Annotated in this window: 83 protein-coding genes and 1 pseudogene (1 of these 84 cut by a window edge); 48 read left to right on the forward strand and 36 right to left on the reverse strand. The window is 55.5% G+C overall.

The features are described 5' to 3' along the window. Nucleotides 1-263 precede the first annotated feature (263 nt). The 6 genes from Mal52_RS19925 (at nucleotide 264) to Mal52_RS19950 (ending at nucleotide 8074) form a co-directional block, all read left to right on the forward strand. A complete protein-coding gene (locus tag Mal52_RS19925) occupies nucleotides 264-1349 on the forward strand; it encodes a sialidase family protein (RefSeq protein WP_145378274.1) in 1086 nt (361 codons plus the stop codon). 382 nt (nucleotides 1350-1731) lie between these two features. Next, entirely contained in the window at nucleotides 1732-2979 is a 1248-nt protein-coding gene (locus tag Mal52_RS19930; RefSeq protein ID WP_145378275.1) for a Tm-1-like ATP-binding domain-containing protein, read from the forward strand. A gap of 82 nt (nucleotides 2980-3061) precedes the next feature. After that, complete coding sequence (locus Mal52_RS19935) at nucleotides 3062-3895, forward strand: phosphoenolpyruvate hydrolase family protein (protein ID WP_145378276.1); 834 nt, start codon at nucleotides 3062-3064, stop codon at nucleotides 3893-3895. Between the two features lie 167 nt (nucleotides 3896-4062). Continuing rightward, nucleotides 4063-4866 carry a type III pantothenate kinase gene (locus Mal52_RS19940; RefSeq protein WP_145378277.1) on the forward strand — a complete coding sequence of 268 codons (804 nt, stop codon included), beginning with the start codon at nucleotides 4063-4065 and terminating at the stop codon, nucleotides 4864-4866. Between the two features lie 219 nt (nucleotides 4867-5085). Further along, the gene (locus Mal52_RS19945; RefSeq protein WP_145378278.1) at nucleotides 5086-6480 is read left to right on the forward strand and encodes an MFS transporter; all 1395 of its coding nucleotides are present in this window, start codon (nucleotides 5086-5088) and stop codon (nucleotides 6478-6480) included. A 67-nt stretch (nucleotides 6481-6547) separates the two neighbouring features. Next, nucleotides 6548-8074: a hypothetical protein gene (locus Mal52_RS19950; protein ID WP_145378279.1), complete on the forward strand. Its 1527-nt coding sequence runs from the start codon at nucleotides 6548-6550 to the stop codon at nucleotides 8072-8074. A 7-nt stretch (nucleotides 8075-8081) separates the two neighbouring features. On the opposite strand, the gene Mal52_RS19955 is transcribed toward Mal52_RS19950, so the two are convergent. Beyond that, complete coding sequence (locus Mal52_RS19955; protein WP_197533330.1) at nucleotides 8082-8867, reverse strand: SDR family NAD(P)-dependent oxidoreductase; 786 nt, start codon at nucleotides 8865-8867, stop codon at nucleotides 8082-8084. Nucleotides 8868-9206: 339 nt separating this feature from the next. Between Mal52_RS19955 and Mal52_RS19960 the strand changes: the two genes are divergently transcribed. The 3 genes from Mal52_RS19960 (at nucleotide 9207) to Mal52_RS19970 (ending at nucleotide 12290) form a co-directional block, all read left to right on the forward strand. After that, entirely contained in the window at nucleotides 9207-10610 is a 1404-nt protein-coding gene (locus tag Mal52_RS19960) for a cytochrome c (RefSeq protein ID WP_145378281.1), read from the forward strand. Between the two features lie 14 nt (nucleotides 10611-10624). Further along, nucleotides 10625-11713, forward strand: coding sequence for a hypothetical protein (locus tag Mal52_RS19965; RefSeq protein ID WP_145378282.1), 1089 nt, complete (start codon nucleotides 10625-10627; stop codon nucleotides 11711-11713). Nucleotides 11714-11873: 160 nt separating this feature from the next. Further along, complete coding sequence (locus tag Mal52_RS19970; RefSeq protein WP_145378283.1) at nucleotides 11874-12290, forward strand: PH domain-containing protein; 417 nt, start codon at nucleotides 11874-11876, stop codon at nucleotides 12288-12290. Here the strand turns inward: Mal52_RS19970 and Mal52_RS19975 are convergent, their stop codons facing one another. After that, the gene (locus Mal52_RS19975; RefSeq protein WP_145378284.1) at nucleotides 12291-13853 is read right to left on the reverse strand and encodes an outer membrane protein assembly factor BamB family protein; all 1563 of its coding nucleotides are present in this window, start codon (nucleotides 13851-13853) and stop codon (nucleotides 12291-12293) included. It abuts the gene before it with no gap. Nucleotides 13854-14664: 811 nt separating this feature from the next. Here Mal52_RS19975 and Mal52_RS19980 point away from each other — a divergent pair. Beyond that, the gene (locus tag Mal52_RS19980) at nucleotides 14665-15840 is read left to right on the forward strand and encodes an HD-GYP domain-containing protein (protein WP_197534349.1); all 1176 of its coding nucleotides are present in this window, start codon (nucleotides 14665-14667) and stop codon (nucleotides 15838-15840) included. 183 nt (nucleotides 15841-16023) lie between these two features. Next, on the forward strand, nucleotides 16024-16998 hold the full coding sequence (locus Mal52_RS19985; protein WP_145378286.1) for an HD domain-containing phosphohydrolase: 975 nt from the start codon (nucleotides 16024-16026) through the stop codon (nucleotides 16996-16998). Between the two features lie 30 nt (nucleotides 16999-17028). Here Mal52_RS19985 and Mal52_RS19990 read toward each other — a convergent pair whose 3' ends face one another. The 5 genes from Mal52_RS19990 to Mal52_RS20015 form a co-directional block, all read right to left on the reverse strand. Continuing rightward, complete coding sequence (locus Mal52_RS19990) at nucleotides 17029-17787, reverse strand: SDR family NAD(P)-dependent oxidoreductase (RefSeq protein ID WP_145378287.1); 759 nt, start codon at nucleotides 17785-17787, stop codon at nucleotides 17029-17031. Between the two features lie 110 nt (nucleotides 17788-17897). After that, complete coding sequence (locus tag Mal52_RS19995) at nucleotides 17898-19067, reverse strand: CmcI family methyltransferase (protein WP_145378288.1); 1170 nt, start codon at nucleotides 19065-19067, stop codon at nucleotides 17898-17900. 708 nt (nucleotides 19068-19775) lie between these two features. Next, nucleotides 19776-20339, reverse strand: coding sequence for an RNA polymerase sigma factor (locus Mal52_RS20000; protein WP_231961923.1), 564 nt, complete (start codon nucleotides 20337-20339; stop codon nucleotides 19776-19778). Nucleotides 20340-21676: 1337 nt separating this feature from the next. Then, nucleotides 21677-22795, reverse strand: a complete 1119-nt coding sequence (locus Mal52_RS20010) for a leucine-rich repeat domain-containing protein (protein ID WP_145378289.1) — start codon at nucleotides 22793-22795, stop codon at nucleotides 21677-21679. Between the two features lie 114 nt (nucleotides 22796-22909). Beyond that, nucleotides 22910-25003: a glycoside hydrolase family protein gene (locus tag Mal52_RS20015; protein WP_145378290.1), complete on the reverse strand. Its 2094-nt coding sequence runs from the start codon at nucleotides 25001-25003 to the stop codon at nucleotides 22910-22912. A 182-nt stretch (nucleotides 25004-25185) separates the two neighbouring features. Between Mal52_RS20015 and Mal52_RS20020 the strand changes: the two genes are divergently transcribed. From Mal52_RS20020 to Mal52_RS20030, 3 genes are all read left to right on the forward strand, one after another. Further along, a complete protein-coding gene (locus tag Mal52_RS20020; protein WP_145378291.1) occupies nucleotides 25186-25863 on the forward strand; it encodes a hypothetical protein in 678 nt (225 codons plus the stop codon). Further along, nucleotides 25860-26702 (forward strand): sugar phosphate isomerase/epimerase family protein, encoded by an 843-nt coding sequence (locus Mal52_RS20025; protein ID WP_145378292.1) that lies wholly within the window; start codon nucleotides 25860-25862, stop codon nucleotides 26700-26702. Before Mal52_RS20020 ends, Mal52_RS20025 begins: the two co-directional genes overlap by 4 nt. 419 nt (nucleotides 26703-27121) lie before the next feature. Beyond that, nucleotides 27122-28144: a hypothetical protein gene (locus Mal52_RS20030; protein ID WP_145378293.1), complete on the forward strand. Its 1023-nt coding sequence runs from the start codon at nucleotides 27122-27124 to the stop codon at nucleotides 28142-28144. A gap of 236 nt (nucleotides 28145-28380) precedes the next feature. Here Mal52_RS20030 and Mal52_RS20035 read toward each other — a convergent pair whose 3' ends face one another. Continuing rightward, a complete protein-coding gene (locus tag Mal52_RS20035) occupies nucleotides 28381-29241 on the reverse strand; it encodes a transposase (protein ID WP_145378294.1) in 861 nt (286 codons plus the stop codon). 11 nt (nucleotides 29242-29252) lie between these two features. Continuing rightward, nucleotides 29253-29477, reverse strand: coding sequence for a hypothetical protein (locus Mal52_RS20040; RefSeq protein WP_145378295.1), 225 nt, complete (start codon nucleotides 29475-29477; stop codon nucleotides 29253-29255). Nucleotides 29478-29562: 85 nt separating this feature from the next. Between Mal52_RS20040 and Mal52_RS30585 the strand changes: the two are divergent. Beyond that, a pseudogene (locus Mal52_RS30585) lies at nucleotides 29563-29724 on the forward strand (transposase); the annotation flags it as partial. A gap of 18 nt (nucleotides 29725-29742) precedes the next feature. Here Mal52_RS30585 and Mal52_RS30270 read toward each other — a convergent pair. Beyond that, nucleotides 29743-30768, reverse strand: coding sequence for a site-2 protease family protein (locus tag Mal52_RS30270; RefSeq protein ID WP_231962399.1), 1026 nt, complete (start codon nucleotides 30766-30768; stop codon nucleotides 29743-29745). Between the two features lie 310 nt (nucleotides 30769-31078). On the opposite strand from Mal52_RS30270, the gene Mal52_RS20050 reads away from it, so the two are divergent. Beyond that, nucleotides 31079-32812 (forward strand): IlvD/Edd family dehydratase, encoded by a 1734-nt coding sequence (locus Mal52_RS20050; protein WP_145378297.1) that lies wholly within the window; start codon nucleotides 31079-31081, stop codon nucleotides 32810-32812. A 95-nt stretch (nucleotides 32813-32907) separates the two neighbouring features. On the opposite strand, the gene Mal52_RS20055 is transcribed toward Mal52_RS20050, so the two are convergent. The 3 genes from Mal52_RS20055 to Mal52_RS20065 all read right to left on the reverse strand — a co-directional run bounded on the left by Mal52_RS20055 (nucleotide 32908) and on the right by Mal52_RS20065 (nucleotide 36967). After that, nucleotides 32908-34347, reverse strand: a complete 1440-nt coding sequence (locus Mal52_RS20055) for a sigma-54 interaction domain-containing protein (protein ID WP_145378298.1) — start codon at nucleotides 34345-34347, stop codon at nucleotides 32908-32910. 298 nt (nucleotides 34348-34645) lie between these two features. Beyond that, nucleotides 34646-35539: a hypothetical protein gene (locus Mal52_RS20060; RefSeq protein ID WP_145378299.1), complete on the reverse strand. Its 894-nt coding sequence runs from the start codon at nucleotides 35537-35539 to the stop codon at nucleotides 34646-34648. 174 nt (nucleotides 35540-35713) lie between these two features. Next, nucleotides 35714-36967, reverse strand: a complete 1254-nt coding sequence (locus Mal52_RS20065) for an ornithine cyclodeaminase, nickel-pincer nucleotide-dependent (RefSeq protein WP_145378300.1) — start codon at nucleotides 36965-36967, stop codon at nucleotides 35714-35716. 280 nt (nucleotides 36968-37247) lie between these two features. Here Mal52_RS20065 and proS point away from each other — a divergent pair, with 280 nt between their 5' ends. Together proS and Mal52_RS20075 are read left to right on the forward strand one after the other, a co-directional pair. Further along, nucleotides 37248-38765: a proline--tRNA ligase gene (gene proS, locus Mal52_RS20070; protein ID WP_145378301.1), complete on the forward strand. Its 1518-nt coding sequence runs from the start codon at nucleotides 37248-37250 to the stop codon at nucleotides 38763-38765. A 75-nt stretch (nucleotides 38766-38840) separates the two neighbouring features. Continuing rightward, nucleotides 38841-39725, forward strand: coding sequence for a Gfo/Idh/MocA family oxidoreductase (locus tag Mal52_RS20075; RefSeq protein WP_145378302.1), 885 nt, complete (start codon nucleotides 38841-38843; stop codon nucleotides 39723-39725). Nucleotides 39726-39899: 174 nt separating this feature from the next. On the opposite strand, the gene Mal52_RS20080 is transcribed toward Mal52_RS20075, so the two are convergent. Then, a complete protein-coding gene (locus Mal52_RS20080; RefSeq protein WP_145378303.1) occupies nucleotides 39900-40325 on the reverse strand; it encodes a secondary thiamine-phosphate synthase enzyme YjbQ in 426 nt (141 codons plus the stop codon). Between the two features lie 338 nt (nucleotides 40326-40663). Further along, nucleotides 40664-42184: a hypothetical protein gene (locus Mal52_RS20085; RefSeq protein ID WP_145378304.1), complete on the reverse strand. Its 1521-nt coding sequence runs from the start codon at nucleotides 42182-42184 to the stop codon at nucleotides 40664-40666. Nucleotides 42185-42431: 247 nt separating this feature from the next. Between Mal52_RS20085 and Mal52_RS20090 the strand changes: the two genes are divergently transcribed. After that, nucleotides 42432-43298, forward strand: coding sequence for an NAD(P)H-hydrate dehydratase (locus tag Mal52_RS20090; RefSeq protein WP_145378305.1), 867 nt, complete (start codon nucleotides 42432-42434; stop codon nucleotides 43296-43298). Nucleotides 43299-43346: 48 nt separating this feature from the next. Continuing rightward, a complete protein-coding gene (locus tag Mal52_RS20095) occupies nucleotides 43347-43838 on the forward strand; it encodes a hypothetical protein (RefSeq protein ID WP_145378306.1) in 492 nt (163 codons plus the stop codon). A gap of 78 nt (nucleotides 43839-43916) precedes the next feature. Here Mal52_RS20095 and Mal52_RS20100 read toward each other — a convergent pair whose 3' ends face one another. After that, on the reverse strand, nucleotides 43917-44909 hold the full coding sequence (locus tag Mal52_RS20100; RefSeq protein ID WP_197534350.1) for a calcium-binding protein: 993 nt from the start codon (nucleotides 44907-44909) through the stop codon (nucleotides 43917-43919). Nucleotides 44910-45354: 445 nt separating this feature from the next. Between Mal52_RS20100 and recJ the strand changes: the two genes are divergently transcribed. Beyond that, a complete protein-coding gene (recJ, locus tag Mal52_RS20105; protein ID WP_145378308.1) occupies nucleotides 45355-47148 on the forward strand; it encodes a single-stranded-DNA-specific exonuclease RecJ in 1794 nt (597 codons plus the stop codon). 338 nt (nucleotides 47149-47486) lie between these two features. After that, nucleotides 47487-48152, forward strand: coding sequence for a protein-L-isoaspartate(D-aspartate) O-methyltransferase (locus Mal52_RS20110; RefSeq protein WP_145378309.1), 666 nt, complete (start codon nucleotides 47487-47489; stop codon nucleotides 48150-48152). Between the two features lie 31 nt (nucleotides 48153-48183). Here the strand turns inward: Mal52_RS20110 and Mal52_RS20115 are convergent, their stop codons facing one another. The 5 genes from Mal52_RS20115 to Mal52_RS20135 all read right to left on the reverse strand — a co-directional run bounded on the left by Mal52_RS20115 (nucleotide 48184) and on the right by Mal52_RS20135 (nucleotide 55308). Then, entirely contained in the window at nucleotides 48184-49287 is a 1104-nt protein-coding gene (locus Mal52_RS20115; RefSeq protein ID WP_145380730.1) for an HD domain-containing protein, read from the reverse strand. A gap of 215 nt (nucleotides 49288-49502) precedes the next feature. Next, nucleotides 49503-50000, reverse strand: a complete 498-nt coding sequence (locus Mal52_RS20120; protein ID WP_145378310.1) for a hypothetical protein — start codon at nucleotides 49998-50000, stop codon at nucleotides 49503-49505. Nucleotides 50001-50037: 37 nt separating this feature from the next. Beyond that, nucleotides 50038-51555 carry a SpoVR family protein gene (locus Mal52_RS20125; protein ID WP_145378311.1) on the reverse strand — a complete coding sequence of 506 codons (1518 nt, stop codon included), beginning with the start codon at nucleotides 51553-51555 and terminating at the stop codon, nucleotides 50038-50040. 331 nt (nucleotides 51556-51886) lie between these two features. Beyond that, nucleotides 51887-52996, reverse strand: a complete 1110-nt coding sequence (locus Mal52_RS20130; RefSeq protein ID WP_145378312.1) for a DUF444 family protein — start codon at nucleotides 52994-52996, stop codon at nucleotides 51887-51889. A 260-nt stretch (nucleotides 52997-53256) separates the two neighbouring features. Then, entirely contained in the window at nucleotides 53257-55308 is a 2052-nt protein-coding gene (locus tag Mal52_RS20135) for a PrkA family serine protein kinase (RefSeq protein WP_145378313.1), read from the reverse strand. Nucleotides 55309-56062: 754 nt separating this feature from the next. On the opposite strand from Mal52_RS20135, the gene Mal52_RS30590 reads away from it, so the two are divergent. The 3 genes from Mal52_RS30590 to Mal52_RS20150 all read left to right on the forward strand — a co-directional run bounded on the left by Mal52_RS30590 (nucleotide 56063) and on the right by Mal52_RS20150 (nucleotide 63298). After that, the gene (locus Mal52_RS30590) at nucleotides 56063-56329 is read left to right on the forward strand and encodes a carbon storage regulator (RefSeq protein WP_145378314.1); all 267 of its coding nucleotides are present in this window, start codon (nucleotides 56063-56065) and stop codon (nucleotides 56327-56329) included. Nucleotides 56330-57029: 700 nt separating this feature from the next. Beyond that, nucleotides 57030-61592, forward strand: coding sequence for an outer membrane protein assembly factor BamB family protein (locus Mal52_RS20145; RefSeq protein WP_197534351.1), 4563 nt, complete (start codon nucleotides 57030-57032; stop codon nucleotides 61590-61592). Between the two features lie 476 nt (nucleotides 61593-62068). After that, entirely contained in the window at nucleotides 62069-63298 is a 1230-nt protein-coding gene (locus Mal52_RS20150; protein ID WP_197534352.1) for a protein-L-isoaspartate(D-aspartate) O-methyltransferase, read from the forward strand. Nucleotides 63299-63355: 57 nt separating this feature from the next. Here the strand turns inward: Mal52_RS20150 and Mal52_RS20155 are convergent, their stop codons facing one another. Both Mal52_RS20155 and Mal52_RS20160 read right to left on the reverse strand, forming a co-directional pair. After that, a complete protein-coding gene (locus tag Mal52_RS20155) occupies nucleotides 63356-66697 on the reverse strand; it encodes an AsmA family protein (protein ID WP_145378316.1) in 3342 nt (1113 codons plus the stop codon). A gap of 29 nt (nucleotides 66698-66726) precedes the next feature. Continuing rightward, the gene (locus tag Mal52_RS20160; protein ID WP_145378317.1) at nucleotides 66727-68031 is read right to left on the reverse strand and encodes an ArnT family glycosyltransferase; all 1305 of its coding nucleotides are present in this window, start codon (nucleotides 68029-68031) and stop codon (nucleotides 66727-66729) included. Nucleotides 68032-68433: 402 nt separating this feature from the next. On the opposite strand from Mal52_RS20160, the gene Mal52_RS20165 reads away from it, so the two are divergent. Next, a complete protein-coding gene (locus Mal52_RS20165; RefSeq protein WP_145378318.1) occupies nucleotides 68434-70056 on the forward strand; it encodes an MFS transporter in 1623 nt (540 codons plus the stop codon). Nucleotides 70057-70170: 114 nt separating this feature from the next. Here Mal52_RS20165 and cheB read toward each other — a convergent pair whose 3' ends face one another. The 3 genes from cheB to Mal52_RS20180 all read right to left on the reverse strand — a co-directional run bounded on the left by cheB (nucleotide 70171) and on the right by Mal52_RS20180 (nucleotide 74386). Next, nucleotides 70171-71214 carry a chemotaxis-specific protein-glutamate methyltransferase CheB gene (gene cheB, locus Mal52_RS20170; RefSeq protein ID WP_261343697.1) on the reverse strand — a complete coding sequence of 348 codons (1044 nt, stop codon included), beginning with the start codon at nucleotides 71212-71214 and terminating at the stop codon, nucleotides 70171-70173. Between the two features lie 83 nt (nucleotides 71215-71297). Then, nucleotides 71298-71783 (reverse strand): chemotaxis protein CheW, encoded by a 486-nt coding sequence (locus Mal52_RS20175; RefSeq protein ID WP_145378320.1) that lies wholly within the window; start codon nucleotides 71781-71783, stop codon nucleotides 71298-71300. Next, on the reverse strand, nucleotides 71780-74386 hold the full coding sequence (locus Mal52_RS20180) for a hybrid sensor histidine kinase/response regulator (protein ID WP_145378321.1): 2607 nt from the start codon (nucleotides 74384-74386) through the stop codon (nucleotides 71780-71782). The genes Mal52_RS20175 and Mal52_RS20180 overlap by 4 nt, the downstream gene beginning before the upstream one ends. Before the next feature lie 680 nt (nucleotides 74387-75066). Between Mal52_RS20180 and Mal52_RS20185 the strand changes: the two genes are divergently transcribed. Next, nucleotides 75067-77697, forward strand: coding sequence for a M16 family metallopeptidase (locus Mal52_RS20185; RefSeq protein WP_197534353.1), 2631 nt, complete (start codon nucleotides 75067-75069; stop codon nucleotides 77695-77697). Nucleotides 77698-77851: 154 nt separating this feature from the next. On the opposite strand, the gene Mal52_RS20190 is transcribed toward Mal52_RS20185, so the two are convergent. After that, a complete protein-coding gene (locus tag Mal52_RS20190; RefSeq protein WP_145378323.1) occupies nucleotides 77852-79327 on the reverse strand; it encodes a DUF1501 domain-containing protein in 1476 nt (491 codons plus the stop codon). A 99-nt stretch (nucleotides 79328-79426) separates the two neighbouring features. Next, nucleotides 79427-84544 carry a DUF1549 domain-containing protein gene (locus tag Mal52_RS20195; RefSeq protein WP_145378324.1) on the reverse strand — a complete coding sequence of 1706 codons (5118 nt, stop codon included), beginning with the start codon at nucleotides 84542-84544 and terminating at the stop codon, nucleotides 79427-79429. A gap of 609 nt (nucleotides 84545-85153) precedes the next feature. Here Mal52_RS20195 and Mal52_RS20200 point away from each other — a divergent pair. Together Mal52_RS20200 and Mal52_RS20205 are read left to right on the forward strand one after the other, a co-directional pair. After that, entirely contained in the window at nucleotides 85154-86608 is a 1455-nt protein-coding gene (locus tag Mal52_RS20200; RefSeq protein ID WP_145378325.1) for a DUF4339 domain-containing protein, read from the forward strand. Nucleotides 86609-86615: 7 nt separating this feature from the next. Next, complete coding sequence (locus Mal52_RS20205) at nucleotides 86616-87719, forward strand: Gfo/Idh/MocA family protein (protein ID WP_145378326.1); 1104 nt, start codon at nucleotides 86616-86618, stop codon at nucleotides 87717-87719. Nucleotides 87720-87869: 150 nt separating this feature from the next. Here the strand turns inward: Mal52_RS20205 and Mal52_RS20210 are convergent, their stop codons facing one another. Beyond that, on the reverse strand, nucleotides 87870-89525 hold the full coding sequence (locus tag Mal52_RS20210; RefSeq protein WP_145378327.1) for an NAD+ synthase: 1656 nt from the start codon (nucleotides 89523-89525) through the stop codon (nucleotides 87870-87872). Between the two features lie 48 nt (nucleotides 89526-89573). Here Mal52_RS20210 and Mal52_RS20215 point away from each other — a divergent pair, with 48 nt between their 5' ends. Both Mal52_RS20215 and Mal52_RS20220 read left to right on the forward strand, forming a co-directional pair. After that, nucleotides 89574-89900, forward strand: a complete 327-nt coding sequence (locus Mal52_RS20215; RefSeq protein WP_145378328.1) for a hypothetical protein — start codon at nucleotides 89574-89576, stop codon at nucleotides 89898-89900. 111 nt (nucleotides 89901-90011) lie between these two features. Next, nucleotides 90012-90266: a hypothetical protein gene (locus Mal52_RS20220; RefSeq protein WP_145378329.1), complete on the forward strand. Its 255-nt coding sequence runs from the start codon at nucleotides 90012-90014 to the stop codon at nucleotides 90264-90266. 184 nt (nucleotides 90267-90450) lie between these two features. Here the strand turns inward: Mal52_RS20220 and Mal52_RS20225 are convergent, their stop codons facing one another. Further along, nucleotides 90451-90798, reverse strand: coding sequence for a hypothetical protein (locus tag Mal52_RS20225; RefSeq protein WP_145378330.1), 348 nt, complete (start codon nucleotides 90796-90798; stop codon nucleotides 90451-90453). 346 nt (nucleotides 90799-91144) lie between these two features. Between Mal52_RS20225 and Mal52_RS20230 the strand changes: the two genes are divergently transcribed. The 3 genes from Mal52_RS20230 (at nucleotide 91145) to Mal52_RS20240 (ending at nucleotide 95199) form a co-directional block, all read left to right on the forward strand. Further along, a complete protein-coding gene (locus Mal52_RS20230) occupies nucleotides 91145-92086 on the forward strand; it encodes a DUF1559 domain-containing protein (RefSeq protein WP_145378331.1) in 942 nt (313 codons plus the stop codon). Between the two features lie 162 nt (nucleotides 92087-92248). Then, complete coding sequence (locus Mal52_RS20235) at nucleotides 92249-93730, forward strand: outer membrane protein assembly factor BamB family protein (protein WP_145378332.1); 1482 nt, start codon at nucleotides 92249-92251, stop codon at nucleotides 93728-93730. 395 nt (nucleotides 93731-94125) lie between these two features. Continuing rightward, complete coding sequence (locus tag Mal52_RS20240) at nucleotides 94126-95199, forward strand: hypothetical protein (protein WP_145378333.1); 1074 nt, start codon at nucleotides 94126-94128, stop codon at nucleotides 95197-95199. Here the strand turns inward: Mal52_RS20240 and Mal52_RS20245 are convergent. After that, nucleotides 95193-96131 carry a hypothetical protein gene (locus Mal52_RS20245; RefSeq protein WP_145378334.1) on the reverse strand — a complete coding sequence of 313 codons (939 nt, stop codon included), beginning with the start codon at nucleotides 96129-96131 and terminating at the stop codon, nucleotides 95193-95195. The genes Mal52_RS20240 and Mal52_RS20245 overlap by 7 nt on opposite strands. A 668-nt stretch (nucleotides 96132-96799) precedes the next feature. On the opposite strand from Mal52_RS20245, the gene Mal52_RS20250 reads away from it, so the two are divergent. Next, entirely contained in the window at nucleotides 96800-97627 is an 828-nt protein-coding gene (locus Mal52_RS20250) for an OmpA/MotB family protein (RefSeq protein WP_145378335.1), read from the forward strand. Nucleotides 97628-97792: 165 nt separating this feature from the next. On the opposite strand, the gene Mal52_RS20255 is transcribed toward Mal52_RS20250, so the two are convergent. Then, a complete protein-coding gene (locus Mal52_RS20255; protein WP_197534354.1) occupies nucleotides 97793-98269 on the reverse strand; it encodes a hypothetical protein in 477 nt (158 codons plus the stop codon). Between the two features lie 299 nt (nucleotides 98270-98568). Between Mal52_RS20255 and Mal52_RS20260 the strand changes: the two genes are divergently transcribed. The 5 genes from Mal52_RS20260 (at nucleotide 98569) to Mal52_RS20280 (ending at nucleotide 104210) form a co-directional block, all read left to right on the forward strand. After that, entirely contained in the window at nucleotides 98569-99372 is an 804-nt protein-coding gene (locus tag Mal52_RS20260) for a hypothetical protein (protein WP_145378336.1), read from the forward strand. A 369-nt stretch (nucleotides 99373-99741) separates the two neighbouring features. Beyond that, on the forward strand, nucleotides 99742-100407 hold the full coding sequence (locus tag Mal52_RS20265; RefSeq protein ID WP_145378337.1) for an FHA domain-containing protein: 666 nt from the start codon (nucleotides 99742-99744) through the stop codon (nucleotides 100405-100407). Nucleotides 100408-100492: 85 nt separating this feature from the next. Further along, nucleotides 100493-100768 (forward strand): hypothetical protein, encoded by a 276-nt coding sequence (locus Mal52_RS20270; RefSeq protein ID WP_145378338.1) that lies wholly within the window; start codon nucleotides 100493-100495, stop codon nucleotides 100766-100768. A 120-nt stretch (nucleotides 100769-100888) separates the two neighbouring features. Then, complete coding sequence (locus Mal52_RS20275; RefSeq protein ID WP_145378339.1) at nucleotides 100889-102955, forward strand: serine/threonine protein kinase; 2067 nt, start codon at nucleotides 100889-100891, stop codon at nucleotides 102953-102955. A gap of 1 nt (nucleotide 102956) precedes the next feature. Further along, complete coding sequence (locus Mal52_RS20280; protein ID WP_145378340.1) at nucleotides 102957-104210, forward strand: hypothetical protein; 1254 nt, start codon at nucleotides 102957-102959, stop codon at nucleotides 104208-104210. A gap of 150 nt (nucleotides 104211-104360) precedes the next feature. Here Mal52_RS20280 and Mal52_RS20285 read toward each other — a convergent pair whose 3' ends face one another. Both Mal52_RS20285 and Mal52_RS20290 read right to left on the reverse strand, forming a co-directional pair. Continuing rightward, a complete protein-coding gene (locus Mal52_RS20285; RefSeq protein ID WP_145378341.1) occupies nucleotides 104361-105104 on the reverse strand; it encodes a hypothetical protein in 744 nt (247 codons plus the stop codon). A gap of 183 nt (nucleotides 105105-105287) precedes the next feature. Further along, complete coding sequence (locus tag Mal52_RS20290; RefSeq protein WP_197534355.1) at nucleotides 105288-105962, reverse strand: TIGR04283 family arsenosugar biosynthesis glycosyltransferase; 675 nt, start codon at nucleotides 105960-105962, stop codon at nucleotides 105288-105290. 339 nt (nucleotides 105963-106301) lie between these two features. On the opposite strand from Mal52_RS20290, the gene larC reads away from it, so the two are divergent. The 4 genes from larC to Mal52_RS20310 all read left to right on the forward strand — a co-directional run bounded on the left by larC (nucleotide 106302) and on the right by Mal52_RS20310 (nucleotide 111165). Then, nucleotides 106302-107609, forward strand: a complete 1308-nt coding sequence (gene larC / locus Mal52_RS20295; RefSeq protein WP_145378343.1) for a nickel pincer cofactor biosynthesis protein LarC — start codon at nucleotides 106302-106304, stop codon at nucleotides 107607-107609. Between the two features lie 103 nt (nucleotides 107610-107712). Beyond that, the gene (locus Mal52_RS20300; protein WP_145378344.1) at nucleotides 107713-108081 is read left to right on the forward strand and encodes a hypothetical protein; all 369 of its coding nucleotides are present in this window, start codon (nucleotides 107713-107715) and stop codon (nucleotides 108079-108081) included. Nucleotides 108082-108258: 177 nt separating this feature from the next. Next, nucleotides 108259-110430 (forward strand): Tex family protein, encoded by a 2172-nt coding sequence (locus Mal52_RS20305; protein ID WP_145378345.1) that lies wholly within the window; start codon nucleotides 108259-108261, stop codon nucleotides 110428-110430. A 219-nt stretch (nucleotides 110431-110649) separates the two neighbouring features. Then, a complete protein-coding gene (locus Mal52_RS20310) occupies nucleotides 110650-111165 on the forward strand; it encodes a hypothetical protein (protein ID WP_145378346.1) in 516 nt (171 codons plus the stop codon). 191 nt (nucleotides 111166-111356) lie between these two features. Here the strand turns inward: Mal52_RS20310 and Mal52_RS20315 are convergent, their stop codons facing one another. Further along, nucleotides 111357-111941, reverse strand: a complete 585-nt coding sequence (locus Mal52_RS20315; protein ID WP_145378347.1) for an ANTAR domain-containing response regulator — start codon at nucleotides 111939-111941, stop codon at nucleotides 111357-111359. After that, nucleotides 111938-113386: a hybrid sensor histidine kinase/response regulator gene (locus Mal52_RS20320; RefSeq protein ID WP_145378348.1), complete on the reverse strand. Its 1449-nt coding sequence runs from the start codon at nucleotides 113384-113386 to the stop codon at nucleotides 111938-111940. The genes Mal52_RS20315 and Mal52_RS20320 overlap by 4 nt, the downstream gene beginning before the upstream one ends. A gap of 588 nt (nucleotides 113387-113974) precedes the next feature. On the opposite strand from Mal52_RS20320, the gene Mal52_RS20325 reads away from it, so the two are divergent. The 4 genes from Mal52_RS20325 to Mal52_RS20340 form a co-directional block, all read left to right on the forward strand. After that, complete coding sequence (locus Mal52_RS20325; protein ID WP_197533336.1) at nucleotides 113975-114214, forward strand: BON domain-containing protein; 240 nt, start codon at nucleotides 113975-113977, stop codon at nucleotides 114212-114214. Between the two features lie 93 nt (nucleotides 114215-114307). Then, a complete protein-coding gene (locus tag Mal52_RS20330) occupies nucleotides 114308-114883 on the forward strand; it encodes a hypothetical protein (RefSeq protein WP_145378350.1) in 576 nt (191 codons plus the stop codon). A 14-nt stretch (nucleotides 114884-114897) separates the two neighbouring features. Next, nucleotides 114898-115170, forward strand: a complete 273-nt coding sequence (locus tag Mal52_RS20335) for a hypothetical protein (RefSeq protein ID WP_145378351.1) — start codon at nucleotides 114898-114900, stop codon at nucleotides 115168-115170. Nucleotides 115171-115300: 130 nt separating this feature from the next. Further along, nucleotides 115301-115343, forward strand: the beginning of a protein-coding gene (locus tag Mal52_RS20340) for a hypothetical protein (RefSeq protein ID WP_145378352.1). 743 nt of this gene lie beyond the right edge of the window; the window shows 43 of its 786 coding nt (coding positions 1-43); its start codon is at nucleotides 115301-115303; its stop codon lies beyond the right edge, outside the window.

The following is a 115343-nucleotide window of genomic DNA, read 5'->3' on the forward strand; positions in this document are numbered from 1 at the left end:
ACTCCGGCCAAGGTACTCGACAGCTGAGATAGGCTGAATAGATGTCAGTAAAGGCCTTTTAAAAAGATACTACACCATGGGCAATCCCCCCATCAACGTTGCCAGTCGACGTGCGAGAATCTTTGCCGGTTGTGCGGTTTGGTTGCAGAAAGAACGACGCGGTTGTCATTGAACCGTTGATTGGTGTTTCTGGCAATGTTTTCGGTTATGCTCAATACTTGAATACATCACCCTCAACCGCTGCCCAATTCGAGGTGACTCCTATGAGAACCGTTTTATCAGCCCTAGTGTTGCTCGCATTGGTCCCCGCCCTCCACGCTGCGGATGACATCACGATTCAACGCGTGCACGGGCCGGAGATTCCCGGGAAGTACAAACACCCCGCGACAATCACCGAGTTGGAGAACGGCGATTTGTACATCGCCTACTACGGCGGCGCGGGGGAGTATGAAGGGGACACGGCTGTCTACGGCACGCGGCTGGTGAAGGGGGCGACGGAGTGGACCAAGCCGGTGGTCATCGCTGACACGCCGGACCGCTCCGACGGGAACGGGGCGATCTGGCAGGGGCCGGACGGGACGGTCTGGTTATTCTACGTTACGAATTACGGCCCTACGTGGTCCTCCGCACGGGTCAAATACAAGATCTCCAAAGATGGGGCAAAGACCTGGTCCGACTCGCATCTGCTCTCCTTCGAAGAAGGAACAATGGCACGCAGCGCCCCGATTGTGCTCAATGACGGCGACTACTTATTGCCGCTGTATCACGAGACGGGTGAGGATCGTGAAGGAACGGCGCCTGATACTTGCAGTTACTTCTTGCGGTACAACCCGAAGAAAAAAACGTGGACGCCGACGAATCGCATCTATTCCCAAATCGGCAATCTGCAAGCCTCGCCGGTGCAGATTGATGATGACTATTTGATCACCTATATCCGTCGCGGCGGGCGATTTGGACCGCTCAAAGAGGGAGGCGTCGCCTATCGCAGCGAGTCGCACGATGGGGGGCGGACGTGGAGCAAAGGGGAACCGACGGAGTTTAAGAACCCTAACTCGGCGCTGGACTTCATCAAACTCAAAAACGGCCACCTGCTGATGGTGTGGAACGACAATAACGAGGGAGAACGGATGCCGCTCACCGTGGCCATTTCAACCGACAACGACAAGTCTTGGCCACACCGGCGGAACATCGTGAACATCCCGGGAGACACGACCGCCTATCCAGTTGCGATTCAAACCCGCGACGGCAAGATTCACATCGTCTATACGTCGGGCGTGCGGACGATCATTAACCATGCGGTTTTTGATGAAGCGGCGATTTTGGGACACACGGATGGGATTGCGGAGTGATCGGGGTTTGAAGAAGTGTCTGCTGTTGGTTGTTCGGCCCTCTCCCAGCGTTACAAATTGCATCTGCGAGACGGATATTGATCGAAGTATTCGGTTGGTAAAAAGTTCGGGGTGGCCGCGATAGCTCTGCCATCGGGGCGGGCACAGCCCGCAAGAAGCCGCAATTTCCGTGCTCCTGCACGAGCAGAGTCTTGTTGGCAGGGAGAGCTGAAACTGCTGCTTCTTGTGCCGTTGGCACACCGATTGCCGTTGGCAATCGCTGCCACCCTCGGTTTGAAGTGGTGTCTGCTGTGGGTTGTTTGCCCCTCACCCCGGCCCTCTCCCAGGGGGAGAGGGGGAAGTTTTCGGTGTGCATTCGCTTTGTCGCGGGGAACATTCTTCGATGGCGGTTTACCTGATTGGTACGTTGGATACTAAAGGGACGGAGACGGATTTCGTCCGGGAGCAGCTGCGCGCTTGCGGTGTGACGGAGGTGGTGGTTGTCGATGCGGGTTGTCTTGGTGAACCGCAGATTCTCGCTGACATTTCGCGTGAAACGGTTTTTGAACTTGCCGGGACTTCGTTGGCTAAGGTACGCGCTGCGGGTGACCGGGGGGCGGCGATTACGTTGGCGGCGCAGGGGGTGGCGGAGTTGATCGCGCAGCGGCACGCCACGGGGGCGGTCGATGGTGTGCTGGGGCTGGGGGGATCGGCGGGGACCACGATTGCGACTTCCGCCATGCGGCGACTGCCGGTGGGAATCCCCAAATTGATGGTCAGCACGCTGGCGTCGGGACAGGTCCGGCCGTATGTGGGGGACAAGGACATCTTGATGCTCAATGCGGTGGTCGACATCGCGGGGATCAATCGCATCAGCCGCGCCGTATTAGGTAATGCCGCGCGGGCGTTGGCGGGCATGGTGACGTTGAAGGCAGAGTCCGAAGAGCGAACCGACGACAAACCGCTGATCGCCGCCACGATGTTCGGCGTGACGACTCCCTGTATTGAACAGGCCCGCAGCGTGTTGGAAGAGGCGGGCTATGAAGTGCTCGTGTTTCATGCCACGGGGAATGGCGGTGAAGCGATGGAGTCGCTCATTGCCGAGGGCCTGATTGCCGGCGTGCTGGACATCACCACGACCGAATTGGCGGATGAGTTGGTGGGGGGCGTTCTCTCCGCCGGTCCCGACCGCCTGACCGCTGCCGGACGCGCAGGCATCCCGCAAGTCATTTCGGTGGGGGCGACCGACATGGTCAATTTTGGCCCGGTCGAGAGCATTCCGGATGAATTCGCCGATCGACAATTTTATGTGCATAACCCCACTGTGACGCTGATGCGGACCACAATCGCGGAAAACCGACTATTGGGCGAGGAGATCGCCCGCAAGGCGGCTGTGGCGACTGGGCCGGTCAAGATTCTGCTGCCGCTGCAAGGGGTCTCGGCGATTGATGCGGAGGAACAACCGTTTGACGATCCGGCGGCGCGAGCGGCGTTGTTTGAGAGCATTCATGCGCATGGCGGCGCTGTTGATGTTTTGGAGATTGACCGGCATATTAACGATGCCGAATTCGCCACAACTGCGGCGACGGCGTTGTTGGACATTTTGCGATCCCGCAAAACATCCGACCCCCCCGGCGGACCCGGGGGCTGATGGAAATTGCGAATCATTCCCCACCCGTTATCAGCCCCCGGCTTTGCCGGGGGGCATTCAATCACCACAACCCCCAAATCCCATGACCCAACACACACGCGAAACTATTCTGGAAACCCTCCGCACAAAAGTCGCCGCCGGGAAACCGATCATTGGGGGCGGCGCCGGAACTGGCATCAGTGCCAAATTGGAAGCGGCCGGTGGGATTGATCTGATCATCATTTATAATTCCGGCCGGTTTCGCATGGCAGGCCGCGGGTCGCTGGCGGGGCTGATGCCGTATGGCGATGCGAACGGGATTGTGATGGAGATGGTCCGCGAGGTGTTGCCGGTCGTGCCCGACACGCCGGTAGTGGCGGGGGTGTGCGGCACGGATCCGTTTCGGGTGATGTCGGCCTTTCTGCAAGACGTACAGCGAGCCGGTTTTGCGGGGGTGCAGAACTTCCCGACCGTGGGACTGATCGACGGTACGTTTCGAGCGAATCTCGAAGAGACGGGGATGAGTTACGGGTTGGAAGTCGACATGATCCGCCAGGCGCACGAACTGGGACTGTTGACCTCGCCTTATGCCTTCAATCCTGACGAAGCAACCGCGATGGCTACGGCGGGGGCGGATATTTTGATTCCCCATATGGGGCTGACCACCAAAGGCAGCATCGGAGCCGAAACGGCGATCACTCTGGATGAGGCCGCCCAACGGGTGCAGGAGATGCACGATGCGGCAAAGCGAATCAATCCTGAGATTCTGGTGCTGTGCCACGGCGGGCCGATCGCTGAACCAGCTGATGCGCAATATATTTTGGACAACACCGAGGGAATTGTGGGCTTTTATGGGGCCAGCAGCATGGAACGCCTGCCGGTGGAAACGGCGATTACAGAGCGGATCCGAGAATTCACGAACATCGGCATCGGTTGATGGGTTATTGCGACAATTCTGAGCCGATCCGGCTCTTGCTGGGATTGTCATCAGTGTGGTTTTTCGCCAATAATGAAGAACTCACTCACTTTGCGAATCCGATTCTCAAATTGCGAAACTAGTTTGCTTCATTTTTCATCTCCCTACTATCGTAACCGGCTGTCCCGTTGAATCATCCTTCCCGAGAATTGTTGGTCGCGATCGATGTTGGCAACAGCCGCATTAAGTTGGGACTTTTTGAGAAAAATGGCCGCGCGCGGAGCGAACGGCGGTTGCCGGAGTATCTGCGTTCGATGGCGGTCGAGGTGGATGCGGCGGTCCCCTGGCATGAGCTGGCACGCTGGACCAAGAAGATTGATGGCGAAGTGGTGGCGGTGATCTTGGGGGGCGTGAACCCCCGGGGCCGCGATAAAGTCCTCGATGGTTGGCCGGCAACCGGTTGGCCCAATCCGCAGGTGATCGACAATCCCTTTGTGTTACCGATCGAACTGCTTGTGGACTCGCCACGGACCGTTGGTGTGGATCGGTTGCTCAATGCGGTGGCCGCCAATGTGATTCGTCCCCCGGAATCGCCCATGATCATCGTCGACAGCGGGACCGCGACGACGGTGGATGTCATTTCGACAACCGGCGCCTTCGAAGGAGGGGCGATTTTGCCGGGCTTTCAACTTTGTTCGCAGGCACTGCACCAATACACAGCCTTGTTGCCTCGTATCTCGAATGACGAAATTGTCGGCGAACCGCCAGCGGCACTTGGCAAAAACACACGCGATGCGCTGCGGAGCGGTTTGTTTTGGGGACAATTGGGCGCCATTCGAGAATTGATTCGTCATCTTCGCGAAACGCTCCCTGCAGAAGCCACGATTGTCGTCACCGGTGGTGCGGGACGACTCATCGCACCGCAATTACCCGGCGCGCTACATCACCCCTATTTAGCGCTACAAGGTCTAGTGATCGTTGGCAATGACTAATTATTCGCTGGGTCCTCTTGTCAGGGTTTTAACGGAGTGATAATACGCACTTAACAACAGGCCGTCATAGTTTTCGCATCCGGTGACGACGGCAAGCCAATTGATGGTTAAATGACACTCTGAACCTTCCCTGACGGTCGACTGTCTTCACGTCAAACCGATTGAATTTATCGCTCTGTGCACCTCCGCACCGCGATTCCCTCCAACAGTCATTCCACAATGTCCCGCCTGAGAACGAAACCGATTCGGTCACGATTGGCCAATCCGGTACAAATCCAACCGAGTCTGACTCCCGTTGCGCCGCAGCGGAAACCGTTCTTTTTGGGTTGGACCGTGCTGTTTATCGCCGCTCTGGGCATGTTTGCGTCGGCGCCGGGGCAATCGTTTTCCGTGGCGACCTTTAAAGAGCCGATGGAAGCGTCGTTGAAAGTCACCGACACTGCATTTTCGGCGGCCTATCTCGTTGCAACATTGGTCTCGGGCGCCTGTTTGCCCTTTGTCGGACGATTGACGGACCGCTACGGCGCGCGACTGTTGCTGCCGATCATCGCGCTCGCCCTCGGGGGCGCTTGTCTGTGGATGTCGTCGGTCGAAAGCTTTATGGGGCTCTTCATCGGCTTTTGCTTGATCCGCCCATTGGGGCAAGGATCGTTGACTTTGGTCAGTTCCTGGCTGGTGGGGCATTGGTTCGAGAAGCGCCGTGGGATGGCGATGGGGCTGTTGGGTCTGGGTGGAACGCTGTCGGTGATGTGCATTCCGCAGATCAACCAGTACGTCACGACCGAATTCGGCTGGCGGTCGGGGTGGGTCTGCTTGGCGGTCATTGTCTGGGCGATTCTAATATTGCCCGCAATTGTGTTCGTCCGGAATCGCCCTGAAGATGTCGGATTATTGCCCGACGGCCAATTGACCAAAGAGGAGAAAACAGCTCACCCCCAACAGGATCTTGAGGAGGCAGCCACGGCAGAAATGGCCGGTGTGGAATCCGCCGTTGGTCACGATCAGACTGTCGAAGAGGCGTGGAAGCATTTGACGTTTTGGAAGCTGTTAATGCCGTTGTGTACCGGCGCATTAGTAGGGACCGGTTTGGTGTTTCATCAGGTCTCGATCTTTGCTGAAGCGGGGTTGTCGGTCACGACAGCGGTCACCACGTTGAGCATTCAGGCAGCGGCAGCCAGCTTGGGCGCGTTGTTGTTTGGCTACCTCAGCGACCGTTTTCCGGAACGGAAATTGATGGCGATGTCGATGGTCTGTTTAGCGACGGCCCAGTTGTTGTTGACTTCGCTGAACCATGTGGGACTGGCGGCAATCTACGGCATGCTGCTGGGCACGCATGGTGCGATTCTGAGAACAGCCGGGAGCGCCGTGTGGGTCAATCAATATGGTCGATTGCACCAAGGAGCGATCCGTGGAATCGTACTCACGTTTCAAATCGTAGCCAGCGCCCTGGGCCCGTTGCCATTTGCTCTTGCCAAAGATTATTGGGGAGGTTATTCCATGGCGAACTGGATGATGCTGGTGCTGCCGATTGGCTCAGCAATCGCTGTTTGGACCGCCTATCCCCCCAAACGGGTCCTGTCGGCCATCCAGCCCCCGGTGTCCACCGACGCTTAATCGCGTTGGTGCGGCTGCCGGAGTTCCAGATCCTCGCAAGCGGTCAAAACGGCAAGGAGGCTGTGAGATGGTGATTTGTGGATTGCGTCAACTGCGCTGGGTGGCTCTCTGGGCGTTTACCCTCAGCTTGTGGGCACTCCCCGCAGCGGCGGCGGATTTCTCGGCGATTCCCCGCCCGGCCAAAAATGATCACACCGCGGCATCCTTGCGGAACTATCAAGCCGCCCTGCTCGCCCCCTACGGCGGTGATTACCGTAAGCTGCCGTTGGCGGTGAAAGCCGCGCATTTTGAGTGGGAGATCCAAAATTACTTCACCTCCCCTTGGCAGCAGGTGCATTACAAAATCACGCTGCGGGACAAGGTGGGCCGTCCGCCCAAAATGGGTTTGGGAGCGGATACGTCGACTTGGAATGGCGCTTTATTGGCGGCGTTGAGTTACAAGTACGCCGTCACCAAAGACCGCCAGACGCTGCAGCACATTTCGAGCCTCTTGCGCGGTCTGCACTTTTTTCAACAGGTGACCGAATATCCCGGACTTGTCGCTCGCTCGGTTTTGCAATCCGAGGAGCCGATCCACAAAAACATATACAAGTACACCGACGACGACGGCACGGTTTATCATTTCCGGAGTGATCCCGCGAAGGGAACCTATAACCAACTCGTTGGCGGTTACGCAACGCTGATGCTGTTGGTCTATCACGATTTGCCGGCGGCCGATCAAAAACTAGCGCTCGATGATCTAACGGCCGCTGTCGTGCATTTGTTGGAACACGATTATCGCCTCACCGACAAGGACGGCAAACCGACTCCCTACGGCGATATGACTCCCGTGATCGGCCCGCAAGGTGTGCCATTCAATGCACAGGTCGCCTACATGATTGTGGCGACCGGCATGCATTTTGTGCCGCAGGATCACCCGCGACGTCAAAAGATCGAGCGCGCCTTCAAACGCCTCCGCAGCAAACATCACGTCTACTACTCCGCGCCGCTGAAGAGTTTTATCCTGCCGCAAAAAATCGGCGGAAGTGTGTTGGTCAAAGGGATGAACGATCGAAATCATGTCACCAATGCAGCCTACGTGAGTTTGATGCTCGATCTGCATCAATCGGCCCGCGATCAGACCGAAATGGACGGCACGTTTTTATTCCGCATGGGCCGAACGATGTTTCACAGTCTGCGACGAATCGAAAACGAGCACAACAGCCTGTGCAACTTCATGTGGTGCGGACTGCTGAGCCATCCGGTCGTTTTTCAGAAAATCATCCAACCTGAGGAACAACAGCGAACCGGAGCGCAACTGAATTATTTGCTGTACACCGGCATCGAACAATTACGACGATTCCGCCTCGACCGTTTCAGCACCCCAGGCGAGGTCGAGACCGTTGACTACCCGGTCTGGGTTGATGAGTCCAAGCCGAATAGCGGATATGCCTGGAAGAACAATCCTCACTCCGCATGGCGGAGCAATGGCCCTGCGATTAACCAAGCAACGTGCAGTATCGATTATTTGCATGCCTATTGGCTGATGCGGTACTACCGCTTGGATGAACTCGTCCAAGCGCGGCAGTGGCATGGCGAGGTGCTGGGGAAATAACGGCTGTTCAGAGTTCCATCGGCCACGAGATACCGGCCGAGATACCGCCGTCGACGTAGAGTGTTTGGCCCGTCATGAACGCTGAGGCTTGGGACGCCAGGAAGATGGCGGTCCCGACCATATCCTCAACTTCGGCCATCCGTTCCAGCGGCGTGTTCTCCTTGCCCCACTTGAGCATTTTAGGATCGGACCACAGTTTGCGGGTCAGGTCGGTGAGTGTAAAACCCGGGGCGAGGGAATTGACGCGGATGCCGTAGCGGCCCCATTCCAGCGCCAAGCCCCGTGTCATCATTTTCATGCCCGCCTTGCTCATCGCATAAGGCAACACGCCTTTGAGGGGGGCATAGGTGTTGAGCGAATCGATATTGATCTGCGTGCCGCTATGCTGTTCGATCATCCGCTTGCCGACCTCCTGCGACATCAAAAATGCCCCTTTGAGGTTCACATCGATAATCGTGTCGTATTCCTCAACGGTGAATTTCTCGGCCGCCTGCCGCTTATTCACGCCGGCAACGTTGATCAGCGTATCGATGCGGCCAAACTCGGCCAGAACCGTGTCGACACAACAGCGGATTTCGTCGACGTTGAGAACATCGCACACGATGGGTGTCACCAAGTTGCCGTGTTGGGAAAGTTCCTCAGCGGCCGCCGACAGAGTCGCTTCATCGCGTCCAGTGATGATCACCTGAGCCCCACGTGTGGCGAATCCGCGGGCTAATTCAAAACCGATCCCCCGACTGCCACCGGAGACGAGTGCGACTTGTTCAGCCACGGAAAATAGTTTGTCTGTCATGATATCGTTGAACTCTGAGCAATGTCTTGATTGGGAAACGATTAGCGAGCGATTGGTCAGGATAACATACATCGTCGATGAGCGCTAGCATCCCCACGAAAAAGGGGCCGCTGACGGCTTGTCCGCCAGTGCAGAACGTGTGACTGGCAATACACTGCTGGGCAAGCCAGCAGTGGCACCCGACTCTCGGACTGTTAGAGACATGCCGCGCAAACGTGGGAAAAATGCCTGTGTGAATTCCTGATTTCGATAATCCGGCTGTGGAACGAAAACCGCTAGTGTATTCATGTGACCTGCTGGCCTAGAATGACCCGCAACGCCAACCCACGGAGCACCGTCATGGACTTTCCCTACTATCCCATCAACGATTTCGGTCCCGCCATGAAGGGATTGGTGATTGGATCGTTGGGGATTTTTCATGTCTTCCTCGCGCAGTTTGCCATCGGCGGGGGAATGTTGATGTGCTATTTCCAATGGCTATCACAAACCGGCCGCTGCGCGCCGGCGCGGCAATTTGTCGACGGGTTTTTTCGGTTTCTGGTGTTGGTCAGCTTCATCATGGGAGCCGTCACCGGGGTGGGGATGTGGTTCACCTCGATCCAAATCAGTCCCCGCACGATTGGCATGATGGTGGATGAATTCCATTGGATCTGGGCGGTGGAATGGACATTCTTCTGTCTCGAAATCGTCGCCGGTTATTGCTTTTATCGCTACGGAACCCGTTTGGATGATTCCGCACGGATGACGCTTTTGGTGCTGTATGCCGTCGCCGCCTGGGGCAGTCTGTTTTGGATCAACGGTATTTTATCGTGGCAATTGACGCCCGGCATCTGGCTAGAGACGCATACGATCCAGGATGGATTTTTTAATCCCAGTTTTTGGCCCTCGCTGCTGTACCGCACACTGGTTTCGATGGCCATCGCCGCGTTGGTGGCCTGCGTTGTGATCAATGTGATGCCGGGATTGGACCGGCCAACGCGGAGCGTGTTGATCAATCATGCGGCACATTTTCTGCTGCCGATGGTTTTTATGCCCGTGTTGGGTGTGTGGTATTTGATGAGTTGGCCGGAGGACAGCCGCGCTTGGGTCACCGGAGGAAGTCCCGCCATGTCGATGTTCCTGGCGATCGGCGTCGGGTCGTCGCTGTTGGTGGGGGCCTATGCGACGATTGGAATTTGGTGGGGCAAACTTTATATCAACGGCGCGACCGCCACCTTACTGTGCGCCTTGGCAATGGCGGCCACGGCGGGAGGAGAGTTTGTGCGCGAAGGAGCGCGCAAGCCGTATACCGTGCGTGAGGTGCTGTATTCCAACTCGATCCTGCCGTCGGAAGTCGCCCGCTTACGGCAAAGCGGTTCGGTCACCAATGATCCCTTTCCACTGCAGAATGCTGCCGACTATCCAACACAGCAACTGCAATTGGGGGCAAAGGTGTTTCGGTTTCAATGCAGCATCTGCCATACGATGCAGGGTGTGAACGGACTGGTGGAATTGACGGGGCATTGGTCCGATGACCAGCGACGGTTGATGATCGCGCAATTGCAACACACCAAACCCTTCATGCCCCCCTTCTCCGGGTCGGCAGTGGAACTGGAATCGCTGGTGCAATTGATCGGTTGGGAAACGGCTGGACGGCCGGAGGGAGCGACGGAGGCGTCGTTGGATCCGGAGATTTTAGAGCGGATTCAAACGTGGCTGGATGAAGCGGGCACCGCACAAGGTTCTAGGAATCCCCAGAAATAAACAAAGAGGCCCCCATGCAGTCCGTGTTTCCGATCGGTTTACCGTGGCCCACGTTGATGTACCTGTTTTTGTACATCGTCACGCTGATCATCCATGTCGTATTCATGAACTACGTGCTGGCCGGGACGTGGTATTTGGTTTCGATGAGTCTGTTTGAACGGCGAAAACCCGATCAAACCCCCTCGCTAGTAGCCGGCACATTGCGAGAATGGCTGCCGTTTATGCTGAGTGCGGCGATTACGGCTGGCATCGCGCCGCTGTTGTTCGTGCAGATTCTGTATAAACGCAATTTTTACACAGCCAATCTGCTTGCCTTTCATCGCTGGATGGCGATTCTGCCGGTGCTGATTGCCGCGTTTTATCTGCTGTACATCTGGAAAGCGAAACGTGTGCAGGCCTGGCCGCGATATTTCACGTTTCCGCTCGGTTTATTGACCTTTGCCGGGTTTGCGTTTATCGCCTGGTCCTGGACGGAAAACCATTTGCTCAGTATCAACGCCGGGGCCTGGGCCGAGCATTATGCTGCCGGCAATTGGATGTACAAATCCCGTGAGGTCTTGCCACGATTGGCCGTCTGGTTTGCCGGCAGTTTTCCTACGCTGGCGCTCGTGTTGGGTTGGCAACTGTGGTATTTGCAGCGTGATGTTCCAGACCACGAAACGGTCGGCCGTCACCGGATGTCGATGTTGGCCTTAGCGGGGTTGGTAACTTCAGCAGTCGCCGCCGCACTCTATGCAGTGGCGATTCCCCCGGAGGTCCGCGAGGCAATCACCGGCTACATGGGGTGGCCGTACGTGTTTCTCGCCGGCAGCGGCTGGGGCGTGCAATTCGCTTCTTGGTTACAAGTCCGCCGTTCCGCACGGTTGGAGAAAATCTGGCTGGCGACCGCTTCGGTAGGACTGTTGATGACACTTACGGGCGCCGCCATGATTCGCGAGATCATTCGCTGGTTCCGTATGGACGAGAAAGTCCTCTTTCCGCTGCACAAACAGGCAGCCGAGGTGGGGGGACTTTCGATCTTTCTGCTGTTCTTCGTCGTCAATGCGGCGTTGTGTGTCTATTGTGTCCTCCGCGTGAGACGTGGCTTGCGACGCGAGAGTTAATTAGACCGGCCGACAGAGGAAGGCGCCCCTCATCTGGGAATCAACAACTGACGCGGTTGATTCCCGCTACAATTTTCGCAATGCTACGGCTAATATTTCCCATTCTTCAGCGAATCATCTCCACTAGGATTCATTGGTGGACCAATAAGCGAATACAACCATGAGTACCAACGACAACGTGGAAGATGTCCTGTACGAAGAACATCCGGCGATGTTTCGCAATCGACCGGTCTATTTTGTCTTCTGCTGCCTGCTGATCGCCGCATTCGGCATCGGGCTGGTGATGCTGCTGATCTGGTATTTCCAGTCGATTGGCACGACCTTGATCATCACCGAGGAACGCACGACCCTGCGGCGGGGCGTCTTCTCCAAGTACACCAATGAAGTCACGCACGATAATGTCCGCAACGTGCAGATCGCGCAGACGTTTTTGCAGCGGATCATGGGTGTAGGGAACGTGGGGATTTCCAGTGCGGGGCAATCGGGCGTAGAAATTTTCGTACGCGGCATCCCCGATCCGGAACGTGTGCGGGAGATCATCCACAACGGCTCCCGCGGCGAGTACGAACCGGACTGATTACGTCCCCGCGCTGCCGGTCAGGTCCACGCACAACAAGTAATACTCGCCGCCATGCGCTTTGTCTTCGCAGCGGATGTACAGCCGTTTGCGGGAGAGCACCGGGCCGGTCCAACTGGGGTATTTCATTTCCGGGTACTTCACGCGGCTGGTTTGCGAGAACTTTTCCGGATCGACCGGAACAAGCGCCAAAGCTCCGCGTTCGCCCAGCACGATCAGGTTGCCCTGGGCCATGATGGCCGAACCGCGGCCGTACCATTTTGGCTCGATGGAACTGGCCCCGTCGCGGGGATTGACCAATTCGGCACCTTCCTCTTCGTCGGTCATCCATTTGACTTCGCCGGTGGCCCAGTCGATGCAGCGCATCGAGGAGGGAACCTCATGCCGGCCGCTGAACCCGTATAAATAGCCGTCGTGGTAGACTGGCGTCGTCCAATGCGCTCGCATGCTGTCTTTGTTTTTCCACACTTCTTCGACCGATTGGCCGTCGGCACCGACTTGTAGAAGGACCGAGCCTACTCCATAAGCGGCGGAGAGAAAAATTTGGTCATCAACCACAATCGGCATGGCGGCGTTCACGGAATCGTGGATTCGCGAACGGAAATAATAGGCGAAGTTGATCTTGCCGGTTTGCGGATCCAGCGAAACCAAACCGGGCCGCATCAAAGCGAGCAGGTGACGTTTCCCCTGGATTTCGCGGACCACCAATGAGGAGTAGCTGGCGAGTTTGGGATCGTCCGCTCCCGGCTTGCCCTTCATGTCCCAGGCATCGGTTCCCACGTTTTCCCAAACGATATCGCCGGTGATGGCATCGAAGGCGACGACCCCTGCATTGGGCTGCCCGCCAACCATCACGATTAGCAGATTGCCTTCCAGTATGGGGGTACTCCCGACTCCGAAAAAGGCTTGGGGAATATCGAAATCTTCATTCGTGTCCCGCGTCCATAAGACTTCGCCATCTTCAAGTTTTAAGCAACTCAACCGGCCGTTGGACCCGAAGGTAAAAACTCTGTCCTGAGTGACCAATGGAGTGCAGCGTGGACCGTTGCTGTAGCCGTAGGGATCGCGAAAATCAGTGGGAAAGGTTTCCCGCCACAACCATTTTTTTTCATCGGCGGTATAACATTCGATGACGTCCTCGTTCCCCTGGCGGTGAAAGAGGACGAGATGATTGCCCATGATCGAGGGAGCGGCATACCCGCTGCCGACGCGCATCTTCCAGAGAACGGGCGGACCGTCAGCGGGCCATTCGTCGAGCAGTCCGGTCTCTTGGGAGATCGAATCGGAGTGCAAACCGAGAAATTGCGGCCAATCCTCGCCGCTGCGCTCGGTTTCGGGCGAGCTCCCGGCGACGTACGGCTCGCGCGGCCCCAAGACGATGGACTCGCGTTTTTTGGGTTTCTTGGTATCAGTTTTTGCCTTGGCCGCCTTGTCAGCTGCGGTTTTCTCCACAGTCGCGACTTCTGTATCCCCATCATCGCCACCACATCCGAGGAGGGATGTTGCGAGAAACAGGCCCAGGAGGGCAACAGTCAAGGAATTCCGATACGTTTTTGCAGTCATGTTGTCTTCCTGTGATTGCCGGCGAGAGTCGTCCTTGGCTATTACGAAATTAATTGCTGGCCTGCCTGAAATATTTTCCGGTCGACCGGGTATCCCGTTTAATTCACCCCTGGTCCGTGCAAAGTCCCCCGCGTCACCTCGAAGCAGACAAATCGGCTTTCGCACTTCGAAATAAAAACCTGATCGCCCTGATTGAACCCAGTCATTGCCCGATTTGCAAGGGGAGAGCGCAACCTGATTCGGGTGGCTAGAGAGGGCGGTATGCCGTACGCCACGAACAGCACTGGAGATCACGACACACAAAGACCATGTTGCGACTCAGGGCACGAAATTCCACTCGGGTGCGGTTTCTCTCCGAAGGACTGGATGCCTCAGCATGGCATTCATGATAATCGTTCCAACCCACCTAATCGTGCCTCCGGGATTCATACCAAGCCCGGTGGACCCGGAACACGGCTCGGGGCAGCTGAGGTCCTGGAATCACCACACAATCCGCGAATCCTGCAGGAATGCGCTTAGGGGTTCTCCTTGACCAGGCTGGTCAACGACGAATCTGACACCAGCGCTCAAACGAATGACGGAAACTACTAGTGGACTCATGAGTGCCTGTTTTCACGGGACCCAGGAGTTCATTTTGACAGCGCGGGAAATGATAGGTCTATAAAAACTGTCATTGCTCCCTCGATATTACTCAGCTGTCATCGTCATTTGCAGGTTTCTCACCATGGGCACTCAGCTTAAACGTCTTAGTTGGATATTCGCGATACAGGTCGCATGTGTCGGGCTAGGATTCTGGGTTCAGTACCAGTTTTTGCGATCGTTTTCCCAGCGATCCGCCAGCCAAGTCGCGTGGGATGAGATTACCTCTGTCAGCTCTGAAATTGTCGCCACAACGCGTGCATCTCAAGCCGAGGCCGTCGATGTTTCGCAGTTATTGAGCCAAGTCCGTTCAGCGGTTCCCGAACAACCTTGGCAAGCCACGTTGGTGGATGCGGATTGGCGGATTGTCGATCGCGCATCAAAGCACGAGGCCTCGCTCCGACCGGGAACAACGATTTCTTGGCAGCCTGCTCGCCTGCCGCAACCGGAAACGAATGTTGGCCCAATTCCAGGAATCGCAGCCTTTCCGGACGGTCTGCACGCCGCTTCGGTATTCAAACTTTCTGATTCCCCTGAGACAGTCCTGATCCATGTCCCGTTGACAGCCGTCAACATGACAACCGCTGAGGCTTTCAAGACCACGCCCATGGCAATGTCGCTGGCGCTGCTGTGGACGTGTACATCGCTGGGAATTTGCACCTATATGATTGGGTCGCGCATCGGCGACGCGATTGAGAAGTCACAACTGAACGCCGAGACCGAGACTCTGCAAAAATCGCAGTCATTGTTGCGCACACAAGATGCGGTGATCTTTGGATTGGCGAATTTGGCCGAATCACGCGATCCAGAAACTGGCGAACACCTGCAGCGTATTGCGTTGTACGCAACGGCGTTGGCCCGATCCCTGCGCAACAATCCAAAATTCCGCGATGTTGTCGACGAAGAATTTGTTCGCCTGATTGGAACAGGTTCGGCGCTGCATGACATTGGGAAGGTGGGCATTGAAGATGCGATTCTTCGCAAACCGGGGCGTCTGAGCCTCGACGAACGCAAAGAAATTCAAAGGCATTCCCTCATTGGTTCGGAATGTTTGCTCAAAATCGAACGACGGTTGGGTGCGTCTAATTTCCTACAAATGGCCCGTGAAATCGCTCATTCGCATCACGAGTGGTGGAACGGCAGCGGATACCCCGACAATCTCATCGGAAACGAGATCCCCATCGCCGCCAGAATTGTCGCCATCGCCGACGTTTATGATGCGTTGGCCACCCGCCGGGTGTATAAGCCCGACTTGCCGCACATCGCCTGCGTAGGATTCATTGAGAGGGGTCGCGGAACACAATTCGATCCGGATTTAGTCGATGCATTTTTGGAAGTCGAACAATAATTCCGCCGCATCGCCGAACAATACTCCGACATCATCCGCCCCGGCGCGGAGGGCGACGCCTCCTCCACCGCGTACAGAGAACATGTTGATACCGAATTGGATTCGTCACTCGATGCCGCTCACGCCACGCTAAACGTTCACCATTAGCAGCAATTGCTTTCCGCTGAAAAACACGGAGTTGCCATGCATACCACACACACACCAACCAACCGCACGAAAGAGCAGTTGGTACTGGAAATCTCCATCATCATGGTGACATTGGGGCTGACTTGCCTGCTCTACCAAATGCAAGCTTACAAAATGGTGATCCTCAATCTGTTCTTTCTGCCTGTCGTATTGAGCGGATTTTTTCTCGGGCGGTATTTGGCCGGCATCACGGCGTTGTTTTGCTTCATGTCAGCTTCGATTGTGATTGCGCTGAACCTTTCCACTATCGAGATCTATGCCTCAGCCTCGACGACTGCATTGGCAATCACCGCCTGGGGAGCCGTTTTGGGGCTGACATCGTTATTGATCGGCACGCTGAGTGATGAGCGGCGCATTCAGATGGGCGAACTGCATGACGCCTATGTCGGCGTGGTCGAAGTCCTCTCGCGCTACCTGCAAAGTGCCCATCCGCGCTTGAAGGACCGTTCGGTGCGGATCGCCGAATTGAGTCAGAAAGTCGCCGATGAAATGCGACTAACGGGTCGGGAAACCGATGACATCCGTGTGGCGGCGCTGTTGTATGATGTGGGGAACATCGAAATCACCACCTCAGTCATCCGCAAAGCAGTCGGCGCGCTGGAACATGAAAGCGACGACAAGTTTGAGCAAACCATTCAAGGGATGGATTTGGTGATGTCGCTGGGATCGATACTCAACGGCGCCGTGCCGTTGCTCCTCAACCAAGACCAACAAATTAAGGCCGCCCGTGAGGCATTGGGAACCGCAACGACGGGGCCGGTGCCTCTGGGGGCAAAAATCATTCGAGCAGTGCGGGCCTACGACAACTTAATGCTGCACAAACGCGGCAATGCGGATCCCTCGTCCCTGGATCCGTTCACGGAACTTCAGCGGGATGATTCACTCGACAAACGCGTACTGGCGGCGTTGCAATCAGTGACGGCAGAACAGAGCCCAACGGGTGCGCCACAATTGGTCGAAGCGACAGTCTAATGCATCTGACGTTTGCATTGGACAGCGCGGCTAAAGATGATCGGTGCCTAAAAAACGGCCGCCGTCGACGCGGAAGACTTCACCGGTGACAAAATCCGTACCTTCCAGCAGATACAACACAAGGTTATTGGCGTCGGACGGGACCCCGATTCGCTTCAGCGGCGATGCCTGACGGATGGACTCAATCTGTTCAGGCGTCAGATGCGGCGGCGGATCGATCATGGCCGGGGCGACGGCGTTGACGGTAATCGTCGGGGCCAATTCCAAGGCCAATGCGGTGGTCATCGTGACCACTCCCCCTTTGGCGATCAAGTAGGGCAGAAAGCCCTTGTAGGGACGAAAGACGGCCCAATCCGCGAAATTGACGATCTTACCCTGCAACCCATCCACAGTCGGGTTTTGTTGCATGGCTCGCGCTGCGGCGAGGGAGGTCAAGTAAGGTGCTTTGAGATTTGAGGCGATGTTATCGTCAAAGTCTTCTGGAGCGAGTTGATCCAGCGGCGATGCGTTGAAGGTGCTCGCCATGTTGATCAGACAATCGATCGAGCCAAATTCCTCGACCGTTTGGGCCACCAAGGCCTCGACGTCCGCCGGTTGCCGCAAATCGGCTTGAACCGCAAGCCCCCGCACGCCGAGTTCCTCTACCTCATCTACGACCGCCTCGATCGTGTCGCGACTCTGAAAGTAAGTGAGCGCGATATTCGCCCCACGCTGCGCCAAATCGACGGCCAATTTTGCGCCGACACGGCGTCCCCCGGTGATCAGGATATTGCGATCGTTGAGTTGCATAGGAGAGTAGGCTTTAGGCTATAGACTTTGGGCTGTAGGTTTGGGCACCGACACGCTGGGCGATGCCCCCACTATCCTACAGCCTATGGCCTACAGTCTAAAGCCTAGCGTCAGCATTGGATCACGCCGATGCCGCCCCATTGGGCGTCGGATTGGATTTGCATCTTATCACCGCTCAGTTCGCCCCACAGCCGGGCGACGTGGCAGTTTTGGTCGCGATGCAATTGCGTATCCTTGATGTCGTGAAAGGCGATGAGGCCTCCCTCGCGGACCAGATTTTTATACATGAAGAAGTCGAGCTTCACCCCTTCATAGGTATGGTCGCCATCAATGAACAGGAAATCCAACTTCTCGCCGTCGAGCGTTTCGCGGACCTTTTCGTAAGTCGAGACCGCGTGTGAATCGGCATTGATTGCCGAGAAGTTTTCGGACCAACCCGACATCATGACATTACGGCTTTCGATTTCTTCTACCGCGAGCCCGCCGAAATCACCACCGGGCAGGTCGACGGTGATCCGGTGCCCGCTGTTTTCAAGCAACTTGCACCACAAATACATCGTGCCCCCGCGATGCGAACCGATCTCGAGAATGTTCCGCGGGGCGGTAATCAGCACCGTGCGGACCAAGGCTTCGATTTCACTGCGGATTTGCAACATGCCGATCTCAAAGGCGGCGTCAATCAGCTCTTTGAGGCGGGCTTCCTGGTAGCAAACCAAGGCTTGATCGATATTGCCCTGCTGCTCCAAGGTGCCGCCGAGTTGATGAAACGCGCCGCCGTGGTTTTGATCTAACCGCAGTGTTTGTTGAAAACTGGCGGTCGCCTCGCCGAGTTTATTTTGCTGCCGCAGGCTGACGCCCAGATCAAAATGCGCTGCCGCCATTTGCGGATCCAACTCCAGGGCGCGACGCTGCGCGGCTTCGGCATTGGATGAATCCCCTTGTGCCGCAAACGCCTGCCCCAGACGATGAAAACACTCGGCATCTGCCATGGGGGTGCCCACGACCTGCGACAGCCGTTCGATGGCCTGTGCGAAGTTGCCCTCTTCGAAATCCATCTGCCCCAATTCTTTGAGCGACTCCAGATGGTCCGGTTGCGTGGAGAGAATATGTTCGTAGATCTCGCGTGCCAAATGCCTATGTCCCGGTACGGCCGTCGCATTGGGATTGATCTCCCAGCCCGAATCAATCCGCGTCCCATTGACCATTCCGCTCTTTTGGGAGATCGGAGTTCGGTTGCGTTGTGAGGCGGTTCGATCGGCCGTTATTTGTTGGGACACCATCGCATCAAGTCCTTAATCCCAGTCGGCGGGGCCCATTCATGAGCAGCCGCCATCGTCTGTGTTTTGAGTCGGTCCAGGAGCGGCCAAATCGAGATACACCCTCGTCGGTCCCCGCCTACGGTTTATATCGGCAACTCGGCCAACCCTCTGGATCTTCAGCGGCAGTTTGCACAAGATTCGAGTTATCTTCCGGGTTGTATCGATTGGCGGTTTGACGAACGGCAATGGCGGTCATGGCGGTTTTTCCGGCTTAAGTCTCTGAATGCACGATATCCGGGTCCCTCTTGAATCGCAGGGCGGATGTCGTTTCATGGAGACAAGAAAATCAAGCACCCCCCCATGTTCCCTACCCCAGTACACGCCATGTGGGGGGAATGATCTCGGTCGAACCACCGAATGAAGCGAACCACCGAACGCCGAAGGCGTTCTTCACCTTAGCCTAGGGTCGCGAACGAAGTGAGCGCACCCTAGGTTGGCAGCCACACCACGAAAACCAACCCTGAAGGGGTTGCACACATTGATAAACCCCTTCAGGGTTTGTGAGGCGTCAATGATCCCATTCCCAGGGCGGCGCGGCGTGGCCGCTTGCCCTGGGCTGGCATGTTTCACCCCTTTGGGGTGGGTCTCTTATGGTCCTTAAAATAAAAAACGCGGCCGAATCGTGGGGGATTCGGCCGCGCTGGGTTTTATCGAGCGCTTACGCGCTCTTCAGACTGGTGCCGGTGCGGCGACCAGTTCTTCTTTCAAGCGGTTCCGTGCGGTGTGCAGTCGCCGCTTGATCGTTCCGATCGGGCTTTCGAAGTGGTCGCTCATCTCCTTGAGCGATTGGCCCTCGAAGTAGAACGCCATCAGCGTTTGCCGGTCCAGCTCACGCAGACGCGACAAACCACCCCGGACCCGGCCGGCATCTTCTTTTTGCATCAGGCTTTCCAAAGGGTTGGCCCGATCCATTTTCAATGCCGACACCGTATCCGTACCGGTCACGACCTCGTGCGGCCGTCGGACCGCTCGGTTGATCGCCATCCGCACGGCGACTTGCTTCATCCAGCCGACGAACCGCTCTGGGTCACGCAACTGGTCCAGCTTCCGCATCATTTGCAAGAAGACGTCCTGCGTGACTTCCTTCGCTTCGGACCGGTTGCGCAGTCGTCGCAGCACGATGGCGAACACGATCGGCTCGAACCGCACCGCCAATCGACCGAACGCCTCACGGTTGCCCGCTTGAGCTGCCCGCACCAATTGCAAGACCTCGTTGTCTGCCAATTGCATCATGACTTTATCTCTCCTTCCCAATCACAGTTTTTTCAGATTGGGTGTCGGCCGCAGCCAAGTCGTGGTTCCGCTCTCTTATAACAGCCGGAAACCATCGAACTTGCGTCTGCAAACCTATCGTTGGGTTTTGTTCACGAAATCGCCGGAATCAATGCGTTCCGGACGTTTTGCTTTGGGGGAAATCGCTGGAAACCGTGGCGTGCTAATTCCAGCGGATCCAAATACGGCAACGGGCGACCGGGACGATACGGCGAAGCTTGGGGGCTTCGCGGCACAGCCGGCTCGCTTGCTCGGATTCAGTGAGTGACAGTCGTGTTGGCTGAATTAGCCTCGTGATGTCGAACTGAAGACGAGTGGCGCCGCCTGGGACGCCGCAAGCCGCCGGAGTTTTACGCCCGGTAGCGACGATACCTGTTTCACACTCGATACGTGTGATTGGGTTCCGTCGGAGCTGTCGCACATGGAACAACACGCGAAGCGCATATTGCTGCCATGGGTGCGGACTCTGCTCTCGACTACCGGGTACCCCGGTTCCGTCGGCCACGTTATCCCGCGTAACGCGGACGTGGCGGGCCGTTTCCCAAAAGCGCGACCCACGGAGGGCGTGCATCGATGGAGACAGCCATTTTCGACGTCCGAACCGGCATAAATACCAGCGTTGGCGATCATCGTCGAAATCGTGATTTGGCGGTTGCTCTTCATCGAAACTACCTCCTGCGAAAAGGGGTCGCAGTGAACAAAAAGAGAGTTAAATCTCCACCCCGTCGGGTCGATGCTGACCCAAAAGCGGCGAGCGCTCAAAATCGGGGTATAGCCTCCGTGCGAAGACCGGCTACACCGATCTCCTGCGTATCTGACGCAGGAATCTTCGACAAGGTTCGCGCAATTCTTGGAAATATTGGAAAAGTTTTCCCAGGAAATCACGAAAAACGTCGAAATCCCTGCAATACGGGCGGAAAACAAAGCGAATCTCCGTTTTCTACCAACAAAAATTTACCCGCGCCGCGAGGAAATGTCCAGAGGATTTTCGCCAGTTGGGGTGGCGAAGGATGCGGGTTGGGAGACAAGCCCCCCGGCAAAGCCGGGGGCTGATGGAAAAATTGCCCTTCCGCCTGCCGTCAGCCCCCGGCTTTGCCGGGGGTTACGCGGATAGCGGGATTAACGTTCCAGCGCCAGTGGGTTGACGTTCGAGACAATGCGGCAATAATACCCATTCACCCCGCTATTTTGCGCGGGCAGCGAATGATTGCCTCCGAGTGCAGTGGAGACGTGCCAACCGGGTCAGGTCTTAACCGAAGCAGCCCTAAGTACTCACCTTCAGGTGTGTGAGGAGGCAATCATTGGCTGCCTGCGTTTTTTTGCGCGCTGAGGACGGGTTCCGCTTCAGTATCCTCTGTTTCCCCGTCAAAATCATCGAACAGTCGGTGAACGATATCCATCATTCGTCCTCCGTCATAATCATCATATTTTTGGCGAAATTCTTCTATTGTTAGTCTCTTTTCAATATTGATCCGACAGTCGGAGAGCTGTCGTTCAAGTTCAGCGGCACCGGTCGCAGTTACATTTGTATTCGAAACGTCAACCCATTGTAGATTGCTCAATGATCGAAAATGGCGCAATCCGCTATCGTCAATTTCGGCGAATTCCAAATACAACCATTTGAGACGTGACATTTTCCCCAACACTCGGCAATCCGCGTCCGTCAATTTCACGTGGTGCAATGACAACTCTTCGAGGTCAAGTCGCCGCAAAAAGTCGGCCATCTGCAAATTGTCCAACCGCGGATGAGCAATCCCCAATTCCTTGAGATTGGGCAGGCTGGCGATTAACTCGACAGTTTCCGGATCAATGACCAGGTTGTTTAAGTACAGCGATTCCAGTCCCCGAGCACGACTGATCGCTCGCACAAAATCAGCGTCTTTGATTTGTTGCGATGCAAGGGATAGGTTGCGGAGTTTGGGAAGCCCGCCGATCATCTCAGCCTGCGCATCGGTCAAGTTGACATAGGATAGGCCTAGAGCTTCCAGGTTATTGAGTTGGCCGATCAACGTAAGGTCGTCGGCGCTAACCTGACTGAACGAATATAAAGACGGATAATCGCCTTTGTTTGAGCATGTGACTGGCATGTTCGCCAATTCGGCAATCTCCACATCAAAATCAAACTCAGCCGGTTCATGATACCAAAATCCGCATACGCCACCGTTAACAGTGACATTTCTAATACTGATGGCGGTTTCGTAGTTTTCGTCGATTTGTTCCGAAATGAATCTCGGCAGACGTGACTCCGTCCAGATGTCAAAATCACGTTCCCACAGCGCCGCAATCGCCTCGCGCTCGCGCCAAATTGGCACCAGAGTACACACCACCCCCACAACCGCGATCACGACAAGCGACAGCGCGTACAACCACCATCTTCGGCGGGACTTACTGTGCTGTGATTCGTTCGATTCCGACATGCGAGCTCCTTCGCTTATACGAGCTTGGTCGCGTCCCCACCTTAATACACTCAACGAGAATTCGCGTCAAATTTCACCTGCGGCTTACGGCGGATTAACCCGCCTCAAACGCGTTTATTCCATCCAGAAGGCGTAGAGTTTGGCGCGATCCAAGTGGAACCGCAGGCGGATTTCGCCATCGGGGACAAGCTGAGTGGTATCCCACTCGACGACATGGCGGACAGCGTCGCCACCAATCGGCATTGACGAGACGACTTTGTCCCCGTTTAGCATCTCCACGCGGATTGAACCGGCGGATGCGTCGGCGTTGAGACACAACTGGTTCCCGGCCAGCCGTAGCGGTTTTGTCGTGAGCGTTCCCTGGTCAGCAGCGTCCATGGAGACAAAACCATCCAGCCTTAGCGTCGCCAGGCCGATGGCACCGTCGTTGGGGATTTCGTTGTGCAGGGTGCTACGACCTGCATAGTAAAACCACAATTCGTCCCCTACGCGAATCGGCGGCGTGGCGGGGACCGAATTGTTGCCGAAGTCCCAGTCCCCCTTTTCCGCTCCCGTCGGAATAAATGGTTCGCGTGAGGGGCGTTCCCAGTGACGACCGTTGCGGCTTGTCGCCAATTGAATATCCACCACATCGGACTGTGTGTGATACATGCGTAGCAGGCCAATGAACACGGTTTCATAATGAAACAAGGACATCGCATACATTTCGTCATCGGCCGCGTCCTGCTGATCGACGGCCGACATGAAATAGGTGTCGGTCCAGTTGAAAAAATCTTTGCTCGTCGCATAACCGCGTGCCCGTTTGCCGTCCTTGAAGATCTTTACCATCGCCACCCATTGCTTCTCGATCGGATTCCAATGCAACGTCGTACCGTCATATCCTTGATCGATCAGCACGCCGACATCCTTCCAGTGTAATCCATCAGGAGAAGTGAAGCCTCGCAGCCCGTTGTAACGCAACAGCGCCTTGTACCGACGCTCGGGATCAGCATCATGCGGGTCAAAAACAACCGAGGTTTGGCTCCAACCGGGCAGGACAATGTTGTTGCCTGTGCTATCGCGAAACGGATGCAGGCCCAACGTTGGCTTTTTCCAATGGATACCGTCAGCTGATTCCGCGTAGCAGACAAACGAGGGTTGGTCGACATGTTTCCCCCACGCCAAATACCACATGCGAAACAGTTTGGTCTCCGGATCGCGGATCACACCGCCGTACAATAAGACGCTGCGGCCTTCCCAAGGTTGATCGGGAACGATCAGTGGGTTGTCCCCGTGCTTGCGGACCGGATGCATTTGGCGCGTCAGTCCTTGCTGCGACTCAATCACCTGATCATCCAAGAACAATTGCTTCCGTTTGCCCACCGAAATCGGGCCAACCCCCGTAACACGTTCTTGGCTCACGTCGCGCAGCGGTGGTTCGGGCTGTGAAAGTTTGCTGTTTTTTCCCAACAGACCCCCGACACGAATGTCGTCCCACGTCCCGGTCCCACGCGCGGTTTGGGGCGACGTATCACCCAGCTCGACAGTCGCCACCGCAGCCGCGGCATCAAGATCAAAATACACCCCCAGCAGTTTTTCTTGTCCGGGCATTCCAGCCCATAACTCCACCGCTTTTTCGCTCGGGCGGCGATGTTGGATCACCCGCATCCATCGATCGGCGGCAAATGTGCCTGCGGTAGGACGTGAATGGCGCATTCGAGTTGAGCCCGGTGTGGACGCATGCGTCACTTCGATTCCAAACATCGGCTCGTCCGACTTCTTCACAGCATGCAGGATGAGGCCGACATGTTTATCTCCCGCCGAACTCGCCGACCAGATCACGAAGTCCTCCATCGCAGCATCGGCGTCGCCGCGAAAAACGAATTCGGTTACGGTCTCGCCCGCGACGCTCGGAGCATCGTAGCGTGGTTGCAAGCGAATACGACCGATTTCATCGCCAGTCGTGGTCGAGACCCACCCCGCGCGGCGGCCGGCAAATGCGTCGCCACGGGTCACGCGGACGATGCCTTGCTTGCGTCCAGAAAACGGATCTCCCAGCCATCGGATCCCGGCATTGAGCGGTTGTACGATACCGTCGCTGTAATTTTCAAAATCGACATGCAATACACGACCGTCTGACCGCGGAACCGGCGGTTGCAGTCGGTCATCGGCAAATGCAACGTCAACCACCAGGACGGTTAGTGCTAAAACCGTGAGTGAAATCCGCATGATGTCGTCTTCTCTCTCGAGAGTTGCCTGGATGATGCGAGAGCCATTCTGCATGCTCGGGGGCGACTGGTACCTTGTCGGGGGTTCGTCCATTCTATCAGATTTCACGCCCGACTTCCGCCAGTGACGCCCACCTGCGAAAATAGATCCGTTCCCATTTTCCTACAGAGAGTTTCAGCAGCGTGAATTATTTTGCCCATGGCATTCGATACACCGACCGGCCCTATTTTCTGGCTGGGACGGCGACGCCTGATTGGTTGTCGATGGCGGATCGCCGGGTGCGGTTGCGGCCGCAGCATGTGCAGCCGTTTGCGGATGGATCGGGGCAGCCCCAAGCGGAGTTTGCCGCCGGGGTGTTGCAGCACATGGAAGACGACGACCGTTTTCATCGCTCAGCTGCGTTTTTTGAAGTGAGCGGCGCGCTGTTGCCGCTGTTTCGCAAGTTGCTGGAGCCACACGACGGGTTTCGGCCCGGGTTTTTGGCGCACATCGTCACTGAGTTGCTGATGGATGCGGTGTTGATCGAGCGGCATCCGGAAATGCTGCAGGCCTATTATGCGGCGATCGACGCTGTGGATGCGGAATTGATTCAGCAGTCGGTGAATGCGATGGCCAAAAAACCGACCGAGCGGCTTGCCGGCGTGTTACCGTTATTCACGCGCGAGGGGTTTCTGTGGGATTATTTGGATTCGGAGCGGTTGTTATATCGCTTGAATCAAGTGATGCGGCGTGTCAAACTACAGCCACTCCCGCCGGAGACCACGGCGGTCCTGGACGAATCGCGGCTGCTTGTTCGCGCGCGAATTGACGATTTGATTTTGATACCGGTAAAGCCCCCCACAAAGGATGCTCCCCCATGAAGTATGGCATGAATATGCTGCTCTGGACGACCAACGTTGGCGAAGAACATTTTCCGATTTTGGAGCGTCTCAAGTCGATGGGCTATGACGGCGTCGAGATCCCGATTTTTGATTTGGAATTGGAGCCGTATCGAAAACTGGCGGAAAAATGCGACGAATTGGGCCTGGAGCGAACGGCGGTGACGGTCTGTTCCAGCGAAGCCAACCCAGCATCCCCGGATGCCGCACTGCGCAAAGCGGGGCTTGAACATATCAATCAGGTGGTTGACGCGTGCGCTGTGTTGGGGGCGAGTCTATTGTGCGGGCCGTACCATTCGGCGATCGGCGAATTCAGCGGCGACGGTCCCACAGGGGACGAACGCAAATGGTCGCAAGAAACACTCGGCCACGCCGCCGACCATGCCCAAGCGGCTGATGTGATGCTGGGGTTGGAATACCTCAATCGCTTTGAATGCTACTTGCTGAACAGCGCCGCCGACTGCGCAGAATTCGTGCGTGCCGTCGATCATCCGAACTTGCGCATGATTTACGACACATTTCACGCAAACATTGAAGAAAAGCATGTCGACGAAGCAATCCGAACCTGCGCCGACGTCACCTGCCACGTGCACATTTCAGAAAACGACCGCTCCACGCCGGGCGCAGGGCACGTGGAATGGGACAAAACATTCCACACTTTGAAAGAAACCGAATACGACGGCTGGATGACCGTCGAAGCCTTCGGCTTGGCCCTGCCGGAATTGGCGGCGGCCACGAAGATCTGGCGGAAGATGTACACGTCCGAGGACCAGTTGGCCGAAGCCGCGCTGAAGTTCATGAAGACAAACTGGAACGCTTAAAGCGCCTGGTGCCCAAAGGGGGTGCCACTGGCGGCTCGTCCGCTAGTGCGATGGTCTATGGACGCACCGATGCTTAGGAATTGATGTCGTGACTCAACTCACTGCTGGACAAGCCAGCAGTGGCACCCGGCGATGGTACAAATCAGCATGCTACAATCGATGTCGCGGCGGCTAGCGAAAGCGAGAATTGGATTTTGAAAACACGCTCTTAAAAGGACGTTTGTTTGCTAAAAACGCTGGCGCCGAACAGCAACGACTGTCAGTGCAAGCTGGAAATGAGCGAAGCGATTATCGACATCAGCTGTTTTACCTCATTATCACGCGAATCGAGCTAGTAAATTCATTATTTAGAAGACTAGCTTTCACAATTCTCAGCACAATAACGATACCATAGTCACTCTACCTATCGAGTATAAAATATGTTCCGTTCATCTGATCAACTGCGCGTCTTAATGTCTTCGATCGCAATATGCATTATTCTGTACTGCTGTACTCATTGCTACGCCGCAGATTCACAGGACGGCCAGACGGGCGATGGTCTACTCGACTATTATATGCGGCAATTTGCCAAAGAGAAAGGTGTGCGACCAGCCGACATCAAGAACGCACTTCGCATCATTAACGATCGTGCCACGACTTCCAAGGAACGAACTCGTTTATTACTTAGTATTGCCGCTTACTCGAGACCGAATGAGGTTCCTGTGGAGGACATCAGTCGTATCATTGGCCGTGTTAAAAAGAGCACTATTGACGAAAAGGCAGCTGCGGCATGGTGTCTATCAAAGGTGACATGTGCGGGCTCAGGAAATGTTTGCATCCACGCAGAAAGAGTATTGTTTTCTGAATGGAGAAATCGTGCGCACGGCTGGGAGCATAGAATTGCAATCTTGTTTCCGTTAATGATTTCGACAAGATCACCAAATGTATTGATGCGCGACTATTGCAGAATATTGCGGGACTCAGACGCGAATTACGAAACGATCGTTCGGATAAACGAAATCATTTGCAACTTGATAGAGCTTAGAAAAGTAGTCAGCGGGGACGCAGCCGCAAATTATTATATGGTCGCATATGACCAAGACAAGCTACCGCAATCTTCACGGCAACGAATGTTATGGGTAATGTCGGATCTTATGACACGATCGCTAGCGAACAAGCAAATTAACATAGCTAGCGAAACGACCGTGGACATTCATAAATTAGGACAAGCTGAGTTTTGCAACCATAAAAACGACGAAGAGACGCGAGTCCTAGGTGCTCAGTTGATAATTCCAGATGAAACAAAAAAGTATGACGTGGATCCAGAGACTATAGAAGCGGCTAATAAGTACCTGGCAAGCGATGCCACATCCAGTGAGCTGCGATCTAGTTCATCACTTCTATTGAAAGTAATAAAGAACGCACAATCCCAAAACCGCAGGCGCGCGGTTCAAAAACAATGACGGACGTAAACTGAGCCCGCAAAGGAAGTACAATCGAAAATCACCTACGAAAACTGACCGCGAATGTACGCAAACGATGAGCGATCCGCAACACAACTCAACAATTTTTCAGCGACGAGGCGCACAGATAGCGCAGCCGCTGAATGTGTGGATCGTCGGAGTATTACGTAGCGAGTTCGTACCACTTGATCAGCCCGTGCCTTGTTGAAAACTGACCGATTACCCCACGCTGGTCGCTAACGCCGCAAGGCATAGGCGAGGACTTTGAGGCCGGCTTCAATAATGAGGCTGCTTTCGGAGCGGGCAGCGAGCGCAGAACCCATCGTCCGTTTCAAACCGCTCATGAACGATTCCACTAGCCAACGCCGGCCGTAACCATTTTTCTTCAGCCGCTGCTTCGTCATCTGTTGTCGATACTCGCCGCCCACGCTGCCGTCCGCACGATGCACCGCTGGCGGAATCCAACTTTGCACGCCCCAGCCCTCGCGACAGTACATGTGAATCCACTCGGCATCATAACCCGCGTCGGCAAACAGCCGTTTGGGCTGCGTAACATGCCGCACTTTCTCCAATAATTCAGGCGCTTCGCATTTGTCGTTTCCCGGCCCCCAACCGACCACCAAGCCGGCTGGCAACATCGATCCAGCCACAATACAGACCGAGAGTTTCACGTATTTCTTTCGTGTTTTTCCGCTCCGTACGCGAAAGTGTGCACTGGCCGACGACGTTTCCAAACCGGTCGAATCCATCGATGCCTCGTCCGCATCAGCGGCAAATTCCTTGATGATCTCCGCCAACATGGCGTCAGTGATTTCCAGGACGTGCGAGCGATCGGCGAAGTATTTCAACGTCGAGTAGTGCGGCAAACGCGTGAGCTCCATCCGTTCTCGCAGTTGGTCGGACGCGCCGAGGATGTCGATGATGCCGCGATAGGTGGTTTTCAAGTACGCTTTGAGAATCAGGATTGTCAGCAATTGCGACTGCGTGAATTTCTGCGGGCTTTTGGGGTGCGAATAAGGCTGGACGAATTTCGTAGACAGCCGCATAGACAGTGAAGCGACTTCCAACAGCACGTTCGGTTGATGGGGGTTGCTCATAGCAGTTACATTTAGCGCGCTGCGGCTAACAATTCAAGTGGTGTTTTCAACAAGGCAATCAGCCCGCCGAACCGTTCGTGGCGGGTGATCTGCTCAAGCACGATTGTCTCATTTACCGGCGGCGGATCTGCACAGGAAGGTGGCAGAAAATCTTGCGAAGAATGCGCCCGGTTGTCGTTGTAATAGCGGACGTATTCACGGATGAGATAGTTGAGGTGCTTCTCGCCGAAGATCAAGAAGTTGTGCTTACCTGGCCCCTTTAACCGAGACCAGGGCCTGATATACGATTCAGGTTTCTAGCTCCAGAAGAAGGAGGCAATTATGCCGAGTAAGCGTCATACATCAGAACAGATCATTACCAAGTTGCGGGAAGCTGAAGTTCATCTTTCCCAAGGGATGACCATTCCCCTGATGTGCAAGAAACTGGGGATTCATCAACAGACCTACTACAAGTGGCGACGCGAGTATGGTGGTTTGCGGATGGCACCCGCGTTGGCAGTTTCACCCCGGCTGCGTGGGGTTCGCGCCTTGTTGTGGTGGCGTGATGAGTTCAATCGCCGCTGGTTTTCTCACTGGCCGTTGTTCGCCCGGGTCGTAATAGCGGATGGGGTCGGGGGTGATGCCGATGATCAAAAATGCCAGCGTTAGCCAGCCGAGAATTTTGCGGCCCCAGCCTAGCGGGACGTTGTCGTTGGCAGTTGGCGGATGCTTGGGGCCCATGAAGGTCACTAGCGCGACCATCAACAACCACTGATACCGGCCGGTCCAAGCCATATAGCCGACGACCAGCAGCAGAAAACCGATGGCGACGATGTGTGCTTTTTTGCGGAGCAAGGCATACATGATATGCCCACCGTCGAGTTGGCTGACCGGGACCAAGTTCAGAGCGGTGATGAAGATCCCCACCCAGCCGGCAGCCGCCATGGGGTGAAATTCGAGACTGAAGGTAGCGGATGTTACTGGATGAAAATATGCGATTAGCCATTGGAACAACAGCGGCGCGCCAAGAAAAAACTCTGGCGTCGTAGGCATTGTGTAAGTTGGCTCGCTCCACATGATGCCCAAGACGGCCATGGGCAGCGCCAGCACCAAACCGGCCAGGGGGCCTGAAATGGCAATGTCGAACAGCGCTTTGCGGTCACCCGCTCCGCGCCGCTGAAAAATCACTGCTCCCATCGTTCCGATCGGAGGGAGCGGCATCGGGATGAAATAGGGGAAACTAGCCGGCACACCGTAGCGAACCGATTGCAAGAAATGCCCCATTTCGTGGAAAACCAAAATCGACATTAACGACGCGCTATAAATCGCTCCACCGACCCAACCGGAATCGAGCACTCCCACGTACCACGTACTTAAACAGGTCGCCACGAACAACATCAGCGGCCGGAACCAACGTTTCGGGGGGGCTGCGGGTCTGCGTGAGCCTTCCGGAACGTTGCCCAGTCGAATCTCACGTTCGTGTTGCGCAAGGAGTTCGTCGAACTGCTCGGGCGTCAAATTGTCTATGTTCAGTCCTTGATTCGCCATGCTGATCCGGTCCGAGTGATTGGAAGTCCTGCCAGACGTATTCTACCATGCGAGTGGGATGACGAACACCGGTGGTTTTAGCCCGAAACGTAATCCCGCCTGCCGGTTACAGCAATTAGCGGGGTTTTTCGACGCGACATTTGGGATTCTTGCCCCCAAGGCAACAATATGCCGTAGGGCAGGCTCCCACCTGCCGTGATTGAACAGGCACGAACAACATGATTCGCGGCAGGCGGGAGCCTGCCCTACGATGAATTCATCGCCTTCGAGCCTGTCCCCACAAGCCACAAGCCTACCACGGAATACGACGATGACAACTCGACCGCTACGCAGTTCCGAATGGTTCGCCGGACGTGACGAATTGGCGCTGCAAAACCGTTCCGCGTTGCGGTCCATGGGATTCGATGCCGATTTCTATGCCGGCAAACCGGTGATCGGCATCGCCAACAGTTGGAGCGAACTGAACAACTGCAATCTCAACCTCCGCGATTTGGCCGAAGCGGTCAAACGGGGGGTGATCGCCGCCGGGGGATTGCCATTGGAATTCCCCACCATTTCGCTGGGCGAGGAATTCATGAAACCCTCGGCGATGCTATATCGCAATCTGATGGCGATGGACATTGAGGAAACGATCCGCTCGAATCCCATCGATGGCGTGGTGCTGTTGTGCAATTGCGATAAGACCACCCCCGCGCAATTGATGGGCGCCGCCAGCGCCGATTTGCCGACGATTCAACTCAACGGCGGACCGCGGACTGTCGGAAATTGGCGGGGACAGCCGGTCGGGTCGGGGACCGACATGTGGAAATACTGGGACGATGTCCGCTCCGGTAAGATGTCCCGCGAGGAATGGAACGAACTGGAACGCTGTATCTCTTGCGGCGTGGGTGCGTGTAACGTGATGGGAACAGCTTCGACAATGACGTCGCTGTCCGAAGCGTTGGGCGTGATGCTGCCGGGGGTCTCCAGTCTCAAAGCGAATGATGCGCGGCGGTTGGCAGCGGCCGAAGCAACGGGGCGGCGGATTGTGGAAATGGTTCATGAAGACCTCCGCCTTTCAAAAATCTTCACACCCGCCGCATTTGACAATGCGATTCGAACATTGTCGGCGCTGGGGGGATCCACAAACGCCGTTGTGCATTTGATTGCCATGGCGGGACGGCGGAATATCAAATTGCCGCTGAGCCGCTTTGATGAACTCGCACAACAGACGCCGTTTTTGGTCAATTGCAGTCCGTCGGGAAAATATCTGATGGACGCCTTCCACGCCGCTGGTGGCGTGCCGGCGGTGTTGTCGGAATTGAAGAGCTTGCTGAATTTGGATTGTCTGACCGTGACGGGGCAGTCCATAGGCGAAAACATTGCCGCCGCGCGCAGCCACGATACGGATGTGATTAAGACGGTGGCGGACCCCATGGCGGCCGACGGTGCGTTGGCGGTGGTGACGGGAAACCTCGCGCCCAGCGGGGCGGTGATCAAAACATCGGCTGCTTCGCCGCACCTGATGCAGCATCGCGGCCGCGCGATTGTGTTCAACGATTACGCCGACATGCTGGCCCGTGTGAATGATCCCGCATTGCCAGTCGATGCGGACAGTGTGCTCGTATTACGCAATGCCGGTCCCAAAGGCGTGCCGGGGTTTCCGGAATGGGGCATGATTCCGGTGCCGCAAAAATTGCTTGAGCAGGGAATCACTGACATCGTCCGCATCAGCGACTCGCGGATGAGCGGCACGAGTTACGGAACGGTGGTACTGCACATCGCCCCCGAAGCGGCCGCGGGCGGATTGTTGGGCTGCGTACGCGACGGTGATGAAATTGAGTTAGACGTAGAAGAGCGACGCTTGCATCTGCATCTCGACGACGCGGAAATTCAACAGCGCCGCGCCGAGTGGCAACCGCTGCCCACCAAACATCTGCGGGGATATCCGCGGCTGTACATCGACCACGTACTGCAGGCCAATGAAGGCTGCGACTTTGATTTCCTCAGGCCCGAGTCGGATTCCGCTGTGGAATTTGTTCCACCAACGGTGGGTCGGTCTTGAGGATGCGTAGGGGACGTTATTTGCATTGGGGCTGCGTGTTGGTTGGCGGCCCTCACCCCCGGCCCCTCTCCCAGGGGGAGAGGGGGGAGGGTTGTTTACATTGTGATGCCGTATTTTTTCATTTTGTTGTACAGCGTCACGCGGCTGATGCCGAGGTCTTTGGCGGTTTGTGTGCGGCTGTGGCTGTTGCGTAACAGGGCGTGCTCGATGACTTCCTGTTCGGTAGAGGCCACTTGGCGTTCCAACGATTCGGCGGGCGGCAGGTTGAGGTGCGGCGCGCGGGTGCGTCCTTTGTCAGCCATTGGCTCGTTGCTGGGACCAGCGATTCCAGCTGTGATGTGCGACGGCAGATGCTCAGTGCGCAAGTGCCCGTCACGACAGTAGATTACGGCTCGCTGGATCACGTGCTCCAACTCGCGCACGTTGCCCGGCCAAGGATAGGCCAACAACGACTCGTAAAGCTGATCGTCGGTCGAATCAATTTTCACGCCATGCTTTTCCGAAAACCGTTCCACAAAGCGTTCGGCCAACGGCAAAACGTCGGACGTCCGCTGCCGCAGCGGGAGGATATCGAATTTCAACATATTCAACCGGTAGTACAAGTCAGGACGAAATCGTCCCTGCTCGACGAGCGGTTGAAGTTCCAAATTGCTGGCAACAATAATACGGGCTTGGGACTGCATAGTTTGATTGCTGCCGACCGGTTCGAATTGCCCCGATTCGATCACCCGCAACAACTTGACTTGCTGCTCCAACCCCAACACGTCGATTTCGTCCAACAGAATGGTGCCGTTGCCGGCGGCGAGGAATTTGCCGTCTTTGTTGGCATGAGCACTGGTAAAGGCCCCTTTCACGTGGCCGAACAGTTCGCTTTCGATCAGGTCATTCGGCAGCGCTCCGCAAGCGACAGTCATTAACGGCTCATCACGACGGGGAGAGGCTTCGTGAATCAACTTGGACAAGTGCGTTTTGCCTGCACCGGTCTCACCGATCAGCATCACAGTGACATCGTATTCAGCAGCGATTTCTAGATCGACCAGCATGCGACGCATGGCCGGAGTCTTGGTTTTAAATTGCTGCGACAAACTGCCCGGAACTTTGGCAGGTGTGGGGGATACTTGAGCTGCGGGTGTTTTTTCCGGCGCTGACGGCGGTGCATCGGTCTCACTCAGGTGGCCGAAGTACTCCGCCAATTGCGCGATGTTGTCATATGCCATCAAACGCACCGCAGGTCCGCAGGCGACCAAGCGTTGAATGGGTTCGGGGGCATTTTGCTCGGTGAGCAAAACGGTATTGAGTTGCCCGTAATTTCCCAACAACTCTTCCAGAAATGCAGCTTGGGCATGCCCGCCCCCTTCGATCAAACGGAGATCGGCAACAAGTCCCTCGGGATCGGCTTCGGCCAAATAGGCCAATACTGCTGAGGGGCTGTCGCACACTTCGACGTTAAAAATGTCACCAAATTCTTGGACGACATCCGCTACGAAACTACTGTCAGGGGTCAATAATAGGATTTGGGGTCGACGTGTGATCATGAACTGGCCCGACGAAAAAGGAGGTGAATCTAGTCCCATTCTTCCATGATGGCCTTCCAACGAATGTGGGGGCAACCTCTTCTGTACAAATACAGTGCCAAAGTGTAAAGAAATTTGAACTGGCCTGCATAACTGTCATAGCAGAAATAGATTACGGCTTTTTCGCAGCCGGATTACACGCGCGCGCCATGTTGCAGAATTACCCGAGGCAAGTGATAAAGTGTTGCCGAAACTCAACAAGCGACGCAATCCGCAAACTTCGTTCCAGCAAGTCAACAGAAGTGTGCAATCATGCGCGCTAAGCAGATGAATCGTTGCCTAGGCGTAGCTGCCGGTCGACCCATGCTTCATCCACGAAACGCCGCAGCAGCCAGCGCAAGGATCGCTCCATAGCCGCCAACTCAGTTGTCGTGGGCGGCGCATCGGAATTGTCGAGCGATGTGACACCAATGAGACTCATGCGCAGCAAGAGTCGATCGCCTTGGGCCATGAGGTTGAGTCGATCGAGCACGCGCTTGCTCCAGACAATGCCGAATTGATCGCGAAATTCAATCCAGACACGGTCCAGAGGTACGCGGACGGCATACGTCGGCCGCGCCGCATGGGCCGCCCACCAAAGCGCCGCAGTTAGAAACAGCGTGGCGAGGAGACGACAATGATCCGTCTGGGGCAACCAGGAAAAATCAGCGGTCGCCGTCGGTGCGACCACCAACAATAACGCCCCGGCTGTGAGTGCTGCCGCAAGCGTGAATCTTGTTCCCAAATAATTTCCCAGCCCCATCACAACGACAAAGGCATACCCCACGACCATTGGTGTTTGCAGCAAGAATTGGCCGTTGGCCAGGGTTTGAGAAACGGTGGCGGCTGCGGGCCAGCCAAACACAAGCAGAAAAGGCAGCACAATAAACCAACTCCAAACGCGCGTCACCGGTCGCTGCGCGCCGAGCACGGCAATCGCCGGGCAGAGCATCAATAGCGCCGCGGCATACCAGACAAGTTGCACGATGCCGCGGTGTGAATCGGCGGCAAACAATTGGCCTGCAGCGGCAGCCATCCAGATCGTTAAACCAACTCCCCCCCACCGCCAAGCAGAGATCAAAGTCGTCCGCTGCACAGCTGTGCGAGCCCGCCAATAGGGAAGGAGCGTCGATGCAATCGCAATGAAGCTGAGGTATTCGATGAGGCGTTCCACGTGGTTAAGTCTCTAAAGAGCCCGCTCCATAAGCGAGTGCTTTGATGCCACTTGACTCGGAGGTTGTGTGCCACTGGGTCGGCCAGTGTTTGTAGATTGTCCCGATATTTGGTTCTTGCACTGGCAAAGCCAGTGGCACCCGAAATTGTCACTGCCCTAAAAAATAGCTGCCACCTACTCGTTGTGCAATTCATTCACCAGCACGCGTAAAAAAGGCTCGACGTCGGTCACCAAACCGACCGTTTGGAATGAGCCGCGATCCGAGAGTTTTGTGACCGTCGCTGGGTTGATGTCGACACAGACGACTTTCACCCGTGCGGGAAGTAGATTGCCGACAGCGATCGAGTGCAAGGTCGTCGCAATCATCAAACAAAAGGTCACATCATGAATCAGTTCCCGCATCCGTTGCTGAGCGACGAGCGTATCGGTGATCACCTCCGGCAGTGGGCCGTCATCCCGAATACTGCCAGCTAAGACGTAAGGGATGTCGTGTTGCACGCATTCGTACATGATGCCGCTTTTTAGACTGCCGTTCTCAACGGCCGCCTTGATTCCCCCGGCACGACGGATGGCATTGATCGAGCGGAGGTGATGTTCGTGCCCTTCGTCCATCACGTTGCCTTGTTCCATCGAAATCCCCAAGCTGGTACCGAACAATGACTGCTCAATATCGTGTGTTGCCAACGCATTGCCGGCGAACAGCAAGTCGACATAACCTTCGCGAATCAGCGTGCTGAAATGGTCGCTGCTGCCGGTATGCACAATCGCCGGTCCGCCCACGACAAGAATTTTTCCCTCACCGCGTTGAGCTTTGCGCATTTCGGCAGCGACGTCGCGAACGAGAATCCCCTTCGGTTTTTCGCTGGAGACGGCGCTGTTCATAAAAGCAAAGGCCCCATTCGCCGACAATTCCCGCTTGAGTGGTTTCACACGGACACCCAAACGGCCCACGACAATCCGGTCTCCCTTGGCCACTTGGCACATAGGCAGACAATCGGCCGCATCGCCGGCGGCGCTGATGCGGAGGCCGCAATCCATTTCTTGTGGGGAGACGTCAATCCAAGTGCCGTGGAGTCGCACTTGTGTGTCCTGATTCGTCGTGCAATAGAACCCGCTAGGAAACGCTCCGTCCATGTCGGCTTCGACGATCGTGCAATCCTGTTGGTGTACCGGAACGGCGCCGTGTTGACCGATGGAAGTGAGAATCTTCTCCAACAAATCGGCCGTTTCGGCGCTGACCTTTAAAGTGGCCGAACTCGGATCAGCACGCCGCTGACCGATATTGATCTGCTTGATTTCAAACGTGCCGCCCAGCGTGGTGATTTCGTCGAGAATCTTCGGCAAAATCAGACTGTCCACGATGTGCCCTTCGAGCAACACATCCTCGACAAACGTGGCTGCGGACTCGCTCGCTGATTCGTCGCTCATGATGTCGTCCGATTCGATAATATTTACCAGTGTGGGGAAAACGACAGCGAGAGAAAACCGGTCCTCAACGCGACGCTTTCACGTCGTCGCCAATGCCGCTAACATACTGAACCATGTTCAGTGAAGTTCCATCGTCTCGCGCGACCGAATTGTACGTTTCGCACGGAATGGGATCAACGTGGATGATTCTCGGTCGCAAACCCGGTCTCAGAACCAGGGAGACTGTGCGAGCGAGTCGTGAACCGGTTTTTTGCGATCATTAACAAGACAGTGACGGACCATGGCCAAACAGAAAAAGACAGCAATTACTCCGACGCGGGAAGCGGATTATCCGGAGTGGTACCAGCAGGTGATCAAAGCGGCCGATCTGGCGGAACTTTCGCCGGTCCGCGGGTGCATGGTGGTCAAACCTTGGGGTTGGGGCATCTGGGAGAACATGCAACGTGTGCTGGATGGCAAGTTCAAGGAGACGGGGCACGAGAACGCCTATTTCCCGCTGTTCATCCCGATGAGCTACCTCGAAAAAGAGGCCGAGCACGTTGAAGGCTTTGCTAAAGAATGCGCCGTCGTCACGCACCACCGCTTGGAACCGGATCCTGATGGCGGGCTGCGTCCGGCGGGCAAGCTCGACGAACCGTTGATCGTGCGTCCCACCAGCGAGACGATCATTGGCGAAATGTATGCGCGCTGGGTCCAGTCGTATCGCGACTTGCCGATCTTGATCAATCAATGGGCCAATGTTGTCCGTTGGGAATTGCGGCCACGGATGTTTCTGCGGACGGCCGAATTTCTGTGGCAAGAAGGACACACCGCACACGCCACCGAAGCAGAAGCTCGTGAGGAAACCGAGCGGATGCTGCATGTGTATGCCGACTTCGCCGAGAACTGTATGGCGATGCCGGTCATCCGCGGCGAAAAAACCGCAGCGGAGCGTTTCCCTGGAGCTGTCTCGACGCTCACGATCGAAGCCATGATGCAGGACCGCAAAGCGCTGCAATCGGGGACGTCGCACTTTTTGGGGCAGAACTTTTCCAAAGCGCAAGGCATCAAATTCCAGAATCAAACCGGTGACGAGGAATTCGCTTGGACGACCTCCTGGGGTGTCTCGACGCGGTTGATTGGCGCTTTGATCATGACGCATAGCGACGACGACGGACTGGTACTGCCGCCGCGATTGGCGCCGGCGCACGTCGTTGTGCTGCCGATTTACCGTAGCGACGAAGAACGCCAAAACGTGCTTGCCTATTGCGAGAAACTCAAAAAAGAGTTGGAAGCGCAATCCTATGGCGGCGAGCCGGTGCGTGTGCGGATGGACGATCGGGATCTCCGCGGCGGCGAAAAGAACTGGCAGCACATCAAAAAAGGAGTGCCGCTGCGAGCCGAAGTCGGTCCGCGTGATCTTGAAAACGACTCGGTCTTTCTCGCCCGCCGCGATACGGGCGAGAAAGTCGGTATACCGCGGAACGAACTCCTGGGAACGGTCGGCGACATTCTGGGTGAGATTCAAGACGGCCTGTTTCAACGGGCATTGGAATTGCGCGAACAGAATACACGGACGATCGATAATTTGGACGAATTCCGCGAATACTTCACGCCCAAGAACGCCAATAAGCCGGAAATCCATGGTGGATTTGCGTTGTGTTACTTCGTCGATGAAGACCCTGCTGTAGAAGCGGAGTTGAAAAAGTTGAAGGTGACCGCCCGTTGCATTCCCATGGATCAAGACGGTGAATCAGGGCAATGTCTATTCACCGGAAAACCGACCACGACTCGCGCGGTGTTTGCCAAGGCATACTAGTTTTTCCCGAGTCTTACGGCAGCTTTCGGAGATTCGACCAACCCATCCTGTTGTTCTCGAGCGAAAAAACAGACAATGCTCGACGTGGCGATCATCGGCCTCGACTCGGCCTGGGAAACGACGCATCAACCGGCTTTGCAAATGCTGCGCGACCGGATGCGTATCCGCGTCGTCTGGGATGCCGTCGCCACCCGCGCCGAACAAGCTGCGTCTGAATTCAAAGCGACTCCCTGCGAGGGAATCCTCCGCGCCGTCTCCCTACCCTCGGTCCAAGCGGTCTTGGTACTGGGAGATGCATGGTGCCGTGACGCGTTGCTGTCATTTCTGATGCAAAATGACAAACCCAGTTTTGTCGCAGATGACACGACTCTGCTACGAGCGAGTGCCATCACCGATTTCACCGACAAAGACCTCCGCACGCCCATGATCGTGCCGGAACTTTCGTTGCGATATACCCCGGCTACGAGTCGTTTGCGAGAATTGATGGCGACACGACTGGGCGCCGCCCGGGAAATCGATGTCCAAGTCGAATGCCCTGCCAGTAATGACCTGATCCAGTCGCGGCTGCCGTTGATCGATTGGTGCCGGTATCTGGTAGGCAAGCAAGCAACCGTCCAACAATCCACAGACGAAACTTTGCTGCTGGAGTTCCCCCCCTCCCGATCCCAAACCGAGTCGGCACTGGCCCGCATCACGCTGGTCGAGACTCCGACCGCTACCCAGAACGTTTCCCCGTTCACAGCCACCATTCAATGCGAACGGGGGACCGCTAAGCTGCGCGGAACACAGGAAATCACTTGGACGCACGCTGAGGATCAACGCACCGAAGTCCTGGAAGGCGAACGCGACGGCATGGTCGTACTCCTCGATCTCTTCTGCCGCCGCGTGCTGGGTGGCCTAGTCCCCATCCCCACCATTGACGACCTCATCACATCCGCCCGTCTGGCGAATGAAACCTAAACGTGCGTAAAAAATTCTTAGCCACAGATGAAACACAGATTGAACACAGATAAAAAAAGAATGAAAACAGTTTGCCGTTGATCGCGAGGGCAACGGTAATAGAAGCTGGTTTCTAATTTCAATCTGTGTTTGATCTGTGTTCAATCTGTGGCTACGAAAACCCCTCGCGTCGATTCACTCCCATTCGCCTTGCAGCGTGAGCACCAGTCGTCGGGAGGTCGCGTAATCGCGGTGTTCGCACAGGTAGATGCCTTGCCAAGTGCCCAGACAAAGCTGGCCGCTGCTGACGGGGATTGTCAGTGTGTTGCCCAGCATCGAAGCTTTGATGTGGGCCGGCATATCGTCGGGGCCTTCGCAGGTGTGCACATAGGGCCACGATTCGGGGGCGATTTTATTGAACGCCATTTCCAAATCGACCGGCACATCGGGATCGGCGTTTTCGTTGATCGATATCGAGGCGGACGTGTGCTGAATAAATACGTTCAGCAATCCGGCACGGACGTCCGCCAAATCAGGAATCGCCGCCACGACCTGCCGCGTCACCAAATGAAACCCCCGCGGCGCAGCCGGGAGCGTGAGGTGGTATTGTCGAATTTCCATAATGCACTCATTGAATAATTGAGATAACGCTTGGTTAGTTTCAAATCTAACCATTCAGTCCCCATCACAGCAACGTGATTACCCCGAAGGGGTTTGACATCATAGCCCAGGGTAAGCGGCAACGCCGCGCCACCCTGGGAAACGGTCCGTTTTATATGCTCGAACCCTGAAGGGGTTTGACACCGCGATCGCCGACGATTGTTTGGCCATTCCCCGGTTGAGCAACCCCTTCAGGGATGTGTTTGGTTTCTCTCCGTGACCCAGGGTGCGCTCACGGCGTTCGCAACCCTGGGCTATGATGTTAAACGCCTTCGGCGTTTCTATTGCGAGTCTCCCCACTACTCCCGAAACGCGAAGCTAAACAACTCCGCGTCCCGCAAGTGAAATCGTAGGCAGATCGGTTCTCCCGCCAGTGAGGCGAGCGTTTCTTTGGAAAAACCGACGTCGGCTCGCAGTTCATCTCCTTGAAATGGTTTGGGACGGGAATAGTCCGACAGCGGGCGGCCGTGCACGTCGCACAACTCGACGATCACCATCCCCTTGCCGCGCGTGCGGGCGTTGATCTCTAATTTTAATCCGGTGAATTGGATCGGCACCGTCGTCAGCACGCCGCCTGTGGCGGGACCATCGGCCGAGACAAAGCGGTCCAGCTTCCAAGTGGCCAGTCCGATGCTGCCATTGAACTCGCTCATCCGCCCGGTCCCCTCCGCGCGATACAAACAGGGTGTCCCGTGCGTGTAGTTCGCGCCGCCATAATACAGGCGGATTTCGTCGCCAACACGTATTGCTTCGGAGGGCGTGGTGAAGAATCCGCTGTCCCACTCCCCTACCCTGCCCCGTGGAACACATGGGGTGCGAAAGGGACGTTCCCAATTCACCAAATCCCGTGTGACCGCCAGCTGTAACTCGCCCGGTCCTTCGTGATTGCCGTAACGCGCATTGTTGTTCACTGTGAAGACCCACGGAAAACCGAGCGTGCAACTCTCCGCTTGATACACGCCGACACCATAAAATTCCGTCCGCATCAATTCAGGATCGTCCGGTTGGTCCAAGATGGGGCGTACCTCTTCAATTCGCGCTAATGACCCCGCGTCGTCGCGCAGATCGGGTTTCAATATGTAATACGGCTCGGTCCATTTCAAAAAATCGTCGCTGGTGCTCAGGGCAAAACAGCGGCGGACCTGTGTGCCGACCTTGGTACTATGTTTGGGAAGGGCGACGTATTTTTTGCGGACGTGATCGTAATAAGCGGTCAGTACGTCACTCGACCGGCAAATCGGCTCCTGGCTGAGGCGGGTCCAGTTCAAACCGTCGGGCGAAGTGTAGGTGTGCGGGCCGCCGGCCGGTTTGGGTTCGTTGATCCAACAGACCATTTTGTAGCGCCGCGCGGGATCGGGATCGTTGTTGTCCTTCATCACGCTGGCCAACAGGGCGTTGGAGACGACGTTGGTCTTGCGGCCATCCTTGGCGGGAAGCGTGCCGACCAGCGGTTTTTCCCAGGTGATGCCATCTTTGCTGGTGGCGTAACAAGTCACGAAATGGTCATAGCTTTCGGTCGGCATCCCCAGATACCACATCTTGAAGAGCTGTTCTTCGTTGTCGAACAATACATTTCCATAGATCTCAAGCCGCCATCCTTCCCAGGGCTGATCGGCACGGATCAGAGGATTTTGAGAATGTTTCTCCCCGGGATGCAGTGTGAACGCCACGTTTTTCGCCTCACGGACCAGGACTTGATCCACGAACAGTTGTGCGCGATTGCCGACGTCAAACGGCGAGTCCGCTCCGTTTGCCACAAGTGTCGACGCAGCGAGAGTATTTAGCAAAACAGCAGCGAACAACAGCGGGCGAATCGGCACGACGGCACTCCAGTGGAATCCAGGTGAATCAACAGCAACGGCCAATCGATTGTCAGGCCCCCATCCCCGGTTGTCAACGCGGCCGCACGTTCGTTGATTTCCGCAATCACGACGCGCATGTTAGGATGAACATCAAAGCGGTGGGGCTGGCTTCCGCCTGCCGTTTTTGGAGAGGGACACACAGCTTGAATCCCGGCAGGCGGGAGCCTGCCCTACAAACAGAACACCATCCAACCGGAACAGACCGATGGCTCTTGAACGTGTAACTGAATTACCAGAACTTCCCGCACGCAAGACCGACTCGCACAAAGGGTCCTTCGGCCGCGTGTTGTTAATTGCCGGCAGTCGGGGGATGAGTGGGGCGGCTTGTTTGAGCGGTCTCGGTGCGCTGCGCGGCGGCGCGGGGCTGGTGTTTGTGGCAGTCCCCAGCGGCATTGTGTCGATTGTGGCTGGCAGGGAACCATCGTATTTGACCATCCCGCTTCCCGAAGATGAAGCGGGGCGTTTGCATGCATCCGCAACTGAAACACTTCAGGACGAAGTGGCCAAACCGGATGTGATCGCCATCGGCCCTGGCTGCGGTCAGTCTCAGGCGGTCACTGACATCGTGACGTGGCTGTACCGCGACATCGACAAACCGCTGGTGGTTGATGCTGACGGGTTGAACGCTCTATCGACACTGGATACCTTGCCGCCCGCCGCAGGGCCACGGATTTTGACGCCGCACCCTGGGGAATTCGCTAGGCTGACGGGGACTGATATTAAAACCGTGCAACAAGCGCGGGAAGAGATGGCGACCGAATTCGCCGCAACGCACAGCTGCGTGGTCCTGTTAAAAGGGGCCGGAACGGTCATCACCGATGGTCACCGCGTGGCCGTGAATAGCACAGGCAACAGCGGCATGGCCACCGGCGGTTCGGGAGACGTTTTGACCGGTCTGATCGCGGCGCTGTTGGCACAAGGCCTGCCGGCCTTTGAAGCGGCACAACTTGCCGCGCATCTGCATGGACTAGCGGGTGATTTGGCTGCCGCTGAGTTGAGCGAGCCGGGGTTGATTGCTTCGGATTTGCCACGGTATTTGCCGACGGCGTGGTTGCGGATGTTGGCTCGGTGAATCGTTTGTAACGACCGCCAGTCTGCGGTGGACATATTGGAGGCACCCATGAAGAGCGTCGTTGTGACGATAATGATTGCCGTACCTGCAATCATCGTAATCCTCCCCTTGGCGATGTTCGTCTATTCTGTGTGGATCCAAAAGCGAACGGACGCCCGAATTCGACGCGCAGGAGGACCTCGGACGTTGAGCGAGATCAAAGCGGCGATTGGCCAGAGGCCGTATTCGCTGGTGAGTATCCCGAATGAGTCGGGCAAACCTGAAGTTTGGATCTGCCTGTGTGACGTTGGACCGTGTGAAATACTAGAGGTCGCAGATCAGACAAGATCGCAAAGAGATGACGTCCGCCAAGCCGTTGAGGATCTATTCAATGAGTTTCAGAAGAAACTTGAAACGGTGGAAAACAAAATGAACTTAGACTTCAAGGGAGACCGGTTGCATCCTGTGCCGTTTTCCGGCGGTACGCTGGACTACCTGGAAGATCACATTGGCTTTCCTGCCATTCGAAAAATCGACTTGTGTTACATCAATCTGAAGTAAGGCGGTCAAACTCCACTCGCCTTGAGCAAAAAACAAGCAGTTGCGGCAGGCGGGAGCCTGCCCTACGTTGCTATGCTGCTATTCATATCGATCACCCGCGAAGCCGTTGAAGTCGTAGATCGTCTCTTCCAGGTAGCCGATTACAAATGGTCGGTTGGCGCTCGAGGGGCGGAAGTGCCAGTGTTGGACGAATGTGTCGGCACCCGGCCCGCCCCACATATAGTCGCGTTCGCCGTCACTACTATTTTTGGAGCCGCCATTCAGGTAATCATTCCCGTCCTGCCCTTTGAGATAATCGGTGCCGCTTTCGCCGTACAAGCGATCGTCACCCAAATTCCCTAGCAAGGTGTCACGCCCACTGCCCCCCCTTAATACGTCATCGCCATGGCCACCGGCCAGCCAGTCGTTGCCTTCCATGCCTAAGAGAGTGTCGTCACCGGCTTCACCATAAATCCGATCGTTACCGCTATGGCCAATCAAAGCGTCGTTGCCATCGCGGCCTTTGAGTGTGTCGTTACCGAAGCTTCCCATCAAGATATCGTCGCCCTGTCCGCCGACCACATAGTCGTCGCCCTGACCGGCATCGACCACATCATCACCCTTGTTGCCTTTGATGTAGTCATCGCCTTCGTCACCGCGGAGATAGTCATCCCCACTATTGCCATAAATAGTGTCGTCGCCTTCTTTACCATAGATAGAGTCCACGCCTGCTCCGCCGTAAATCCAGTCGTTGCCCGCCCCGCCGAAGATTTCAGAGTCCTTTTCGGTGCTGTTGTAAATCACATCATCGTCGCCGGCACCGCGGATGCGGATGAAGGCGATATCGTCGGCATCGAATTCCCGGTGCTGTGACTCGACCCAATAACCGCCGACATACTCATAGGCCTTGACGTGGATTGTCTGTCCGCTGTCGTCGTAGAACACGCTCAACTTGTCACGGTCCGCGGTGCCGATCACTTCCAGATTGGCGCCGTCGAGATGAATGTCGACACTACCCGCCATCAGCCGGCGATCTTCCAGGTTTTCAAATCGCATGGAACGTACGTTTTGACGGTGCGTGCGGTGAGACATGGAGCGTCCTTTGGTGGGAGGAATGGTTGGAGCGTCGACTGCGGAAAATACCGGCGATTGCTGAGTATTCGTGTATTGCGTGAGAACCGTGGGAGTGCGTATGCCACCGTGCGAGAGCATGCGGCCAAACTGCGTTCAACAATAGGATCACAACTGCTCTACAAAACCGGGCATGTTTTCTTGCAGTTTTTTCGAATAAACCACAAGTCATTGCTCACATAGCACTTAAGACACCAGGTAAATGGTTGGTTTCTCGACCGCGCGCCTCGGTGGTCCCCGCGAAGCAAATTTCCCCCCTTTGACTCTCAACCCCCGCTTTGTTGTAATAACCCCATAATCAACAACAATAAAAAGGCACAGCGACCAACGGGAGCGGCATATCGTTCTCGAGCGGAAGCTCGCACAAAGCGGCTGTGCCGCCGCATGGATGAAATGAGGGCGTGGGATGGGACGGGTTTGGCGTTTTGCGCCCTATGATCAAGCAGCGGCGCGGCAATTAAGCGGCACCACACAACTTTCGCCATTGGCCGCTCAGGTACTGTTCGGACGCGGCTACGAAACCGCTGAAGCGGCCCGCGGTTTCTTGGATGCAAAGCTGTCCGATCTGCATCCCCCCGAAGCGCTTCCCGGTGTTCCAGAGGCGACCGATCGGATTCTCAAAGCCATCAGCGAGAACCGTCGCATCACGATTTACGGTGATTACGACGTCGACGGTGTGACCGCCACGAGCCTGTTGTGGCATTGCCTAAAACTGGCCGGCGCGGATGTGCATTATTATGTGCCGCATCGCTTGGAAGAGGGGTACGGACTGAATTGTGAGGCTCTGAAATCTATTCACGAAGATGCGCCCAATTCGCTCGTCGTAACGGTTGATTGCGGGATTGCCAGCGTAGAAGAGGCGGCCTATGCCCGTGAGTTGAGACTGGAATTGATCGTCACCGACCACCACCAATTCGCGCAAACTCTGCCCGAGGCCGCTTGTCTGGTTCATCCCCGTCTACCGGAAACGGATTATCCGTTTGGCGATCTGTGCGGCGCGGGCGTTGCGTTCAAACTCGCCTGGGCGATTTGCAAACGGCTGGGGGATGGCAAAAACGCTTCGCCGCGGATGCGGGAATTCCTGTTGGATGCCGTGGGGCTGACCGCTATCGGGACCATCGCCGACGTGGTCCCGCTGGTGGGTGAGAATCGTGTGATCGTGCGTTATGGATTGAACAGCCTACTGGATCGCGCCAACATCGGCCTCAAGGCGCTGATGCATATCAGCGAACTGAATAACAACCGTTTGCTTGATTCCGAGGATATCGGCTTTGGCCTCGCCCCCCGTATCAATGCCGCTGGAAGGCTGGGGCAAGCGCGGTTGGCGGTCGAATTGCTCACGACTGATAAGACGGATCGCGCGGTCGCCTTGGCGGATTACTTGAATCAACAAAACGAAATGCGAAAAACCGTCGAACGGCGGATGCTCAAGCAGGCCAAGGAACAGGTCGCGGCAAATCCTGACTGGGAAAATGCCCCCGCACTCGTTCTGGCCGATCCCGATTGGCATGCGGGTGTAATTGGCATTGTCGCCGGGCGGGTTGCCAGCCACTTTGCGCGGCCGGCAATTATGATTTCAATCAACAAACAGGACCAAACCGGCCAAGGCTCCGCCCGCACGTTTGCTGGGTTCGATCTGCATGCGGGACTGAGTTCCGCAGCGGAGCATCTGATCAAATTCGGCGGGCATCAAGCGGCTGCCGGGTTGCGGATTCATGCCGATAACCTCGACGATTTTCGCGCCGCCTTTTGCAATTACGTTTCTGGGAACCACGAAGTCACCGAGCGGGATTTGGAAATTGACATCGATGCCGAAGTCCGGTTAGCGGACCTCACGCACCGTGCGGTGACCGAACTCGACAAGCTCGGCCCGTTCGGACAAGGCAATCCGCGTCCTGTGCTGGCCTGCACCCAAGTCGAACTGACCGAACCGCCGCGCAAAATGGGAGGCGGAGATCGCCATCTCTCACTACGCGTGCGTCAATACGGCCGCGTTATGCGAGGGGTCTCGTTTGGCAATGGCGAGTGGGCCGATGAAATGGCCAAAGTCAGCGGCCCGATTTCGATCTGTTTCAAACCGACCATCAACCGTTTTCGCGGCCAAGAAAATGTCGAGTTCCATCTAGTCGACTGGCGTGCAGAAGAAGCCGCTACAAAGCCAGCCACAGCGGCAGTTTCCCAGAAATCCGCCAGCCGATAAAACACCGTCATTCCGAAATCGATTGTCATACGATATCCGTCGCAGCATGTTATCTGGCACAGCTTGATATGTGGCACAGTTCAGCACACTTACGCCGAAGGCATAGCACACCCTAGGTTGAAGTGTGACACGGAAGCACAACCCTGAAAGGGTTGCACACTCGTTGATCCACTCGGGACATCGCCGCGTTTCTCGTGAAAAACCCCTTCAGGGTTTGTTTGGTATTGACCGGTTTTCCCAGGGTGGCGCGGCTTTGCCGCTTACCCTGGGCTATGATGTTTAACCCCTGCGGGGTATTTTTTCTGATACTCATGCGTCTTTGATTGAGCTGAAAACTGATGGATTTGGAAACCAGTCGGCAAGCATTGATCGCCACGCTCAAGCGGGATGGCATCCATAGCCAAGCGGTCTTGGAAGCGATCGCCGAGACACCGCGCGAACGGTTTATGCCTGAAACCGTTCGCAACAAAGCGTACGAGAATATCGCTCTGCCGATCGGCGACGGGCAAACCATCAGCCAGCCCTACATTGTGGCGTTGATGACACAGGCGTTGGAATTGACCGGCCGGGAAAAGGTGTTGGAGATCGGCACCGGTAGCGGATACCAAGCGGCAATCCTTGCTCAATTGTGCCGCGAGGTGGTCACCATCGAACGGATCGCCAACCTCTCCCGCCATGCGCAGGTCGTGCTCGATTCATTGGGTTACGACAACATCGATTACCACGTCGCCGACGGCACATTGGGATATCCCGACGCGGCCCCCTACGACGGCATCTTGGTCACAGCCACCGCCCCCAAACTCCCGCAAGCGTTGTGCGAACAACTCACCCTCGGCGGCCGCATGGTGATCCCGATTGGTGAAGCGAAGGTCCAAGAACTGAAACTCATCACCCGCGGCACCGACGGATTGCGGGTAAAAAAACTGTGCGACGTACGGTTTGTGCCGTTGATCGGCGAACAGGGTTGGGAGGACGGCGAATCCCCGGGCGAATCCGAAGACTGATGCGGGCATGCATTGCACGCCGTTTTGATGGCTACCCGCACATCGCCGACAAATCGCGCAAATAATCCAGTGCTTCGTCGATATCCGGCGCATCGTAGGCCGGTTCGCGGCCGGCGTCGTCGCACTCCTCCAAGAGCATCAGTTCTTCGAAATCCTCTGAGGCTTCCAAACGGCGCCGTGCGCGGGCGCCGATGCTGCCGTCGGCGACCGCATGTGCTTCCATATGATGCTCGATTAGCCAAGCGGTCCGCGGCGTGATGTAATCGGCCAGTGCTTCCAGCCCTGCGGACACATGGTCGTCGGGATCAATCCCCTTGCCCACGTCATGCAACAGCGCCGCCAGCAGAAACTCCTCGTCGTAGGGACGTTCTTCGCGGGCGATATCGAAGACCTGCAGACTGTGATACAGCACGTCCCCTTCGGGATGGTATTTCTTGGACTGCTTCACTTGCTCCAACGGGACGAGCAGCATCTCGTAAATCTGGAAGCGATCGACGCGTTCCTCCACCTCGGCGACCGCCTCGTCAAGATCCAGGCTGGGATACTCCACAGCGAGAAACTGTTCCAACTCCGCAATACTGGCCCGCTCGATGGCTTTGCCGGTGACGGAACTTTTGAAGACGTAATGCGCCTGCTTCGACGCATAGATCGTCAGTTCAAAGGGAAACTGGTCGTGGAAATGCAGGTGATTAAAGACCCGCTCCTCGCCATGTTTGCGGACCTGCTTGCGCTCCAGGTCGTGCGGAATACCTTCTTCGCGCAGCACCGCCACGACTGCTTCGACGCTGTCGGAAAAGATATGAATATCGATATCCGACCCGCGCCGCACATGACCGGTCATCACGCTGCCGATCAGCCGGGGGCGAAACCGCTCCAATAGCCGCATGACTCTCAGGGCAGCGACGCGCATTTCGCGGAGGTTGGCGGTCCGTTGGTCCCCTTCATGCATGCGGGCAAAGCTTTGAATCGCATCGCGGATTTCGGCATTACTAGGCAAGTCACGGGGCTTCACCCAGCCGCGACACAACTTGCGACCCGCCTTCATCTTGGCGGTGTAATATTCGGATTCTTGCCGGGAATACATCAGACGGGCCGCTTCAAAAGCGATTTCCCGTCGCAGCTTGTCGCTGGGCATTGGTGCAGGCGCGACCATGTTTTCGCGCCGGGGATCTTGAGAAGAGTAGGCAGAGGGCAGTTGGCGGTAGGCAGTAAAAAAAGTGGCCGGTGGCCGGTGGTTAGTGGCCAGAGGTTGGACCATGATGACTCAACGGGTTAGGTGCGCCAACCCTACAGCCAAAAGCCTATGGTCTACGGCCTAATTCCTCAAGCCTGTTCCCTCACGCCTCAAGCCTAAGTCTGTTGCCCGGGGACTGAATCGACTAGGTCTTGGACTAATTTGACTAGTACCTCGTGCGTGCAGTGCATGTCGATTTGTTCGCGGCCGGATTGGCCGGCTTGGGAGCGGAAGCGTTGTAGGCTCACTCCGCTGGGGGCGTGGAGGACGGCTTCATAAAAGACCGTGTCGCCATCTTGTTTGCCGGGCGGGGTGGAACGGACGAGGACTTTTTTCTGTTTTTCGTCCTGTTCGAGCGCCCCCATGTTTTCCAGCAGGTAGGTGAGTCGATTGCAAATATCGTCGGCCCATTCCTTCACCTTATCGAAGGCGACGTTTTCCAGTCGATCGGCTTGCAGCCGCAATTCGCGAATCGAGCAACTCATGCGGTCCACGACCGTAAAGTCGACTTCCACGCGGACATCTTGAGATGTCCAGATGGCGCAAGTTGGCTGTTCGGAGGAATATCCGTGCAGGCTTGTCAGCGATTTTAAAACTTTAGTGGACAGGGCCATGATGACACCATTGGATAACGATTATAAACGTCGGTTATCAAGACTTGGGATTGCTCTCGTGTTCCGAACCATCGTAGGAAAGGATGGTTGGCGTCTCGTCCACAACCGTTTCGATATGCACCGGTCGGGACCAAAGTTTTTCTAAATTGACGAGCGTGTCTTCCGCATAGTCTTGTTTTAATTCCGTCCCCTGAAACCTGTGAAATAAGTAGAGTTCGCCTCGATTGCGATAGTTTCCGTCGAGGACATGGATAAAAGGACGACCGTGATTGGTCAGGTTGTTTAACAGTTGTTGTTTGATGCTATTGAATTCGCGGTCGGCAATTTCGTAGTAATTTGTATCTTCGTTGTACCGATACTGAAAGAAATTCTGTTCGATACAAAATTCAGGTGTGAGGAAGTTGTCGATAAATGTGACATCGTTGTGAACCCGGCGGACTTCGAAAATCTTTTCGCGCCCCTTGCCCAACTGCCGGTCCCACTTGGCTTTTTCGTGCATGTCGTCGCACGCTTCGTATTCCGGGCCGAATTTTCCTTGGTCCCAGCGGCGTTCGATGTCCTTAAACAGCTCGATGCCCAATTTATAAGGGTTGAGCCGATTGCGGCTGGTGGCCATAGTTCCGCTGTGGTGATCTGCGTACTCAATCACCTCGGCGTCGGTCAAACCGTGCGTGGTCATGATTTTGCTGTGCCAATAACTGGCCCAGCCTTCGTTCATGATCTTGGTTTGTCCTTGCGGTAGAAAATAATATGCCTCGTTACGGATGATTGACAAGACGTCGTGTTGCCAACTTTTTAGCGGCGCGTGTTCTAGCAAAAACAACAGCACGTCGCGCTGAGGAGTATCGGGAAAAGAGCGGCTTTTCTCCTTGTTTTCCTGCGTTTTACGTTCCTCGTCCGCTTCGGCTTGCAAAACGTCGGGCGGATTGATGTAGGGATCCATGTAATCTTTTGACGGAAACTTTCGGGTCGACTCTTGCGAATCCTCATCCTCTTTGTCCGGTTTCGGCGGAGCCTCTTCCTGTTGTTTTTTGACGTGCGGTAAATGCGAGTCGATCAAATCTTCTAGCGACAGGCAGGCGTCGATGAACTGTTCGACCGTTTCACTGCCGTAGCGATCGATATAGCGTTTCACGCGGCTGGCGTGGTTGGCCATCTGGTCCAGCATCTTGCGATTGGTGGGCGAAAACCAGGCGTTGTTCTTAAAGAAGTCGCAGTGGCCATAGACGTGGGCGATGACCAGTTTTTGATCCGTGAGTGAATTGCAGGAGAGCAGATAGGCGTAACAGGGATCGGTGTTGATCACCATTTCATAGATTTTCTGCAGCCCGTACGTATAGCCTTTCATCAGTTCGTCGTATTGCGCGCCGAATCGCCAATGCGGATAGCGCGTGGGGAATCCCCCATAGGCGGCGATCATGCTCAGTTCTTCATAGTTCACGAACTCGAAGATCGTGTCGTAAAAGTCCAAGCCATAACTCGCCGCATGCGCCTCCATCTCGCACTGGATGGCGGCGATATTCGAGGGCAATGGTCGATGTGTGGAGACGGGCATGGTTGATTTGGCTTTAGGCTGTAGTCCGTAGTTTTTTGAAAAGGCCGCGTAGGGCAGGCTCCCGCCTGCCGTCAATTGTTGTTTCCAGGAGCCCTTCGTCTTGTGGGATGTCCATTGCGACGGCAAAGCCGTCGGTTTGGGGCGTTGTTGTGTAGAATGCGAACCAGAAAGCGTCAATCAGGTGATTTGACTCCATCCGCCAACCCTAAAGTCTACGGCCTACCAGCCGACAGCCGTCTACAAGAAGTTTCAAAACCCTCTGACGCGTCACGTAAACACTTGTATTATAAACTCCTGAACAGGCGCAACCGGGTTTTGAAACTGTTTCTAGTCACTTCCCTTTTCCTAAAAACGACTTAATGGATTCGTAAATCGCTTCTTTATTTTCTATTTCCGAAAGCACCACGTTGTCGTGCTGTTCACGCACCTCTTGGAGTTCACGAATGAATTCGCCCGATCCGTACGGGCTTTCGACTTGGCCGTAACAGAATAAATTGCAGTGGGGCACGATGTTTTCGGTCAGGATCTCTAGGCAATCGCGGTTGTCTTCGCCCCAATTGTCTCCGTCGGAAAACTGAAACACGTAAATATTCCAGTCTGTGGGATTGAAGTCTCGTTGAATCAAACTATTCACCACGTTGTAGGCTGAGGAGATTCTGGTCCCGCCGCTTTCGCGGGTGTGATAAAACGTGTCTTCGTCGACTTCGCGGGCGACGGCGTCATGGATGACGTAACGCGTTTCGATGCCGTCGTATTGGTTTTGCAGCCAAGTGTCGATCCAAAATGCTTCGATGCGGACGATTTCTTTTTGGTCGTCGGTCATCGATCCTGAAACGTCCATGACGTAGATCACCGCGGCGTTGGTTTCCGGTTCATCGGTGGTTTTCCAACTGCGATACAACTGGTCGTCACGGGTGGGGATGATGACTGGTCGCTGCGGGTCGTAATCATCCGAGGCAATCAGCCGCCGCAGCGCTTTTTTATAGGTCCGTTTCAAATGCCGCAGTGAGTTGGGACCGGTCGTGCGAATGCTCGTATAGCGGTCCTTCTTGGTGGTGATGTTGTTTTTGCCCTTGGGTTCGATTCGGGGCAGTTCCAGTTCCTGCCCCAACATTTCCGCCAGCTCGTCTAATGTGACTTCGACTTCGCGGAGATGGCCGCTGCCTGGTTGATCGCCGGCTTGGCCTTGTCCGTCACCGTCATCCTGCCCGCGTCCGATTGGCTGTCCGACGTCGCCGTCGCCTTGTCCCACCCCGCCGGCCCCTTTTTGGCCATGTTGAAAATGCGGGATCTCGATATTTGGGACGGGAATGCTGACATAGTCCCGGCCTTTGCGGCCGATCATCTCGCCGTGAGTGATATATTTCCGCAACTGCCGACGGACTTTACCGCGCACAATATCCTTAAATCGCGATAAGTCTTGATCAATGTTGCGGGACATGAGTCGGCCTTGCGCGAAACTGCCTAGAACGAGTTTCAAAACCCGGTTGCGCTTGTTCTGGAAACGTTCAGATTCGTGTCAGTGAGACGCGACAGAGGGTTTTGATACGACTTGTAGTGAAGGATGTCGCCGGTGATGAGTCGTCTGGCGACAACGGATTTGAGCGACCGGCGACCTGACCGAACGAGTCCGCCGCGAATACCGTAGGAGGACGGAACGGATATCCGCGGGAACTCATGAAAACTTACTGACTCGTACGGCTATTCACTCTTGGCGTCGCCGCGAGCGAAAATACTGGCCACATACTGCAATACGTCGGTGGCAGATTCTTCGTTGTATCCAAAGTCACGGATCAGCCGGCCTTTGACGATGTCGATTTTGACCTGCGTGTCGGCATCGACCACGTTGGACACCAAACTGGTGAGTTTGATCGTATCCTTCTGATCCTCGAATAGTTTCAGTTCCAAGGCCTTTTGCAAACGTTCATTCGTTTTGTAATCAAACTGTTTTCCGTCCAACGACAAGGCGCCGATGTAGTTCATGATTTCCCGGCGGAAGTCATCCTTGCGGGTGTCGGGAATATCGATCCGTTCTTCGATGGATCGCATCAGACGTTCGTCCGGTTCCTCGGATTGACCGGTGAACTTGTTTTTGACGGTCTCTTTTTGGGTATAAGCTTTGACATTGTCGATATAGTTCGAGCACAGCCGCCCCAATGACTCTTCGTCGGCGGCGATGGCGCGTTGAACTTCATTTTTGACGATGTCGGTATATTCTTCTTTGACCACAGCGATCAAATGCCGGTAGTTTTCACGGATCTCATCGTTGGGGATCAGCGAATGATGCTTCAGCCCCGATTCGAGTTCGTTGAGAATCATAAACGGGTTTAAACTTGTGGCTGTGCCGTTGGCGACCAGGGCATTGGAGACTTTATCCTGAACGTAGCGCGGGGAAATCCCGTGCAGCCCTTCGGACTTGGCTTCGTTCCGCAGATGTTCGATGTTGTCCAGCGTAAAGCCGGGGAGCGACTTGCCGTTGTACAACTTCAACTTTTGCATCAACGTCAGGCCGGCGTTTTTCGGTTCTTCTAAGCGGGACAACACCGCCCACATCGCTGCGATTTCCAGTGTGTGCGGCGCTATGTGTTTGCCACGGACACGTTTGGTGTTGTAGTCCTTTTCGTAGATACGGATTTCTTCGGAGAGTTTGGTTACGTACGGAATATCGATTTTCACAGTCCGGTCGCGCAAGGCTTCCATGAATTCGTTGGACTGCAACTTGCGATATTCCGGTTCATTGGTATGCCCAATGATCACCGTATCGATATCGGTCTGAGCAAACTTCTTGGGTTTGATCTTGTGTTCTTGCGACGCCCCCAAGAGGTCGTATAAGAACGCGACATCCAGCTTGAGGACTTCGATAAACTCGATCAACCCTCGATTAGCGACGTTGAATTCACCATCAAAGTTGAAGGCGCGGGGATCGCTTTCACTGCCGAATTCAGCGATCTTGCGATAGTTGATGTCGCCGGTCAGTTCCGTCGAGTCTTGATTCTTTTCGTCTTTGGGCTGGAAGGTGCCGATTCCGATACGGTCTTGTTCGGAGAGAATCACGCGGCGAATCGTGGTGTCTTTGACGACCCGCGTCCAGTCGCCGTCGTATTTCTCGAGACGTTGATTGAACATGAACCGGCACAACGGACAGAGATCACCGTTGATCTCGACAGTGTGGCGATCTCCCTCGCCATCATTCTCGGCGTTGAGGTATTCCAACAATTCGCCGCGGTCACTGTTGGGAATTAGGTGCAACGGTTCTTCCCGCATGGGACACCATGTAATGTCCTCGCCTTCTTCACCTTTCCAACCAAACGAATAGAGTGCCCCCTCGTCGGTTTCGCTATAGCGTTCGACGCCCCGTTTGAGCAAGCGGGCGATGGTGCTTTTGGAACTCCCCACCGGGCCGTGCAATAAGAGCACGCGGCGTTCGCTGCCGTATTTCTTGGCGGCGCTTTGAAAGACGTTCACCAGTTCCATCAGCGGCTTGGTGAGGCCAAAGATGGCATCGCGACCGTCGTTTTCAGGGTCGTCAAAGAACTTGTAGCGGATGCGGCCTTCTTTGCTGCCTTCAACCGGATACGTTCCGTAGGAAAGCACCAAATCGTAGAGTCGCTGCCAACCGGTGCGTGTGACGTACGGTTTTTCGCGGACGATGTCGAGGTACTCTTGGAAAGAGCCTTGCCAGTGTTCCTGGCGGTAGACCTCGGGATTTTGTCGCTGTGATATGCGATCCAGGATCGAGTCGCTGTGTACCATAGTGGACCTCCTTCCGTAGCAGCAGTTCACTGAAATGTGAATCGCTTGTGGCCCCGTGGAGTCTTCCGTGTACGTGCGTGTCCAAAATATCTTAGCGCAGCAAGAACGACCTCACTCGCAAAAGAAATGCGTGATTGCGGTGAAGAAGTTGCTGACCGTCCATGGTCGACTACCAAATTTTAAATACTGGGGATACGGGACCTAAGGTGAAACCGGTGACAGGCAAAGCGTCGAGGATTTCCACCGCCAAGCGGCGGGTGTGTAAACAGTAATCCAATTATCAATCAACACGCGCATCCTTGCAATACCTGTTTTGAGCTAAGACAACGAATGAGGATCTGTCGGCCATCGTCTAAAAATGCGCAACAACTTTGCTGGATGTAACTTAAGGACCCTCCCCTTGTTGCAATTCATGGACTGGCTAAAAATGTGGCAGCAGGAGTCGCCCGGATTGGACATTCACACCTGACGGCAGAAAAGGAGGCATGCCATGACGCATCTGGCCATGTCGCACTTTTGTGCGACACACTTAAGTGCGACACAGTCCAGTGCGTCGCAGGAAGATGCATTGTTTGATTTGCTTTTTTCGAGAGAATTCCCATCGTCGTAATTTTGACTAATACGTCGTTTAGAAAACGACACTGACCCAGTGATCGCTAACCAGCCAAAACGAAACGTCATCGTCGACCTCCCGTAATCGGCGAAAACCAAGAGGGGCAACGGCTGGCAGTGATCATCCTCAGGAGGGAACGTTATGTTGGTTCTTGGACGTAAAGTGGGCGAAAAAATCTTCATTGGTGAAAACGTTTGTGTGACCGTCTTGGAAGTTAAGGGGGATCGCATTCGACTTGGGTTTGAAGCCGGCAAAGAGATCCCGATTCATCGCGCTGAGGTGGTTCAGCAATTGCAGGAATTTGAGATAGACAACCCCTGTGCTGAGGGTAAACTGCGCGGTCGTGTCGATGCTCGCAACGGTGATTGCCGCAAAAATGTGCACGGAGCGACTTGCACAGCGTCATAAAGAGGACGTCTTGAAACAGCCAGCGTATTAAGAATAATTTTTTTCAAAAATGAAAGGAATCGGAATCCGCGCCAGCGGTAGAGGCTGGTTGACTCAAGGAATTGATTTCAATGAACCCCCCGGTTTGCTCGGGGGGTTTTTTGTTGGCTGAGGAGATTTACCGCTCGGCATTCTCCGCAAATCGGCGCAACCGACTTCTGAGATACTGAGAGGAATGAAGTGAATTTCCCCGAGAAAAAGACGTGATTTTAGGGGGATCGCAGAACTCCTCTTCGAGAAAATCGTGGTTTCGCGTATACTTCTAGCCTATACTTGTCATAGCCATTTCACACATACACATCGTCCCGTTGTCGAAACGTTCGGCAATCCGGTTCTTACTGAATCAACCTCGTCATACCTACGAAACTGATTGCGGAGCGATCAGCGATAACTGTTGCCGCAGGCTCCGTTCGACCATGCGCATGCCCTGACATTGGGAACTATGCCGTTAAAAGGCACAGTTGTTGCTCATCAAAAAAGCACATCCATACATTGGTTTCACTAAGCGACAAAATTGTTATGCCGGCGTTTAACTTGCACCTAGGATTTCGATGAAACTGACTCGCTGGATTTTTGGGTTTCTGCGCACGAAGCGTTGAAAACCTTTGTAGAGAGATGCGTCTCTTGTCTTCGCCTCCTGAAAGGGGAAGCCATGCATCGCATGCGTGTCAAATTTGTTCCGCTTGTGGCGACATGCTTCGCTGCCAGCGCGGTATTGTTTCTCTCGTCAGCCGATATGGGCATGATGCTCTCGGCGGAGGACGGAGTCCAGGTTCAAAGGGTGGCCCGGCTGCCTGCGAATACCGCCGACACTCCGCGCGAGATCTCTCCAGCTGAAGCACAACAACAGCGCGAGGCGCTGCGGCAATTTGTGTTTCGCAATCGCGAATTGCGTCTGTGGATCGATGCCGCTCAACGGCTAATGACCGCCGGTCGAAATGACGAAGCGCTGGCGCAACTCCAACGTGTGTGGGAACACAACGAGGACAGTTTTCTTTACGACCCCAGTCAAGCTGATCCCCGCAGTGCTCGCAGGGAGGCGGAACAGTCGTTTGAACAACTCGCCGTTTCTATTTGGCGACGCTACGAAGTCCTGTTCGGTCCTGTCGCCCAACATCACTTGCAAAAGGCGGTCCAAGACGGCAACGTGCAGTCGGTCCAAAAAGTGAGTCGCGACTACTTTTATACGGATGCCGGATTTCAAGCGACGAATCGCTTAGCCACTTGGTGGGCGGATCATGGGAACTACGACGCAGCGGCGCGGTGTTGGGATCGCGTGTTTGAAAGTCGCGTGCACGCCCGGCGAATCGGACAAGTCCATCGGGTCAAGGCGGCCATCGCGTTTCGCCGCAGTGGGCAATCCCAGCGTGCTGAGGAAATACTAGCCGGTGCTGGAGTCGTGACTGCCAACGGAACGGACCCGCAGAGTACTTTCGACAATTCGCTGACGTACGCTGGATACAACGACGAAACCAATGCGCGGGCCGCCCTGTGGCCGATGGTGATGGGGACTCCCAGTCGCATTGCCAACCACGCAGGGAGTTCGCCTTACTTGCGACCGCTATGGCAACATGCATTTTTCAATCGAAAAACGGCAACCACGGTCGAGGTCGATGTCAACGAGAAGATTGCCAAGTGGTCCAAAGACCAACGTGAAAACGGACAGCCGATCGCGATTGCGCATTATCCAATCGCCGTCGGTGACCAAGTCGTACTGCGGGATCGCCAAGGAATTCAGTCGCTCGATTCGCAAACCGGAGCCTCGCGCTGGAATTTTGTCTGCGAATCGTCGCTGACGAAGATCAAACATGCCAAGAGCCGCGGAAAACGGGCCGACTGGAACTGGCTGTTGGCCGGCAATGCCAGTTGGGGCATGTTGTCCAGTGACGGGCAACACGTTTTCGCTATTGATGAATTAGAATTGAGCTGGAATCCACCACGGGTGATCGGTGGAAAAGTGGTCGAGGATCCAAGCAGGGATCGACGAAAGTCGAATCGTTTGATTGCACTGCCATTGCAATCGGATGGTTTAGTGAAGTCGCCGACATGGTCGGTGGGTGGAGTCGAATCGGAATCGAAAACCTCAAAGCCCGATCACTTGGCAGGACACTTTTTCCTCGGCGCGCCGCTCCCCTTGCATGGGCGGTTGTTCGTGGTTTCTGAATATCGGCATCAAGTGAAATTGACCGCCTTGGATCCAAGCACCGGTGAGGTGGATTGGTCGCAAGGAATCGCTCTGGTGGATATGTCGATTGACCAGGATCGCCACCGTTACGCACTCCCCTGCACGCCGTCTTATTCTCAAGGCATTCTTGTTTGTCCGACGCAGTTGGGCGTCATTGTCGGCGTGGATGAAACGACTGGCTCATTGCTCTGGGTTTATTATTACGGTGACCTGCTGCCGAAAAAACAATTCGGCAGCATGCCGTTTCGTCGGCACACTCCACACGGGTACGTCGGTTATCCCGACTTGCCGTTGATTGCCGAAGGCAATGTGATCACCATGCCGCGGCAGTCGAATTTTATTCATAGCATTGATTTAGCAACTGGCGACGGAAATTGGAAAGCGCCACGGGATGACAGCGAGTACGTTGCCACCGTTGATCGGGGAACAATCCTCGTCGTGGGACGTCACAAATGCCGTGGCCTGGATCTTGCAACCGGTGAAGTTCGTTGGGAAGTGCGGACCGGGATGTGCTCCGGACGCGGCGTCCAACTGGGCGACGAATATATTTTGCCGCTCGCGAATGGGACGGTTGCCAATCTGAACATTGCTACCGGTCAAAAATCAGGACTGTCGACCATTTTGGCCAAGGATGCGATCGGCAATCTCGCCGTCCACGATGACATTATCTATTCCCTGGTGCATGATCGATTGACGGCGTTTCCGCAGACGGAGCCGCATCTTCAAGAATTGACCGCACGCATTAGCCGTCAAGAAGCGTCTGCTACGGATTTATTGCAAGCGGGTGAGTTGGAATTGATTCTTGGTCGTTTGGAATCTTCGAAGCGGCACCTGCGATCGGCGCTGCGAGAGGAAATGCCGGTCGATCGGATTGAGGACGCCGAATCATTACTGTGGGAAGCGTTGTATTTGCAGTTGCATTCGCCTTCGACTGAAGAACCGGTGCTGCTGGCAGAGTTGAGCGAAGTGACGCACTCTCCCATGCAGCGCGCCCGCTATTTAGTGCACAAAGGGGAATACGAACTTCGCCAACAGCATTTTGAAGAAGCAGTCGATGCGGCACTGCAATTTGCAGATTTGGGTTTGACCGAACCGGTTCCCTTGGGCACCGACAAAACGCATCTCGTCACACAAGCCTCGTGGGTTCCCGATTTCTTTAGCCGCATGTGGAGCCAAGCCGACCCCGAAACGGCGGGATGGATTGGATCGCAGATTGCGCAACGTCTGGAAACCGCGCTGTCTAAGCGACGCATTAAACCGCTACGGCGTTTCTTGGCGAATTTTGCGAACTTTGAAGAAGCCGATCGCGCACGTTTGTTATTGGCGGAATTGGAGTTGAACGAAGGTCGATTCCAGACCGCAGAGTTGCTACTCAACAAATGCCGTCGTGACGGCGACTATTCCATTGCCGCGACTGCGACATGGGCGCTGGCCCAACTGTACGCCGACCGTCACCTGTACACCAAGTCGGCGGAAATGGCGCGGGACTTGGGAGAACATTTTGCCCGCGAAGAGGTCGCATCAGGATTGACGGGTGCACAGGCCGTTCAGCAACTGGGACGCCGCGACCGCACATTCCAAGCTGCGCTTTCGCCTCTCCGCGCGACTGCGGAAATTACGGGAGTCGGGATCAGCGAAGACCGTTCCCCTCAGTTCCAACTAGAAAACGTCTACTCCAATTTTTGGCGTCCGCTCAACGTCCCATACGATTGCGGCTTTGACTTACGGCCCACGGGCAAACGACGTCCGAGTACCGATTTGTGGCAGGTGCATCGCGAACTGGGAATGGCTGTGGGAGTCCTACGGTTGCCGAAGGGAGCCGTTGCTCCGTCGGCCGGTGCGGTGAATCAAGCCTTCTCCGGACATTTCTTCGCGGCGGGAAGCCATGAAGGGGGAGTGATGCATGGTGTGTCGCTGCTGAATCCCGCTCAGCCCATGGGTAAAAATGGATTGAAGCCCGCTGAGAAAACCGTTTCGTGGACAACGGTGGCAGCTGGCGCCTCGGAAAATGTCGGGACGATTCTACCTGGACCGGCCGGGTTTACGTTCGTTGCCTTTCAATCGCCGCAAAAGTTGCTGGTCCTTGATCCAGCCACGGGCAAGGTCCGTTGGCAGCGCAACGATATTCAACCGAGCGGCGGTTTGATGGCCGACCGAGAACATGGCCTCTTCGGCGACGAAGATGTCTTGGTGATGATGGGCCGCGACAAAAAATCATTCACTGTCTACGAGACGGCGACCGGACGAGAACTGCGGCAAGGGACGCTGGAGATCGAGCTGACCCAACAGCGAAAACTGTTTGGACGCAATTTTCTGCATGTTGCCCAAGAAGGAGAGATCCGCTACTTGCGGTTGTGGGATCCATTGACCGACGAATTCCTCTGCAATGAACCGGTGTTGTCAACCACAGCGGTGCGATCAAATCGTAATCCGCTCATCGTTCCTGTTTCCTACTCGAATAGCTTTGCCTTTCTCTGCCAACAGACAGGGGGACTGCGAGTTATCAACGGGATGACCGGCCGGGTCGAATTGGACGTTCCGCTTACGGCGGAAGAGGCGAGTGGGATACGGCATCTTTCGATTTTTCAAGACGAACACCGCATCTACGTAAATATGCAACGGCATGTTCGCGGAGCATGGCAGGCGAATTCCTTCGCAGGAGAAACCTACCTGCCCCACACACGGATCAACGGCGAGTTACAAGTCTATCGCCGCAAGGATGGAGAGTTATTGTGGACGCGCGGGATTCCGCAATGCGTGATCCCCCGCATCGACGACTTCCAGGAACCGGTGCTGGTGACATTAAGCCGCGTCAATTGGCGGGGCCAGTTCTTCCTGCAAGTGGCCGCCTACCACGCCGACACGGGGGAATTGCTCGGTCGTCGCCGCGATATTCTTTCGCATCGTATCGTCCAGGCGACGTTTGATCCGCATCACCGCCGGTTGGAGCTGCGAAGCCTCAAGAACCGGATTTCCCTGCAACTCCGCAACCAGCCAGCGCTGGACAGCGACGCATTGCAGATGGCCGAGCGACCGTAAGCCCCAGCGCGGTTGAGCCGCCCCCCAAACGACGCTGTTTTTTAGCCACCGATTGAACACAGATCAAATACAGATTCGCGGGGGAAACCGCAACGTCCCAAACCGACGGCTTGCCGTCGAGCACGGCGCCCCGTGTCGCTGGCCATCGATTTTCGAAAAGGTCGCTGTGCACCTGAGCATCAACAAGCCGCGGCACGTAAAAAAATTTGCGCAAGATATAAATCTTTGAAACGTTGGTAGCACGGGTGGCTTTAGGGGGGCAGCGGGTGAGGATCTCGAGAGAAACTCCCGAAATGCGTGCGACAAAAATAGGCAGAATTGCCGCCCAAAGGGAATCTCGCGGTTCCCGCCGCTCATTTTGTGTCGTAAAATGAGGATTGGGCCATCTAGAAGCGCATCGAAGTTCTTAACGCGGGCGTTCCGCGGTTTAAGTTCTTCTTAACGATGAGAGTCACGATTCTCGGGGAACCCAAACCATGCTCGTCCTGACTGATTTCGGGAAGCGATTCGGAATCACCCTGGCTGTCTGCTTGATCGCAGCCCTGCCCTTGCGGGGCATGGCGAAAGACACGCCTGCATTTCGTCAGCTGCGATTGAAGATGGTGAAAAACGTCGTAGCACGCGACGGGATCACCGATGAAGCTGTCTTGTCGGCGATTCGTGCCGTACCGCGGCACGAGTTTGTGCGGACGTCGCTACAGAAACTCGCCTACTACGATCAGGCATTGCCGATCGGATTCAAACAGACGATTTCACCGCCGTTTGTCGTCTCCTACATGACGCAAACCATCGAGCCCAAACCATCGGACCGCGTATTGGAGATCGGCACCGGTAGTGGGTACCAAGCGGCGGTGTTGGCCGAGATTGTGGATCATGTTTATACGATCGAAATCGTTGAGCCACTGGGTAAATCTGCTGCGCGGCGTTTGAAACGATTGGGTTACGACAATGTGACGGCCAAAGTGGGCGATGGATACCAAGGCTGGGAGGAGTATGCCCCGTTCGACAAAATCATCGTCACCTGTTCGCCGGAAGACGTTCCTCAAAAGCTGATTGATCAACTGCGGGACGGGGGCAAGATGATCATTCCCTTGGGCGAGCGGCATCAACAGGTGTTTTATCTCTTCGAAAAACAAGAGGGTGAGCTAGTCAAGCAACAGTTGATTCCCACGTTATTCGTTCCCATGACAGGTAAAGCGGAGGATGAGCGTCAGGTTCAACCGGATCCGTTGCATCCTCGAATCGTCAATGGGGGGTTCGAAGCGGCTGGGAACGAAGAGGGTCGCGCCGAGGGTTGGCATTATCAACGGCAAAACCAACGGATTTTGGTCCAAGCGCCTGAGGGGAAGGCGTATATGCAATTCCAGAATGATACGCCGGGACGCGGGTCGCAAATCCTGCAAGGCTTCGCCATCGACGGCAGCGAGATCTCGCACCTGGATATCAGTTTGTTCGTGCGACTCGAGGCGGGACGCAAAGGGCCGTTGCAGTACGAATTGCCGGCGATTTATGTTTACTTCTACGATCAATCGCGACAGGTGGTCGGCGACGCCGTTGTTGGACCTTGGACCGGCACGTTTCCGTGGAAGGAAGTCCGCGAAACCGTCAAAGTGCCGCGGCATGCCACGGAAGCCATTCTTCGTGTTGGCCTGAATGGCGGGCTCGGCACGCTGTGTGTGGATGATATCCGGATCGCACCCCGATAAGCTCAGGCAGCGATTCCGCATCGGGTTGCCGCTGTTTGTTCGGCTTCGATGGCCGCCTTAACGGCGTGGTTGAATGCGGCCGCGGTTGGCGTTAGTTGGACGCTGCGTCGGTTGTTGCGGTCCGAGAATCCCTAGCAGGCTCCGTCCCAGACCGTCCAATCGGGGGATGACGGATTGATTAATCTTCGGGTCTGCGGTCGTGCCGGTCACCTTGACGTAGACCCAATTTTCAGTCAGTCCGGCGGCAAGATTTCCCACGATCGGCACGGGTAGTTTGTTGCGCGGCTGGGTGGAGTAGAAGTCGAGATCGAGCGCGCCATCAGACTGTCGCATTCGTCCGCGACCTCGCAAACTGATGGCGTCCCCTGCCAAATCGATCTGCTGGAAGAAGTATTCATGCTTCGTGGATTCGAATTTGACAAACGCGCGATCGAATGCCGTCTTGTCCGGCGGCAGAAAACTCAAGGCCTTGGTCATCTGTAGAATCACAGGCAATTCATAGAGCGCCGCCGGGTTGATACTGATGTTTCCCCGACCAAGAAAGCTATTGGGATCAGAGCCGCGTCCCTCGAACACCACGTTGCCGTTGATCACGCCGCGCAACTGCTTTTGTTTGGGGGCGTACCGTTCGGTATACCGTTCCACGCGGCCATCTTTGATATGGATTTTGATTTTATACGCGTTGTTTTCGTCCAACGTGGCGATGCCGTCGAGCACTAATTTGCCGCCGATGAACTTGGCCGTAACGCGGTCCTGGTCGTCGGGCGCTGTCGGTCCGACGGCGGCTTTTTCGTCGCTGGCGACGGCCCGCGAACCGATGATAAATTGTTCGTTTTGGAAATACATCGGACCGGCGATATCCGTTAATTGATAACCATCGATCGTCACCGAATCCAAATCGAGCCAACCGGTGCCCATAATGGCTTCGCCGTTCCATTCCCCATTCAGGTTCACGCGGCCGAACAAGTCATCCAGGCCGACACCGGCGGTGATCGAGGTGCCCGAATGGTAAATGTCGATGTCCCATTTGGCTGTGACCATCATTTCACGCGGCCCGGGGGTGCCTCGCAGAGCGAGACGCCCATCGGCAGAGATGTTGTGTCCCCGCGGGTCGGTCGCCTCAAAGAATGCCCGCAAGGTGTTCGGCAAGGCTTTGCGGAATCGGTTTCCTGTGTCGAGATCGTCGACTGTCAATTTGTCTAAGCTGATGTGCCATTCGCCGTGCGGATAGTATTCGCCGCTCCCCCGTAGTTCGATGTTTTTGTCGTCGCCATGCTTAGCGGTGAGGCCTTGGTTGGGAGTGAGCCCGGTGATGATGATGTCCCGTTGATTCATATTCGGGTTATTCATGACGGACACGCGACCGGTCACGCCGTAGAACGGAAAGGGGAAGGAACGGAGTTTGATGGAATCGTTTTTGAGATCCAACTGGTGGATGTCCACGACAGGAATCGTGCCGGGCGTCCAACGGATATGGGTGTCGATGTCGAAGCGGCCTTGCGGTTCGAATTCTCTGGTCAACTGTTGCATCGCCTCCGGCAGTGCGTAGTACAACTCTTCGGATTCAAACGACGCATCCTTGGCGACCAGTCGCATGTCCAACAGTCCGCCGTTGCGCTTGATGAAACTGCCCCCGCCCCAAACTTGGGTGGTGCCGTGCGTGGCGGTCATGCGCTGGAATGTCCAATCCTCGGAATCCCATTCCATCAGGCCGTTGACATCTCTGAGTTCATAGGGGAACTGGACGCAGGTCACAGTGCCGTCGTGCAACCTTCCTTTGAGATGCGGTTGGTGTTTGTGTCCCGGTCCCGGCGGGCGGTACAACCTCACGTCGGCGTCGATGGTGCCACGCAGGTTCAATTGGTGGATTGCTTTTTGGGCGGGCGGACTGCAGGCGTTGATGAGTTTGCCATCAATGGGCAACCCCGTGACGTGAATATCGACCGTCGATTCCGCCAACGGACCGGGGTGCCGCACGTCGGCGGCAATCGTGATCGGACGGTCTCCCGCCATGCCTTCGACATTGGCTGTCAACTTCGGCCCTTCTTGAACCACCCACCCGTTCATGTTTGTCACGGGATAGGGAAATTTGACATGCTGCATCGAGCCGTTTTTGATCGTCACCCGCGAACTGTGTTCCCAACTATTGACGCGGTCGTATTCCAGGTGAGCAGCCACATCAATCCGGCCGCCGGGGCGAGTGTCGTCGTAATACTTTTTCCATGAGGCGGGCAGCCGGCTTCGTAGACGGGTGTCGACCGGCAGGTCATTGATGGCGATGTCGATTTTCACCGGGGCATCCGCTTCTTGAAACGCCCAATTGCCATCGACAGTCAGGTTGGTAGTGCCGTTGCGCGCGGTCAGTGCTTGGGCATTGATCCGCGTATTGTTGACGAAGATGTTCCCCCCCAGGTCGAGTAGCTCAAACGGCAAAAACACGCTTTGCAGCCGGCCTTCGGAGATGGCGATCTTTGCGCCATATTGCAACGGCGCGCCTTGTTCCCATTGCCTGACCTGAAAAGTGATTTCGGTCTTTGCGTTCAATTGCGCGGCGAGCAAGATCCGATCCGTCATCGCATCAAACCCGTCAGTTGCTTTGCGATCGTCGAGTTGCGCCACCTGGTCCGCCACCGTGGGGGCGAGCGAGTCGCGTTTGGAGGCCAACAATTTGCTTGTCTGTTCGTCGAGTTTGCGAACTTGTTTTGGGAAAAATCCCGCGAGTTCTTTGGCTAGGTCGGAATCGAGTTGCAACTCTTGGATCGAGCCGTTCGCTTCCCAGGTTTTGGCAACTAGATCGAACTCACCATCCAACTGCATGGCTCCGGCTTTATCCAATTGGAAATCGGATTTGATGCGATAGCGTTTTTTGCCGGTCGGAGTCAGTTCCAGATTGACGTCGCGGAGCGTCATTGCCGGAGAGAGCTGGCCATCTTCATGCGTAACGCGGAGGGTGATTGCTCCCTGCTCGACGAAGATCTCAGGTTGCGATTTTGACTCGGGCGGCGGCTTGATTCCCTCGAGATTCCAACGCCCTGCACGGTCGCGGACCAATTCCAATTCGGGCCGCAATAAGCGGACCTGTTGAATCACGACTTCTTGGTCGGCCAGACGACTCCGGTCCAAAACCACGATGGTTTCGGGGAGCAGCACGGTGGGCCGGCGGTTTTCCAGGTTCTTAAGCGTCAGATCATAGACCCGTACCCGTCCCCACAGGTCGATGCGGGCTTCGGGGATGTCGGCCTGCCAATCGGGCGCTGCGGCGGCCAGTTTTTCTAGCAGCGTCGCACGTACGAGTTCATCGCTTTGCGACAAAAACCAATAGCCGTACCCGCCCCCGCCCGCGACAACGATCACGAGTAGTACAAAAATCCAAGTACAGGTTTTGCGAATGGCTGCCATCCTTGACTCGCTTTCGCTGAAAATAGACTTTATGAGAGCGACAACGACTCGCCGGGACGTGGTTCGGCTGAGTCTTGAGTGTCGTGGGGACTAGTTTTGGTAAAGATCGGCAGAAACGAGCGGATCCCGATCGCGGTGAGCACCAGCAATGGATACTCCGCCGGGAGGCGATATCGAATGGAACCGATGAACAGGGCATGGATACAGGCGAAATAAACGATCGGTCCGGCAGTGAGCAAGCAAAGCCAAAATCGATCCCGCGACAACCAACCACCGCGAATCGCGGCCAGCATGATGGCTGCAAAAAAAAGTGCGAGCGGAATCATCAAATACCAAGTGCGGAACTGTGCGGCATTGGGCCAAGGACTCCAGTAGCGAGCCAGTTTAATACCCGCCAACTGCACGATACGCGCGGGGTGGGCGGCGGCGTATTTCCAGGCGGCGTCACGGTAGTATTGATCCGCATCGAATTCCGACATCCGCTGGTAGACGCCGTCCCGTTCCACAAACGCCATGTCGCTATCGCCGGTGGCCTGTGGGTTCATTCCGTCATAGAGGCTCGGCCCGACCCACAACGTGGTCGGTACGATGTGCCCGGTCAGGCGATAATTGCGAATCGTCCAAGGGGCCAGCGAAACCGCCAAGCCGAGGCAGAGCATTGCTGCTAGACAAAAGCCGTGTCGATTGCGCTGTGTGAGAGCCCAATATAAAAATGCGCATCCAGGACCCACGAGCAGCCAACTGGGGCGGACGAGCGTCGCGATGCCCACTAAGACGCCGGCCAAAAAAGCCCAAATGTACCGTTGCCGACTGGTCTGTGGATTCTGCTGATTGAGGTTGAGAATTTTCGCAACTGCGATCAGGCTCAACAGCATGGTGGCGGCGAAGAGCGTTTCACTGAGGATCAGCGGTGTGAATCCCACAAATGCGGGTGAGATGGCGGCGACTCCCGCAGCGATGACACCTGTCTCTGGGTCGACCAATTCTTTGCCTAACCAAAAAACCAATCCGCACGCAGCTGTTCCGACGAGGGCTAACATCAGCCGGATGTAGATGATGTCGTCACCGAACATGCGCATGCCGAGCGACAGCATCCAGGGAAATCCGGGAGTGCGCATGATCCGCCGCGGAGGGACATAGAGTTCAAATGGTTTGCCGTTGGCCAATTGTTCTCCCAACGTCCAATACCCGGTCGCATCCCCGGCGATGAGAAATTGACGGCCCGGTTGCTTGTCGAGTTGAAATTGCAGTACAGCAGCTGCGCCTACGCGCAAAGTCAACGCGACCGTCATGACGATCAACAACCATCTCTTCCAACAGTTGAAATCGGGCATGGTGGCTCAATACCGGGTCCTGAGAAATCGGCGGATGGTATCGGCAGCGGGAAGTGGGGGTCAAGGGCAATGTTCCGCAGCCCAATGCGTCGATAACGGCGTAACTGGTTTTGAGTTCCGAAGATGTGTCGCGATGGCTGAATGTGAAAGAAGGACACGATTTGATCGCCACGCTGTATCTCAAAATTAGCGTGCGGAAATGCGGGGATTTTGAGAGAGCGTGTCGCGTGACATCAGCCGAGCAGACAAAATTGGCTCGCTAGAGTTGCGTTCACCTGTGCGAGCGGTTCCAATGGTGACTCTCTTAAGATTCCCGACAACAGGTCCACACCTGGTTTTCATGTTATTGATGCCATTCGGTGCCGCGTTGAGTTTCGCGGTCACGGTCAAACGGAGACACCTATGAGTGATGCAGCACCTGCAACCCAGTCCAGTCACAGCGAAAAGTATTTGTTTTGGGCCTGTTTTATCGCATTGATCGCCACCGCCTTTGGTTTCATGGTTCGCGGTGTGTTGATTGATGAATGGGGCACGCAGTTTGGTCTGGACGATGTTGAAAAAGGACAAATTGCCGGCGTCGGCGTGTGGCCCATGGGGGTCAGCATTATTTTGTTCAGCTTGGTGATCGACAAAATCGGCTATGGACGAGCGATGGCGTTCGCCTTTTTTGCTCACATCGCCTATGCGGTGGTCGTGATCTGTGCCCCGATGGTCTTAGCACCTGAGGGAGCTTCTGCCGCTGAAATCGCTGCGGGCAAATCCGCCGGATACTGGATGCTGTATATCGGCAACCTGATTTTCGCACTCGGTAACGGTACGGTCGAAGCGGTGATCAATCCGGTTGTGGCGACTTTGTTTAGCCGCGAAAAGACCAAATGGCTCAACATTTTGCATGCGGGTTGGCCGGGTGGACTTGTGTTGGCCGGACTGTTGACGATCGCCATGGGCGACATCGACTGGCGGTTGAAAGTCGGTTTGATTTTCTTGCCCGTATTGACCTACGGCATCATGATGCTGCAGTGCAAATTCCCTCTCTCAGAACGGGTGGCCGCAGGGAGCGGTTACCGCGAGATGCTCCAAGAATTCGGCATCTTGGGAGCGTTGATCGTCACCATGTTGATTGTGCGTGAAGTTCTGGGAAGCGTGTTTGGCTTTTCTCCAACCATCCAATGGGCGGTTGTTGCGGCGGTCGTTGTGCCGTTTGGACTCTATGTCCGAGCACTGGGCCGACCGATGTTTATCTTCTTGCTGTTGATCATGATTCCGCTGGCCACGACTGAAATCGGAACGGATAGCTGGATCACCAGTTTGATGGAACCGGAAATGGCGACGCTGGGGATGAATGCCGCTTGGGTGTTGGTCTACACGTCGTTCATCATGATGGTCTTGCGGTTTTTCGCCGGACCGATCGTGCACAAGATCTCGCCGTTGGGATTATTGGCGGTCAGTTGTGTGATTGCAGCTGTTGGTCTCTTGGCTCTCTCCAAGGCGGCGGGAATCATGATTCTGGCGGCGGCGACTCTCTACGGATTCGGGAAAACCTTCTTCTGGCCCACCATGTTGGGCGTGGTGTCGGAACGGTTCCCGAAGGGGGGAGCGTTGACGCTCAATGCGACTGGTGGCGTGGGTATGTTGGGAGTGGGCGTGCTGGGCGCACCGTTTTTCGGCCTGCTCCAGGAAGAAAACGTGACCGATCACCTCAAGCAAGCCCAACCTGCGATCTACGAACAGATCACCAGTGAAAAGAATAGCGTCTTCGGTCCCTACACAGCGGTCGATCCCGAAAAGAAGGAAGAACTCCCCGCTGAGGAGAAGAAGACTGTTGAAGAATACGTCTTGCTCTCGAAAAAAGCGACGCTAGCAACTGTGGCGATCTTCCCCTGTATCATGCTGGTCTGCTACTTAGCGTTGATCGCCTACTTCAAATCGAAGGGGGGTTATACGGCAGAGATTCTGGCCGGACATCCCGATGCGGAGGAGGCTACAAAATTCACCAGCGGCTCCGAGGCGCCTGGTGAGGCGTGACGCCTCGAGGCAGAATTGAAATTCACCGGTTGCCGGCGACGATGTTGCCTGCAACCGGTTTTTTGTTGCGCATTCGCAACGATGCCGGCACCGTTGACGAAAAAACTGAGCCAGCTATTTCACAGCCATTGCTTGGCGGCAAATCCGTTGGATAGCGTTGGGGATGAGATCCAACGGGAGGGTCTGGTCGGCCAAACCGGCGTTGGCAATGGCGGCCGGCATACCCCAAACGACGCTCGTGGCCTTGTCTTGCACAATGATGGGGGCTCCCACGGCGGCCAGTTCGCGGGCACCTTCGATCCCGTCTTCTCCCATGCCGGTCAACATCACTGCCAAGGTTGATTGGCCGTACCATTGGGCGGCGGAGCGGTATAAGAAATTGACCGAGGGCCGACAAAAATGTTCGGGCGGTTCTTCATTGAGCACGGTCACCATGCGTTTGTCTTGGCGATCAATGGCCATATGAAATCCGCCCGGCGCCACATAGGTTTTCCCCCGTTCGATGAGCATGCCGTTCGTTGCTTCGCAACAGGGACGCCCGCCGTCCTTCTCCAGATGCTTGGCGAGCATGGGTGTAAACATGGGGGGCATGTGCTGGGTGATCAGGATCGGGAGATCAAAGTCGACCGGCAGTCCTGCCACCAACGATGAAAGCGCCTTGGGGCCGCCGGTACTGGCTCCCACGACCAAGATTTTTGGTATGGCTGCGGTCGTTGTGGGGGTGACAAGAACCGGTTTTTCTGGAGCCGCCGTCTGTGTACTGTGTTGCCCGAGTGCTTTGACCAACGGCAGCAATTGTTGCGAGAGTTGGGCAATGCTATCGGCGGCATTTTTGGCAACCGGTTTGGCGATACATTCAGCTGCGCCGATGGTGAGCGCTTGGATGGTTGTCTCGGCCCCTTCATAGGTCATGGAGCTGGCCATGATCACCTGCGTATTGTGAAATTCCTTCAGAATGGCTCGTAGCGCGGTGACGCCGTCCATCACAGGCATTTCGACATCAAGGACGACAACATCTACGGGGGTTTTTCGCATAAATTCTAATGCGGCCAACCCGTGCATGGCAGTGCCAGCGACCGTAATATAGGGATCGGTGTCCAATGCCCGGACCAACAGTCCGCGCACGACAGCCGAATCGTCCACAACCAATACTCTCACGGAAGTTTGTGTCAAGACACACCTAATTCTAAGATTACGTTCGGGAATTGTCCGTCAAGGTGGCAAAATCAATGACGATTGACCTAGAAGTTCAACAGATTCGTAACGTTGATGATCACGATCAATCGGTGCTGTAATCGATAGACTCCAGACGTGATTGGTTTCCAATGCGCGTCCAAGTTTCGAGGTGGCGGCTGTAGGGTTTCGCCTGAGACATTGATGACCTCACCCACTTCATCAACCAACAGGCTATAGGACTCATCGTTGAAGCGAACGACGACGTTCATGCTTTGCCGGTCACCTTCCAGCGCCGGTAATTTCAGCCGTTTTCGCAAATCAATCGCGGTAACGATCTGCCCGCGCAGGTTCAACAGGCCCGCGATTTCCGGCTTGGCTTTGGGCGTACGGGTAATCGACTGTGGGTTCAAGACTTCTTGAACGGAATTGACCGGTACTCCCAGCAATTGACCGTCGACCGAAAACGAGACAAATTGGTTGAGGTAATCAAGTTGGTCGTTGATCGAGTCGGCGCTGCCCGAGGGCGCGGTGAGGGTTGCTGATTGGCTCATGCACTTGCTCCTTGTCGTCCTCGTTGGTGACACAATTCCTGGACGCAACTGAGGAACTGCTGCGTATTCAACTTCGTAAGGCACCGCGCGAAGCCCGCTTGCTGTGCTCTCGATTCCAAACCGGCACCGCTTAATGACGTCAATGCAATCAGGGGCGCCCGCATATCGTCACTGCGCTGCTGATACCATTGCGCGAATTCGTACCCGTCCATCATGGGCATTTCGATGTCCGAGATGATGAGATCAAAATGCTCACCGTTTTCGATCGCCTCGACGGCATCGACCGCTGAATTGCAGACGCTCACGTGGTAGCCTGCGGTTTCCAATGTGGTGGTCACCAACTGCCGGAAAAACACAGAGTCATCAATGACCAGCACGCGTTCGTCTGAGGACTGGGACTTTTTCTGGAACCAATCCGGGTCGGCCATTTCGACATAGTACTGGGCGTCGATCACGTCCGTCGCTTTGTTGTTGATGATCGCCGTTCCCAGAACACCGGGCCGTGAACTTGGCATGCGGATGACCAACGGTTCCTCGCGAATATCCAAGATTTCCTTGACGACGAGTCCCATCGAGCGGTCCCCTTCGGAGAACACGACCACAGGCTGAACTTGATCAGTCGCATCGTTGGATGCGGTGGGGTGGATGGGCAACAAGGGCAACAGGTTGTCGCGATACTGCACAACCATCCGTTCGCCCGTGCGTTCGATTGTCTCTGTGGGGAATTCTTCGAGTCGTGAAACGAGAGACAACGGAACGGCCATGGTCGAATCTTCCCCGGCGTCGAATACCAACATGGTGGTGGTATTGCCGGCGTGTTCTTGGTCCGCTTCGCCGCGTTGGCGCTCCGCTTCGGTCGTAATCGAACCGCCGTCGAATTGCGCGGCAATTCCTGCGACGTCGAGAATCATGATCACACGCCCATCCCCAAGGATTGTTGTGCCCTGATAGATGGCAATGTCCTTGAGCAGGTGTCCCACTGGCTTGACGACGATTTCTTCGGTATCGAACACTTCTGAGACGATTAAGCCGAATTGCTCGTCGCCGGCTTGGACGACAACAATATTCACATCCCGTTCTTCGCCTGCATGCTCATCATCCAGTCCCAATTCGCGGTCCAGATGGATTAATGGCAGCAGTCGGTCGCGCAGTCGATAAACTTCATTGCGATTGATGGTTTCGATTTTGTGGCGATCCTCAGCGGCCACGCGGACCAGTTCGACGATCGTCAATTGCGGAATGGCAAAGGAATACCCACCGCTCTCGACGACCAATGCCGAAATGATGGCCAACGTCAGTGGGATCTTGATTCGCACTTCAGTGCCAATCCCGCGGCGCGACGTTAAGTCGACCGTACCACCAATCCGCTCGATTTGAGTTTTGACCACATCCATGCCCACGCCGCGTCCCGATACGGAACTGATTTCCTTAGCTGTTGAGAAACCAGGAGCGAAGACGAGGTTGACCAGATCCTTTTCAGTCATTCCGGCCGCGGCTGCGTCGGTCAGGATGCCATTTTCCACAGCTTTTTGTCGCACACGCTCGGCATTGATGCCCGCTCCGTCATCATCGACGCAGATGATCACATGCCCCCCTTCATGGAAGGCATTGAGCCGGACAAGACCGGCTTCGGGTTTGCCGGCGGCGCGGCGATCAGCGGTTGATTCGAGACCGTGGTCGGCTGAATTACGCACCATATGCGTGAGCGGATCTTTGATGGCGTCCAGCACCGTACGGTCCAATTCCGTTTCGGCGCCTCGCATGTCCAATTCGATGAGCTTCCCGGTTTGCTGAGCCAGGTCACGCACTAATCGCGGCAATTTGCCCCAAGCGTTTCCAATCGGCTGCATGCGGGTTTTCATAACCCCTTCCTGCAGGTCGGTTGTCACGCGATTGAGGTGCAGGATGGGAGCGGCAAAGATCGATTCGTCGTCGCCGCGAACCATTTGCACGAGTTGGTTTCGAGTCAGAACCAGCTCGCCCACAAGATTCATTAAGCTGTCCAGGACATCCACATTCACGCGAATCGACAGGTCGCTGATGCTTTTTTTGGAAGGATCCACAGCCTCTTCCTGTGTATTCGTCGGTGCGGCAACGGGTTTGCTGTCTTCAACGGTTGGTGGTGTTATTGATTCGGTCACAGGCGTTGCTTCGACGGGAGCCTCGCTGATCTCATCAGGCACATCACGACTCTCGACAGGCACGTCACCGGCATCTCCATCGGCCGACTGCATCAATTCGTCGAGACGGGCGATCAATTGGGAGTTGTCGCGGACTGGTTCCTGCCCTGTCGTTTCCAGTCCGTGCAGGAGTTCCTTGATTTCGTCGACTCCCTCAAGGATGAGTGAGATGGATGTCGGCGTGACGCGCAGTTCACGATCGCGCATCCGGCCCAGCACGTTTTCCGTCGCATGCGCCACGGACCCCAAACCGGTCAGGCCGATGAACCCACAGGTCCCCTTGATCGTATGAATCGTACGAAAAATACTGGCGATCAGGTCGTCGTCGTCCGGTCGCTTTTCCAAGATGACGATTTCGTTATCGAGTTGCGACAGGTTTTCCATGCTCTCGGCAAGGAACTCCTGGAGGATTTCTTCATCCATGCTGATGGCACTCTTTGCTATTTGGATGCGGTTGGCCGGACGAACCGTTCAGGAACAATCGTACCTATTCCAAAACTTTGAATTGAGATAGGAACGAGTTTCCTCAAAGCTGAGGACGCAATTTCCGCGGGGATGCATGCCTTGGTACTTTTCCTTAGCGCCTATCGTCTTCCCTGCCGGTTTGGCTTGAGACAGACATCTTGGTAGACAATTCAAATCGGCAGAACTGTGCAATGTGTTAAGACGCGGTGAGTTTTCCGCCCGCATTTGCTCGGGTACAACACCTTGGCTGTTGACTGCCAAATTGCGATGGGATAGGAATCAGTACGAAGTCAATCGTGTGATCATTCTCTGACCAGGACCTCAGGCCGTTTATCAAATCCAATTTGCCGGGGGGTGAATGACTGTGACATCCCTATTTTGAGTCAGGAGTACCAGGGATGAGCGATACGCGGTTTACGACTGCTTAGTTCCTGGCCTACAATGCGGCCCACAGTGAACTGGTCGGTATGTTTGGTGATTCGGTAATCGGGCGTGCTTACGCGCCTGCGGACAACAGCAACGGAATGACAAAAGGAATGGCCATGATGTTTCGAATCGCGTGCGTCTTTGGAATGGTGGGAGTTGCGGTGGCGACAACTCACGCTCAGGATACTTCCCCGCAGAGAGGACTTGCCCCCGTGAATGGACCACAGCACCGAGCCAATATCGATATTCACTACGCCTCGCGGCAGTCTTTGGGCAAGGGCGTGACGCTCGCCAAATTGTCCAGCGGCTTGACCGTGATCGTGCAGGAGAATCATGCGGCACCAGTCGCCACCGTCCGCAGCTATGTTGTGAATACGGGCAGTGCCTTTGAAGGCAAGGACATGGGAGCCGGCTTGAGCCACATGTTAGAGCATTTGGTCGCCGGCGGCACGACGACCATCCGACCCGAAAAAGAAGTCCGGGCGCTCGTCGATTCGATGGGGGGACGCACCAATGCTTACACATCGAATGACATCACCGCGTTTTATATCGATTGCCCGGCGGACAAGACCGCGCTGGCTCTGGAATTAATCGCACAGAACATGCAGTTCTCTACGATTCCCGAAGACGAATACCTCCGCGAGATGGGGGTCGTGCAGCGGGAATTGGAAAAAGGCGAACAGGAACGCCGCCGGGTCAGCTACAACCGCATGAAGCAACTTATCTATCAAGTCCACCCCATGCGGCACCCCACCATTGGCTATCTGCCGGTCGTGCAACAGGTCAAGCGTCAGGATGTGATCGATTTTTATCACAACCGCTATGTGCCCCAAAACATGATCATTATCGTGGTGGGAGACGTGAACACCGACGACGTTTTGGACGAAGTGCTCAAGGACTTCAAAGACTTCCATCGCACAACCGAACGCGCACCGATCTTGCCCGTCGAGCCGGATCAAGCCTCGCCGCGGACGATTCGTGTGGAGATGGAAGGCCCCACGGCGCAGATCAGTCTGGCGTGGCCGACAGTCCCGCTGCAAGACCCGAACCTGTATCCGCTGGATGTCGCGGCATTTGTTTTGACGCACGGTGACAGTTCACGGTTAGCGAAGCGATTGAAAATCGATCAGCCGTTGGCAACATCGGTCTCCAGTTCTTCGTTTACTCCTGGATTTGTCAAAGGCTGGTTCCAGATTACAGCGGAGTGTGCTCCTGAGAACCTCGATGAGGTCCGCCGAATTATTCTCGAAGAAGTCGATAAACTAAAAACCACCGAAGTCAGCGAAGCCGAGTTGGCCAAGGTGAAACGCCAAAAGGCGGCCGAGCACGTTTTTGGACAACAAACCGTACAAAACCAAGCCGAGATGCTCGCCAGCAGTTATCGGTCGACAGGCGATCCGCTGTTTGACGACCAATACGTTGCCGGCATTCAGACGGTGACCGCCGAACAAATTCGCAACGTCGCTCGGAAGTATTTTCTTTCCCAACGGATGAATACCGTGATCATCGAACCGTTGGGCAGCGGCGCCAAACGGCAAGCGACCTCGGACAGCTCACCGGCCGAATCTGAGATTATCCGCAAGCAGTTCCCCAACGGGTTGACTGTTTTGCTCAAACGGCACAGCGTGGTGCCGTTGGTCTCGATTCAAGCGTTCGTCAAAGGGGGTGCGACAAGCGATACGAATGCTGACAGCGGCTTGGCGTCACTCGCCTGCCAGTTGATGACCCGCGGAACCAAGAAGTACACCGGGGAACAAATCGACGAATACTTCGATTCCATCGGTGGTTCACTTTCCGTCAGTAGCCAGCGCAATTCGAGCTATCTGCAATCGTCGGTGCTGGCGAGCGATTTCGATGCGAGCATGGATTACGTTCATCAAGTGCTGGTCGAACCGACCTTTCCTGAAGAAGAATTCGAACGGGTTAAAGGCCTGCATCTGCGGAGGATTGCAGCCCGGGCAGCTAATCCCCAAACCGAAATTTTGGATTTCTGGGCGTCGGAGATCCCTGATTCTTCGCCTTACCACCGCACAGTGAGCGGTACGGTCGAGACGGTTTCGAAGTTGACGGTGGAGGATTGTCGCAAATTCCGAGCCGATTACTTTGTGCCCAACAATATGGTGATTGCCATTTTCGGTGACATCGACGTCGATGCGACGCTAGCCAAGTTGGAGACCATGTTTGGTTCGTTGCCGCGTTCCGATTCGTTCCATTGGCCTGAGTTCCCCGAAAATCAGCCGCTGGCCAAGTCGCGATCGGAACATCTGCAAAACCAAAAGCAAGACACGGGCATGATCATGCTCAGTTATCCGATTTGCAGTATTTACGACCAGAAATCGCGGGATTCGCTGGAGGTGCTTTCCGGGATTTTGACCGGCGGCAGTGGCGCGGGAGGCCGGTTGCACGAGGAGTTGCGCGGCGCACGATTGGTCTACTACGTGTTTGGTTTTCAGATCAATGGTTTCGCACCGGGCTATTACAACGTGCTCACGCAAACACGGCCGGAATCGATCAATGATGTGATCGGGCGAATTGAAGCGGCGATCGAGAAAATTAAAAACGAAGGCGTACCCGCTGAGGAATTCGAAGGGGTCAAAGGAAAACTGATCGCAGCTCACGCGATGAAAAACACCACCCCCAGCGGTCAGGCGTTTCAAGCCGCCATTGATGAATTGTACGGCTTGGGCTACGAGCATGACCGTGGGTATGACAAACGGATCGCGGACGTGACCGTCGACGATGTGGTCAAAGTTGTGCAAACGTATTTCCAGCACGGCTTGGTGGTCACGACATCGCCGAACGCCTCTCCGGATGAGGCGGCCAAACCGGATGAGAAGAAGTAAGCCCGAGCAATGAGCATTCCGGGAACGCGCGGCTTGGATTGAGCCGCGCGTTATCCCCGGGCGTTGTTATGCTCAGCTGTGTGTGAATAGCTACGCTAAACGTGGTGCGCGGCTCAGCGGGAGCTTCGCCCTCCCGGATACTCGAGTTTGCTGGTTAGGCTTGGTAGAGGCCGGGGATGGTTTCTGCTTTGACCAATTCACGCGGTTGGTTGAGGTGGTTGTAGACGATCGTATCGGGGGCGATCCCGAACGAATGGTAGATCGAGGCCAAGAGTTGTCCCGGGTGCACCGGGTCGTTGAGTGGTCCCGATCCGGTTTTGTCCGAAGCCCCGTGGATCCGGCCTTGGTGGACACCCGCCCCGGCGACACATGCGGTGTAGCAGTAGGGCCAGTGGTCGCGGCCGTCGGAGGTGTTGCTGTTGCCGGAGGTACTGACTCCCCGTTGCGGCGAGCGGCCGAATTCGCCGATGGCGACGACCATGGTTTCGTCCAATAGTCCCCGTTCGTCCAGGTCGGAGAACAGCGCCGAGAGGCCCGCGTCGAGCATCGGTGCGGATTGGGTTTTCATGCGTTTAGTCAAGCCGGAGTGCACGTCCCAGGAGTGGTTGTCCGAGTTGGCCACCTTAGGCCAGACGACCTCGACCACGCGGGTTCCGGCTTCCACTAGTCGCCGGGCGAGCAATAAGCTTTGCCCGAACGTGTTGCGGCCGTATCGATCGCGCATCGCCGTTGATTCTTGATCGAGGGTGAACGCCTCGCGGGCACGGCCGGAGATGACCAAGTCCAGCGCCCGGCTATACGACTGGTTCAGGTTGTAATGCTTGACCGCTTTTTCAATTTGCGGCATGCCCTTGTTGATCGAATCCCGCAAACGGGCGCGACGCTGCAGACGGGTGGCATAGACCTCGGGGCGGAGCTTTAAGTCATCGACCCGAATGTTGTCCATCTTGTTCATGTTCATATCATCTCCTTCGGGATAGAGATAATACGGGTCGTACGCGCGGCCCAAAAAGCCCGCTGTGCCGGCCTTGCCGACAACGTTACTTTCTTGCAGCGGGCGGGGCATCATCACCAGCGGCAACATTGGTTCGGTGGGTGGTTTGAGGCGAATGATGTTGGAGCCGAAGTTCGGAAAGTCCTTCGGTGTCGGGGGTTCCAACTGGCCGGAGGCGCTGACTTTGTCCGTGGTGTAGCCTGTCATCATTTGATAGATGGCGGCAGTGTGATTGAACAACCCCTTGGGCGTATAGCTCATGGAGCGGATCATTGTGATTTTGTCGTTCACCTGCGCCAATTTGGGCAGCATTTCCGTGAACTGCACGCCCGGCAGTTTGGTGGAAATCGGTTGAAACGGGCTGCGGATATTGTCGGGGACGTTTTCCTTGGGATCCCACAAGTCGAGGTGGCTGGGGCCGCCTTGCAGGAAAATCATGATCACGCTTTTGGCTTTCCCCCAACCCGGTCCGCCGACCGCTTCCGGCCCTTTGGCCGCGGCGTTTTGGAGATCAAACATCGTGCCCAGCCCCATGCCCAGCATGGCCGAGCCGCCGACTCGCAATAAATCGCGTCGTGAAGGGCCGACGTTTTTATCGCAGACGTCTTTTCCAAGTTGTCCGGGAATCACGAGCATGACAGGTTCTCCGTAATCTTGTGAACAGATGATTTCTGTGAACGGTATTCAGCGTCGGCGATTGTAGTGTTCATGTTTACCGAAACGTCGCGTTGGACGTTATCGATTGAACATGAATGAGGGACTATTGATCAGCGCCCACGCGATGTCTTGTGCTGCAGTGAGTCGATTCTGGGCCAGTTGCTCGGTGCTCAGTTTGACATCCCCGCGCAGGCGACGCAATCCCGGTTCGATCGGAACCGGACGGCTGACGACTTCGAGGTTGTCCCGCATGGCTTTGAGGACTGGGTCTTCCGGTCGGGGTTGGCGACTTTCGGCAAGCGCCTGTTCGTGTTTTTGCAACTGCTTATCGAAGCTGCGGAGGTATTTGGTTACAGCCGCTTTTTGTTCGGCGGTACGCTTCTCAGCGGGGACTTCCAGAATTTTGGCGATTTCAGCATCCACTCCGTTGAATAGGATTGGATCAGCGGAATTTGTGACCGAGAGCCGAAACTTGCCGATGGAGTGTGTTTTGGATTTGAACTGTTGTTTGAGTTGGAACGTCAAAATCGTCCCCCCCGGCAGTCCCACCGGTTCGGCCAATGCGAAAGTGGCATAGTGGTTCTGGCCGGTTTTACCGGAGACGGCCCAACCGTTGCTGGCAGGGGCGGAGACACCGTCGATGGCTGTGGCGACCGGATATCCCTTTTGGTCGTAATCGGACCGTGCGTCGACCAACTTCAATTTTGTCTTTTGATCCGGGTTTTCCTTAGGAGCGGCCCAAACCTCGAATTCGGTCAGGACGAAGTTTCCATCGCCTGATCGGCCGGGGCCTTTCTTGGGGCTGCCTTCGTGGGCCAAAACCTCCAAACGAATGCTACGAATTCCCGTGAGCGGCGTTTCGGCCACGACATTATAGTCGCCGGTGCCATTGGTCCCGGTTGCGACGACCGACAGGTCTTCTTGCTTGGTCAAAGTGGCGGTGTTGGTTGTGGACAGAGTCGAAGGGTCGAGGGCAACCCAGGGGGTGTTGCGATCCTCACGCGCTTCCCAGGCCGCAAACTTGGCCGGCAGGGTGGCTTCGTATTCTTTGAGCACTGCTGCCAGCATTTCGGTCCGCTGTTTCTGTTGCTTGTCCAACTCAGCGATTTTTGGTGCGATGGCTTTTTCATAGGCCGCAATCGCCGCTTTGGCTGCTGCTATGGAGGCTTCACGTTGTGCCGCCTGGGCGGTCATCAGCGGTTTGAGGCTTTCTTCCCGCACGTGCAATCGATGGGTAAGTTTGTCATGTTCCCGCGGGATCTGCTTGAAGACTTCTAAGCTGGATTCTATTTCTTGTTCCGTCGCAGGTCGGTTGAGGATTCGCATGAATAACGCGTTGATGAGTTGCGCGTCATCCGAAGTCCGCTCAACCAAACGAGCGATGTCGTTTTTGGGATCGGCAATGGCGTCGCCCACGGTGGGGCCGGTGACCATGGCCATCACAGGACCGAATTGCACACCGCTGGAACGTTCGCACTCACAGGCGCTTTCCCGAGGGGGACGACCGAATTGGGCTAGGAATCCACTGGGCTCTTTGACGCCGGCATCGGGCAATTGAGCGGCACGCGTTCCCGGAGGAAGATTGGGAAAATGCGACATCGAACCGGTGGCACGATGCAATGCGTCGTACAACACCTCAGCGGGCAGTCGCCGTGCCATGGCGTGCGAATAGTTGATGTTGTCGTCTTCGTTCCAACGATTGGTATTGATGGACAACTGATACGCGCGAGATTTGCAAATCAGCCGCACCAATTGCCGCGTGTTGAATCCGCTTTGTATAAAGTCGTTCGTTAGCCGCTGAAGCAGTTCGGGGTTGGTCGCCGGGTTGCCCGCGCGGATGTCGTCGATCGGCTCAATAAACCCGGTCCCCAGCAGATAAGCCCACAAGCGGTTCACATAGCTGCGGGCAAAGTACGGGTTCTCGGGTGAGGTGATCCAAGCCGCCAGTTTCTCCCGTCGCGAGGCGGATTCGTCGGCTGCATGCTTTGCTGAGAATGGAAACGTTGGTGGCATGACGGCTCCGGTGGTGACGTGTTTGACTTCACCTTCATTTTTATCATACACAATTTCAAACAGCGGTTTGGCCCCTTCGACGGCTGTCCCTTTGGTCTTTTTATCGCCCGAGGCGGGATCCTTTTTCAGTCCCACTTGCGCAAAAAATGCGGCCGTCTCGTAGTATTGGTCTTGTTTCCAACGCTCGAAGGGGTGGTCGTGGCATTTGTTGCAATTGAAACGGATGCCTAAAAACAGATGCGTCGTGTTCTCCATCGTCTCTTCAGGCGTCCGCAGGATCTTGTAGTAGGAGGCGGGCGGATTTTCCTTGTTGGAGCCGCTGGCTGTCAGAATGCTGTGTACGAGGCGGTCGTAGGGCGTGTTGTCCGCCACCTGCATGCGAATCCAATCGTGGAACGCTTTGGCCCCTTCGGCGCCTAAGTATTTGCGATTAACCTGCAACAGGTCCGCCCACTTGTTGGTCCAGTGATCGATGTAATCATCGCTGCCCACCAATTGGTCAATCAATTCATCGCGTTTCAGACGCGTGTCGCGGCTGTCGGCGAGGAAACTGCTGACTTGCTCGACTGTGGGGGGCAAACCGGTCAGGTCCAAATAGACGCGACGAACGAACTCCGCGTCAGTGCACAGACCGGACTGCACCGTTTTGGTGCGCTGCAGTTTTTTGACGATCATTTCGTCGATGTAATTATTTGTCGGTTGGTCTTGCCAGACGAAACCTGAGCGGTCTCCCATGACGGTCATGGTGGTGGCGGCGTAGGCGCCTTGATAGCGGGTGAGGATCGGTGTTTCTCCGCGGCGGAGGACGGTGATCAAACCGGTGCCGTCGGTGGCGGCAACTTCGATGTCGCCAACTTCGACAAAGGCTTCGGCGGTGGCATCGCGTGTTGTGCCGTCGGAATACGTCGCCACGACGCGCATCTGTTGTTTGGAACCGGCTAACTGCACGATGGGGTTTTGCGGTGTGACGTCGATTTTGACGACATGGGGAACCGCTTGGTCCAACTTTGCGCCGTCGGAAATCCACTTGCGAATGATTTCGTAATAGGGCGTTCCCGGTTTGGCCAGTTGTCCGCCTCCGTGAGGGACCGCCGCAGCCGCTTTGAGCAACATTAGGCTATTGTCGGGCGAAGCGCGATTGACGCGACGCGACGCCAAGTCATCGGTAAAGGCCCGCAGATCGAATTCGGGATCGTTGCCGCGGAGCGACAATTTGAATCCGGCTTTGCCCTTGTTCGCCCCATGACACGTGCCGGCATTGCAGCCCAGTTTCGTCAGCGTGGGAACCACGTCCCGTTTCATATCAACCGCAAAGTCGTCTTCGACAGCGGTTACATGCACGACGGACTTTGCAGCCTTGTCGGCCAAGCTAAACGTGATTTCGGTAATGCCGTTAGCATTGGCACGCAACAGACCGCTTGGGGAGACGCTCGCAATGGGTTCAGTGACGGCGAACTGCGCTATGCGTGTCGCATCGACTCGTTCCCCCGATTCCAGCACAGCGGTCACGAGAAATTGCACCGAATCGTAACGGTGATCAATGGTGATTTCCTGCGGCTGAACTTCCAGAGCAGCTACCTTTTGACCTTCCGGCAGTGACTCGGGAGTCAGTGCGTCCTCGGCTGCGGTCGTTACAGTGTCTTCGATTTCGCGTTGAACGATTTCGTCGCTGACCGGCACGGAGAGGAACTCTTTTTCCAGATTCGCGTTCTCTGTGGAGTAGAGTCGGATTTTTCCGTCACCTCCGGCAACCGCGATGGTTTTTCCGTTGGGGTGGAAGACAACGGCGTACAGGCCGGTGCTGTCCACAGTGGTTTGGGCCACGGCTTGGACGCCCTGTGTGCGGTATTTGTCTAACCGTTTTCGTTCCTCTGCGGAACGCTGGCTGGAGCGCTTGAGCGAAATTTTCTTGATGTCCTCCGGCATTTCGACGTCGAACTCATATTTGGCGATCAAGACTTCGCCGGTTGTGTTGTCACTGCTGACAGCGGCAACGTGGCTGCCATCTTTGCTGATGGCAACTCCAAACAAGCGGCCTTTGAGTGGCGGAAATTTGCGGATCAAATTGGCATCGTCGCCGATGACGCGTTTGGATTCGCGGAAGATGCGATACAACTTGGGCACACCGTCAGCCCCGCCGACGAAAATGACGTCGGATGTGGGATGCCGCGTCACGGAGGCGATGCCGCCCTTCAGCGCGCCGGGAGTGATCGAGGTGATGTTGTCGATAAAGCGTTGCGTTTCGATCTCGGTCAGTTTGGCGGTCCGGTCGCGGCCGACGGAAACGAGGTTGGTGCCTTTCACCGAGAAAACGGTATCCAACACCCAGTCGCTGTGCGAACCTTGATACAGGACTTGTTCACCCGTGATGGAATCGATGGCCCGCACCGTATTGTCGGAGCATCCAAACGCGATCAGTTTTCCATCCGGCGACCAGCTTGCGCCATAGATCGTGTCGTAAGTGACTGGAACGGAGAGCGTTAATTTGCGTTCTTGCACGTCCCAGACTTGGACCTCCCCCATCCGCGCCGGCAATCCGCCGGTTACGGCCAAACGTTTTCCGTCGGGAGAAAATCGGACCGATTCGATGCGCTCCGACATTCCAACCAAGCGCCCGGCCAATCCCGATCCATCGGCCTTGTGCAACAAGACTTCATGAAATCCAGCGACGGCAAGTAGCGTTCCGTCGGGAGAATAATCTAACGACGTGACTACCGGCGGCGCTGTGTAGATCGGCGGGTGCTCATTGTCATAATGCCGTTTGGCCGATTCGGGTGTGTCGTTCACGCCCCCTTGTGCAATCCATTGACGGATCAATTCAATTTCGAAATCTGTGAGCGGTTTCCGGCCGCGGGGCATTTGAGCTTCGCCATCGACGGGAACGATTAATTCCAACAGGTGACTGTCGTCGGGTTTGTTCGCCACAACGGCTGGGATTTCCGATTCGCCACCGCCGAGCAGTTTGTCGAACGACGTCATATCGTAGCCGCCACCCGACTTGGCCGGTTGATGGCAGCCGTGGCAATTCGCCTGAAAGATCGGACGAATCTGCTTGTAAAAGCTGACTTGCGGGGCAGCCTGTTCTTTGGCAGCCGGTTGTTCGTCCGCCGCGCTGGCCGGAACAAGGCCGAAAGCAAACAACATCAAAGAAACGGCAAGTGGTCGGAACGTCATTGAAAGCATGACCCGCTACCTTTGTCGGATGTAGGATGCGATCGGGGCGAAGAGAGACTGAGACCGATCGCTGATTAGAACACGTGTGTGCTTTTATGAACTGCGGCGCCGCATCGCCGACCTTTTGGGCAACGTCAGTGATGCTGCACAAGGTGAACTCATTGACAAAACGGCATATGTTGATTGTACTTCCTTAATCGAGCCGATTGCAAGCATCAATTCGGCAGTGCTCAGGAGTGCAAAGTACTATTTTCATGCAACTTGCATAGCAATCAGCGGCCTCGGAGGCTGTTGAACGGCGCAGCTCTCGATTTCAACTTGTTGATCACGGCAGCATTGCGCTTGACCGCTCTTTGCTGTCCACCGAAGATGGTTGATATTGCCTCGCTATCGACACATTTTGGCGATTTTGGTGGCAGTGACCAGCTAACTTCGGTAGATAATAGGATAGCTTTGCCCTCCGCTACCTCCCGGCTTTGAGAGCCGACGATGTGTCATCGTTTCAAACAGCAAGTCGCCTCAGCGTATCCGGCGTCTTATTCAAATAGCGAACGCTCACTAGCCTTCGAAATCGCCCGACGGTGGATTGTCACCCTGTGAACGGGCCTGGGATTTATTATGTCCGAGAAATGGTTTTTTAATCGCCAAGACGGTTGTGGGGTTCAAGGTCCATTTCAATTGGACCATATCAAAGACCTATTACATCAAGGTGAATTAAAGCAGAACCACCTTGTGCGGTGTGGTGCCATTGGACAATGGGCGTCCCTCGATGATTTGAAGTGGTTCTACAATCCCAAAGATGGCAGCGGTGTACACGGACCGGTCACGCGTATTCAACTCGCAGAGTTTTTGGAAGCGGAAGAGATTACCGACAAGACCGAGGCACGCGACGGAGGGCTGGGCGAATGGCAACCGTTGTCTGTTGTATTGGGAAATGCAGCGGCCCTGTCTGGTGAGATCGCGACCGGTGAGACAGCGACCTTGGCGACGTCGACAAACACCGACGACGATGACTTTGAGTTGAGCATCAAAACCACCGTTCAAGACAATCCCGATCCGACGCCCGAATTCGAAGCGATCCCGGATGAAGGTGTCGGACCTGATGATGACCTTTGGTATTGTGATCTCTCGGGAGAGATCAATGGTCCCCTGCCTTGGTCGCGCGTCCACAGTTTGGCCTCGATGGGACGGGTCAAACGGACGGACAAAGTTCGCCATGCCTCGGAGGGCCATTGGAAAATTGCCGAAGAGTTTGAGGGGTTGTTCCCCAAGTCGGAACCATCCGTAACGCAGGTCCCCGCCGCGGATCCGCCCCCCCTCGAACCAGACCCATTGGCCGCAGCAGGCGATGCAGACCCCCCTGCGGATTCGCGTTTCGAGAATCCCAATCCCAACGAGGCTTCCAACGCGCCGCTAGATCCGAAAATGGCGGATTGGCTCGATCAGGAAACGGCCGAGCCCGAACCCTCGACCGATCCCCTATCAGAATCCTTAGAAGCAGCGATCGCGGGTGCGGCTGGTGAAAATCGTCGCAGGAACAAAGCCAAGGCTCGCCGCGCCGCTTTGGCCAAGCCACCAAAACCATCCGCACCCAAGCCTCGTCGCTCTTCGTCTCCGAGCATCGACTTTGCTTCACTGTTCTCAGCGGCACGCATGAAGACCATCGCGACGGTGCTCGGCGTTGTGGCGCTGGTTGGTGGCGGGTACTACTTGTTTGGTATGAGCAGCGCTCAAGACATTCGAGGCTATGCGACCTATCAGTCATTTTGGAGAGACTTTAAAGAACTGCGTGCACAGAACGCGTCTGAATTGGAATGGGCCCAACTGAATTCTCGAGTGAAACAAGGGATTGGCCCGTTGGTGGAACAATTGGAGGCGACCGCATCGTCCAGCCGGACTGCGGAACAAGCACTGCTCTATGTAGGACGCGACTGCATTCCCAAAATGATGGCCGAAGGCCGTAAACAACCCTGTGAAGCGGAGAGGTATTTTATCCAGCACATGGAAACCGTTCGCAAGAAAATGCCCGAAGCCGACCTCCAAGTGATCAGTCCTGACCCAAATTTTGAATAGGCCCCTAATGGAATTGCAGCCTGAGTTGGAATATGAAATTCCTCTCGATGACGGTCTTGATCAATGGGGCATTGGTGTCGTGGGGTCGGGGTTTATCATCAGCGACTGTCATTTGCCCGCGTATCGTGATGCGGGTTTTCGGGTGCTGGGGATCAGTTCGCGGCGCGAGGCCCGCGCGCGGGAAGTCGCGGAGCAGCGCATGATCCCACGTGTGTTCGTCAACGTACGTGACATGCTCGCCGACAGTGAAATCCGTGTCATCGATATCGGCGTCCCTCCACAGCATCAACCGGACATCATCCGCGAGATCGTAGAGCATGGTCGGCATGTGCGGGGAATCTTGGCGCAAAAGCCGCTGGCGATGAGCTATGCCGAGGCCCATGAACTGGTGCAGTTGTGCACCGCTGCGGGGATTACGTTGGCGGTCAATCAAAACATGCGGCACGACCAATCGGTGCGGGCATGTCAGGATTTGCTTGATCGAAAACTGCTGGGCGATCCGGTATTGGGCACGATCAACATGCGGGCGATTCCGCATTGGATGCCTTGGAGCGAACAACTGGATTCGCTATCGACGTACGTAATGTCGATACATCACCTCGACACGTTTCGCTATTGGTTCGGTGATCCGACGCGGGTGATGGCCAGCACGCGGACTGATCCCCGCACCAAGTTTTCGCACACGGACGGCATCAACCTGTATATTCTCGAATTCCCCACAGGCTGCCGCGCGAGTAGTTGGGATGACGTTTGGACCGGCCCCGCCCGCGAAGGGAGCGCCGCGGACATTGGGATCACTTGGCGCGTCGAGGGGACCGAGGGTCTGGCCCGCGGCACGATCGGCTGGCCCAGTTATCCCGACCGCACCCCCAGCACATTGGATTACACCACCACAGCGGCCGAGGAATGGATCTGCCCTCGCTGGGACAAAGTTTGGTTTCCCGATGCCTTCCGCGGCACGATGGGCGAATTGTTGATGGCCTTAACTCACGATATAGAGCCGAGCATCTCCGGAAAAGACAACCTGAAGACGATGGCACTCGTTGAAGCCACATTTGCAGCGGCGCGTGATCATCGCGTGGTTGAACTGGCGGAAATTCTGGAGACGTAATCCGGCAGTCTGTTGTGCTACGGGTGTTACCAGATCATTGAAAAAGGGTGCCACTGGCGGCTTGCCCGCTAGTGCAAACCGGATGACCTGCTAAACACTGCTGGACAAGCCAGCAGTGGCACCCGGGTTCGGAGTGGATGCAACGGGCTGCTAGGGAAACTTGGCGGCCATGGGCATGCGGCGGCCGCTGCCAAAAGCTCTTTGGGACAGTTTGATGCCCGGCGGCATTTGGCGGCGTTTGAATTCGTTGCGGTCCAAACGGCTCGCCACCCACTGTACGGTCTCGGGCGGAAACTCTTTGCTGAGGCTGGCGACCGAGCGTTCCTGCTCAATTAAGCCTTCCAAAATCGCATCCAGCACCGGGTACTCAGGGAGCACGTCTTGATCGAATTGATCGGGGGCCAATTCGGCGCTGGGCGGCTTGGTGATGATGTTCTCAGGAATCACTTCGCGGCCTTCGACCACATCGTTGATGTATCGCGAAACTCCATACACATCGCGCTTGAACACGTCGCACAACACGGCGAATCCACCAGCCATGTCGCCGTACAGCGTGCAATAGCCGACCGCCAATTCGCTTTTGTTGCCGGTCGCCAACGGTAACCAGCCGTAACGATTGCTGCGGATCATCACCATCGCGCCGCGAATTCTCGCCTGCAGGTTTTGATCGGGCAAGCCACCGGGATCGGAGGTCAAATCGTCTCCCACAACCGGCGTTCCTTCATACGCACGATGCACGTCGTCAATCGGAATGATCTCGTGATTGATGCCCAGCAACTCGGCCATCTTCTTTGCATCATCCACGCTATGATCACTGCTATGCCGACTAGGCATCAGCAGCGTGTGGACATGTTGCGGCCCCACGGCAGCGGCGGCGATGTAACAGGCCAGCGCGCTGTCAATGCCTCCCGATAGCCCGAGCACACATTCCCGGAATCCGCATTTTCGGGCATAGTCGCGCAGGCCCATGACCAGGGCATCCAATAGTCGTTTCTCGCGAGGCGGATTGATCAACTCCATGGTTGCGGGAAGTTGCTCCGAATCGATCAACAAGCGATCGGTTTCGAATCCCTCAAGGTGCGCCACCATCTCCCCGGCGGCGTTCATCACGAAACTGTTGCCATCGAAAACCAAATCATCATTGCCGCCGACTTGATTGACAAACAGATAAGGCCGCTCATGCCGTTGAACGTGCTCACGAACCAACTGCAACCGGCGATTCGGTTTGTCGATTTCAAACGGACTGGCTGAGAGATTGATAAACAGATCCACCCCGGCGGCGGCCAGAGAGGCGACGGGATCGTGTTGATGGGCCAACTCGTGCCGATAGGTCGGTTCGGTCGCATGCCACCAAGCATCTTCGCAGATATGCACGCCCAACTTCAGCCCGACAAACTCGATCGGCGCCGTTCCGGTGGCGGGAAAGAAATACCGTCGTTCATCGAAGACGTCATAATTCGGCAGCAAGATTTTTTGCACCGAGCCGACAATCGCCCCGCCATGCAGCAGGCTCACGCAGTTCGCCACGCGGCCTTCCGGCACTCCCTGGGGATCGGGATGCCCAACCAGCACGCCCAGATTTGGATCGAGTTCCTGCGCCAATTCTTCGACCGTGCGGCGGCAAGCGGCGGCGAAACCTTCACGGAGCAGCAGGTCCTTGGGGGGATAGCCGGAGATGATCAATTCCGACGTGACCAACAAGTCAGCACCGTCAGCAACAGCGCGCTGAGCCGCCTCTTTAACGAGAGCCGCATTTCCGGCCAGATCGCCGACCGTGGGATTGAGTTGTGCAATCGCAATTTTCATCGCTGTTTCTATCGCCGCAGGTGAGAAGAGTTGTCGCAATGACGGACGATGCGAGTATACTCATTGGCAGAAGTCGGCGACAGCGACTCAAGCCGCAACGAAACCGGAGGACGAATCATGACGGAACCAGAAAAACGTCGCAGCTTTGCTTGGGTCTGGTGGACGATCGGGCTGCCGTTGTTTTATGTCCTGTCTATCGGACCGGTTGCACGAATCGAAATGGAGCTATTTGTTGCAGGGTACGATACCTCTTGGATGGAATCGATCAGCAGTATTTTTTATTGGCCCATTGGATATTGCGCGTTGCATAACGACACGGCACTGCGAATGGTCGTTGGATATTTTGAATTGTGGGGGATTGAAATGGAAATCTGAATTCATAAATTGACGACTCACTTTAAAACTGATTTCAGAGAATTTCGATTCAGTGGCTGTAGAGCGTTCGGCTGAACCAGCTTGGCCGCGCCCAACAGAAAGGAACTGCTCATGAACGACGAAAAACAAAAACGCCGCAGCGGTTGGTATTGGTGGGCGCTCCTGCTGCCGGTGATTTATGTGTTGTCAATTGGGCCGGTCACTAAGATTTACGTTGAAATGGAGCAGGCGCATCTAAATACCGAATGGATAAAACCGTGCTTCTACAGATTCTATGCGCCGCTACATTGGGCCAACAGAAATAGCACTTGGGTGGATCAGTTTTTCGATTGGTATATCGACGACTTGTGGCAGGTCTATCCATAGTCGCGTTTGGCTTGGCAATTACCAAGAATGGGAAACCGGCTGCGATCTGTTGGAAAACCCTTGCGACAGCTTCGGGCGGCGGTAGACTGAATGGTGGACGTAAAATCCACACAAACCTTAAAGTCCCCACCTAAACCATGCCCGCTCGGCCTCTCAAGCAGAAACGACCGCTTACTACACCGCGCTACAACTTCGCGCGGTGCTTGGTTGTTGTGGTGACGCTGTCGGTGGTTTTGGCTAACTGGCTGGGTATTGACCGGATCGAATTGGCGACGGCGGCGGACGGGAATTCGCTGGTTGGTCTCGCCTCTTCCTCCTGTTGTTGTGCGAAACGGGGCAACGTCTGTCGTTGTGGGACTGGGTGTTGTGGACGCGCGGCCAAACCGTTGGCCAAGGCGAAGTCGACAACGACGAAATCACAACTGGCGATTCGCTTGTGGCTCAGTTGTCCCCGACAAGGTACCGACGGCCTGAGATCCTCCCAGTCCCCCGACTGGATCGTGGAGACAGGTTTGCCCGTGTCGACGAACATCGTATGGTCCGAGACGGCATTACCGTCCCCGCACGGGCCATTGCTGCTAGCGATCGAGCCCCCCACGCCCCCGCCGCGCGACTGCTAACGCGCCTATTCCCATGGGGAACAACTCTCGCTCAACGGGTGCCACTACTGGCTTGTCCAGCAGTGCTTCTCGCCGCACGATCTGTCGCAGACTTCAAACGAAGTACGACAATCGAAGCACGACATCCCCCGTCTGACTTCGTGCCCCAACGGAACTAACGACCGTTCATCGGTCCACCGTGCGCTCTGAACAGATGCGCTACGCTCCCCACAAACACACGCGGACCTTGTCCGCACTTTCATACAGAGGAATGAATTCATGCCTACTCACAAACCACTGCGTACTAAACGCGGATTTACCTTGATCGAACTTCTGGTGGTGATCGCCATCATTGCCATTCTTATCGCACTGCTGTTACCCGCCGTTCAACAAGCGCGCGAAGCGGCGCGGCGGACGTCGTGCCGGAACAACCTCAAGCAAATTGGGATCGCCCTGCACAACTACCACGATGTGTTCAGCACCTTTCCCCCCGGATACATCGCTGAAGGGGTCACGGCCGACGACGGCGTAGGAGCCGAAACGGGATCGGGATTTGCCTGGTCGACGCTGTTGTTGCCCTATCTGGAACAACCCGCGGTTTTTCAAGGGTTGGATTTTAATGAGAACTCGACTGAACCTGACAACGTCCTCATGGGACTGACACCGTTGTCGGTTTTCATTTGTGCTTCGGACGATGTGCAACCACAGTTTGACGTCAACGATTCGACAGGTACGTTGATTGCCCGGGTTGCTTCTTCGAATTATGTCGGCGTCTTCGGCTACGGCAGCGTCACCATGCATCCTGGCAAGGGGACCGGTATTTTGTATCGCAATAGCAGCGTTAAAATCAGGGACATCACTGATGGGACATCCAATACGCTGGCTGTGGGAGAACGGACGCACGATCTGACCGAATCGACTTGGTACGCCGCACTTCCAGGCGCCACGGTGAACGCCGGCATGGCGATGATGCCGATGATGACCGAAGGCTCCTCGCATTTGGTGTTGGGACACGTCGGGCAACCGGCAATGGGCATGATGCCGGCGATGGAACATACGCCCAATCAATCGGGCCACATCGTGAATTTCTGGAGTCGCCATACCGGGGGAACGCATTTTCTCTTCTGCGACGGTTCCGTCCGATTTTTGGGAGAGAACATGGACTATCCCACCTACAAGCATTCCGGGATCAAGAATGACGGCGAGGTCGTCTCGTTCTAACACCGGCCCCCTAACCGTTGATAAAACCTAAAAACGGCTTCGTGAATCGGTCCCGCCCGGTTCACGAGGCCGTTCGCGTTTGATGCCTGGCAGTGCTTCAGCATTGTGTTGACGACGATGGCGGCTTAGGATCGATAGCGAACATCACACAAGGAGTTATCCATGCATCGATTTATTCGCTCTATTTGTCTCGCGACTGCCGTACTTTCCACATGCGCTCTACATGCGGAGGACTGGCCGCAATTTCGCGGGCCGAATTGTAGTGGGATTTCGACAACCACCGCGACGTTGCCCGTCGAATTTTCAGAGACGGAGCATGTCCTTTGGTCAGACGAAATTGGCGAAGGGGTCGGGTCGCCGGTGATCGCTGCCGGACGATTGTTTGTCACGGCCATGGTCGACAAAGAAACCGTGGGCCTGCTTGCCTTCGATGCGAAAACCGGCAAACCGATTTGGAAGCAGACTTGGAAGACCGGTCCGCTGGCTGAAGTGCATGAAACCAACAGTCATGCCAGCACGACCCCCGCCGCCGATGCCGACCATGTGTACGTCTATTTTCCCACGATGGGCATGCTGGCGTTCGACGCGGCCACCGGCGCGCAATTGTGGGAAAAGAAACTGCCGGTGCCGTTCTTTGTCTTCAAATGGGGACCGGCGATGTCGCCGGTGCTCTATAAAGATCTGGTCATTTTCTGTCAGGACGACGACCTGGCCCCGGCGATTTATGCGTTGAATAAAGAGACGGGCGAAATCGTCTGGATGGACGATCGCAGTGACATGGCGGTCAATTATTCGCACCCCGTGATCTGCGAAACCGACCAGGGCGAAGAATTGGTCGTTGCCGGGACCGGAAAGTTGATCGGCTACGATCCGAATAACGGCGAACGCTTGTGGTATGCCAAGGTGTTGTTGCGAAATATCAAAACCACACCGGTCTGCCAAGACGGCACGATTTACATTTCTCTACAAAGCGGCGGGATTGCCAATCAATGGTTGGCAACGGCCGATCAGGCAGAGACCGGTAACAGCGACGGCAAATTGACCCGCGAGGAGATGCAAGGTTTCGTCGGCGAGACAAAGATTCCCGAGTCGTTCTTCAAAAAGACCTTCGAGCGCGGCGACAAGAACAAGGATGGATTTCTGGAGGGGGAAGAACTCGACTTTGCCTTCTTGCATCCCGATAACTTTGCAGGTGCCCGCTTTGATGCCGAAGAAGCCGGGGACCAATTCGTCCTAGCGGTTCGCGGCGGAGGACGGGGAGACGTGACCGATTCGCACGTGCTGTGGAAGCACAAAACCAAATACACCGACCACATCGTCTCGCCCTTCGTCCACGACGGCCGCATGTTTTTGATCAAAGGGGGCGGTATCACCACCGTCTTCGATACGGAAGAGGGCAAGGTCCTCCGCCGCGCCAAACGGATCAGCAACACGAGCGAATACTTCGCATCGCCCATCTATGGCGACGGCAAAATCTATCTGGCCGGCGAAAACGGTTTTGTGGTGGTGCTAGCTGATGATCCGGACTACGAGATCCTGGCCAAAAACGACATGGGCGACAGCATCGTCGGGACCCCCGCAATCGCCGACGGACGACTGTATATCCGCACCCGCACGAAGCTGATTTGCGTCGGCGAGGAATAACCAAGGGTTTAGTATCATAAAACAGTCGTTAATCGCTGACCTGAAGGGAATGTAGGTCTTCACGGGTGATTTTGTCTTACTAACTCTGAAAATTCCTTGAAATTCATACAATCGTTCTAACGCGAAATCGATTCTGCTCCGATAACGGTGCTGTCCCGGGCCATCTCATCAAAAGCCAAACGCTCTGCTTTTTATAGGACACAGAACGCCATCTTTACCTATTGAAATGAAATTCAATCAAGATGGCAGTTCAAGACAGGTTCTCCACAATGGCGGCATTCCTTCGTGATGTCGCCGTGATCCGCTAACTTGATCACCTCAGGTGAGTTCAGAGTGACGGAGCGAGAGAACATATCGCAAATTAATGTCCGACAAGGAAGTAGGAACGTTGCAATATGCAAAACTACGCTTGGTTCGCAGTTATCGTTATGGGGACAGTCTCCGTCGCCCGTGCCGCTGAGCCGATTCAACCGGCTGCGGCAAATTTTGAACAATCGATCTTCTCGGCCGCAGAGCCGGCGGACTTTGCCAGTCAATGGGGAGTTCAACCGGTCAGTTGCGAATATGCTTCGTCCTGCAATGGTTGCAATAATTGCCTGTCCTGTGGAACTGGTGGATGTGGTTGCGGCTGCGGCTGCGGCTATGAGTGTGGTAGCGGTCTCTCGTTTCTCAAGGGTGATCACTGTTTCGATAGTTTCATCGAGCCGACGACCAACCCGGTTTTCTTCGAGGATCCGCGAGCCCGCACACGTGTGCGGGGTTTGTTCATCAATCAGATGATCCCCGAAGATTCCATTCTCCAAGGTGGTGATTTCCAAGTTTACGCAGTTCAGTTGTCGGTCGCGCTCAGTGATCGTTTTGCCGTGATCGCCAATAAAGACGGCTACATCAAGCTGCAATCTGATGCCCTGCCCAACAATGGTGGATGGGCTGATCTCGCCACGGGGGTGAAATATGTCATGGTCCGTGATGTCGAGAACCAATTCCTACTCAGCGGCGGCGTTTTGTATGAATGGGCCAATGGCAGCAGCGACGTGTATCAAGGAAATGGCGACGGCATGTGGAATTTCTTCCTGACGACAGGGAAGGAGCTCGGTGAAGATTCGCACTTTATTGGCACAGTCGGTTGGCATTTGCCGAACAACCCCAACCAAGAGAGCGAATCGATGTTCTACAGCTTGCACTTGGACAACGAGGTTGTCGATGATGTCTACGTTCTGTGGGAAATGAACGGCATCCAATACCTGCAAAGCGGCAACCGCCTCCCCGGTGTGTCGGTAGAAGGCGGAGATTTGATCAATCTCGGTGCCGGCGATGTGGCCGGAAACCACGTCCTGACCATGGCCTGGGGGGCAGCGCTGATCCTCACCGATTCTTTACGTGTCAGTGGCGCTTGGGAGATCCCCCTGACCTCTCGCAAAGACTTGCTGGACAGCCGAACAACGATCACGATGAGTTGGATCTATTGAGCGATCCCCAGGACAAACATCAAAAATTCAACAGCCCATCCCCAATCAAAAGCGACGGGCTTTTTTTGTGGGTTTTGCTGTTGCTGATTCGTCCCCGGATTGCCGACCAATTTGTACCCGTTCAACTTCGGCCGCCAATCGCCGATCTGCGCCGGGTCGGTTTTCACCTCTTTGATGCGAGTGACCGTTCGGCTTTTTCCCGTCGGGCGTTCGATCCGGGTTGCGTAAGTCTGTAGTGACTCTTTGTCGAGCAGGACATCGATTTGTTTGAATTCCTGGCGCAACCCCTCTGTTTTGGGGCGAGCGACCAAATGGAACCCATTGGGATTCTTCTTACCCCGAAACCAATCATAGTCGTTGAGAAGTTGCTCTGCCTTGATGCCAGCAACCATAGGAAACAATATTTGAGGTTTGCCTAGTTTCTGCCAGGGAAAAGTCCAACTTGGAAATGAAGTCAGGAATTCAGCCGGCGTCGTGGGGATTGTTTCCGGCATTGGAATGCGTTTATAGGTTTTCTCTTGCGTGTCAATAAAAGTGATAGATTTCCCATCCCAGTACCACATTTCTGAACTGACCGCGTCTAAATAGTACGGTCGCCCATCGGTCCCCTTCAGCTTACTCTTCTCGCCGCTCTGGCCGGGCATCGGTTTCAGTTCTAACAAGCCTTGATTCGGCTGCTGCACGACAAGCCTGCCGATGCCGCGCTCTTCGGTGAAAAACGTGTGATCATAGACGTAACGCTCGAATTGAATCTCGACGACCTCTCCTTGGTGCGAAGCGGCTTCCCATTTTTGGAGCAGGTCAAGCAGTTCCGGCGATGTCGCGGCTGGTTTTTCTGCCGGCGGTTTTGCTGTTGGTTCTTCAGCGGCGGCGAGACTGGCGGCTGCCATAGAGCAGAGGGCACAGTAGGAAACAATCCATCGTAAGCGCATCGGGGCGTCCTCCGAATGATGACTTGTGCTAAATGCGGGGAAAGTCTACCTCCATCCGGCCAGACCACCAAGGTGAGATTGCCGGCCTCTCAAAACGAACCGCGTGAAACGCGTGAATTCCTTTTCGCCTCGGGTCACGGCGGGTGTCAATCAGCCAACCTAACCCACGGCATCGCTGTGCTTTGCCCTGAGCTGCCCTGTCATGGCCCCGTCGGAACGAGTTCGGCCGGCCCCAACGGGGCCACACATGTCAGCCCAGGGCACGGAGACGTGAGCGGAGCGAACGCCCCACCGCCCTGGGTTTTGGGGACGGTCGCGAGTCTAAGCCCTGAAAGGGCGGCACAATCGCTCCCGCTCTCCGACGCTTGCTCTCAGTTCTCCCCTCACCCCGGAGCTTGGAAAGCGGGCGTGCGCCTCGCCGCTCTGAGGTTGCAGCAAATTTGATCCGGCGATACACTCCCGCCCCGTACAGCGGCCCGAAAAACGGATTGCCCTCTCACAATCTCGCCGAGGCCGACAGCGGACTCTCATCTCAGATTCACCGACCTCTCCTCATTTCACAGTTGCCATGCCTGCTGCCGCTATTGGCGGCAATCTATATTGCGCGCGTCCTGGCATGTTGCCGGCTGCGGACTTTTGTTTGTCCAAGATTTTTCATTGGTGCGGCGATGATCTCCCTCTCCAAAACTCAATTCAGCACATTGTTCCTGGCATTGATCCCCCTGTGTGTTGTGGGCTGTACTGTCGCCCCGCCACGCATTTCGGGATATCCCACCGGCGTTCCGCCGGCAACGCATCAAGCCTTGCAACAACAACAGGCCAACTTGATGGCCCGCTTTGAAGAGTTGAACGCGCGCACCGCCAGTTTGGACGCCGATAACCAGCGACTGCAGGCGCACCTCGCACAGCAACAACAACAGACGGCAAAGATGCAAGCTTCGTTGCAACAGAGTCGAGACACGGTCGCGGATCTACGTGATGAACTGACCATCGAACGTCGCAACCAAGGCTCGTATGCCGGCCAAGGTGCACTGCCTTCGACTGAAGTCGGTTATACCCCCGCCGGGAATCTGCCGTTGGCCAACATTCCTGGTGCGGATGTCAATCAAGATGGCGGCGACATACGGATTCGTCTCGACGGCGCCCAATTGTTCGCATCCGGAAAGGCGTCGATCAAAAACACTTCGCAAAACTCGAAACTGATCGACGATGTCGTCTCGACGATTCAGTCCCAATACCCACAACAGCGCGTGACCGTCGAAGGACACACCGACTCCGACCCGATTCGCCGTAGCAGTTGGAAAAACAACGAAGAACTCTCACTCGGTCGCGCACGGGCGGTCTATCATGCGCTACGAAAACGGGGACTCCCGGAGGCGCAGTTGTCGGTCGCCGGATACGGTTCCTCGCGTCCGTTGGCCGATAACAACAGCCCAGCGGGCAAAGCCCGCAACCGCCGTGTGGAAATCGTCATCCACGCCCAATCGGCCCGCTAAAACTTTGGTGTGCAACCGAAGGAACGGCGTGTGACTGGATCTGCCAGTGCTTGATTCGTCGTTCCCAGATTTGGATTTGCACTGGCAAAGCCAGTGGCACCCCATTTCAAGCTGCTGTTGGCCCCAAGACGTGCTTGGTCATTGGGGCAACCTACCCTGCGGGCGTTATTGCTCTTTCGCTTTCGGCGATTTGACGACGCCCCACATGTTGCCGATCACCTCGCCGTGACGCCAGGTCCCCGCGTATTGGCCTTCGTGGAAGAGTACGCGGCAGCTAAACGTTCCCAGTCCCGGGATGGCGACTTTGGTGAGCGAAATCATGGGCGTATCATCGGCCCATTTCACAGGCAGCGGCATGGGGATCGCCGGCTTATCACCATACTGAAATGTGAACAGCCAAAATCCGTTGGGCATTTTCTTTAAGTCCACGATTTTATAGGTGTCCTTCTTCGGCTCGGACTCCTGGCCATCTTTGATCACGGAGAAATTCCCGATCAGCTCCGCCCCCTTGAGCATCTTCTGAAATTGCGCCTCATGCGGATTCAGTTCTTCGCCAGTCGGAGCCTCATCGGCGGCTTGCAGTGCGAAACTGGCGAAAATGGCGACGGACAACACCGACAGGCAGGCGATTTTAGGAATCATGATTTCTTTCTCCATGAGATAAGTGGTCAGTATTCGTCGGGGAACCAGCAATCCAGGCAGCGTAAACCATTACAGGACAGTCGGTTGCGCACGTACCCCTGTGTTTTAATGCGGTCATCGCGGCGTCTGGGCCGGTTGGGAACTTCAATTATTTTCCGGTCATCCCAAAATTATGGCCAATTGGGCTAAGAATCAAAACCAACCGGCGAATTACCTGTTGTCTGCTGGTCAATATCATAGCGGCTCAACGGAGCCGGGCCACTGGGACAAATGTTCCGCATATCAGAGGGAGAACAGAAATGATTAAGAAAGCAATTTTGAGTACAGCCGCCTTGGCGCTGGTCGGAACATTCGTCTTCGGCCGGGACGCTGCCAGTTACGTAAAGACCTCGGCCACGATGGTCAAAGATTCAATCCGGTCCGAAGTGCCGCCGGAATTGGAAATTGAACGGGCACGGGATCTGGTGAACAACCTGCTTCCGGACATTCGCGACACGATGCGGCAAATCGCCGAAGCGGAAGTCGATGTCGAACATCGCACGGCTCAAATCATGCGAGATGAAGATGAGTTGGCCCGTCAAAAACAAGAAATGTTGGCACTGAAGAGTTACGTGCAAAACGGCGAAGAAGTTCGCTACGTCGGCCGCACCTACTCGGAAGCGGAAATGAAGCAGGACTTGGCACGACGTTTTGAGCGGTTCCAATTGGCCGAACAAACGTTGGAAAGTCATCGCAAGATCTTGAAGGCACGTGAGCAAGTCGTGATCTCGGCTCGCAGCAAATTGGAAAACATGATGGCTTCCAAACGCGATCTGCAAGTCAAGATCGAGAACCTGGATGCCCGCTTGCAAGCTCTGCAGGCTGCCGAAGCTGCTAGCGACTGCAACATTGACGACTCCCGCTTGTCGCGAGCCAAGCAGTTGATTGCTGACTTGAACAAGCAACTGGATGTGAAAGGCAAGATGTTGGATGCCGAAGAACGGCTAACACCGATGATTCCGGTGCACACCGGTCCGATGGTTCCGGAAGACTTGAACGAACAGATCGATCAATACTTCCACCTGAATGAGTCAGGCGACACGACGTCTAAGACGGATGCTTAAATCTAAACTGGCTCTCGCCCTCCGGCAATTTGTCGGGGGGTTGGGGCCGTTCGGAGTTTGCTGAAACGGTTTCGCCACGCGAAGCGCTCGCCGGGTTTGCGAAAAAGAGAAACAACCTCGGGTGGCCGGCTGCCCGGTTGCCCTTTTTTTGATGGCGTAGAACTTTTAGTCTGCTCGGAGTGTCAAGCCCCTGCTGAGCAGTGAGCCTCGCAAGAATGCACGGCTCAGCAGGAGCTTCGCCCTCCCAGTCACTCGTTCTAAACTGGAATTTACGGATCGGTTCTTGGGAATGTGGCGGATTTCCTTTGATGAAAATGATCCCCTGGCCGGGGAAATGCGTTAAAATCAAGCGGAGTAGGACCGGTGGTGATGCAAGGAAACTTCGGGTTAGGAAACTCCGCGACGCCCGCAACAGGGGCGGTCGCTTTGGGTGGTGCCGATATGGATGGTGAGCGCTATATACTGTGGATTGACCGCGTCGGGGCGTTTTTGTTGTGCCTGGGCGAACGGGTTTCGCTGGGAGGACCGGTGTCTGGACCTCCCGCAGCTGATGTCGCCTTGTTGGCGAATTTGTCACGCCGGCACGCCGAAATCGTTCGCAGCGGCGAAGGGTACTATCTGCAGGCTGCCGCGGCGGCAACGGTTGCCGGACGTATGGTGCACGAACAAACAAATCTTGCGGATGGGAATGAAATTCAATTGGGAGAGAGCGTCAAATTGCAATTCCGATTGCCGACGATCATCAGCGGAACGGCGCGGCTCGATTTTGTCAGCGATCACCGCCCCTCGCGCGCTGTCGATGCGGTGGTGCTCATGGAGGACACGTGCATTTTAGGCCCGGGTGCAGATAGCCATATCCGTTGTTCGGGTTGGGACCATACCATCCTGTTGCATCGCAGCAGCGGTCAGCTGTGTTGTAAATCGCGATCAGATATTTATGTGGATAACCAACACGCCAAATCGAGCATGCCGCTCACAGACGGATCGATCGTCACCAGCATCGATGGAAGGTTTCGATTGGAAGCGGTGCAGTGAGAAACAGAAAACCGACGAGTGGATTGTCAGGTTGATCACTGAAGGCGAGCAGACAAATTTGTAGTGGAGAACTGAGGAGAACAACATGGCGGATGACCGCCGTTCCGGGCCAGTGAGTCTGGGTTGCGGAACATTGATTGTGATTGGGCTGATTGTGCTCATCTTTAGCGGCGGCGGCAGAATTCAACAAATGAGCGATGACCTTAGCAATATGCGGACGGACATCAATAACCTCCGGACGGTGATCGAAAAGCAAAATCAAACCAGCGAAGACCAAACACAGGCTATCGAAAAACAAACACAGGAAATACGGGAACTGAAAAACGCGATTGGGCAGGAACCGAAACTTCCGCAGCCGTGAGTCATGCGGCCAACGAGATGTGAATTCAAAACAACACCCCGATTTCTATAACATAGGGACTACGACGTGCCCGGTACCCTAGCCAAAACATTACCCCACCTACCACAGGGCGGCAGAACCATGAAATTCACCTTTCAGCCGGAATCGAAGCCGCTGGACGGTTACACGATCAAACGCGCCATTGATCGTGGCGGCTTCGGCGAGGTCTACTACGCCCTGAGCGACTCCGGGAAGGAGGTCGCTCTGAAGCTGCTCCAGCGGAACATGGATGTTGAATTACGGGGGATTCGTCAGTGCATGAATCTCAAGCATCCGAATCTGATGACGATCTTCGACATCAAAACCGACTCCGACGGTGACCATTGGGTGATCCTGGAATTCATGTCGGGGCAGACGCTGGAACAGGTGCTGGACAACCATCCGCAAGGCATGCCGATGCAGGAGGTTTTGCATTGGCTGGATGGAATCGCAGCGGGGGCGGCTTATTTGCACGACCGCGGCGTTGTGCATCGCGACCTCAAGCCGGCAAACCTGTTTATCGATGCGGGCACGATCAAAATTGGCGACATTGGGCTTTCCAAATACATCACCCCCAGCCGGCGGAGCGGACATACCGAAAGCGTGGGGACGGTGCACTACATGGCACCGGAGGTGGCGCATGGGCGGTACGGGAACGAGTTGGATGTCTACAGCACAGCTGTGATGGTCTATGAGATGATCACCGGCACGGTTCCCTTTGATGGGGAGAGTACCGGCGAGATCATCATGAAGCATCTCACAGAACAGCCCGACCTGAGCAAGCTTCCAGAAAAACTGCGGCCGATTCTAGGTCGAGCCCTGGAAAAAGATCCCAAGCAGCGAACGCACAGCATCGCGCAATTCGCGCGGCTGGTCAAAGAAGCAGTCTTGGGGAACAACGGCGCTCCGGCTAAACCGACTGCGACGGAAATCCCAGAGGATTCTTTTGTGGCGGCCGCTGCGGTGGAGCCCTCGGCTCCTCCCAAAAACGGTTCCCCAAAACCGGAACGTCCCGAACGTCCCAGCCACGAACGGCACACGCAGGCGTATCGGGGTGAAAATCAACCGCACCACAGTGAGCCAAAAAGTGGAGAATCGAACCACCGCATCTTTTGGATATTGCTCGCCGTCGTCGCTGTCGTTGCCGCATTGGGACCGGGCCCCATGTTCCGTTCCGCAATCGTGGTCGGGATTGTTGGAGGCATCGGTTATTTTCTGTATTGGTTGTTCTTTATTCCTTTCAAACCGGCAAAACTGTCGCCTGAGAGCCGTGAGAAGTTACGAAAAGAAGCGGACAGCCTATTCGACAACTTGGCAGAACAGCACAAGCCGGCCGTTGCGGACGTGCCGCCGCCGGTCGTTAAACCGGCCGCACATCGGAAACCTCAGCCACAAGTGATCCCGGTCAAAAAGGGCAAGACGTGGCTGCGTCACAAATCGTCGGCACTCACCCCGCTCACGATTCGTCCGGTGCACATGCGGGACCGTTTGGCCTCTGCGGCGCAATCGATGACCATGGCGGTCATTTTCTCGCTGCCGATCGTCGGTGTGATTACTTTTCTGTTGCCGGACCTACAGGACCCGGCGCGGGCGGGGCTGTTCGGATTTATGACGATTATCGCCTCATGGTTGGTGTTGTTGCCGTCGAAGATGTGGGAAGGGACCGCCACCGAGCCGACGATTCGCCGATTGGTATTGCTCAGCGCGGGTGTTGTCGTCGGGGTGTTAGCGTTTGGTCTCGATCAAACCTTGATGGTCGATGTTCCCAATATCACGCGTGAAGTTGACGCCAACGATGCCATGTTTACCAAAGTCGGCGATCAGCCATTGCTGACCGAGAATTCCGTGACTCTTCAGTCGCAACCGGGGATGCCTTACTCCGACGCACGCTGGATCAAGTACCAGCCGACGTTGGCCGGGTATGTTGTCTTCTTCGCCGCCCTGTTTGGCATCCGTCGTTGGTGGTGGCATGCCGATGCGTTTCGGCCGAAGCGGTTTCGCGTTAGCTCGCTGTTGCTCACGGGATTAGTCGGGTTTCTGATCACAACCATCTTCGCCTTCCCGCACGGCTGGGCAGCTTTGTGGGCGGTGGCGATCTCGGCCGTCGTACAACTCGCCGCGACATGGGCGCCGCCGAATGTTCGTCCGGCAATGATGGAGGACAACTAAGATGAGCCCTAAAACAACAATATTATTTCCCGGTGCATTATTGCTACTGCTGGTCATCGGCGGATTCTGCCTGTGGGGGCTGAGTGCCTTGTTCCGCAAGTTCGGAGTTAGCAAATCGCTGTTGGCGGCATTATTGTTATTGCCAGCATTAGCAGTCGGGATGATTCTATTGTCGCTGATAAGTTTCCGTAGCCAGAACGTGCAAATAGCACGCGAAACGCAGCAACGCGCCATTTTGCAACAACACGAAGCTATCCAAGCACAGCACCGGGCGATCCAGGAACATGCTGAGCAAATCCACCGCACAGCGGATGCGAATATCGAACATGCCCGTCGCATGGTAGATGCACACACTGAGAGTTCGGAGAGTCATTTCTCCGAACTGGTCCAGGTGCCAAACGAGGCCGTCACAGTGCGGACGGACTACAACTGGATGTTCCTATCGGTCGTGGCAGTCATTGCTATGTTGGTTTTGTCGGGGATGATAGGGGCCTCGGTCTACCTATCAGCGCAGGGGGGTACGTTGCAATGGCGGGCGGTTGGCTCGAAGTTGCTTTCGATCGCGTGGGTGGTTCCCATACTTATTATGGCGGCGATTCCGATGTATATGATCGTAGGCAAACTTGGTGGCTGGACGACTCCGGTCGTCGTATCGCAAGTCGTCGCCACGACTGCCGTGACAATGCAAGACGTTGATCGCGCCACGACAACCGGAGACGTGCCCGATTGGGTGTCCGCTCCAACGCAGAACGACGGCCAAACCCGTGTGGTGGTGGTGCGCAGTCATTTCAGCCCAGCTGTCGATGCCTCGGATACAGAGCGTGCCATCAGCCTTGCCCAAAACGAAGTCTACAATGAAGCGGCTCAACAGATACGCGCGTACTTTGGCGAGACGTACCCGGTGCAAAACAATTGGCCGATTCCCGATGAAATCGTGCGCCGCGCCATTGGCAAAGTCCATCTGCTCGAAAAGGACGTAGATGGCGGCGGAAAAGTCTATCGGCGATTTGCTCAGGTGAATTTGAACCCCGGCATTCGTCAAAAACTGTTACCGCAATGGCAAAAGGCGACCACGCAGAACCGTCTCTGGACGCTCTGCGCCGGAATGGGACTCTTAACGTTATTGCTGGGAACAACCGCTAGCTATCTGCGATTAGATCGCATGACAGACGGGGCATACCGCGGCCGGTTGAAGCTAGCCTCGTTTTCGGTAGTGACCGCGGTCGCTTTGGTTGCAGTCCTGATTGTCGGCTGATTCACCGCAGGGCAACATCCGCAGCGAATGCACCGATCCGGTGCGCGGCTGCCCCTGCTGGCTCGAGCAGCAGTGTTTCAAGACGTTCGCACATTTTGCACTGGCGGACAAGCCGCCAGTGGCACCCGTTTACGGGCAGGCTACTTGCCGCTACGGCTTCTGATTATTCGAGGGCTGACGCAAGTGGAGTGCGTGCGCGTCGAGGTAGTTGCAAACCGCATCCAATGCTCCTTTTGCCAAGCTAGCTTCGGCTTCGGTGCAGGAGTATTGCTTTTTCAGCTCCACATCGGAATGGATGATATTGCGGTATTCACGCAGAGTGACATCAATGGCGTTGGCGCGGTCCTTGGGCAGAATATCCACATCCGCGGCGACATTGATCAACTGATACATCGTCCACTGCCCTTTTTCGATCCGTTTGGTCTTGGGGGCTTTGGGGCTGGCTTTGGCCAGCTGGATCACCTCGTCCGATGCTGTTAATTGGTCCACCAGAATCGCTTCCAAAATACTACCCGCCAAGACTACGGTGCTTTTCCAGGCTCCGGCGGGAAATAAGATCAACGAAAGTTCGCGATAGTCGCGTTTGATGATCCGTCGCAGTTCGCTGGAGGCGATAAAGTCAAACGCCCGCACCTGAGCGCTACTGCCGATCCCGGCATAGTGATCCAGTACGTGCAATAGGTCATCCATGTTTGGCAAACCGGACTGGTGCAGATGGTTGTCATCATAGCCACGGATATTCATCCGCAAGATGATAAAGTCATACTGCACATCAGGAAGAAAGTCCCGCGGATCAAGGCGATCCAGTTCCTCGGCAAGGACTTTGACCAAGGCTGTCCGATTGGCGCGCGCGGAACTCACTGCGACGGCAAGTTTCCGAATGTATCCGACCATGAGCGACCTTCTGAGGAGGAGTGCAGCGCAGATCCATCTCGCAAAGAGAGGATTGTCGAGCCAAACAATCTGGCCCGGTTTTAGAGTGCACAGACCTTCGACACAATACCAATTGACACGGATAAACGAATAAGGTTCTTGGGTGTTTATCAATTTCGAAATTAATGCCCCGCGATCTCGAAATCAACGCTGGTTATCGTAAAACGCCACGAGCCGTTCAGGAGCGACGCCGCATTGTGCCAACACGACCAGCATCCAATTCGTCGCCGTCTGCCGCACCACGCCACGTTGTTGCCATCGACGCGCGGAGACGCGAATTTTTTGGTCCAGCAGCACGAATCGGCCTTCATACCGCAACTGTTTCATCAAAAATAAATCTTCCATCAGCTTCAATGGAGGAAACCCACCCAGCCGTCGAAACACGTTGGCCTTGACGAAAATCCCTTGGTCGCCGTAAGCCAACCGCAGACTGCGAACCCGTAGCGCATTGCCCCACTCCAAAGCACGATACCGAAGTCCACTGGCGCCGATCTGCTGACGGAAACATCCCCCCACGCAATCGGTCTCCGCACAGGCGGCGCGGGCCGCTGCGAGGCATCCTGGTTCCAAACGGCAATCAGCATGCAGAAACAACAAGATCTCCCCCGTGGCTACCGCAGCGCCGGCATTTTGCTGGCCACCGCGTCCCGGCGCGACGCTGAGTACAATATCCGCGGCGGCGGACTTCGCTAACGTATCGTCACTGCTGCCCCCATCGACGACGATCGTCTGCACCTGACCGGCATCCTGCGTCGATTGCAGCGCCGCCTCGATATTGGTCGCTTCGTTCAGCGTGGGGATAATGACGGAGATTTGCACGAGAGACGCGGGCTTTAGGCTGAGAGGTTTTTGCAGACAATCATTCGCAACGTGTCGACCATTGTTGCCACCCACCACATACGTCGTCAATTCAGCGCACAGCTTACTAACGGTGGTCCTACCGAAATCGAGGGCGCCTCCAACTCCCCTCAAGCCTGTCCCCTCACGCCTCACCCTTTCGGTGAAATTTAGCATCCTAAAACGAACAGTGTGGGCCGTTGCTAGCACAAAGGTATGTGGTTGCGTTAGGATGCGTTGTTGCAGCGCTGAGGAGTTCCTAGGGGCTTAGGTCCGCAGTTCCGAAGTAACGGATGCGGTTCATTAGAGAAAGTTATCAACGTGCGTGTTGCGTATTTGGATTGTTCGACGGGGATTAGCGGTGACATGACGCTCGGTGCGTTGTTGGATGCCGGTGTGGATGAAGCGGCGATTCGCGCGGGGATCGCTTCGTTGGACCTGCCCGATGTTCGGCTGGAAATCAACGAGGTGATGAAGGGTGACTTTCGCGCCAAGCATGTCCGCGTCGTGCATCCCGAACAACACGCGCATCGTCATCTGTCAGACATTGTGACGTTGATCGATAACGCATCGGCGCTCACCGAGTCGCAGCGGGCGTTAGCAAAACGTATTTTTCACGATGTGGCAGCTGCGGAGGCCAAAGTGCATGGCGCGACGGTCGAGCAAGTCCACTTTCATGAAGTCGGCGCAATCGATTCGATCGTCGACATTGTCGGCGCCGCGATTGGGTTTGACCTGCTCGGCGCGGATCGCGTGGTCAGCAGTCCGCTGCCGACCGGACGCGGGCAAATTCGCATTGCTCACGGAATCTGTACCGTCCCCGCACCGGGCACGGCGGAGTTGCTCAAAGGGATTCCGCTGGTGGATGTGCCGATCGAAGCGGAATTAACCACGCCCACCGGGGCGGCGATTGTCGCAAATGTCGTTGATCATTTCGGTGCGTTGCCGGAGATGCAAATCGAAAACGTGGGCTACGGAGCCGGCACCAAGGATTTTCCTGAGCGGGCCAATCTGTTGCGGATCTTTGTCGGCATGGCGACCGCTACGCCGGATGTGGACTACGTTTCGATATTGGAAACCAATCTGGACGATGTCTCCGGTGAGGTGATTGGTTATACCAAGCAAAAATTGTTCGATGCCGGCGCGTTAGATGTCTATTCTACGCCCGTACAAATGAAAAAAGACCGCCCCGCAGTCGTGTTGAGCGTGATTTGTCGACCGGCAGACCGAGGCGCATTGGAATCGATCCTATTCGCCGAAACTGGGACGTTTGGGATCCGGCATCATGTTCTGGAACGTTCCAAGCGTGCCCGTGAGCTGCATGAGGTCGCCACGATTTGGGGAACGGTTCGGGGAAAGATAGGTTGGCGGCATGGCGAACCGGCGATCTTTACCCCGGAATTCGACTCGTGTGCCAAAATCGCTGAACAAAATGGAGTGCCGCTACGGGATGTGTATCGCGCAGCCGAAAGCGCGTATCAACCACAAACGTCCACTTCGCCGGCGACAGGCAAACCAGATCACGCGCATGACCATTCGCATAGTCACGACCATACGCACGATCATGATCATACTCACGACCACAGCCATGATCACGACCACGGACATGACCATGGGCATGACCACTAATCAGCATCCAGCCTGCGGCTCGTTCGAGGGCAGAATCTGAACGGATGAAGCGTCGTTCACGGAAAATAATCGGCCGACATTGCTACCAACAGGAGGTTTGGTGATGCCTAGTAGCGGAGTAATGATTTTGGGCGGACTGATGCTGCTCGTCATGGCGTTTTTGCTGCGGCGGAGTTTCACTCAGTCCAAGGTCAGTCGGAATCGCGATCCGCAGAAAGAAGCGCATGCGGATATTCACGCCGCCGAGTCGAGCTACACAGCGGCGATCAATAAAATGGAATTGCGGGTGAATGAGTATGCCCGCGAGGTGGAAGGGCGTATCGGTACAAAAATCGCCGTACTCGACCGTTTGCTCGCCGAAGCGGAGACATCGATTAAACGATTGGAAGAACTCTCGCAGCAACGCCCGGCAGGTGAAAACACCACCGGGACCGAAGCGGCGGGAGACGAAAGTGGTGCAGAGGAATCGTAAATCACTCACCATGCGCGGTGATGATAAGACGATGGGGCCGACACAGGGTTGTCGGGGGGACGAAATTGCCGAACGGATCAACAAAGCCGCAACATACATGCGGTTGATTCGCAAGATGCGTCACGATTGAAGAGAATTGCGACGCCGGATAAACCAGTCGGAGTGGATGAACAGCCCATGTTAAAACTCGAAACTGCGGTTTTGGACAGGATCGCCCAAGAAGTGGGCGTGAAATCATCACAGGTGGCCGGCACCATCGAGTTGCTGGATGACGGAAACACCGTGCCGTTCATCACGCGTTACCGCAAGGAACGGACGGGAAATCTGGATGAAGTGCAGATTCGCGACATCCAACAGCGCGTGAAGTCCCACCGACAATTGCGGGAACGGGCAGCGACGATACTCAAGTCGATCGAATCGCAAGACAAACTCACACCGCAATTGCAACAACAAATCGAAGCGGCCCAGACGCTGGCCGAGTTGGAAGATTTGTACCTGCCGTACCGCCCCAAGAAACGGACGCGTGCCCAGATTGCCCGTGAACGCGGGTTGGAAGGGTTTGCAGAGCAACTGTGGAGCGAGGATCCGGCGGTCGATTCGCCCCGCGCGGCCGCGGCCCAACATGTGAACCCCGAACAGGAACTGGCCACAGCCGACGACGTGCTGCAGGGGGCGTCCGATATTTTGGCGGAACGGATTGCAGAAGACGGCAGCGTCCGCGAGTCCGCTCGCCGCGTCGCTTTGAAAACCGGCCGGTTAAAAATCACAGCGGCCGGTAAAGAAGCGGACGAATCGTTTCGTGATTATTTTGACTACTCCGAAGCAGTCAGCAAGATTCCTCCGCACCGCGTGCTGGCCATCAATCGCGGCGAAACCGAGTCGGCACTGCGTGTGAAATTTGTCTGGGACGGCGACGCAGCCCAAGCGAAAACGGTCCGGTTACTGAAATTGAATGAACATCGTTTCGCGCTATTCATGATGGACGTATCGGCCGATGCGTTATCGCGGTTGATTCTGCCGTCGCTGGAACGAGAGCTGCGTCGTGATTTGACACAGCGCGCCGAGCAACATGCGATTGAAGTCTTCGCCCGGAATCTACGAAACCTGTTGTTGCAACCGCCGGTGCGCGGCCAACGGGTTCTGGCGATTGATCCTGGATTTCGGACCGGCTGCAAAATCGCGGTCTTGGATGAAACCGGCAATTGCGTGGCGACCGATGTGGTGTACATCACCGGATCACAATCGAAAAAGGCGGCCGCCCGCGACAAGCTGGCAGAGTTGGTCGCAGAGCACAGTTGTCATCTGATTGCCATCGGCAACGGCACCGCTTGCCGCGAGACCGAGGAGATCGCCGCGGAGTTGATCGCCGAATCGCATGCGGATTTGCGGTATGTGATTGTGAATGAAGCGGGTGCTAGTATTTATTCAGCCAGCGACGCTGGTCGCGAAGAATTTCCCGACTACGACGCAACGACCCGCGGCACCATCTCCATCGGACGCCGCTTGCAGGACCCGTTGAGCGAATTGGTGAAGATCGAACCACAGCATATCGGCGTGGGCATGTATCAACACGACGTCAGTCCCAAATCGCTCAAAGAATCGTTGGATGAAGTCATCGAGTCATGCGTGAATTATGTCGGCGTGGATCTCAACACATCCGGCACGGCACTGTTGAGTCATGTTTCGGGACTCAATCGGCGGACGGCAGCCAATATTGTCAGTTGGCGGAACGAACATGGGTCGTTTCGCACGCGACGGCAACTGCTGGAGGTCGCCGGTTTGGGACAGGCGACCTATACGCAAGCGGCCGGTTTTTTGAAAATCACCAGTGGTGATGAACCGTTGGATGCGACGTGGATCCATCCGGAAAGTTATCCGACCACACGGCGCTTGTTGGAGCGTTTTCAGTTGCCCTCGGAAAAGGTGACGCGCGATGAAACGGTTCGAGAGACATTGCAGCAGCGGGTTGCCGAATTGGACCGCCCGTCATTGGCCCAGGAATTTGAAATCGGTCTGCCGACATTGACCGATATTCTAGACGCACTGGTCCGCCCCGGTCGTGATCCCCGGGCCGATTTGCCCGCACCGGTTTTCAAAAGCGATATCCTCAAGCTTGAAGACCTGCAACCCGGAATGACGCTGCAAGGGACGGTGCTGAACGTGGTAGATTTTGGGGCGTTTGTCGATATTGGCCTGAAGGACAGCGGCCTGGTCCACATCAGCAAACTGGCCGATCAATACGTCAAAAACCCGCACGATATCGTCGCTGTGGGGGACGTGGTCACGGTCCGCGTCGAGGAAATCGACTCAGTACGTCGTCGTGTTTCGCTCACCATGCGCAGCGCGTGAATTCTCAGTCCTCCCCAAACTCGCCGCAAATGTTTGTGCCCATGGGGTGCGTTGCGCGACGGGGGTGACTAAAATGTCCCACCAACGACTGGAGCATTCCCCTGGTGCCGAAACAAGGCGGGGAATGACCGTCAGACGGCAGTTCGCATTGGAACGGTCAAACGACAGGGATCAAACAAAACTTTTTGAATCGTAAGCAGCAGGAAAAGAGGCACGACCATGAAATGGCCCGTATTTTTCGCATTGGCAACTGCGGTCTGTTGGGGGATGTATGGCCCCGCTTTGGGGAAATCGCGGGCGGCACTGCACAGCCCGTTTACACCATACGTAGCAATTGGCCTGGCCTATTTATTCTGGGGCGTCGGCGGGGGCGTGCTGGGAATGATGTATAACGGGGACACCTTTTCGCTGTCCGGCCCCGGTGGAGTGTGGGGCTTCATTGCCGGGACACTGGGAGCCTGGGGAGCCTTCACGTTGACGTTGGCGATGTACAGCGGCGGTATGGCAATGCCTAATATCGTGATGCCGGTTGTATTTGGCGGGGCGGTGACCGTCTCGGCATTGGTATCGCTCTATAGCGTGGGGGACAAAGTTCCCATCAATCCGATGTTGTATGTCGGGGTCGTGGGAATGTTCATCTGCATCGTGATCGTGGCTTACTTCACCCCCCATGCCGCTCCACATGGCAAAGCCCCTGCCTCAGATTCCGTCGAAGTGTCGGCCGAAAGCGAATGATTGACGGTTCTCTGAGATTAGGAAATAAAGCCACGGATGAACACGGATGAAACACGGAATCTCCTGGTGAGTCTCCGACTGCTCCGGCGTACCAGCGCTGGAAGTTACCTCCGACGATCAACATGGCTACGGCTCTCTTTTGATCCGTGTCTGTTCCGTGTGAATCCGTGGCTAAATTTTTTTTCAAACACTCAACTCATCGCTTCCTCGGCAGTGACGATCATTTGAGCGATGTCGATCAGTTTTTGGTTTTTGTCGTTCGATAGTTTTTGAAGCCGCCGAAACGCGTCCGGTTCGTCGAGGCCGGCGCGTTTCATCAATACGCCTTTGGCCCGCTCGATCACTTTGCGGTCCTCCAAGGCTTGCCGCAAGTCCGCCGCTTGTTGATGTAGGGCTTGGAATTCTTGAAACCGCCGCATGGCCAGTGCAATGGCTGTTTCCAGGTCCGCTTGTTTGATTGGTTTGACTAAATAGGCCAGCACGTGATCCTGCAGGGCCCGCTGAATCAACTCGGGTTCATGAAACGCTGAAACCAAAATCACCGGCACGGGAAAATGTTCCCGAATCCGCGTGGCCGCCTCAATCCCGTCCATGTCGGGCATTTTGATGTCCGTGATTGCCAAGTCGGGGCTGGTGGATTTACAGAGTTCCACCAGCTCCAATCCGTTTTGGGCGGCCCCCACCACTTCGTGACCCATGGCACAGAGCGTGTCTTGGAAATATTCGCACATTTCCGGTTCATCATCGGCGACGGCAATTTTCAACATGCGTGTCATGATTGACTCCTGGGTAATATGATCGTGATACACGCACCGCTGGGCGGTCGGTTTGAGGCTTCGATCAATCCGCCATGTGCGACAATGATGCGCTTGCAGATCGCCATTCCCAAACCGGTGCCGCGTGTCTTGGTCGTGTAAAATTCATGAAATATCTGCTGTTGTGCATCGGCTGTCAGTCCCGGACCGTTGTCGCAGATACAGATTCGCACCGCGGGTTGGCCGACAAAGTCAGTCTCCCCATATTCTACCTTGATCCGGGGTTCTTCGGTGGTCGCGGCGATCGCATTTTCTAAGATGTTGCGAAAAACCAGCCGCAGTCCGAATTTATCCCCCTGGCAATACGGATCGTCGCCGGTTTCAGTCAATGCAGCATTGCGTCCTTCGCGGGCCAAGGCCAAATCGTGCCAGGCGTGTCGCACGATGTCGGAAATCGCCGTATGTTCCGGATTCACGCGAATGGGAGCGGCGTATTCCCGCACATCCTCATACAACTGGTGCAAGTCATCTTGCGCGCGTTGAATCCGTTTGATGAGCTTGGTCGCTTCGGGTTGGTTTTTGATACGCCGCTCCAACATCTCCAGTCCAGCTTGGCTGCGCTGCAGTGCGTTACGGCTCTCGTGGGCCAGCGCAGCCATCGCTTGGCCAATCCCCGCCAACCGCTCGGATTGCAGCAACCTTTCTTCGGCCTGTTTGATGGCCGTGATGTCGCGGACCATGCCGGTGAACAGACGCCGATCCTCTAGCTGGACTTCACTGACCGACAGATGGATGGGAAATGTGGTGCCGTCTTGGCGTTGAGCGACGACCTCGCGTCCCGTACCAATGATCTTGCGGATTCCCGTGCGGCGGAAGTTGCTGAGGTAGAGATGGTGCTCCGAGGAATAGGGATCGGGCATCATTTCACTGATGTTTTTGCCGATTGCTTCATCGGCCGTGTAGCCAAACATATTTTCGGCAGCGGGATTAAACGACTCGATCACCCCTGTCTCGTCGATGGTAATAATGCCTTCGACAGCCGAATTGACAACGGCCTGCATGCGGACATATTGATCGCGAAGCTCTGACTTGGCGCGTTGATGCTCGACGATACTCACCAGATCGGCCAGTAGAACGCCGGGGTTGATCGGCTTGAGGAGATAATTGGCCGCCCCCAAACGCATGGCGGCGACGGCCCCATCGACGGAGTCGGACACGTAAATTACGGCAGCCTCAGGCGCCAAGCTTTGGATGCCGGGGATGAGTTGTTCGATAGAAAGATCCGACACATCCTGGTCGAGGATCACCACCGAAATTTTTTCCAGACGGGTTTTCTCGAGCGCTTCGGTCGCCGTCGCGGCGGTGGCGACGAAATAGTGATCCTGCTCCAGAATTTTGCGCACAACGTCCCGTGCCTTGGTATCCCCATCGACGATCAAAATGCGGCGTGGTTGCGGAGTGTGCATGGTCTCACTGTTGTTCCCAAAGGCAAACCGGCCCGAAGCCAATTCTGCAATCGTTCCTATTCCAAGCGCAGCACCAGCCGCAACCACAGACGTTTTATATAACGACAAAAAAAGCCCACACGTCGCACCGATCTATGCGACGTCCAGGCTGTCATTGCCGTACGATCCGGTCGACCACGCCATGGGCCCACGGACGCAACAAAATGTCGTGAAACAGCGCGGCTTCGGGATGCAGATTGCCCCCTCCGCTGAACGCAGCATTTCTACGCGCATCATAACCTGACGGTACTGACGGGGAAAGTGCGACGGCCGATTTCCCAGCCACGCACAACGCGGGACAACGGGAGACGCGACTGTTGTGATTGAAATCTTGACGAACTGCGCAGCATTGTATACATTAGTCCTGCCTCGACCGCCCATGACCGGGTGGCCGAGTTTGGTAGTGATTGCCTTTTCGCAGGGTCCAAGGACCGGCGGGAAGGTTTTTTTTATGGACTGATCCGAATGTCTGCGGATCTCCAAATTTGCTAAAACAGGGGAAAAAGCGAGATGCCTGGTCTGGTAAGGGAGGACAGGAAACGAAATCGGTTGAACTCTCGAGATGCGGAAATCGAAGAGTCCGTGCTGGAGAATCTACGGGCAACTTCTATCTCATTTGGCGAATCGATCGCTTGCCAATGCCAAGATGGCAGGCTTGTCCTGACAGGCACGCTTCCCTCGTATTATCACAAGCAATTGGCCCAAGAGATCGCGGGACAAGTTGAGGGAGTGCGCGTCGTCATTAATCAAATCCAAGTCGATTTCGCCAAATCATCTCGGCCCCGCTAAATCACCAGACGACTGCCCCAACTGAGGGGAAAATCAATTCTTAAATCACCCTTCGCAAACAAATCACCATTCGCAAACAAGGAGTACAACACGATGACCGACTACTTCCGGAGCCTGAATACCCCACGCCTCCTCACAGTCGCATTGACGCTGACCGCAGTTTTCGGGACAGCTTGGGTGCTCAGTAGTCAACCGGATCAGGTCTCACATGCTGCTGAACCGGCTGCCCAGAAGGATGCAGGCAAAAAAGCTGCCGATCCTAATCTCCGGAAAATGACCCCGGTTCAGGTATTCATGCGCGCGAAGCTTGATGACAACACAAAAATCCTCGAAGGGCTGATGACCAACCAATTCGACCAGATTGTCGATGCAGCAGATCATCTGCTTTTGATGAGTAAAGCGACTGAGTGGCACGTCATTCAAGGCCCAATTTATAAGCAACATAGCACAGAATTTCGCCGCGCTGTTGAGCGTCTCAAAATCGACGCAGAAAAGAAAAAGTTAGATGCAGCAACTTTGGCCTATATGCACATGACGATGACCTGCGTCAGTTGCCATAAATTTGTCCGTGGCACACAACTTGCTGGTAATGTTGAGCTGCCGACCCATTCACTTGTCTCATTACCTCAAACTCAACCCCTAGTCCCTGACAATCCAATCAGCCGCTAGCAAGAGGAAGGCCGATGATGCTGTTACTCCCTGCCGAAAAAATCGCAAAACGACTCCAAACTCCGCAACCAAACCGGAACACGTCTTCCACCAAAGGGGAGATTGCTGAGTATCGCGACGAAGAGATCTCCGACTTGCCGGACAACGAATTGATCGCCGCCATTCGTGCCGCGCAGCTGCCGTACCTGAGTCAGCGATTTGAAGACCGCTTGGAGTACTGCGACCGGGACGTCCTGGAACGGCTCGTGCATTTGGCCCGCCACTGTTGTCGCAACCAAGGGCATTAGTTGCCAGTTTGGCAACTTGCCCCTGTGACAACGTGGCGGCGAGAGAACTCGGTCGTCAGCGGGTGAGAACAGATGACGGCTCTGTGAATGAAGCATTTGTTGTGTTAGCCTATAGAAACAACATCGCTTTATGACTTATTGTCCACAGGGCCGCCCGGTGATTCGCTTACACA

The sequence above is a fragment of the Symmachiella dynata genome, from assembly GCF_007747995.1.
In the GTDB taxonomy this organism is placed as follows: domain Bacteria; phylum Planctomycetota; class Planctomycetia; order Planctomycetales; family Planctomycetaceae; genus Symmachiella; species Symmachiella dynata.

Excerpts from the sequence above, each read along its gene's own strand:
- Mal52_RS20240 (WP_145378333.1), top strand. The coding sequence starts at position 94,126 with ATGCAAAACTACGCTTGGTTCGCAGTTATCGTTATGGGGACAGTCTCC.
- Mal52_RS20090 (WP_145378305.1), top strand. The coding sequence starts at position 42,432 with ATGGCTCTTGAACGTGTAACTGAATTACCAGAACTTCCCGCACGCAAG.
- Mal52_RS19995 (WP_145378288.1), bottom strand. The coding sequence starts at position 19,067 with ATGGTGTCCCAACAAATAACGGCCGATCGAACCGCCTCACAACGCAAC.
- Mal52_RS20000 (WP_231961923.1), bottom strand. The coding sequence starts at position 20,339 with ATGATGCAATTGGCAGACAACGAGGTCTTGCAATTGGTGCGGGCAGCT.
- Mal52_RS19935 (WP_145378276.1), top strand. The coding sequence starts at position 3,062 with ATGACCCAACACACACGCGAAACTATTCTGGAAACCCTCCGCACAAAA.
- Mal52_RS20145 (WP_197534351.1), top strand. The coding sequence starts at position 57,030 with ATGCGTGTCAAATTTGTTCCGCTTGTGGCGACATGCTTCGCTGCCAGC.
- Mal52_RS20160 (WP_145378317.1), bottom strand. The coding sequence starts at position 68,031 with ATGCCCGATTTCAACTGTTGGAAGAGATGGTTGTTGATCGTCATGACG.
- Mal52_RS20270 (WP_145378338.1), top strand. The coding sequence starts at position 100,493 with ATGGCGGATGACCGCCGTTCCGGGCCAGTGAGTCTGGGTTGCGGAACA.
- Mal52_RS20225 (WP_145378330.1), bottom strand. The coding sequence starts at position 90,798 with ATGTTCGTCGACACGGGCAAACCTGTCTCCACGATCCAGTCGGGGGAC.
- Mal52_RS19925 (WP_145378274.1), top strand. The coding sequence starts at position 264 with ATGAGAACCGTTTTATCAGCCCTAGTGTTGCTCGCATTGGTCCCCGCC.
- Mal52_RS30270 (WP_231962399.1), bottom strand. The coding sequence starts at position 30,768 with ATGGCGAATCAAGGACTGAACATAGACAATTTGACGCCCGAGCAGTTC.
- Mal52_RS20230 (WP_145378331.1), top strand. The coding sequence starts at position 91,145 with ATGCCTACTCACAAACCACTGCGTACTAAACGCGGATTTACCTTGATC.
- Mal52_RS20335 (WP_145378351.1), top strand. The coding sequence starts at position 114,898 with ATGATGCTGTTACTCCCTGCCGAAAAAATCGCAAAACGACTCCAAACT.
- Mal52_RS20050 (WP_145378297.1), top strand. The coding sequence starts at position 31,079 with ATGACAACTCGACCGCTACGCAGTTCCGAATGGTTCGCCGGACGTGAC.
- Mal52_RS20010 (WP_145378289.1), bottom strand. The coding sequence starts at position 22,795 with ATGTCGGAATCGAACGAATCACAGCACAGTAAGTCCCGCCGAAGATGG.
- Mal52_RS19965 (WP_145378282.1), top strand. The coding sequence starts at position 10,625 with ATGCAGTCCGTGTTTCCGATCGGTTTACCGTGGCCCACGTTGATGTAC.
- Mal52_RS20015 (WP_145378290.1), bottom strand. The coding sequence starts at position 25,003 with ATGCGGATTTCACTCACGGTTTTAGCACTAACCGTCCTGGTGGTTGAC.
- Mal52_RS19945 (WP_145378278.1), top strand. The coding sequence starts at position 5,086 with ATGTCCCGCCTGAGAACGAAACCGATTCGGTCACGATTGGCCAATCCG.
- Mal52_RS20165 (WP_145378318.1), top strand. The coding sequence starts at position 68,434 with ATGAGTGATGCAGCACCTGCAACCCAGTCCAGTCACAGCGAAAAGTAT.
- Mal52_RS20215 (WP_145378328.1), top strand. The coding sequence starts at position 89,574 with ATGCGAGTATACTCATTGGCAGAAGTCGGCGACAGCGACTCAAGCCGC.
- Mal52_RS19960 (WP_145378281.1), top strand. The coding sequence starts at position 9,207 with ATGGACTTTCCCTACTATCCCATCAACGATTTCGGTCCCGCCATGAAG.
- Mal52_RS20065 (WP_145378300.1), bottom strand. The coding sequence starts at position 36,967 with ATGAGCGACGAATCAGCGAGCGAGTCCGCAGCCACGTTTGTCGAGGAT.
- Mal52_RS30590 (WP_145378314.1), top strand. The coding sequence starts at position 56,063 with ATGTTGGTTCTTGGACGTAAAGTGGGCGAAAAAATCTTCATTGGTGAA.
- Mal52_RS19990 (WP_145378287.1), bottom strand. The coding sequence starts at position 17,787 with ATGCAACTCAACGATCGCAATATCCTGATCACCGGGGGACGCCGTGTC.
- Mal52_RS20280 (WP_145378340.1), top strand. The coding sequence starts at position 102,957 with ATGAGCCCTAAAACAACAATATTATTTCCCGGTGCATTATTGCTACTG.
- Mal52_RS19975 (WP_145378284.1), bottom strand. The coding sequence starts at position 13,853 with ATGACTGCAAAAACGTATCGGAATTCCTTGACTGTTGCCCTCCTGGGC.
- Mal52_RS20095 (WP_145378306.1), top strand. The coding sequence starts at position 43,347 with ATGAAGAGCGTCGTTGTGACGATAATGATTGCCGTACCTGCAATCATC.
- Mal52_RS19970 (WP_145378283.1), top strand. The coding sequence starts at position 11,874 with ATGAGTACCAACGACAACGTGGAAGATGTCCTGTACGAAGAACATCCG.
- Mal52_RS20300 (WP_145378344.1), top strand. The coding sequence starts at position 107,713 with ATGCCTAGTAGCGGAGTAATGATTTTGGGCGGACTGATGCTGCTCGTC.
- Mal52_RS20190 (WP_145378323.1), bottom strand. The coding sequence starts at position 79,327 with ATGCTCGTGATTCCCGGACAACTTGGAAAAGACGTCTGCGATAAAAAC.
- Mal52_RS20115 (WP_145380730.1), bottom strand. The coding sequence starts at position 49,287 with ATGCCCAGCGACAAGCTGCGACGGGAAATCGCTTTTGAAGCGGCCCGT.
- Mal52_RS20150 (WP_197534352.1), top strand. The coding sequence starts at position 62,069 with ATGCTCGTCCTGACTGATTTCGGGAAGCGATTCGGAATCACCCTGGCT.
- Mal52_RS20260 (WP_145378336.1), top strand. The coding sequence starts at position 98,569 with ATGATTAAGAAAGCAATTTTGAGTACAGCCGCCTTGGCGCTGGTCGGA.
- Mal52_RS20125 (WP_145378311.1), bottom strand. The coding sequence starts at position 51,555 with ATGCCCGTCTCCACACATCGACCATTGCCCTCGAATATCGCCGCCATC.
- Mal52_RS19930 (WP_145378275.1), top strand. The coding sequence starts at position 1,732 with ATGGCGGTTTACCTGATTGGTACGTTGGATACTAAAGGGACGGAGACG.
- Mal52_RS19955 (WP_197533330.1), bottom strand. The coding sequence starts at position 8,867 with ATGACAGACAAACTATTTTCCGTGGCTGAACAAGTCGCACTCGTCTCC.
- Mal52_RS20255 (WP_197534354.1), bottom strand. The coding sequence starts at position 98,269 with ATGATTCCTAAAATCGCCTGCCTGTCGGTGTTGTCCGTCGCCATTTTC.
- Mal52_RS20055 (WP_145378298.1), bottom strand. The coding sequence starts at position 34,347 with ATGATCACACGTCGACCCCAAATCCTATTATTGACCCCTGACAGTAGT.
- Mal52_RS20135 (WP_145378313.1), bottom strand. The coding sequence starts at position 55,308 with ATGGTACACAGCGACTCGATCCTGGATCGCATATCACAGCGACAAAAT.
- proS (WP_145378301.1), top strand. The coding sequence starts at position 37,248 with ATGGCCAAACAGAAAAAGACAGCAATTACTCCGACGCGGGAAGCGGAT.
- Mal52_RS20275 (WP_145378339.1), top strand. The coding sequence starts at position 100,889 with ATGAAATTCACCTTTCAGCCGGAATCGAAGCCGCTGGACGGTTACACG.
- Mal52_RS20080 (WP_145378303.1), bottom strand. The coding sequence starts at position 40,325 with ATGGAAATTCGACAATACCACCTCACGCTCCCGGCTGCGCCGCGGGGG.
- Mal52_RS20245 (WP_145378334.1), bottom strand. The coding sequence starts at position 96,131 with ATGCGCTTACGATGGATTGTTTCCTACTGTGCCCTCTGCTCTATGGCA.
- Mal52_RS20200 (WP_145378325.1), top strand. The coding sequence starts at position 85,154 with ATGTCCGAGAAATGGTTTTTTAATCGCCAAGACGGTTGTGGGGTTCAA.
- Mal52_RS20155 (WP_145378316.1), bottom strand. The coding sequence starts at position 66,697 with ATGGCAGCCATTCGCAAAACCTGTACTTGGATTTTTGTACTACTCGTG.
- Mal52_RS19950 (WP_145378279.1), top strand. The coding sequence starts at position 6,548 with ATGGTGATTTGTGGATTGCGTCAACTGCGCTGGGTGGCTCTCTGGGCG.
- Mal52_RS20130 (WP_145378312.1), bottom strand. The coding sequence starts at position 52,996 with ATGTCCCGCAACATTGATCAAGACTTATCGCGATTTAAGGATATTGTG.
- Mal52_RS20120 (WP_145378310.1), bottom strand. The coding sequence starts at position 50,000 with ATGGCCCTGTCCACTAAAGTTTTAAAATCGCTGACAAGCCTGCACGGA.
- Mal52_RS20285 (WP_145378341.1), bottom strand. The coding sequence starts at position 105,104 with ATGGTCGGATACATTCGGAAACTTGCCGTCGCAGTGAGTTCCGCGCGC.
- Mal52_RS20075 (WP_145378302.1), top strand. The coding sequence starts at position 38,841 with ATGCTCGACGTGGCGATCATCGGCCTCGACTCGGCCTGGGAAACGACG.
- Mal52_RS20210 (WP_145378327.1), bottom strand. The coding sequence starts at position 89,525 with ATGAAAATTGCGATTGCACAACTCAATCCCACGGTCGGCGATCTGGCC.
- Mal52_RS19985 (WP_145378286.1), top strand. The coding sequence starts at position 16,024 with ATGCATACCACACACACACCAACCAACCGCACGAAAGAGCAGTTGGTA.
- Mal52_RS20330 (WP_145378350.1), top strand. The coding sequence starts at position 114,308 with ATGACCGACTACTTCCGGAGCCTGAATACCCCACGCCTCCTCACAGTC.
- Mal52_RS20205 (WP_145378326.1), top strand. The coding sequence starts at position 86,616 with ATGGAATTGCAGCCTGAGTTGGAATATGAAATTCCTCTCGATGACGGT.
- Mal52_RS20110 (WP_145378309.1), top strand. The coding sequence starts at position 47,487 with ATGGATTTGGAAACCAGTCGGCAAGCATTGATCGCCACGCTCAAGCGG.
- recJ (WP_145378308.1), top strand. The coding sequence starts at position 45,355 with ATGGGACGGGTTTGGCGTTTTGCGCCCTATGATCAAGCAGCGGCGCGG.
- Mal52_RS20220 (WP_145378329.1), top strand. The coding sequence starts at position 90,012 with ATGAACGACGAAAAACAAAAACGCCGCAGCGGTTGGTATTGGTGGGCG.
- Mal52_RS20315 (WP_145378347.1), bottom strand. The coding sequence starts at position 111,941 with ATGACACGCATGTTGAAAATTGCCGTCGCCGATGATGAACCGGAAATG.
- Mal52_RS20175 (WP_145378320.1), bottom strand. The coding sequence starts at position 71,783 with ATGAGCCAATCAGCAACCCTCACCGCGCCCTCGGGCAGCGCCGACTCG.
- Mal52_RS20030 (WP_145378293.1), top strand. The coding sequence starts at position 27,122 with ATGTTCCGTTCATCTGATCAACTGCGCGTCTTAATGTCTTCGATCGCA.
- Mal52_RS20320 (WP_145378348.1), bottom strand. The coding sequence starts at position 113,386 with ATGCACACTCCGCAACCACGCCGCATTTTGATCGTCGATGGGGATACC.
- Mal52_RS20305 (WP_145378345.1), top strand. The coding sequence starts at position 108,259 with ATGTTAAAACTCGAAACTGCGGTTTTGGACAGGATCGCCCAAGAAGTG.
- Mal52_RS20250 (WP_145378335.1), top strand. The coding sequence starts at position 96,800 with ATGATCTCCCTCTCCAAAACTCAATTCAGCACATTGTTCCTGGCATTG.
- Mal52_RS20100 (WP_197534350.1), bottom strand. The coding sequence starts at position 44,909 with ATGTCTCACCGCACGCACCGTCAAAACGTACGTTCCATGCGATTTGAA.
- Mal52_RS20265 (WP_145378337.1), top strand. The coding sequence starts at position 99,742 with ATGCAAGGAAACTTCGGGTTAGGAAACTCCGCGACGCCCGCAACAGGG.
- Mal52_RS20195 (WP_145378324.1), bottom strand. The coding sequence starts at position 84,544 with ATGCTTTCAATGACGTTCCGACCACTTGCCGTTTCTTTGATGTTGTTT.
- Mal52_RS20035 (WP_145378294.1), bottom strand. The coding sequence starts at position 29,241 with ATGAGCAACCCCCATCAACCGAACGTGCTGTTGGAAGTCGCTTCACTG.
- Mal52_RS20310 (WP_145378346.1), top strand. The coding sequence starts at position 110,650 with ATGAAATGGCCCGTATTTTTCGCATTGGCAACTGCGGTCTGTTGGGGG.
- Mal52_RS20180 (WP_145378321.1), bottom strand. The coding sequence starts at position 74,386 with ATGGATGAAGAAATCCTCCAGGAGTTCCTTGCCGAGAGCATGGAAAAC.
- Mal52_RS20235 (WP_145378332.1), top strand. The coding sequence starts at position 92,249 with ATGCATCGATTTATTCGCTCTATTTGTCTCGCGACTGCCGTACTTTCC.
- Mal52_RS20025 (WP_145378292.1), top strand. The coding sequence starts at position 25,860 with ATGAAGTATGGCATGAATATGCTGCTCTGGACGACCAACGTTGGCGAA.